Origin of the sequence: Pseudomonas tolaasii NCPPB 2192 (genome assembly GCF_002813445.1) — a bacterium.
Classification (GTDB): domain Bacteria; phylum Pseudomonadota; class Gammaproteobacteria; order Pseudomonadales; family Pseudomonadaceae; genus Aquipseudomonas; species Aquipseudomonas tolaasii.
Genome location: NZ_PHHD01000001.1, coordinates 6,518,099 through 6,631,071, shown reverse-complemented (window position 1 = coordinate 6,631,071; position 112,973 = coordinate 6,518,099). Strand labels below are relative to the sequence as shown.

Sequence of the window (112,973 nt, the reverse complement as noted above, 5' to 3'; positions counted from 1 at the left end):
TATGCAGGTCGGTTCGACAGCTACACATTCCATGGGTTGGCGAAAAGGATTGTCGAGCGTTTTAGGCCAGTATTAGCCGGCGCTGATGCATTGAACTCCGGTTTCAAGGTTGTCGCTAAGGGTAAGGCTCACCCCATGCAGACCGAGTTCAAGGAACTCATCCCGCTTGCCATCAAGATTTTGGATGCCTATCCGGCGGCTATTAACGCAGTACGCCAGACCTACAGTGATGTCTTTTTGGACGAATTCCAAGACTGTACAGATGAGCAATATGAGCTGGTTACGAGGCTGTTTAAAGGTTCAGGTCGTCGCCTAACTGCGGTAGGAGACGTGAAGCAAAAAATTATGGGGTGGGCCGGGGCCCTGGATGAGGTTTTTGCTGACTTCGTCGATGATTTTGAAGCCTTGCATCTCAACATCTATCGAAACTTCCGTTCGCTGCCGCACCTGCTAAAGCTCCAGAACGAGATCATCAAAGTTCTGGATCCAGACTCAGAAATGCCTGCTCATTTACTCGCCGGCGAGGGTGGAGAGGTACATGTGTTGTCCTATGCCGATTGTGAGGGCGAGGCCAGTGATCTAGCGGAGCGCATCGCTCACTGGATCAATGTAGAAGGCGTTGCTCCTGCCAAGATAGCCATACTCACACGCATCCAGCCGGAGGCTTACTGTGTGCGACTTACGGCTGAGCTAGACGATTGGGGAATTAGCTATCGAAACGAAAACAAGGCGCAAGACATTTCGACTGAGCCCATCGCCCAGGTCATCGTGGATTACCTATTGTGCATCTATGGGCTTAGAGAACCTAAAGCTTGGACTCGTCTCACCCGTCGCATCATTCCGGTAGAGGACGATGCAGAGGGGAAGCTGAAGACGAATTGGAGCCGCTACATCAAAGAAGCACGTAAGTCTGCTGCAGCCGATTTGGCGACCAAAACGTTCACCCAACGATGGACGCTTTTGGAGGAGTTCCTCGCGATGGTTGGGCCGACCCTGTTGGCCGGGCTGTCCTATGATTACGAATCCAGGGAACACCTTCGAGAGCTTATCGAGGAGGTCAAAAAATACATTGACGAAGCTCTCGTAAGAGAGCCTGATCTTTTAAAAGCTTTGGCCCAGCTGTCTGATGATCAGTCGATCCGGATTCTAACCGTGCATAAGAGCAAAGGGTTGGAATTTGATACGGTAGTTTTGTTGGGCGTCGAAGACCAAGCCTACTTCGGCAAGGATCATCACGAGGTTCAATGCACGTTTTTCGTTGGCGTATCGCGTGCGGAAAGAAGGCTCGTTGTGACAACGGCTCGTCGTAGAGAAAACCTAGGGCAGGTTAACTATTGGAAATTATCCCGGACAGCTCAGGCAGAATTCTTGGGGTATGTGAACCTTTGGAAAACTCATTTTAACTGCAACTGAAAAATTGTGGTCTACGCCACTAAAACGCCAAGCAACCTTAAACCTTCATCAGCCAGCAGTTCGGTCAGAGTAAGGGGGCACTGATGTGTCCCCACGATAGCCTACCGGTAGGCATGGAATTTGTGCCCAAATTTGCTCTCAATGACGTTCAGATTCTGGGGATTCTGGATGGTTTGTCCAGGCAAGCACTTGGTTAGCATCCGGCATCATGGTTTGAACCGCTCACTGTCATCGTCGTCGGAAATCCGCCAGTCGGCCTCATGGGGAACAACTGGGCTATGTTGAAACCTCCCGAACGGAGACTGTTTGTCGTATGGCAGAAGCGGGAAGGAATGCCTCCCCTCCAACAGTTCGGGAAAGCGCTTGAAGACCGTCAGGTGATGCAGAGGAATTGTTTGGATGTAGGCAAGGAGATTGCCTAGGTTGATGGTGACGCCAGGGTTTCCAGGCGCTTGAAACTCTTCGCTCAGTACGCGAGATAGGTTCCATTCGATCGAGTGGATATCGATGTCAGGACGTGCTTCAGCCCAAGAAGGGGCTAGCTTTGCGACGTGGTAGTAACCTTGATAGCCAAGGCCTCTGGCGAGAATAGCCAGGGACTGAGTATGGGGGATCGGTTCCACGCCTGGCCATGTTCTGAGGAGGAAGCGAGCCACCCTCTTCATGCCTGAGTTACGTTCGAGATCAGATGGGAAAATAGGAACTATCATTGCGCAAACTCCGGTCGATGGCGGTGTCGGCTGCCCGCAATGACGACTGTCGAATGCGTGAAAAAAGAGAGGGTGTTTCGCCTGTGACAAAGTCTTTGCGTGCCGACCGCGCGATTCAGGTACTCGCTTGGTCAGCATGCTACTGAGGGCTCGCCAGTAGGTCAATAAGGGAGTCGGTGCTACAGCTCGTTGCTTACGGATGCGCTCACGAAGCCTATTTCTCCAACGACGAAATTTCTACCGCCGCCATTCTTCTCGAGCCTCAACACTCTGGCCCTAAAGTCATGGCTCCCGTCACACCACGAATATGGATTGAAGCGCGGATACGACCTCGGCTACGTGAACTCAGTGCTAATGGACGGTAGTGCTTTCGAAAGCGTTTCCACCGTGCAGCCATCGAGTAGTAAACAACCTTGCAAACTCTACCGCACCTTTGAAATTCAACTGAGATGACGCATAGGATTTCATGAGCAGGGAGCGGGGGAGAGCCCAGTCCCACTTCTCCTTTATGAGATTCTCGACTCCATCCAGTAATGCCTCAATGTCGTCGGGATTCAGTTCCGCTATCCTTGCGAGGGCATCAGCGACACTTTTTTGTGAGCCTCCGAGCGATAACGCAAGGCCCGAGCTCTCGCAAGACAGTCCTACATGGTTGAACATGAGCACCAGAGCGTCGTTGGTTTGGTCGCCACGCCAAGTCAGCAAATGAGTTTTCGAGTCAGACCCGTAGGTAAATTCATCTGCCAGCCCGAGAGATCTGAAAGATTTACGGGCTTCGGTGAGTAGTTCCTGCGCCTTGCTATCAATGAAGGGACAGGGGGTATCCTCGGTCAGCACAGCCCTCATTTCCTCGCGGACATGATCGTGCACCATCGCACCGAGCCCGTCGAATTGGGGTGGCTGACCGCCCCGAGCGGCTGTTACGACGATCACCTTTTTTTCAATATCTACATCCAGTACCCGCCAACGCCGGCCACCAAAGATGATTCGCTGACCCTTCATCAGAGGCCGACTGACAGGTATTGACCCAAGCGGCTTGCCCTCGCGGATAAGCCTGAATTCTTCATCGCTAGTGAAGGCGCTATAGAACTCGTAATGGTTTATCAGTCGTTCGCCGACTTCTCCTGGTAGCAGGTGACCTGAGCTGTCCTGCATGATCAGTTTCTTCTCGCCGAGTCCCTTCAGTAGAGCAAAGAAGTCGGGCTTGGAAATGCTTTTGAATGTCCCGCTTTCAACGAGACCACCCCATAGCTGAGCAGCGCTTGCGCCGCCTCGCTGGGCGATCACTGACAAGATTTGCTGTACCAGTGTGGAAGCGTGTAAACCCTCAGCTCTTGGTGGCTCGAACCAGTTACCAACAAGCAGCCTGATCATCGCGATGGTTTGGACGAGGTTCTGGCGAAGTAGGTCTGATAACAACGATTGATCTGTAAGCTCTCGTTCCTGACAGTACGCTCTAAGCGTAGCGGGCTCATCGTTCCGGCGACCTGACCGACCTAAACGTTGACGCAGGCTGGCCACTGATGGCGGAGAGCCTATCTGGACGACTGTCTTGATGTTGCCGATATCTATCCCCAGCTCCAAGGTAGTGGTGCATACAGCTGATGCTGGCGGCGTACCTGCTTTGAGCGCGCGCTCCGTGTCTTCTCGAAGATCTTTCGAAAGGCTGCCGTGATGAGGCAGAAACTCATTGGGCATACCGCCGATCTCACACAGCCGCCGCAACCGATCTGCGTACCACTCCACTTCTTGGCGGCTGTTCGGGAATATCAGGTTGTTGCTGCCGCGCAGCACTTTGTACATGTGCGCCGCGATGGCATGCCTGGAGCCAGATTCGTCTTCGTCTCCATCGACGTCTTGGTCGCTGTCGGCGGCTGGTAGTTCTACCTGTCGGAGCTTTTGCATGGGCGGCATCATGTACCCGCGCACTTGCACCTGAAGATTCTGACCAGATGATTTCGATTCAACCACCTGAACTCGTTGAGGGTGCCCAGGCCTGAGAAACTCACTCGCTAGCGACATGTCTCCCAGCGTGGCGGACAAACCGACCCTAGGCAGGGTTCTCCCCGCTACAAGCTCTACACGCTGCATCAATGACTGGAGCTGCTTGCCACGCTCGCTGCCAATGAAAGCATGCAGCTCGTCGACCACCATGTATCGCAGGTTCTGGAACAGTCCTACTAGGCTGGAGCCTCTGTTGACAAACAGCGCCTCTAATGACTCCGGCGTGATCAGCAAGACGCCTTTGGGAGACTTGAGAAACTTGTGTTTTTTGCTTGCTGACACATCGCCGTGCCATGCCACAACAGGGAGATCCAATTGCTCACACAATCGACTCAGTCTGTCCCATTGATCGTTGATGAGTGCCTTCAGCGGGCTGATATAGAGTACAGCTCCAGCAGGGTCGGGGTGATTCATAAGATTTGTGAGGATGGGCAGGAACGCGGCCTCAGTTTTACCCGCAGCTGTTGAGGCGGCGATGATTACATCCCGATCAGCATCGACCAACTCGGAAATTGCCCGTTCCTGGGCGTCCCGCAATGCTGTCCATCCTTGAGCCCAGACCCATTGTTGAACTGCGGGATGCAGGCGCTCGAAAGACGAGGATTCAGAGTTTGAAACTTGTGAGCTCATCGTCCGCCTCAATGCTTAGATCCTGCTTACCACCATCGTCTTGGGCAATCTGAACGGCGCCTACCAATGCACGCCAGTCCGCTCCGGGATTCTGCTCCAGTACAGCGAGCAGATTGATAAAGGCGGTAATCGTAGTGCGTGGAGTCCGGAAATAGGCCTCCCCCAATCGTTGGTTACAGTGCGCCATAAATGCAGGGATTGCCTCATCCGGCATCAGATACCTGTCTGGATCTCCGTAGGCATAGACGTTACGTAGCTTTTGAAGCAGTACGTAGAAATCTTCCGGAGTCAGGCTGCTCAGGCGGATTACTGGCCCCGACAGGTCGATCAACCCAGATTTCGCAAATGTGTTTTCAGCAAGCCGAGATTGTAAGGCAGGGTAGCTGTAAAGGCCGCGACGCGTATCCATCAAAAACTCTGGTGTACCGCCAAGGACAAAACCAAGGCCCTCAGTCGAACCTTGCAAGGAGTCATTAAGAATCCGCAAGATTTGCTCGTAGTTGGCGTTGCGCGCCTGGGTATTCGCAAGCTTGTACAGGTTCACCAACTCGTCCAAGCAAATCATCAGACCGCCAAACCCTGCGAGTCGCACAAACCGCGACAGTAACTTCAACTGATCGTAGATTGATGCGTCATCAATGATGGTTCGGACACCAAGCGCCGCACGAGCATCTGTCTTTGTAGTGAACTCGCCTCGCAGCCATCGAATAGCATCTGCCTTCAACTGCTCGTTGCCTTGTTCAAACCCTTGGCAGTATTTGGCAATTACGTCAGCGAAATCGTAGCCGTTCACCATCTCAGTGAGATCGGCCAAGAATTCTCGAATAACGACTTCGCTCTCGACACCTCGAGTTTTGGCTTCTGATTTGGCTTGGGAAATGAATTTCTCAACAATACCTTGCAGCGCGCCGCCATCCGGCTTCGTCCGGGTGGACATGTTTTTAGCAAGCTCTGCATACAGGGAGCGTGCTTGCCCTCCCGACGCATGAAGGCGGCGATCTGGGTTCAAATCAGCGTGCATTGTGACCAGCTTTCGCTCCATCGCAATGCCTCTGACAAGATTGAGGAAGAAGGTTTTCCCCGCACCATATTCACCTACAACGACCCTGAAGGCGGAACCGCCGTCCGCGAGTCGATCGATATCTTTCAGAAGGGCGTCGAGTTCACCCGCTCGACCGACCTGAATGAGATGTTGGCCCGCACGAGGGACTACACCGGCTCGCAATGACTGGATGACCGCGTCGCGATCTTTGGGGCGTATCGTGCTCATAAGGCTAATTCTTCCAAGATATCTGGGTTGATCTCGATGGGGTCATCCCCCTCAGAGACTGGCATGTCGAACCGTTCAAATGCCATGTCGTTGATTTGCTCAAGAGCGCCATCCAGCATGAGCTCCATATCGGTGGCTACATCTTCCAGCTCCTGGCGGCTCCATTCGCGGCGTGACACGATCATTCGTAAAAACGCTGAGTGGTCAGGGTCGAGCCCATGTACTGTCGCCGCATGGTCAGTTGGCTGATCCCGGATCTCGTCTTCCACGATAGAAGGTTCTGGAGATTCATCACTGAATACATCTGCCAGCAACGCTGAAACCACTGCCGTCTCGCGTTGGAGCTGCGCAATTTTGTTCATGTCCAAATTGAAGCCTTGGGAGGCGTCATTACTGCTCAACGTGCCACCTGCCTCGTTGGCACTAGGCTCAGCACCAGGTGCGGACGCAGTGGAAGATTTTCTAGAAGGGTTGATGGCCGCACCGTGTAAATCTGCGTATAGCAACTGCGGATCTAGCTCAAGTGTCTTATACACGCGTTCCAGCAGCCGGACTTCCTGCGGCGAAACGTTTCCATCAGCTTGAGCGAGATGAGCTAGGAACCCAGCTATGGTGCGTTTTGCATCGGCATTCAGAGGACTTAACTTTTTCTTTAGGCTCGCCAGTGTAGGCGGCTGCAGAATTTGGATTTGCAGGTGGGCTTTGAGCCGTTTTCGATGAGATATGCAAAGATGACTCCAGGAGTCGATATGCCGCCCTAGCTGGGTCATCTCCTCGCTCGAGCTTTCACCATCTGCGGCCGCAACCGCGCTTGCCAAATCCAGTGTTACCACAGCAGCGTGATAGTCCGAACTTGTCCGCAAGCTTCCGTCATGGTCACCCGTCGCGAACAATACGATCGTGTCCGAATCTTTGGGAGTACGGCTACCGGATAGTACGTCTGGCTCAAAGCCGATATTCAAAGACTCGAGAGCTCTCGCTAAGGCTACGATTGTTCCACGAGGCAAAGCTCCTGGAGATCCAAAGCGCCCTGCAAGATCCCCGAGAGTAATGACCTGTTGCTCATCGCCGACCTGGAGTTCCAGTTCAGCGATCACATCCTTTGCCGTTGCCGGCCATAGGGCCACGGGCAGTTGCAGAATACCTTCCAGATTTGAGGCGCCTTCAGGATTACGACCTAGGTATCTGCTGTATGGGTCGAGGACTATCGTGCACTCATCCACTATAGCCTGCAGCTTGTTACGCGTTGCCGACGTAGCGGAAACATCGGGTATATCACCCAACGCCATGTCGGGTGTGATCAAGCGGGAGGAGGCAGAGCGATACACGATTTTGAGCAGAGTCTTATTTTGGGTAAGCAAAAGGCCGTTTGGATAACGGGCTGAATATTGCGCCACGAACAGTTGCTCAAATTGAACCGCACATCTGCTCACGGCAGTGCGGCGACTGATGTTAGGGTCTGACTGTACCCATGCCATTGCCCACGCCGCGTTCAGGGGATGCTTGTCCAGCGCCATTTGACCTAATGCCAGTCGTAGCGCAATCGGTAGCTCCAAGCCACTCGACTCAAATCGAGGCGGTGCGTTCAAGTACATCTGCGGTTCCACATCCATGAGTTGTATGTGGTTCAGCAGATTCGACGCGTAGTTTCTAAACGACGAGTTGTCCCAATAGAGGGTTTTGAGGCGCTCAATCTCCGCAATAATCGTCGGGAGTTCCGAGCGCGCGTCCTCATCTGTAATTGAATCAACGACGACCCGACGCTCGAGGCCGTAAAAAAATATGAACACATACCCTATATCCGCACCGGGTGCACAGCGTCCCTCGGACAACCACTGTAGGTACCCACGCCGTGCTGCAGGAGAAATGCCGCTGTAACTCGGCCAGTAGCCAGTGAGCTTTTCTGTGAGATCCACATGCGTAGGTTGCACAGGCAGTTGCCCGTCAATCAGCGAGGGCTCTTGGTCGAATGTGCGACCTGCTTTCTCAGCAAAATAGACCATGCCAACCGTAAGATTTTGACCACCGACATTGATGGTTTCCTCTTTTCCAATCCATCGCTCTTTCGGGGTAAATTTTTTAGGCTTGGGAATCGTGAACTGCTGCTCAGGCGAGCTCACCCTGATCGTATGAAAATCTGAGTGGGCACGGTCTCCATTGATCACACCAAGACTGATTTCAGATTTTTGCTCGTGATTGGACAAGGAGGTGGTCTGACCTTTTAAGTCGGCTAGGATCTTCGTTTTCAGGCGAAGAGGGTCGGTCGGTGACGCGGTGAAAGACTTTTTAATCAGCCAGATGAGGCCAGCGATTCCGGCCAAAAATGCAACCGTGAGCCGCAGATGAGATGGGGCAGCTACGATGGTCACGGCCAGTATAAGTATCAAGAGCGCCGCGCTCGACATGCCTGGACTGCTTTTTTGCTTCCGTACCATCAAGTGCTCCCCCTCAAAATACTGATATATGTACCGCATGGACTACTGTTTGACCGAGTGGTTTTTTACCATCGCTTAGTTTCTATTTTATAAAAGTTTGATTCGATCTGTATCCGGCGTTTGTCCGACAACGGCGCGCTCTGGATTTGACCTGTCAAACGGACAAAATACCTGCACTCGTTCTTTTCCCCTAATGCCTTTATGGCCTGGGTTGCACGTAAAAAGTCATCGTATCCACGAGTAGTATTAGCCATCAGATTTACGAAGCCGGGCAGAGCTTGTGCGTCTGCAAGACGTTGCGGAGGCCAAGCTGGCTCGAACGTCAGATGATCGTCCTTCGTGAAGACCGTAAGGAACATCTCCGGCTTACCAGCGCTGTCAGCCCAGCATGGAGGAAAGTCGCCCCCCTTTCCTCGATTGAGTTTGTTTTGAAGAAACTGTACCTGCCCTTTTAGATCGCTATTGATCTTTTTTAGGGCTAAGGGGTTTAGACCAAGTTTATCTGCATCCGCATAAGCTTGGGCATCCTTAGCAATTTTTTGGATTTGATCTGGACTCAGATCGCCTTCCGTGTGGGTGGCATCCTTAATTGATTTCTCTATTGCCTTAAGCTCTGCAACCCGCTTTACGACCTCGGTGGGTTGCACATCTTTTCCTGGTTCTACAACCAGTTTCTTAAGTTGATCAAATGACATCAGAGTTTCAAGGATGAGGCGTTTCGCATCTTTTCCTTTGTCTTTACTGCCGGCATCTTCAAGGGCCTTATCAATAGCAGCAAGCGAGGCCATCTGCTCATCCTTTTGCGTTACAAGGACTTTTAGGCGATCTGACTCTTCACGAGCCTTAGAAGCGTCTACGAGCTTGCTGATAACTTCGTCAGGATTCTTTATACCCATTTGAGCTAGCTTGGATTTGAGATCTTCTCTTGCTTGTTTGAGCTCTTTCTCCCGGTCATAAATATCTTGATAGCTAGAGATTTTTTGCTCTAGGCTGTCTCTGTCGTTCGTCAGCTTCCAAACTTGCCAGCCAGTTAGCAACAGCAGGATAAAGGCCAACACCATCCAGATCTCGGTAATCGACAGGTTGAATACCTGATCGTTTTTCTGACTCATCAGGCCGGTCTCGCATCAAACGCTGCTGGCTCAACTATCGAGGTTGCCATAGGCTCCGCAGATGGACTCAGCACCGACTCTGTGACCGCTGGCAGGCGAATTTCTATTTGGTTGATGCCATCAATTTTGCCGAGCAGTTCATTGAGCTGCGCATGAGCTGCATCAATGGTGCGGTTGCCGTGCTCCAACTGGGTAGCGAGGGCCTTATGAGTTTCATTGCTGCCGGCCACTGCTTGTATAAGAGGCATTAAGGTTGAATTAATCGATTCGGATAATGCTTCATTAGCGCGGATGTTGCTTTGATCCGAAGCTTTAAATGCTTCGTCGATATCTTGGATGAGACGCGCGGTCGTGTCGTCACTATCAATTTTTTCATTCAAAGTCTGCAAACGATCCACGACTTTTTCGATGACTTCGCGGTTGGATATAAGCACCTGTTGGAATTCTTTTTGGTAGTCGTCCAGGGTGTCGAGGAATTCTTTTTGGACGCGTTCTATTCCTTCCACGAGACCACTACTTTGACTGTTCATAGCATCTAATAGTCGCCCTTGACTCTCAACGATGCTACCAACCGCACCGGCTGTATCCTCTAATGCCTGAGTCTTAGTATTGAGACCGCGAATGGCAGTACCTACCGAACGAGCAGCAGCCTTTACGTCCTCAGCAAGTTCGGAGATGCTTGAGTTAACTCCGTCGCTTGTTTGGGCAAGTGTATCAATGGACGGTTTGAGCTTGTTAGCGAAAAGGTCATCCGGAAAAAGGGTTTGTTCGAGCCGTCTCTGTGCGAGGTTGCCAAAGTCCAGCGCGTGTGACTCCATACGCTCAAGGGTTTGCTCGCTCTTGTCTGCCAAGCCGTTTATAGTCGACAACAAGTCACCGCTAGCGGTTTTCGCGTCCTTCAGCATAGCGTCAAATGTATCATTGCTACGCTGGGTTGCATTTGCAAAATACGCGTCCATGGCATTCATACTATGCTTAGAAAGTTCTTCGATCTGCTGTTTAGCGGCTGTCATGGTTTCTTTGGTCGTCCCGACGACCTCATCACGGAACATCTCGAGCTTGGAGTAGGTGTCGTCGAACATGAGTATTAATCTTTCTGACGCACTAATGGCTCGTTCTTCAACAGCCGTTACCGCGTCATCCTGATCAGGTCTGAAGCCTACAAGATAGGTACGTACTACCATACCGATGGCCGTGCTCACCATTGCGGCAGAAAAGCGACCAGCCATATTAGAAAGGTTTTCGCCTATGCTTTGAATATCTGCAAGGCAAACAATGATGCTTCCTACGGTAAAGAGGAAACCGAGGTAGTAAGCTGAGTCAGCAAATTTAGCGATAGTAAGCCTAGTGTCATAGCGCTCCCTAACGCGGTAGCCAATAAAACAGTAGCTTGCCATCACCGCGACGGGTATCCAAAAGCCAGACCAAAGAGCGTCGCTCAGCTTGTAGCTGATAAATGCGCAGGCTACTTTAATTATCAGGGCGATCATGAACCAAGCTTTCACTTGATGAACTACGTGCTGCCCCTTCATTTACAACCCCTCCATTGGATTCACGTGATCGAGTGATGCCTTGTTTGCGGAGAAGTATTGGGCCCAGAACTCTGCTCTCTTGCCATAAGGAGTCACTGTTGGCTCTGTTGCCATCATGTTGATAGTCACGAGTGCGCCCGCTAGATCTGGAGCTATGGTTTTTTGTCCGTACTCGGTTTTTGAGAAATCTTTGAAATTCAGCTGGCTATTTTTATACATCGAGAACTCACTCGTATTGGCAGCCATATCCGAGTAGATGATCAAGTGCTTGTCGCCATTGGCGTATTTATGGTTAAACCCACGCATGCTAGCAAGTTGTAGCATTTCAAAAATTGGAGACGATTTAGCACGAACGTCCAATGGGATGTTGCGCACAACTTCAGCCATGGGTTTTGCGAATTTCTCGTTGAAGTCTTTCTCTACGAATTTCTGAGTGCTCATGTACTTGTTTTTATCGTTCCATTGACCTGGATTGCACTTCTCAAACATAGGTTCGCTGTTATGCTTGAAGTCTTCGCCTAGCAGAAAAATCGTTACCATGGCGCCCTCTGGTACTTCGCGCATAACCATGTTCTGTAAACGATTTTTCAACGCAGCCTGTTGGGTAAAGGGGAACGGTGAGGTGTTGTCAATGAGCACCACGTACTCACCCTTGGCCCCGCTGGACGGACACATGGATACTTTGTCAGTCGTGTCTTTAGAGAGGTCAAGGTATCCCACATAGCCGGCCACACCGAATATAAGCACGATCGCGATGATCGCTAAAACACCTACGACGGATGAAGACTTTTTACGTTTTTTGTAGAGTGACATAGCTAGCCTTTAAATCTGGCCTTGCAAGGGCTTAAGTTGATCAAATTTCTGGGTGAAAGCTGACTGCACTTTCTTTCGGGTTGGCTCCAAAATTGAGAGCATTTCCTGTAAAAGCTCTCCTTGTACGGCCAACCGTGCCTCATCCTTTTCAATCCCGAAATCGGGGAAAGGTTCGAAATCGAGTACGAGCTCATCGTTAAAGTAGGCCGGGCGAGGCTTGTCCACAGGTCTAACCATTTGGTTCTCGTAGCGATATGCCTGAGTCAGTGCTCGCATAGTGTTATCCGCAAGAATAAGATGTTGGGTTACCTTTTTCTTAGCTACGCTCTTTTCGCCCATGCTGGAACGAAATCTGTTTACGGCGTCCTTGGCGGTTTTTACATTTACCTCTATCTCGTTGAGGGTTTCCTCCTTGAGCTCCTCCAACTCAGCCTGTAGCTCGTGAATGAGGCCTAGCAGATCCTGGAATTTCTCAAAGTGTTGCTTGTATATCTTGGAGTAGCCGGGATACGGATCTGACCACTTGTACCCGTCGACCAAAGCAATGAGGCCGAAAACAACGGTGACAATGAAAAGTGCGATGCTTTCAAGGCTGTCAAAAGGGTTGGCTAACGTAGAGATGTTCTGCCATATAAGATGAAGGTCGCCTACCGTCTCGTCTTGTATCTGGGGCATCACGAACCTGCAATACGCTACCAGGCCGCCAATTGCGCACGTCCAAAGCACTGCGAACAGGAGAAGTAAATACCCGACGAGCCTCCTGGTAGGCTGAACATGATTGATGTTGGTAGTCAGCCGGCCAATGAAGAAAGCACCAAGGATATTTATGAGGGCAAGACAAAGCGCCATTGTCACACCTGCCAGCAACCCTCCTACCATGCCGCTGGCAAAAAAACTGGCATTGATCACAGACTCAAGCATGCAGCAGCCAGCAAGGATGGCCACCTTTACCGCGTAGCCATTCCACTCAAGCATCTTCGGTGCTGCTTCAGAGCGTCGGTTTTCTACTCGAAATGCGTCCAGCTCTGCCTTGGTAGCTTTGGCGTTACGGAGTAAATCCTGAAGTTCTCCATCACGTTTGGAGAGTATGGAGTCGGCCTTTCTCTCGAACTCTTCGCCAAGTTGAATTGTGCGATTACGTTGCTGCGTCAGGTCAATAGAATCCAGTCGCTGTTGAATGACCTTCAGCCAACCCTGACCACTTTTAAACGTTGCTGCGCGAAGGCTGCCTACAGTCCCCACGATTTGGTGCTCTGTTTCGGTAAGGCGCGTATCAAGGGCATCAGGAACTCCGACAGCACCCTGTGCACGCGCTTGCTCCACGATCCTAAGCTCGGCCTTTATCTTGTCCGGATCGATTGTCGGGAAATACCCTTCAGCCGCCTCTACCGGGGGGCTTGAGAAAAGCATCTTGAATTTTGAGAAAAAGCTTTTGAGAAACGAGATCAATTTTAAATCCATATGCCGTTATTCATTGGCGAATACCTCCTTGTAGTACCACCGTCGCTTATTCTAGGGCTCAAGAGCGAGGGGGGGGCGGCATTCTGGAAGGAGTGACATTCGGCAAAACGTAGGTGGTGGCAGTGAGCCATGCTTCGAAGGGGGACAGTTACCTATATCATGACATTTCGCAAGCTGGACTTTAGCTGTGTGGCCAATAGACGGGTCATCTTGAGTCGGGGATACGAATGGTATCCGCTGCGTTGAATTGGCTGGTAGGCGCATGAAGTGCGCTTGCAATGGTCGCCAACCTTCGAATGGCGAAGATCAAGCTTAGCTAAAATTTACAGAATATGATTTCTACTCGACGTCGTCGTCGAACAGGAGGTTTACTAGGCACTCACTGAACTCTAAGCCCTCCATGGCTCCCCATGACATCGACGCGAAGCCTAGCTAACCCCCTAGCTAAAAGTCCTGCGAATATATCCAGGGACGTCTCGTTATCACCATAATCGAAGCACTTTGGTAGCTTGCAGCTAGCATGACTAATCAGCCGTATCTATTTTTGCCATGCAGATCTGCCTCACTTCAACCTCGCCGCATTGCCCCATCATGAGTAACTGACACGCTGGCGATATCGACCGACTTCCGCCATGACTCCAGCACAAAGTGCTGATCTATTTGATGTCAACTCATCTATAAGAAAACCCAGATGAATCTATGCGCGGGTCAAGCCTTGATGCGAGCGGAGATCAAGTGTCTCTAATCTCATCGTTCTCAGCTTTTACGCTCATAGCTAGGCTATGTTCTTTGAACTTCAGATAGGCGGAGTCCATAGACGAGGCAGTTTACTACTCTATAAAATATTAACACCACGAATTTTATTGAGGCTGCCGGTTTCGATGGGTTTTGTAACAGAAAAGCGTGATTATCTCACTCAACACATTCCATTACATATCGATATATCGTATTTTTGTTTTGTGAGCAAGCGGTGTTTGTGTTCGCATATGCTGGTATCTTTAGCGGAATCGCTGCTTTCTGAGTAGTACCCTTGAAAGAGAATTATAAAGGTCTGAGTTATACGCATAAATCGAAAATAAATAGCTTCGCGGGGGCACACGCTTGGACATGCCGGCAGAGCATCATCTGAGGGCGCATTGCTAATTAGCTAAAAAGCTAAGTTCTCTAGGCTTCTATTCCCGACGTGGCATTCACTCTATTTTTCTAGTCGAATGCAGGAAGCACTCGGAATGGTGAGAGGTTTAATGCTTTGGCTGAGGAGTTTGGTGTTTTAAGCCTAGCCTAAATAAGGGGTTGGAGGTTGGTTCGATGAAAGAAGACTCCTATCCAGCTTATAAATGGGTGGTTTGAAGCGGCGCTTCCTTAAGTCGTGAGCGGAATTGATGCGTGTGAATTGGGGGCTTTCGAAGCTCGATTAGTCGGTGTATTTATGCTTGCGTCCTTAAAGGGGGTAACCCCAAATCTGTACTGACAAGTTTTTACAGCGTTATAGCTACTAATTTAAATGATTTAAAACTTTGGTCTATAGTTAATGAGTTTTTTTGATATATTCAAGAGAAATAAAGTTGAAAAAGAAGAAAAGCGTTATCCAATTACTTCAGAGGGGACTGATGGCGTAGTTTTCATATGCTCTTTGATTCAGGAACAATTTTCTCTTATTACAATGTCTGGCGGTAAAATTCCGCCAATTCTTCATAGTTCTTCTAGTGGGAAGTTTGAGATTGATCAATGGCTTGCTGGGTATATCTTAGGTTTTTATGATGCTTTTTTGCAGTCTCAGAATCAGAAATATGACCCCAACGCTCTTGAGCTAATTTTTAGCGTATTTTACGGCGAAGAAGTCGCGGAAGAATCTACCAAACAATGTCTTTTAGCAACACTGACTCTAGGTGATAAAAGCGAGAATTTTTTCAAAATTGCTTTCGACGAATTTAATGACGGTGTATATGAAGGCGGAAATAATTTTATGGATTGGCGGGATAAAAAGATTCAAGCCCCGCTTGCTATTTATAAGAAGTATCTGTCTTAGTTTCCTCTAAAAAATTAGCTCTGTGCGCTTTGGACTTCATTGCTTAAACGCACAGCAAGCACACTACGATTTTTTGGGGAGAAGATATTTAACATTTTCACTAATGATCTGAAATCAGTCGCTCCCCATTTTTTCGATTTTCGCGTGGTTGGTGTCTGGCCTCTCAGTCGGCCGCTGTTGTTTACGTCACTATGACCTGCAAAGAGCAGTACGTATTTTCCATCCTGCACGCACTTATATAGGTACTTTTGCGACGCTACCTGCGTTTGCAGACGTCGATTGGATCCACGGGTAATTGGCAGGAGTACCGCGCAAAATCGATTCAGCACATCGCATCAGAGAACCTTTCCGCCGGAGTAACAACTGCGGATATCCTCCCTACCTGAATGACGCCTCCGACATGGAGTGATCAGCACCGAATCCTCCAAATTATACCGCGTACCATCGGTGCTCAAGAGTGCAGGGCGACCGGTACAAGGTGGTGAGTTTTGACGTCTTGAGCAGTTCGCAATCGTAAAATACGATAAAAACGCCATTCCTCTCCCTGGAATAGCTTCAGCCTTAGGTATATCGTGAGCTATGGCTGACTATTCCGCAGCTATCGAGAGAGCGTTTGTCGCGCACGAGCTTGGGGGCGACGTGGTTAGCGGAGGGGGATAGGTGCACGAATCGGAGAAATCTCATGAATAGCGCGTGAGATGGAGCAACTTCAAAAAAACTGAGATGCACGGTGCTAGCCCCAAGAAAATGGATCACCAGGGGCCCCTGTCCTTAGTCCCGGTACCCCGCATTGCGGTTCTCCGCTGTTGCTTAGGTTTGAAATTACACATTGGATAGCTAGAACATGAGCGGAATTGGCCATATGGGCCTTCCTTAGAGACGACCACTCCTCGTTTGCATAGAGGGCATCTGTCTTCATGGATGGGCTCGCCGCGAATACTGGTGACCTTGATGGCTCCCCCCTTAACCATTTCATCCAGAAACGGCGAGTTTTTTCCCATCACAGTGAACATCGCCACTGATCGGCGAGCCCGAGTCAGAGCCACATAGAACAGGCGGCGCTCTTCGCTGTGGGGGTATGTGTCGCCGGCTGGCATTACCAGTTCAAGCACTGAGTCGTCGCTTTTCAAATTCGGGAAACCGCGAGCCACCATACCAGGGAGCAAAACATATTCTGCCTCGTCACCTTTTGAGGTATGGATCGTTTTAAATTTAAGCTCGATCCGGTCGCCGAAATGATACTCCCAGCTATCTGGAACGTACTGCCGATCGTTTTTATAGCGCCCCAGAATGAAAACACTCACCTTGCCACTTTTGCCCGCAGGTACCTCTCCCACAATCAGTTTGTTATATAGGTTTTTTAGATACTGATTAATGGCATCTTGGATCTGGTTTCTGTCGAGAACCTGGAACGCTTGGAGCGCCGGGCCAATAGCAGGGGTTACCGACTTAACTGTCTTCTCCAACTGAGCTGGATTCGTTGAGACGAATCGGCTAGACACATCACATATCTCTTGCGGACACCGAAATGTAGTGGCTAAACGGTAGATTTGGCCGTGACCGAACCAGTCTTGGAAGCCTGTCATTACGGAGATATCCGCTCCGGCAAACCGGTTGATCGATTGCCAATCGTCTCCTACAGCAAACAAATGGCGACCGGGTTCCTCGACTAGGGCGCGGCATAGGCGAGCTCTGGCTCTCGAGGCATCCTGATATTCATCGGCCATTACAAGGCTATATGGGGACGGATGTCCTTGCTCCAGCCGTTCAGCCGCCATGTTTATCATATCTTCGAAATCGACTCCCCGCTCTTGGGCTAGAGCCGTGTTCCATCCGTCGATGACAGGGCCGGCAAGCTCAAGGAACGCTTCGAATCGATATTTGAATGATCCTGATGGTAAATCCAGAATGCGAGCTGACACCTGCTCCATACTCAGGCTATTACTTTTGAAATGCGTGATGAACATGCGAAGCAACTTGATCAAGTCGACATGCTCCATCGGTAGCGTACCCTTCGCGGGAATTGGTCGATCTGGGTTGGGATCTAGTTCGATACCGCGAGCGGTTAATTCCTTAGATAGATGATCGAAAATCTCCCCGACCTGTAGTTGGTGAGAGGTCGTCTCGATTAGGGCCGTGCCCAAACGTTTGTGTGTGTCGCGCTTCCAGACCACACCTTGCGAATAGTCTTTGAAATGCTCGGGAGGGTTACCCTGAGCATCTATAGCGAAATGTTCGTGGTAGAGATTGATTGCAGGGTAATAAAAATCGGGGAAATATTGACGGTGCATCGTCGTGGCGGTGTCGTGCTCGTAACAACGCTCATACTGGTATTCGACACCGTTGTAGAACAGCCAGTTAGCGATTATTCGCTCTTCTTGGCTTGCAACAAGCTCGCCGTTGAGTGACACGAGCCGGCCTTGGCCCTCTTTGTCCCATGCCTCAAACGACTGCTCCTCACCTGCCGCAGGTACATCGCGCCCTAGCACCAAGCGGAACATATCCCAATGTGTCCTGAACAATTCGGACTGATCTTTCAGGTCGTCGACTATGCTCAGGAGCTTCTGAAGTCCCAGCTGGCTTTCCACTGCCCAATTCGGGACATGAGGCTTACGGCCTGTGGCTTCAGCAATTATGGAAAGTCCCAGCGCATGGAAAGTCTTTGCCTCTATTTCCACGTCTTCGATGCCAAGCCGATTCAGTGACGCGGCGACCCGCGCCTTCAACTCGCCGGCTGCATCCTTGTTAAAGGCAAGCATGACAATCGACTTGGGCGGAACTAGCTCGCGGTGCAGGGCATAAACTGCCTTGGCAACCATGGTCGAGGTTTTGCCCGAACCTGCGGATGCGATGACTTGGACTCGATTGTCAAAGCATATGACCGCTCTTGATTGTTCATCCGTAAGAGGCTTGCTTTCGACGTTCGCGAACAGCTCCTTACATCCATCCAACTCCCTCAGCATGTGTGCGTTATTTCGTGCAGCCCACAATTCTTTCCAATCACACATCCAGGCGTCTAGATCCTGACGGACTGCGACGGAACGTTCGCCGAGAGAAGATTGAACATCGGCAGTCCGGAAAAGCTTGGTCAATGTCTCGTCGTCAATATTAAGAGTCGGTTTTGCATTAATGAGAGCTTCTTGCTTTTCGTAGGTCAGCCAGTGGTACTGTGAATCTGCATTGGCAATGGTCAACGCGACCTTATCCAACCAGATTTTTATGGATGAATAGCAGCTGTCAAATTGGCTGCACCTGGCTACCTGAAGCAGTCTCCCCATTTCCTGGGTCAGTGAGGGCTCTTTGGAGTTGGGCAAACCATCTAAGTGATACTCGCGGTCTTGGAAGAATGTTAAGTCCGTCCACAGCACCCCCCGATTGATCTCCATGCTTGCGAGGCTGTGGGGGAGTATTTTCACAGTGGCATCACGCAGCTTCAGCAAAAGATATCCATCTTCGACCCATAGGCGCCACGTCACGGATTTCGTCAGCAGCCGTCCCCAAGCGGATGCTCGCCATTCCATTGTCATCCCAATCCCACAGTCTCAAAAAAAGCGGAGTGTACCTGAGAGAAGATGTCCGATCTTCTCTCAATCCCGGTCGGATCCTGGTGAAGTTGTAAATGCGGATTCAGGCAGCTTCGCCCGTCGAGCTGAACGCAGGCGCGACGCGGCTCGCCAGTGCGTGTCATCTTTTGTTGACCTGCTAGGGGTACGGCTTGTACAAGCTCCGTTGCGTAGTCAAAGTGCCATCACTCTAGTAACATTGAGCTACAGGAGCTGGGGTTCCAGTTCGGATTTTTTCAACAGGGAGATGGTTATGGGGTTTTGGGATAAGGCTGGCGGACTCGCGTTGAAGGCCGGCGCCTACGCTGTGAAAGAGGTAAAAGCCGCTGGGGATCGGTCTCGGGAATATAAAGAGTTAATGCCAACCCTTGCTGATGATGAACTCCTTGCGGTTTTGAAGAAAGAGCGTAGTTCCTCCCCTTTGAAAGCTGGCGCAGCTAATAACGAGCTCAAAAATCGAGGTTATGATCAAGAGTCGATTCAACGAATCATAATGGCAAAGAATTAATTTGAGCTTGCTTAATACAAACTGTTTAATGGGGAAAAGCTATGTCTTGTAGTGCTTGTGGTGCGGGTAACCACACTCTGAGAAATTGTCCAAATGTCAATCGCTGCTCAGTTTGCAGTAAGAGTGGGCATAATGCGCAAACTTGCCCAGAAGCTCGCCGCTGCAGCATCTGCAACGGCAGAAACCACGACGCTAGAAACTGTCCCGTAAAAAAATAAGAGATTTCCACTTCGACGCGGATATGTGTTGCTGCGGATCGGCATAGCGTGCAACACAGTAGAGTCATCTGCCTTGGCCACTCTAGATGGCAAAGGCAGTTGCCTACTGACGGGGTAGCAGACATTCAAATCTTATTTGCTATTTGAATCAGCATCTGCGTCAGCACATATTTTAGTTAGGCGTCTGGCCATTAACCGCGCTGGCTGAATCAATCTCATAATCGCCGCTGACAGTTTGCTGCGGCGTAATGACATCAACAGCCCCCTTGTGCTTGGATCGAATTGCGGGTTCAACCGTCCAGCCAACGGCAGTTATAGGTCTCAGTTAGTCGCAGTGGTAGTGCCCGGCACAGGGCCTTCGCTGAACGTGTAGTTGATGACCACGTCATTGCGGATCAGGACGTCGAGCGTTTTCTGTGTGCCAGTGGTCGTCACCTTCATAGTCACCACGTAGTTCTGAGCATGGGCTGAGCCGTAGGTGTAGGTGTATATCCACTTCTCGTCAGTCTCGCTGACTGCGCTCTTGGCGTAAGGCTCGCCGAATAACGACTTCAGTTCTGAAATAGTTGTTTTACCCTTGGTAATGCTCGCTACACTGGCCGAAGGAAAGTCTCGGCCTGCTGTGTAGTTCGACGTAGCGCAACCGCCAAGTGCGAAACACATCCCCAATATTGCGATGAGCTCTTTCATATCTATCCTAGATCGTAGAAAGCTCCAAATCTAGCTGGCATCGAGGCGGAAAGCCATCACTAACTCGATCGCATGCATTAGTATTCTCCCGCAAGGCACTACGCAGAGGTGAGGAGATAGTCAGTAGGGCCAGGACATCCCCCGCAAGCGGTACAGCGGGTGATTAGGGTAAGCGCATGACCCCCCATCTAACCAGCGCTCCTACATCGATTTGACCGATACCACCTCCACATACTTATACTTTTTCCTTGCAGCTTTCATAGCCTCCTGCTCAGCAAGCAACGAACTCAACGTATCAACCTCGTGAATCAACTCGATCATTCTTCCCTCAAATTCGTTTCCCACCCGTAGCGTTTGAATCGCCCCGGGTTCTCTAGACACCTTGCAAGCTCATTGCGTGACGCTTTTCAAACTCTACCGGTGACAGCTGATTGTTGAAACCATGTCGACGTTTTGAGTTGTAGAACATTTCGATGTAATCGAACACATCGCTACGAGCATCTTCCCGTCTGGTGTAAATTTTCCGCTTGATCCGTTCTCGTTTCAGAAGCTGGAAAAAGCTCTCGGCCACGGCGTTGTCATGACAGTTGCCTCGACGACTCATGCTTGCAACCAAATTGTTTGCCTTCAAAAAACTGCGCAAATCGGAGCTGCTGTACTGGCTGCCCTGGTCGGAATGAACCATCACCTCTTGCTTCGGTTTACGCCTCCAAACCGCCATCAACAACGCATCAATAGCCAAATCACTGGTCATCTGCGCCTTCATTGACCAGCCAACGACCTGACGAGAAAACAGATCCAGCACCACCGCCAAATACAACCAGCCTTCATACGTACGAATGTAGGTGATGTCGGTGACCCAAACCTTGTTGGGTTCTACGACATCGAACTGGCGCTTCAGCAAATTGGGTGAGGCGACCGCTGGCTTACCGCCGTACTTTCCAGGGCGGCGTCGATAACCTGTCTGAGAGCGCAGCCCTTCAAGACGCATCAGCCTTGCCACACGATGGCGCCCGCAAACTTCACCGACCTCGCGCAGATCGTCATGGATTTTGCGATAGCCATAAACGCCGCCGCTCTCCAGCCAGGAATGCTTGATCAAACCCAGCAGTCGCTGGTCGTCTTTAGCGCGCGCAGATTGCGGCTCAGACAACCAGGCGTAATAGCCGCTGGGATGGACTTTCAGCGTCAGGCAAAGCCGTCGAATGGAATAGTCGCCGGCTCGCTGCTTGATAAAGGCGTACTTCAACCGCACTCCTTGGCAAAGTACGCGGCGGCCTTTTTTAAGATGTCTCGCTCTTCAGTAACACGCTTTAGTTCGGCTCGCAGACGACGCAATTCAGCGTGCTGATCATCGTCTTGCTGCCGTTCTTCTTGAGGTTTGCTGTAGCGCTTTATCCAGGCATAGAGGCTGTGCGTCGACACGCCGAGACGGGCCGCCACATCAGCGACAGGCAGCTTCTTTTCGGTCACTTGATTGACCGCTTGTATTTTGAATTCTTCGGGGTAACGCGGGTTGCTCATGGCACCTCCTAATTGGCCTCAGTTTAAGGCAAAGAGGTGTCTAGGAAACCCGGGGCGATTCACTCCCCAGATCCCCGTCCGACCATACTGCAGAGATGAAGCGAGACTTCTGACCGAGGTTCCACTCCAACCCACGCGCCCACGATGGAACGGGCATGCCCATAACGAATCGCGCCGCCCACGGAAACTGCTCACGAACGGAGGAGGGGTCTAACAGATACTTTTCCCAATGGCCGACCAAGACCTCGAGGGGACAATGACTGACGGTCGTGGGCAGAACACGCTGCGGCATATAGATGCGCCTGTCTGATATTCCGCCGTCGGCGTAGCGTTTAAAAAAGGAAGTCATGGTTTTCCTGGGTAGCTCAGGTTGGTCGAAGTATTCGGGTAAGTACGGGCGCAACGCCATGCATCCATCGTTGCAATGATCAGAAGATCTCGATCCATGGAGATATCGATCTGGCCGCTATCGGCCAATGCATGTGCATAGCCCTCGGCATAGGCTGCCGCTTTGTTGAATTTGGATGTGCAAGCTGAGGATTCGATGTAGCCGATCAGCCGCACCCATGTGCGCCGCTGGCGGTTGCCGAAAATCGTGAAGGGGAACGATAAGGCCCGGTTCAGGCGCTGTGCGAAGTCATGTGTAGAGAGGGTCAAAGCCGTCGCTCAAAAAGGGTACTTACCCATCACAAACGGTTGGTTTCGGAAAACCTTGAGCCTGAAGCGATGTTTTTTGAAGAAATACATGTTTGCCCAAATGCTGCAGCTGGGACTGATGTGTTACTGGACTGTCACGTCAGGCAAGCGGAGCGCGCAGGCACGAAGATGGAAGCCCGGAGGGGCAAGATAGCCATTGAAAATGGCTGGCTTGATTCACGACAGCTGGCCCGAAGGGCGTGCCAAACGCCGGTCTGCAGGAATAAGCCGTCTGACTGAATTTTGCATGCAGTCAGCATTACTCAAACACCCTATTCCAGTCCCGTTTATTCAGCTCGCTACAGGCATCTGGTGCTCCACCGAATACACGTCCAGATACCTTCGCCATGGTGGCCTCAGTCGTATATTGAATTGGAGTCCCATCCTCCCCAATCAGCACCCCCTTGGCACCACTCAACAGCGCATGACCAGCCACGACATCGTGAGCGCTGACAGGGTAAAGCGAGATACCACAAACCCCGTCTCCTGCGGCAACTTTAGCGAGCCGATATGCAATGGATGGCATGGCGTAAAACTCTGCCGGCGCGCACAGCTGGTTATTGATATCGGGCTTGTCAGCAGCTGCAGCGCTAACCATCACGGTGGACGTCTCGGAAAGTTTTTGATCAGAGAGGTCGACGACGATGCGATTGTTATTTCTGAGCAGATGATCCATACCCTTTGCCCAGGCAATGCAGTCAGAAACTCCCGAAGGCGTAACAGGGGCGTGCACCACTCCAAGGATAGGCTTGCCGTCATGGAGCAAGCCGACGGATATGGCAGAGCCTGCGAGGCGCCTCAAAAAATCGATGGTGCCATCGTTAGGGTCGACCACCCAACAGAATGGATATCCAGTAAGAATATGGCCTGTTTCCTCGCCCCACCAATCGCAATCCACGAGGGCCAGCAGTTCGGCCCGGAGCAGGATCTCAATCTCGACATCAATCTCTGCTTTATCTCCTGATCCTCTCCGTCCACCTGGACGTACACATTCCTGTGCCAATAAAACACCCGCTCGCTCTACGGATTCGATCACTTGGTGGAGAATGTGCTGCAGCCATTGATTAGTCATGGGGATCTTTCGAGTTAATTAACAGGGGGAGCTGAGACCTCTAGACGAGCGTACACCTACCTTCTAGCCGGAGCTGCGATTCAAGCCATAGATCGAGGTCGAAATTGCGCATTACTAGGCCTACTGGGGCTTTCCATAGGAGTGCTACAACACCTAGCCGTGTGTGCCGTCGGCTCACGACAATACGGCAAGGTGAGGCGTCTAGTCAGCGAAGCAGAATTCGACTTGCTGGGAGTTGGGCACTGAGCGATTACTTGATGGCTGAATTGAAGGACGTGGCATCCGAAACTTATCACCTGTCGAAATCATCAGGTTTTTGAGAACGCCCTCTTGGGCTAGATTTGCCAACTCCTCTTGGGTACGAAGGAGCAAATCGCCAACGGACTGCCCAGACTCTGCGCAAAGCGTAACTGCCACCAATGTCAGAGGGTTCAATCTGAGTGGGCCACTCAACGCCGTGATCATCTCTAACGTGGGGCTCGACTGGGCACGCTCCAATTTTGAGACGTATGTTCGACTGCTGACTTCGGCGAGATTTCTTTGAGTCAGTCCTTTGCCCGCGCGCACCGCTTTAAGCACGGCAGCAAACGCAATTTTGAGCGTCATAAACACGTTCCTGATGAGCCAGTCCCATTTAGCGTGGTTACGCCGGTGGAGCCATTCTAGGCATCTGACGACTAATACGGTACGTCTGCGCTCGATGCAGGCTAGCGATTATGTATGAGAGGGGAGCGGGCCTGCATACAATTATCCAGGCGGGCTACCCATTAGGACGTCGGCTTCTCGCTATGAAGCTGCGAGCTGATCTTCTATCGTTTTTTAGGTGGCGGCGGCGGTGGAGGCGTGGCGGCAGGTCTTTGGCTGGTTGTCTGTTTGCTGATGCCGTCATTCACATGAACTCTGCCGCCAGATTGGTTTGTCATGGGATTACCTTTTGGTGGGTGGTGGAGGGGCCTTAGGTGGAGTTGCCGGGCGCTGAGCGAATGGCTTGGGTGGATTTGAATGTCCGCCACTCGGTTTGCGTGGTTGGGGCGATATACCTCTTTCCTCGTACATTTCGACCTCTATTTTTTCGGCGCTTTAGGGGGAGCAGGCGGTGGCGCTGAGGGACGGATGTTTGCTGGTGCAGGAGGATTAACATTCATTCCCTCATTACCAGTTCGCTGTTCAAGCACGTGATGCCTAGGTTTATTTTCGTTATTCACTTCTGATCTCCTACTCTAGAAATTCGACTAGGTACACATCGCTGTTTGCAATCAAATAACTCTCGATGCCGGGCGTGTCGACCCACTCATTCTCTTCGTTCATCCAGCTCGGCTGTGTAATGAGGAAGTGCCCATCTTTAGGCTCGGTTGGCCATACTGCCGGGTACCCGAATAATCGCCGTCCATCAAGCAGGGTAAGTACCACGCTTTTGCCTTCGCGTTTGCGGAAGGCATAAATCCACTCGGGATACGACGAGCGAGACGTCAAGGTCAACCACCTGCCAAATCTGTACAGGTAGTCGTGGTTCGAAGCGAAGGCTAGCAATAGGCCTAGAGATGCCGCCAAGCCTATTCCCCAAACGCCTTCCACTTGAACCGTCCACTGCCCCAGCCGAAAATGATGCTCGCCGATGTAGAGCAGCACGGGCTTGATGCCTGACACGAGCATCGTGATCAGCCCGGTGCTGATCAGTGCTTGAACTGTGCGCTCAAACTGCCCGGGCCTTTTAACATCGGCCAACCAATAGAAGATCATGGTGGTCAGAAAGCCAGGAACAAGCGTCTGTACCAATGGGATGATTTTCGTTGCTAGATCTTCCATTGCCTGTCTCTCTTACTTGATTGGGCGGATGCCTGAATCATCCGTTGGCTCAAAGCCGGTGCTTACACCGCTATCGTTCTTAACCATGGCCGAGAGAGTAGGCATGTCATCTCTTATCAAGAGAAAAACTCATCTCCAGGTATCTTTGATTGAAAGAGACGCATCAGAGCATAAAATTTCGGGCGCCTTCGACATTTGAGATATCGCATTTGCTTGGGGCCCTTCGGTGGAGGGGGGAGGAGCCACATCTTCATCGAGCCACCGCCTGACTCTGGTGTGCGTAGGACGATGTGTCCGTGATTATCGCGAATGTAGCCATTCGCTATAAATCCTAGATGTAAGCCTGGATAGGAGTAGACCGAACCTTCGTGAAAGTAGGCGAGTGGACGGCCACAGTATGCGTATAAGTGCTCGTCGTCATCTGTATACGCGATCGGCTTGTGTTGCATATCATAGAAATCTAGGCTCATGAGGCTCTTCATTGCAGCGATGGGAGAACAGGGCACTTGCGTGCCCCGAGCTCTGTTAAGCAACCAAATTACTTGGCTGCTTTAGGGCGAATGACGATACGAAACGGCTGACCGTTTGCACGTCGAATCACCTTCCCGGTTTTGGTGGTGATGGTCATGCGATAGATGACCTCACCCTCCTCGTCGGGCTTTTCGAACATCTCAATCTGGGACATAAAATGTCTCCTGCTGAGGTAGGCTCAAACACAGAACTCGCTCCCTTGCGAAAGGAGCCCACAGGGGCTACCATCGCAAAGCTTTCTTCAACGAAGCGCGAGAGACATCTGGAGTCTGTTCAGACGTCTTTTCCCAAAGGCCGGTCAAGGTGCGAACTTGATCGGCTTTTTTGTTTCTGGCTTTCCACCATCTAGTCCAATGCAGGCTCAGAAGCCTCCTCGTAGCGCTAGTGATGAATATGTATCGGTGCTATTTGCATAGCCTATCATCATCATTTTGATGACGTCAACTGCTCATGTGTTATGCTGGGTGAAAGGTGACGGGCTTGACCGACTTTTAGATTCGATGGAGATGACATGATTGATTTGAGCGAGTACAGCCAAGCGCAACGGGAGCGCCTGGTGTACATCGATTTCCGCCTGTACTTCACAGGGGCCGTCTCACGTGCGGATCTCATGGACAGGTTTGGCGTAGGCGCCGCTGCGGCCACTCGTGATTTCGCTCAGTACAAGGACGTTGCCCCCCAGAACACGGAACTCGACACGGTAACGAAGCAGTATGTGATGCGCGAAACATTCTCCCCTTTGATCGCACATGCGTCTGAGCGAGTTCTCACTGCGCTTTCGCAGGGGTTCGGCTATGGCTTGGATTCATATGAAAAGCCGCTGATCCCCCACGAGTCGGTTTCGTTGCTCAGCAAACCTAAGGTAGAAGTTTTAGCGCCCATCACCCGGGCAATACACCTTAAGCGTGTCGTAAAAATCAGCTACACATCCGGTTCAGGTCAGTCAGAGCGAACCATCGTACCGTTCGCTATTGGTTGTGACGGTCTTCGCTGGCACGTCCGGGCGTTTGATCGGAAACGTAAAAAGTTTGCAGACTTCGTTCTAACTCGAGTGGGGCATGCTGAGCTTCAGATGGGGGAGAAAGCAGGAGACGAAGAAACGCCCAAACACGACGATCAGTGGAATCGGATGCTTGAGTTACCTATTGTCCCGCATCCCGATAAAGACTCTACAGAGATCGTGAAGCGTGACTACGACATGCTTGATGGGGTGCTCAAACTACGCGTGCGCGCTGCCATGGCGGGCTACGTATTGCAGCAGTACCATGTCGACTGCTCACCTGATCACAGCATCACGGACAAGGCTTACCGACTATGGCTCAAGGATCCTCTGGCGCTTTACGGAGTAGAGAGCTCCATGTTCGCTCCTGGCTATCAACGCCCTAATTGATCGTTTGCCCACGTCGATGCAGTATGGGCTGAGCCGGTGTGACCCAACTACAGACATTTTGTTTCTCCGGTCGGGAATAAGAGTGCCTTGCCCGGGCTTTCAGCTTTGGCGTGGCACGCCTCCTGGCGAGATAGTGTTCAACGATATTAGGAAGATCCGCATGGAAGCAAACCTGCGCCGTCTGCTGCTGGCATTCGAGGATTGGCTGGTACGTGAAGGGCTTCTGGGCGACGCGTTTTTTCTCTCGCCGACAGAGTGGCAGTTGCGTGGAGAAAGCTGGTTGAACGACGCCGTCCACATTTTGGTGTTCGATAGCAGTAGCGTCCATTACATGCTGAATTACGGGTGCGATCTAACGGAATTCGATGACATCTTCGAGAGCTTTGGCTTTTACTATGAAATGGGGCACAGCTGGAATTTGGGCATCTACCCGATTGAGGATTACGACTTTAGTCCGACACCGGCGCTATCTACATACTCGCATCTCCTTCGCGACCCTCGCTGGAAGCGAAAAGCAGACCTAGTGAAGCAGGTAGCTGAGCATAAATGCCAAGATTGCGGGGCTGCCGGCAGGCTTGAGGCTCACCATTGTTACTACGCCCGTATGAGCAACGGATTTCGGCCATGGGAATACCCGATCAGTTCGCTTCGGGCATTGTGCCCTGAGTGTCACGAAACTCGAGAAAAGGTGGAAATGGGCTTCCGAGCCTGGTCTGCAAAGCTCACTCACCAACAGCTCGTGCAGCTCCAGAATGGGGTCAACCATGCAGGGCACTGGGTGGGGAGTGATGAGCTTCTTGAACTACTTAATGAAGCCACTCGAAGTGAGTGTGAAGAACTCAAAGAGCTGCACAAAAGAGTGATGAACAAGCCTACCCCTTAGCATCCCTGCAAGCCCGCAAAAGCGGACATCAACTTCTGAGCTTGAGCGTTAAAAATAGATAACTTTTCGTGGCTGGTAGAAGGAATGTCGCTGAACTATGGAAAAAGTCGTCTGTTTTAAGTGCATTAAAGAGTCCTATCTGGAGCGCCAGATCAAGCGCAAAGGTTCGTCTACGTTGTGTACTCTGTGTGGGGTGAAGCGTAAATGCCTTCCTCTCTCAAGTATCTCCTACATGGTAAAAACGGTCTTGGACGGCTACATATGCGAAGGTGACTACTACCGGCGCTTTAACCCACACCTTTCGCAGGAAGGTGATGACCCCGAGTTTTGGATTAGCGAGGTTCTAGGTTGCGACAATGTCGAGCCTATAGTCCAAGCGATCTGCAACGACCTTGAAGGGTACGCCTACAGCCGAGATACTAACTATGTCCGCAGACCATCTCTTCCCGATGGTATCGGTTGTCAGTGGGTCGAGTTTCAAGAAGGTATGCTGCATGGCAATCGCTTCTTCAATGATGGCGCACGAAAATTTCTGGGTTGGCTGTTCGACGGACTAGACAGCTATCCTAGTTCATCGCAGGACAATGCCATCGTAAGGTTGCTGGCATCTGAGACCGCACCGCCAATTTTCCGAGCACGTCCATGTACCTCGTCTGACGAAATTGATTCCATCTCGGCTGATCCAGACCGCAACCTGGGAGCCCCTCCGAAAGACAAAGCTAAAGATGGGCGCATGAACCCAGTAGGGGTGCCTGCGTTCTACGGTGCCTTTGATCGCAACACTTGTGTGGCTGAGCTACGGCCGCCAGTTGGAAGTGATGTTATAAGCGGGGAGTTCCGCCTTAACGGAGCTGTCAGGGTATTGGACTTTGGACGTTTTGCGGAAGCCGATCTGGGCGCGCACCCTAGTTTTTTTGAGCCCAATTACTTCCTGAAGGCCGGGCGACGAGACTTTCTTCGCGCCTTGCACGACCAAATCACAGTTCCAGTGATACCGGGCTCTGGGAAAAGCTATCTGATCACTCAGGTCATCGCTGAATACCTTGCGACGCAGCATTTTCCTCGTTTTGATGGCGTCATCTTCAAGTCAGTTCAAAAACCGGGTGAGCAGAACATCGTACTGTTCTCGCATGTGGCATCACAGGAGACCTCTGTAATGCAACCTGTCAATGGTGGGTACATGATTTTGGGGCCTAGAGAGTCATTGGGCCCTCAGATAGCATTCGTGCCTGGTAGCTTGGTTATACATACCATTACGGGCGTCCACTATGAGCAAGACGATTATGCACTTGGAACATAGTCTGAAGGCTTACGGTGCGGTACGTGACCACCAAGGTGATTAGGGAGGCAATATGCGGGTGAGCTATGATGATCCAGATAATATCTACTGGGTGGCGCCTTAATCAGTACCAGGTGGGGCTGATATAGAAGGTCGCGCTCGCTCACATTGGAGCTTCTGGGCTTCATTAAACGGTTCTGGATCTACTTCATGCCTTTGGGCTCCGACCTCCGCGCAGTCAAATCAAATACCTCCGCCGTTAGTGGATTGGGTGGACGTACTCCGCGTGTTAGAAAAAGCTTTCGCGGAGGCCGGCACCGGGATGCCATCGCTTGCTGCATTAACCCGAATACATTGCGTTGCTCTCACGCCATGGCCGGCACCTGGGAGACAGTTTTCTGCACTTCCTACCGCTGAAAACGCTGACATCAGAACTACGTGATTATCGTCTTGAGCATGACCCAGGTATGTGATTACGATCATCGGTGCCCCATTCGCCGGTATGAGGTACTGGAGTGTCTGGGAAAGGCGGTATGGTTCCTCACTCTCCGTTTGCAAGACGATTTAATATTGCCCTGGCGGTCACCAGCGCTATATGAAGCCGCATGGTTGAATGATCTTCATCAGAGAGGCCTTTGTGCGAACCATCTGAGTGCAGCATTTTCATCAGCCCGTTCAGCATCCCTTTCCCATCCTGATTCCATTCGGCGCGGTTTTCGGATAGAAATTCGCACTTGGTCAAGGCTTGAAAACCGTTATTCAAGCTGGGGTTCGGTGGCAGCTCAGCAGATGCAATCTGCGTCGCTATCTCCAGAATGAGGCTCTCCATGAATGTCCTGATCTGAGCGTTAGCAGATGCCCAGTCACCCCTTGTATGCGCGTCGATAGCCTGATCAAGATGACCGCAAGATCTGGCGAAGCCAAAATGCTTCAGGTGCAAGTGCACCAGGTCATCGCCAGCAGGTAAGTCCACGTTTTGTGGCAAGCTTCGCCTCAGCCAAGGAGGAGTGCCTCGCCCACAATCTCCCGCATCCCATGTGACAGTGAACCCATCCCGCGCCAGGCAGCGCTCGAACGGCTCTTGATCCGCAAGTACGGGAGGCGAACTCATGAGCCGAACTGCTTCCCGGACGAGGGCTTCGCCATGTGTCATCTGTCCTTCCCTAGCCCAGAAAACAAGCTCCGCTCTGGCCAGGAGCGTCTGGTTGAATACCACTCTTTTCTTGGGAACCGACAGCTCACTTCCCGACGGTACCCACTGATCCAGATCAAGACGCTGCACCATCAGGTCAAAGCCTGCGTTTGTTCCTGCTTTCTCGATAAAATCTGATGCAGCCAATAGGGTCTGACGAGTGAAATGTAATTGCTCAGACATCATGTACTCCAGCGATCATTAGTTACTCTGCAACCGAGTCAGGCTGTAGTTTTTAGACTCGCGACTGGGCTTGCTTGCAAACAGCGTGGATAACGCCAAAGTGTTCAAGCTGCCGCTCGCTTACAGGGATCGTCATCGAGCGGCGACTTGAGCAACTATCGTGAAAGCCGAACTCGCAATCGACGAGCGCGCTCCTTAAACGCGGTCTCACCTCCTTCGAGAATCTCGCATACCCGCTCACGTATCAATCTGTCCTCCAGTCCGCCCGATAAGTACGTGATTGAAGGCAGTTGCCCGCTACCATGAGGGCCGCATTCAGCGATGATGATTTGGTCGGCATCCGTGTTCACGACAAGGTTGGCATTGTGGGTCACGATTATGACTTGTCGACTCGACTTGGCGGCCATGAACAATGGGACGAGATCGTTGTAGATTGACCTGGGGTCGAGGTTCTCTTCTGGCTGGTCAATGATCAGCGGCCGACTGTCTTTCGCATCGAGCGAAAGGTATAGCAGTAACAGTACAATTCCCCTGGTGCCAGGAGAAAGCTTCTGGATTTCAACTCCGTCGTAATTTATTGCGTAGCGAACAGAAATATGGTCGGTGCCGTACAGCCATTGAGCCAGGCGTTTAGTCCACCTTCGATACTCCGCGATATCCGATGTGGCCACCGGCGCATGCTCAACGAGCTGCTCCTGATAGTTCTTAATAAATTCTCTTAGCGCCAAAAGTACGGACTCGTCATCTCCATAGAGCCAAGGAGTATTCAACGATTCGAGCACTTTTTCGCGCAAGGTGCCCTTGCCTCTGAAAGGGCCCTTTCTAGATAGGTTGAGCAACGACTCACCCTCGGCTGACCAGGCTTCAATGTCGACGGTTCGGGCTACCGAAAAAGAAAGCTTGTTAAGAGTCCCTTGGGCACTTTCCAATCGCTGTTTGATGGGTGAATAGAGCTCCTGGAGAACTTGCTCCTCAGCAACGAGGGCAGAGAAAACGCGTTTGTATGAGTCACACCGTTCACTCACCAAGACTTCGAGACGTTGGGAGGCCCCGACATGGTCGGTTAACTTCTCCTTGCTGGCCCGCAATAGCTCAGTTTCCGTGGTTATTTTTGTTGATAGCTCTTTAAATCGCTTAGAGGTGTCTTGGTCGACGCTGACCAGCTGCTGGAGTCGATCAATTTCTGCCTGCAGCAACGAGAGAGTGCATTCTTCAAGCTTGGAGCCTTCAGCAATAAACTCGTGTTGAAGGTCTTCATTATGAGCAGGTGGTGTTCCTATCCATGCGTCTCTGTTCTTTTGAGCCTCGAGCAACATCTTCGACAGGATGGCACCGACGTCGCCTTCGTAGTCTCTGAAAAAAGCACTCCACTCATCATTCCCCAGACCACTTTTGGTATGGCGTGCTTGGATGTCTCTAAGATCACTGGGCGCCACGACTTGGCGAACATTGTTGACCTCATCCTGCATGAGGAGAATCTGCTGCTCTTGGGCTTTGAAATACCTCACATAGCCGGCAACCTTTTCTGAGGCGGCGGTCAGTAACTGCAGTCTGGACAGCCTGACCTCTGAGCCCTTCGCAACAAGCTTGCTTCTGTCTTCGGTTAGCCGTTTGACCAGCGAATCTTTTTCCTGCACCTGCGTGGTCAACTGGGGCACGAGGCTGCGTTTTTCGAGTTCGGTGTTTATTCTCTCTGACAGACTACCGAGTGATTCTTCTTCCCGACGTCTTGCCTCTCGATATCGCTCAGAACGGATATCTCTCAGGTCATTGAAGCTGATGGCACCCTCACGTTCGGTGGGGGAGTGCGACTCGTAAATTACGCGCTCGACCTCTGCCAGGAGGCCGTCCGTCATACCATCGGCTGAGCAAAGCTCTTCCACGAATTGCTGCGACAGATACCGAGCTCTTGGGTACACGAACTCATCGTCAGTCGTCTGGTTGAGCTGGATGGCCTGCGTGTCACCGTTGTACCACGTGATTTTCACTTCAGCATTTTGTAGGTGGTCTCGGGCTCTCACCAAGAACGAGTGGCCGGTAATTGCGCTGCCTCGTGCATCACAACCTGCCGCCAAGATGTCAGCCAGAGCGGTCTTGCCTGATCCTCTTGCGCCTACCACGGCAATCAGGCCCGGGTTCAGAGCCAAGGATGGTGTCTTGAGCCAAGGTGCATTGGTGATGTCGACTTGGGAAATGACCTCGGAGGCATTCCCATAAGGCGGTGGTTCCTCTCCAATGAAAGCCCTGCCTGCCGGATCGATACAAGCTTGACGGAGCGTGTCGAAGGTAGGACTTCCCTTGAGCCAGGTAAATCTTTTCCCATCAGGCGCTCCAGTCTTGGCAGTTTGATGGGCATCGCTGCCATGCAAGCACGGCTTCAGGCCGTTGTACCGCTCAACCAAGTTCTCTGCGGATAAAGCTTTTCTACCTAGCCAAAAATCCCTTTGATTCGGGTTGGAGGCAAAAATGACATGCGCGAATCGCTCGATTTCCTGGCGCAATACCTCATCTGCACCTTCTTTCAGCGCGGACGTACCATCATTCTCTTTTGCTGCGACTGCGATGATGATGTTGGCTTGTGCCCACTGGCTGTTTTTGTGCTTGTCCTTCAGCTCCTGAAACGAAACCTTGAAGCGCTCAGCACCATGGCGCAGGGCCGTTTGGTCATCTTGGATATCAGGGTTCGCTCGCTTCCCAAGCCTTCTCAAATCGCTTGGGGTGCACCTGAACTCGTCGTCGAAAGCCTTGAAAGTAAGCGAGGCAAGAAAGCGCTCTAGCTCTTCTAGGTGATTTTCTTCATCGGGACACACCAATAGATGGGCGTTGATCCAGGATTTTGCAGTTCCTACATCGAAGCGGATTTCTACATTAGGAAAGAGCAGTTCGCAGCTTGCAAGCCTGCCCGCCTGCTTGTGCTCAACCAGCTGTCTGTAGGTATCAAGCAGATAGTAATCCGTCACCGCGATCGCGCTAATGGTGGGAAAGGCGTCTTCAAGGGCGTTTAGATATCCCTCCCAATCACCTTTGAACTGATCGTTGAACAACGTGCCTGGTGCGTGGACGTGGGGATCCCATCGAAGCCAGCGAGATCCAGAGGAAAGAGGCTTTGGTTCATTCTGCATATTTACATCCTAGTAGGCAGATAGGAGACACATTGCGGCCACGGCACCAACCGCGCGGAGCGCGAGCATGAGCTGTCACCGTGCCACTATTTTGGATTCGGTCAGCTGTGTCAATCTGAAGCCGATGGAGCGGGTGCCCTCATATAGGGATGTCCAAATCGCCGCTCATCCCTTTGCGGTGGAGGGGAGAAGGGGCGGCATATCCAAGCGATGACATCAGCGCTTGGCTTGAAATGGTTGATAATCTCAGCTGGCTTTACCATGAAGAGGCGATGAGAAGCACCAAATGCCTCGTCGGCTGGATACCAGCAAAGGCTGGGTGTCTGATTGCAAGCGGAGCGCGCAGGCGCGAGGATGGAAGCCCTCCGGGCCGAGACGTCGCCCTGGCGAGCGGCTCGGTTCACGACAGCCGTCCCGAAGGGCGCGCACTGCAATTTTTCCAAGCATTTTTACGTGACACGCGACATCAGAATAAATATTTCTAGTTTCTCCTAAAGTTTTTTAAGCGACGAACCGTTTAAATTTGTATTTAGGTGCAGTGGTATATGCAGATGTTGGATGAAAGTCGTTTGCCGAACAGCATCGTGTTTAAAGCTGAGCGTTCAATGGTGTGTCGGGCATTTGCCGAACAGAGAATATTCACTGCGTCGATTGAGTTAACCGGAAACGTCGTCACGTGTATTTTGGACGATTCTGAATACTCCTTTACGGCGCAACAATGCGCTGAGCTTGCGGATAGCCTCGCTACCCTATTGAAAACCAGCACTGAACGCGCCGCCAGCCAAATAAAAGTTGGACGTCCGCTACAGCTCGATTTTTGTGAGATTTTCTACCAGTTGATTCTATCGAGAAGTTCGGCGAGCGGATGCGATCGACTATACGGCTATGATTACGACTCTGACCGTGTGCTTCTTGGTGCCTCTGGATCGTTCCGATATCCCGGTACGCGTGATTCCTACAAGCTATTCGTAGGGTTCAATGATGAGCTTGGCCTTCCATTTTTAGGTATCGAGGACTGGGTGTACACCTTCAGCTTTGGCGAAGCGTCCTGGCTAATCGAGCAGTTGTGCGTTGGAGGCTATTTGCTTGCACAGATAGAACAAACAGAAAAAGAATTTAGAAAGAACGGAAGGAATTATCAATGAGCTCATCCAGTGTATATCCCGCTGTTGTAACAGAATTCAAATGCGACTTCCTGTGCTGGCGAGGTCGGGAGTTCGATGAACGCTATGAATGCCGTGTTGCAGGCAATGGCGGAAGAGGCGCGAGTATTCAGTTTGAACTCGATGGGATCGATGTCGGCGCGGAAGTGGCGGCAGATATTGCCTTTTGCCTTTCTGAAGCTCTGGCAATCGCGGAGCAGACGGATGTAGAAAGTGCGACCGCAGCAGTACGTGACGAAGGCTCACTTACTAGGAAGTATCGGTTGTCGTGCGGCGCATGGCAGTTCAGTGCAACCGGTGTTGTGCCTGTTGAGAATGCTAGCCCTGAGCTTCTTGGCGATGCGATCGGTGCAGGCTCCTTCGTGGCTGTTCGAACCATAGAGGAGGGGGGCTTCGAACTCGAGTTCGGAGGGATGGGCTACTCGTTTTCTGCGCAGGATGCATCCTGGTTGCAAGAGATGCTGCTTGAAGTTAGTCAGCAGCTACCGAAGCAGTACCCTCGAGTAGTCTTACTTAAAGCAGCAGAAGCCGCCGTAGCTGGAGGTTAGGGGCTGACAAGTCTAACTGGTAGATGGCCTAGATACTGGCATCGTGGGCGTCGATCGCTTCGTTGAGTGAATCGAACCATAGTAGCGGATCGGCACAGTCAGTCGTCTGGATTCGCTGTGCGATCCTATCTTCGAACGACTTAGAGTTTGAGGGCTTTTCGTCGCTAGAAAAGTAATCAGTGGCTGCGATGGCGAACTTTTCTGCGTTCAAGCCTTGGAGGCAAACATAACGGATCGCCGCGTTCGAGGGCAGGCGTCGCCATGTGATGACTTGAGTGAAACAGGCATGCTGGGTTTCTTCAGGTAGCTGTACTGGATTTACCGGGAAGGAAATCTCATCGCATCTACGGTGGGCTCGGTCTACCAAGTGCTTTAAAATCTCGCGACTTTTTTCGATCTGGTCTCGCAGCTCCTCCGAGTTCAAGAATAGCCCGCCACGCTCAGTGACCGTGAGTGTCTTCAATTTATTTGCGGCGTCGATAAACTCCCGCTCGCGTCTTACTTCCCGCTCTGACCTTTTATCTTTGAATAGCCACCGTAGGAGATCTATAAGCCACTGCATGTTTTGCTTCCAGGGATTGGCTCGAGTGGTAGTTTCGCATTCATGAGGGACAGCTCTGGTGAGTAGTCCAAGATTCCAATTTCGGCTGACCTTATGATTGGGTTGTTGTATATTTCCAGTACGCTTGCCTTTTCAGGATCCGTGGGTTTTAGGTTGTCTGAGCAAACCACCAGTATCCATTTTTTCTCGGAAATTTTTCTTACGAGAGCTTCCAGTGCAAATACAAAAGCCCTTAGCTTTTCTTCGTTCAGATCTTGATCGATAACAATATCTAAACGCCCATTGTCAATTTGTAAAACTTTAATTGGGGAAAGCATCCTGGCAATCAGCACTTCCTCGATAATGGTAATTACTTTTGAGTCGAATTCGCCATTCCAGAGAACTGCAAATCGTTGTAGTCCGACCGATTTGCGAAAGCCGAGCGACGGGGTGTGTGACTGCGGAGTCGAAAATATCAAGTATTGTGTTTCATCTTGAGCGGAGGCAATTGAGCCTTGGGACTCCGTATGCAAAAAACGCGAGTAAATCATGGGTATTCCAAATCATTTAAAATGAAACCGCGAGTGGACTTAGCGGGCTAGTGCATGCTCGTTGTTTGTGGTGCTGTCTCGTTCTATTAATGAAATACAGATGGGGTGTTTAGTCAAGTTTTTTTGTCTTGTCTCGGGGGGCTTTAAGTTGGTTGACGGTATTCTTAAAGTATCCTGTTATGAGTATTTTATAGAAGTGTTTTTCGTCAGGTTTAAATGTCAATTCATTGGTAATTAGTGGCTTGTTATATATGGGTGTTTTTTCTTTTGGGGAGCCTTTCGTTTAAACGGAGGATTGCAGGTGTCGGTTGGAAATAGCTAATTAGGATGCCTGGGGGTATGACAGCTTATGAAGGGTATACATATCATCCTGGGGTGATTTAGCTTCGAAAAGACCGGATGGGGTATTTTAGGGGGCGTTTCTGTGTCGCTGCGTCGATAGACGTGTCAGCTGCCTTATAGATGTGGTCGGCTTAGGCTAAATTGACAGGACAAAGCTGGTTTCACACGAGGCTTCTGCTAGTGATGTTGGGGCGGTTAATCGACTAAGTCGCGTAGCGCCCTCTGGTGCGTTCAAACGTGGTATCTGCTTTGGCAGCTGTGACCTGCATAGCCCAGCGTAGGCTTCAGTCCTGGGCTTTGATGCCTCAGTCGCTTGAGGTGCTAGCTTAAATAGGGGTTTGCATCGAGCCAGACAGGCAGAGCTCAAAGATATAGAATCAAGCGCCTGTTCCTCGGGTTTACATTTTGACTCATCGAGGAGCCATCGAAATTCACTTTTTTGTGCAGCACTGAGAAACCAGGTTTACATTTTCACCTTGATGAAGCCCATTTTTTGGTGGGGTTGACCTGCTTTTAAATAAGTGAACGATTTTAGCAGCGTGGCATAAGGTTTTAGCCTTGAATTTATTAGGTTTTTTAAGATTTATGCTGGTGCAAATTCAAGTTTCTCTTGGGTTTACATTTGTGTCGCGAGATATATTTGGCGGTGGTAAAAGCACCAATCGTGACTACCTGGCCGAGCGCCTGCGCGCCGAAGGTATCGAGGTGGTGTTGACCCGTGAGCCAGGCGGCACGCCGCTGGCCGAGCGTATTCGTGAAGTGCTGCTGGCGCCGGGCGAAGAACAGATGAACCCGGACACCGAGCTGCTGCTGGTGTTCGCTGCCCGTGCCCAGCACCTGGCCGAAGTCATCCGCCCGGCCCTGGCGCGTGGCGCGGTAGTGATTTGTGACCGTTTTACCGATTCCACCTACGCCTATCAGGGCGGCGGCCGCGGCTTGTCCCTGGAACGCATCGCCAGCCTGGAAACCTTCGTCCAGGGCGACCTGCGCCCCGACATGACCTTGCTGTTTGATCTGCCGGTCGAAGTGGGCATGGCCCGCGCCAGCGCCCGTGGTCGCCTGGATCGCTTCGAACTGGAAGGCGTTGGCTTCTTCAACGCCGTACGCAGTGCATTCCTCGCACTTGCCAAGGCTGAGCCTGCACGTTACACCCTGCTGGATGCGGCCCAGCCGTTGGCCCAGGTGCAGCAGGCCATCGACGCGCTGCTTCCCCAACTTCTGGAGCGCGCCCGTGGCTGAAGCGTACCCATGGCAGGAAAGTCTGTGGCAGCAATTGGCCGGTCGTGCCCAGCATGCTCACGCCTACTTGCTGCACGGGCCGGTGGGCATCGGCAAGCGGGCCTTGGCCGAACGCCTGATGGCGAGCCTGCTGTGCCAGCGTCCGGTCAACCTGGAAGCCTGCGGCGAGTGCAAATCCTGCCTGCTGCTCAAGGCCGGCAGCCACCCGGATAACTACCTGCTGGAACCCGAGGAAGCCGACAAGGCGATCAAGGTCGACCAAGTGCGGGATCTCGTCAGCTTCGTGGTGCAGACCGCGCAGTTGGGCGGGCGCAAAGTCGTGCTGATCGAGCCGGTGGAAGCGATGAACATCAACGCCGCCAACGCCTTGCTCAAGAGCCTTGAGGAACCGTCGGGCGATACGGTGCTGTTGCTGGTCAGCCACCAGTCCAGCCGCTTGCTGCCGACCATTCGCAGCCGTTGCGTGCAACAGGCCTGCCCGCTGCCGAGCGAGGCGATGAGCCTGCAATGGCTGGCGCAGGCGCTGCCGGAGTGCTCGGAGGACGAACGGGCCGAGCTGCTGACCCTGGCCGCCGGTTCACCACTGGCGGCCGTCAAGCTGCAAGCGCAAGGCGTGCGTGAGCAACGGGCGCTGGTGGTGGAGGGCGTCAAAAAGCTGATCAAGCAGGAGCAGTCGGCGACGCAGTTGGCCGAAAGCGCCTGGAAAGACATCCCCCTGTTGTTGCTGTTCGACTGGTTTTGCGACTGGTCGAGCCTGATCCTGCGCTACCAGCTGACGCAGGACGAAAACGGCCTGGGCCTGCCGGACATGCGCAAGGTCGTGCAGTACCTGGCGCAGAAAAGCGCGCAGGACAAGGTGCTGACTATTCAGGACTGGATCCTTGCCCAGCGCCAGAAGGTCCTCGGCAAAGCCAACCTTAACCGCGTGCTGTTGCTTGAAGCGCTGCTGGTGCAGTGGGTGGGGTTGCTCGGCCGCCGTTAATTTCCGTGGCCGACGGGTGTATCGTCGGCCAGACACTTTCCGTGACTGAAGTTGTAAATCCTTATGCTCGTAGATTCCCATTGCCACCTCGATCGCCTGGACCTCGCCCAGCACGGCGGTTCCCTCGACGCTGCCCTGGAAGCGGCGCGCCAGCGCGGGGTCGGGCACTTTCTGTGCATCGGCGTCAGCGCCGAAAACGCCGCTGACGTCAAAGCCCTGGCCGATCGCTATGCCGATGTGGATTGCTCGGTGGGCATCCACCCGCTGGATTTGAAGCCCGGTGAAGCGCCTGCGCTGGATTGGCTGCTGGGCGAGCTGAACCACCCGCGCGTGGTGGCGATTGGCGAAACCGGCCTGGATTACCACTACGAGCCCGAAGCTGCCGAGCTGCAACAAGCCTCGTTCCGCCTGCATCTGCACGCTGCGCAGCAGACCAGCAAACCGGTAATCGTCCACACCCGTGGCGCCCGCGCGGACACCCTGACCCTGCTGCGCGAAGCCGCGTTGCCCCAGGCCGGTGTGCTGCACTGTTTCACCGAAGATTGGGACATGGCCAAGGCTGCCCTGGACCTGGGCTTCTATATTTCCTTGTCGGGTATCGTCACCTTCCGCAACGCCGACGCCCTGCGCGACGTGGCGCGCCAGGTGCCGGCCGACCGCCTGCTGGTGGAAACCGACTCGCCGTACCTGGCGCCCATCCCTCATCGCGGCAAGCCGAACCTGCCGGAATATGTGCGTGATGTGGCCGATTACCTCGCGATGCTGCGTGGTGAGCCTTACGAGCGTTTTGCCGAGCAGACCACCGAGAACTTCAAGCGCTTGTTCCCGCTGGCCCACGTTGCCGCCTGAGGTCGTCAAATTTCGGGCAAAAAAAACCCGGGTTCTGGGGGGTGAATCCGGGCTAAGACCATTAGGAGTAAAACAAGGGCACACAGTCCGTCGGTACCCAGGTCAACGCGCCACTTGGGGGAGATGCCGCGTCGACTATTGAAGTATTGATCAGGATCCCATTCAGTCCAGTCGCGATTGGTCGTTTTTTAAACAGATTTGGAATACGCGCGCTTCGCTTGAGTTCTCATTGAGCAGGTGCACAGGCGAAGTTATTGCGTATTGTTTCTGACTGCGAGGGGTGAAAACGTTGGCGCTCTGAAAGTTTAGTGTGTAACGGGTTCACATAGGCGTTGCCCAACGACTGTTCAGTCGGGATAATCCCTCGCACTGGGTAAATCGTATCGCCACGTATCAGCGGCGCTGCGCATTCCCTCCCACATTGACCTCTGCAGACCTCTTCCTCATGCAAAAAGAACCCCGTAAGGTCCGTGAGTTTCGCCGCCGAGAGCAGGAAATTCTCGACACCGCACTCAAGCTGTTCCTCGAACAGGGTGAAGACAGCGTCACCGTCGAGATGATTGCGGATGCCGTGGGTATCGGCAAAGGCACGATCTATAAGCACTTCAAGTCCAAGGCCGAGATCTACCTGCGCCTGATGCTCGACTACGAGCGCGACCTGAATGAGCTGCTGCATTCGGCCGATGTCGACAAGGACAAGGAGGCCCTGTCCCGCGCCTACTTCGAGTTCCGCATGCGCGACCCGCAGCGCTACCGCCTGTTTGATCGCCTGGAAGAGAAGGTGGTCAAGGGTCATCAAGTGCCGGAGATGGTCGAGGAACTGCACAAAATCCGCGCTTCGAACTTCGAACGCCTGACGCTGCTGATCAAAGGCCGCATCAGCGAAGGCAAGCTGGAGGATGTGCCGCCGTATTTCCACTATTGCGCCGCCTGGGCGTTGGTGCACGGCGCCGTGGCGTTGTATCACTCGCCATTCTGGAGCAACGTGCTGGAAGATCAGGAAGGCTTCTTCCAGTTCCTGATGGACATCGGCGTACGCATGGGCAACAAGCGCAAGCACAGCACCGAGCTGCCGGGTGCCGAACCCAAAACCAGCGAAACCCCGGCTACGTAAGTCATTCGCCGCACTAATGGCCTAATGATTTACTGCCGTGGGCAGTGTCCCAGGAATATACTCAGGCAAGGATCTTGCTAAAAGTTGATTTATAAGTCAGCTTTTGGCGTGCCCGAACCATCCTCTGCCGGAGTGATCCATGATCGTTGATCGTCAAGGCAGGCGTTTTCGCAATTTGCGGATCAGCCTGACCTCAGCCTGCAATTACGCGTGTACCTACTGCGTGCCTAACGGCAAGCGGCTGGTGGCTGCCCAGGACGAACTCTCCGCCGAGGCCATGGCCCGTGGCGTGGCTTACCTGATCGAGGCGGCGGGCATTGACCGGCTGCGCATCACCGGCGGCGAGCCGCTGGTCAGTCCCAAGCTCGAAGCCTTTATGGGCGCGGTGGGGCAGATGGGTCTGAGCGACATCAGCCTGACCACCAATGGCCAACTGCTGGCGCGCAAACTGCCGCTGCTGGTGGAGGCGGGTATCAAACGCATCAACGTCTCGCTGGATACGCTGGACGCCGACGCCTTCCGCAGCATCGCCCGTGGTGGCGACCTGGCGACCGTGCTTGACGGCATGGACCAGGCTCGCGCTGCCGGCATCAAAATCAAGGTCAACATGGTGCCGTTGCGCGGGCAGAACCTGGATCAGGTGATGCCGCTGCTCGACTACTGCCTTGAGCGCGGCTACGAATTGCGCTTCATCGAACTGATGCGCATGGGCCACCTGGCCAAAGACTCCAACGCCTTTCTGCAGCAATTCGTCAGCCTGCAACAATTGCTGAGCCTGATCGGCGAACACCACGAATACCTGCAAGCCAACGCCCCGGTCGACGCCACGGCTGTGCGCTACGAGGTGCCGGGCAAGGGTTTCTTCGGCGTAATCGCCAACGAGAGCGTGCCGTTCTGCCGCACCTGTTCACGCCTGCGCCTGTCGTCCACCGGCTGGCTGCATGGCTGCCTGTCATCGAGCAACCGCCACTATGTCGGCGACCTGCTGGACAAGCCGCGCCATCAGGCGCTGCCGGCTCTGCAGGGCCTGTTGATGAAGGCCCTTGGCGACAAACAGGAAGTGGCGTTCTCCGGCGGCGCTACCATCATGAAGATCATCGGCGGCTAATCAGGCTGGCACACATCCCTGTGGGAGCCGTGTGAGAGCTGGCTTGCCTGCGATAGCATCAGCTCGGAGTGACTGATACACCGAGGTGCCTGTATCGCAGGCAAGCCCGCTCCCACACAAGCCAGCTCCCACATTTGTTTGGCCGCGCTGCTCAATGGCGCGGTTTCTGCATCTCACGCCCCATTCGCCGGTTTTCCGTCACCGGCTTCTGGAGGATTAGGATGCGTAGTCTGGTTTTGTTGCTGGCGTCATTGACACTGAGTGGCTGCATGACCGTCAGCGATATGGCCGAAGGCACCCGCTATCAGATGAGTGATGCCGGTTTGCTGGACCACAGTGACACCCGCCGCACCGCGTCGATCCGCATACAGCCGGACTCCTTCGTCTACATCGCCCAGGGCGCCTTCGTGCCGCCGGGCAGCGCTTACCCGCGACCTAACGTGGTGGCCGAAGAAGCCTTCAACGGGTTTGTCGAGTATTTCCCGATGGTACGCCGCGCGCGTCAGCCCGAAGGCCTTGAACAGGCCATGTCCGAAGCCCGGGCGGCGGGGGCTCACTACTTGCTGTATTGCCGTTTTGCGGCAGCTGATGACCGCATCGGCAACGCTGACGAGTGGACCGACCAGCAAGCCCTCGACCGTCTCGGCCTCGACAGCGGCGTGATCCAGATCATGTTGATCGAGACCAGCACCCAGTATTTGATTGATACTGCACGCATTCGCAGTCGTGGCGGTTTACTGACATTCCACGACAACAAGCCAGAAGATCTGATTGCCCGCCCGTTGGCGCAATATGCGCGAGGCCTGCTGGGCATGAGTGATCAATAAGCCTCAGGAGAACCCCATGACCGATTCCGCCAAGGCCAACGACCTGTTGGCCCAACTGCCCAAGGGCAAGGGGCCGGCGCCGGTGCACCTGTGGAACCCGGATTTCTGCGGCAACATCGATATGCGCATCGCCCGCGACGGCACCTGGTATTACCAGGGCACGCCGATCGGGCGTAAGCCGATGGTCAAACTGTTCTCCAACATCATCCGCCGCGACGGCGATGATTACTTTCTGATAACGCCCGTAGAAAAAGTGGGAATCACCGTCGATGATGCGCCGTTCGTGGCGGTTACGCTGGAAGTGGAAGGGCAGGGCGAAGACCAGGTATTGCGCTTTACCACCAATGTCGACGATCAAATCGAAGCAGGCCTTGAGCACCCATTGCGGGTGGTGATCGACCCCGACACCCAGGAGCCCGCGCCTTACCTGCGGGTGCGCACCAACCTCGAAGCCCTGGTCCATCGCAACGCGTTCTACCAATTGGTCGAGTTGGCGGTGAGCCGTCCGATCAACGGTCAGAACTGGCTGGGCGTCTGGAGCGCAGGGGAGTTTTTCCCCATCGGCCTGGAGCCCTGAGCCCGGTTTTTTCATCTCCCTGAAATAATTCGCTTGCTGCAAACGGCCGCTTTCGGTTATCAATTTGTACATGATTAGACATGTTCGATTTGATAAGAAAAAACGCGTCGTCGACGAGCTCATCCGCCGTATCGAGGGTGGGGTGATGGCCGACGGTTTCCTGCTGCCGGGCGAGCACCAACTGGCCGAAGAGTTTGCGGTCAGCCGCGGCACGCTGCGTGAGGCGTTGGCCGAGCTCAAGCGCCGCAACTACATCGCCACCCAAAGCGGCGTCGGTTCCATCGTCACCTTCGACGGCATGGTGCTCGACCAGCGCAGCGGTTGGGCCCAGGCCCTGGCCGACACCGGTGCAAGGGTGACCACCGACATCCTGCGCCTGGAGGCGGTCACCCGGCCGGACCTGCTCAGCCGTTTCGGCAGTGACCAATTCATCGCCCTCGACCGCCGGCGCCGTACGCCCGACGGCATCGCCGTGTCCCTGGAGCGCTCGCTGATGCCGGCTTCCGGCGGCCTGGAAAGCCTGCCGAGCGTGGGCCTGATCGACCATTCCCTGACCATCACCCTGGCTGCCTACGGTTACGTCGGCGCCGAGGGCGACCAATGGATCGGCGCCGAACCGCTGAGCGACGAAGACGCCGAGCTGCTGGGACGCCCCGCCGGCACGGTATTTCTCAAGGCCTCGCGCACCACCTATGACCGCCGCGAGCGCTTCATGGAGCATGTCGAAAGCTTGCTCGACCCTCTGCACTTTCGCCTGCACCTGCAGTTTGGAGCTTCGAAATGACCCCGATTTCCCGCGCACTCGGCGCGTTCTACGGCCTGGCACTGGGCGACGCGTTGGGCATGCCCACCCAGTCCTTGAGCCGTGAGCAGGTCAGGGCGCGCTTCGGTGCCATCACCGGCCTTGAAGCTGCCGACGCCGACCAGCCCATTGCGCCGAACATGCCCGCAGGCTCCATCACCGATGACACCGAACAGGCGATTCTGGTCGGTGAGTTGCTGGTCGAAGGCCAAGGCAAAATCGAACCCACCACACTCGCCCAGCGCCTGATCGACTGGGAAGCGGTGATGCGCGCCAAGGGCTCGCAAGACCTGCTCGGCCCTTCGACCAAGCGCGCCATCGACATGATCCTGGCCGGCCACACACCGGAAGAGTCCGGTCGTTATGGCACCACCAATGGCGCGGCGATGCGTATCACGCCGGTGGGCATTGCGGCGGATGTCAGCGACGCGGCGTCATTCATTCAGGCCGTTATCCAGGCCTGCCAGGTCACGCACAACACCAGCCTCGGCATTTCCAGCGCAGCAGCGGTTGCGGCGGTGGTGTCGGCGGGCATCAACGGCGTGGACCTGGGCGAGGCGCTGAACATCGGTACCCAGATCGCCCAGCAAGCCGAAGGCCATGGCCACTGGATCGCCGGCGGGCGTATTTCCACGCGCATCAGTTGGGCGCGCACCTTGAGCGTCGGCAGTGGCGACAAAGCCCTGTTTGCCGACCTGCTCTACGAACTGATCGGCACCTCCGTGGCCTCCCAGGAGTCGGTGGTGGTGTCGTTTGCCCTGGCCCAGCAAGTGGCGGTGGGCGAGATGAATGCCTTCGAAGCCCTGTGCCTGGCCGCGAGCCTGGGCGGCGACACCGACACCATCGCCGCCATCCTCGGCGCCATGCTCGGTGCGTGTTTGGGCCTGCAGTGCTGGCCCGAGGCGATGGTTGAACAGGTCAAACAGGTCAATGGCCTGGACTTGCAGCCGTTGGTTCAAGGGCTGCTCAAATTGCGCTGAGCACCGCAAATCCAAAGGTGGGAGCTGGCTTGCCTGCGATAGCGGTCGGTCAGTTAACAAATCAGTCACTGGAAAACCGCTATCGCAGGCAAGCCAGCTCCCACAGTAATTCGTGTTTGAGTCAGGACGACCGGTTAACGCTTTGATTCTCTGCCACAACCACAACAATACAGGCATCAGGAGCACCCCATGAGTACCACTTCTTCCGGCCAAAGCGCCGGGCAATTGGAAACACGCGGCATCGAACCGGTCCCTGAAAGCGAGTGCAACGGCCATCCGCTGCAACTGTTCTGGGTGTGGTTCGCAGCCAATATCAGCATCCTCGGTTTGCCGCTCGGCGCCACGTTGGTCGCGTTTCGCGGGCTGGCGATCTGGCAGGCGATCATCGTGGCAATCCTCGGCGCGGCAGGCTCCTTCGCGGTGGTGGGCATCATTTCCATCGCGGGCCGCCGTGGCCGAGCGCCGAGCCTGACCCTGTCCCGCGCCATTTTCGGCGTGCGCGGCAATATCGGCCCGACGCTGGTGTCGCTGATGTCGCGACTGGGCTGGGAAACCGTCAACACCACCACCGCCGCCTTCGTGCTGCTGTCGTTGTGTTCGATCCTGTTCCACTCGCCGGTTGAAGCGAAAAGCGCACCAGTGCTGACGCTGATCTTCATCGCCATCTTCGTGCTGCTGACCTTGTCGGTGTCCGGCCTCGGTCACGCGACCTTGCTGGTGATCCAGAAGTGGGCCACCTATGTGTTCGGCGCGCTGAACATTCTGGTCGGCGGCTTTCTCTGCGCCACCATCGACTGGAGCGCGGTGTTCAACGCCACGCCCGCGCCGCTGAGCGCGATGATCATCGGCGTCGGCACCATGGCCGCCGGCACCGGTATCGGCTGGGCCAATGCGGGCGCCGACATGTCGCGCTACCAGCATCGCAGCGTCAAGGCCGTGCGCCTGGTGGCTTCCGCCGCGTTTGGTGCGGGCATTCCGCTGGTGTTGCTGATCACCCTCGGCGGCCTGCTGTCGGTGGGCAACAACGACCTGGCCTCGGCCACCGACCCGATCATTGCGATCCGCGACATGCTGCCGACCTGGATGGCGGTGCCGTACCTGATCACCGCGTTCGGCGGGCTGCTGCTGTCGAACAACCTTTCGGTGTACTCGGCCGGTCTCACCACGCTGACCCTCGGGTTGAAGGTCAAGCGCGTGCACGCGGTGATCGTCGACATCGTGGCGATCTTCGCCGGTTCGATCTACTTCATGCTGATCGCCGACAGTTTCTACGGCCCGTTCATCACCTTCATCTCGTTGCTGGCAGTGCCGATTACCGCGTGGGTCGGGATCTTCGTGGTCGACCTGATGCATCGCCACTACTACAGCGCCAAGGACCTGCTCGACGTTACGCCAAGCAGCGCCTACTGGTACCGCGGCGGCGTGGAATGGCGCGCCTTCGGCGCCTGGGCCGTGGCGATCGTGCTGGGTTTCAGTTTCACCACCATTGGCACCACCGCACAAAACATCTGGTTCGCCGGGCCGTTGTCTGACTCCTGGCTGGGCCACAACGGCCTGGGCTGGATCGTCACTTTCCTGGTGGCCGGCGGAATTTACGCAGTACTGGGCGGCGCGGCTGACCGTCGCCCGGCTTTGGTAGAGCCTCACCATGTCTAGATTGCTGCACACCGGCCAGGTCATCGTCGACCTGGTCATGGCCCTCGACACCCTGCCTGCGACCGGCGGCGACGTGCTGGCCAAATCCGCCAGTTTCGAAGCCGGCGGTGGCTTTAATGTGATGGCCGCCGCGCGGCGCAACGGGTTGCCGGTGGTCTATCTTGGCCGCCATGGCAGTGGGCGTTTCGGCGACTTGGCGCGTGCGGCAATGCAGGCCGAAGGCGTGGAAATGGCCCAGGCGGCCAGCGCGGGCAAGGACACGGGGTTGTGTGTGTCGTTGACCGAAGCCACCACCGAACGCACGTTCATTTCCCACCTCGGTGCCGAAGGCGACTTGAGCGCTGAAGACCTTGCCGGGGTGGAACCGCGCGCCGACGACTATGTGTACGTCAGCGGTTACAGCCTGCTGCTGGAGGGCAAGGCGCAAGCGCTGCTTGACTGGCTGCTGGCATTGCCGCGTGACATCAGCGTGGTGTTCGACCCGGGTCCGTTGGTGAAAGCACCGGATTCGGCACTGATGGCTGCCTTGCTGCCGCGTATTGATATCTGGACCAGCAATGGCCCCGAAGCCCTGGCGTTTACCGGCGCTCACTCGCTTGCCGAAGCACTGCGCGACCTCAATCGCCATTTGCCCGTCGAAGCCCTGCTGGTGGTGCGTGACGGCCCGAATGGCTGCTGGATCAGCCGTAATGGCCAGGCTGAGCATGTGCCGGGCTTCAAGGTGCAGGCAGTGGACAGCAACGGCGCAGGCGATGCCCACGCCGGTGTGTTTCTGGCCGGTCTGGCTGACGGCCTGGCACCTGCGCAAGCCGCGCGCCGGGCCAATGCCGCTGCGGCGTTGGCGGTCACCCGATGGGGGCCGGCGACGTCGCCGGGCACTGACGAAGTGGACGCATTGTTGGCAAAACCGCACGTTGCTTGACTTGCTGATTCAGGCGGGGTTTACGTTCAATCACGTGGAGTGGGGTAGGCCGAATGAGGGCTTGCCCCCACTGACCCCACACAAAAAAAATGTGGGAGCGGGCTTGCCCGCGATAGCGGTGTATCAGCCACCCAAATTACAGACTGATCCACCGCCATCGCGGGCAAGCCCGGCTCCCACAGGGTGTTGCAGTTTAGCCCGTTTCACCCTCCAGTTTACGCGCCTCATCCACCCCGGACGCCGTCAGCTTGATCGGCAAATTCAACGAGTACTCACCGGCATCGTCGGTGGTTACATGCCCGTCCTTGATAAGCCCGCGGTCCTGGAGAAACGCCAAGACACTGGCGACCACCTTTTCACCGCGGTAGTTATCCAGCACCTCCTTGCCCAAGCCGTTCGGGTGGGCGTGCAGCAGGCGGGTGAGGACTTCTTTCTCAAGGTTTCTATCGACGTTCATGCGTACCTCTTCACTGTGAAATGAGCGGGTGTCGTGGGGGCGTGCGATGGCTCAAGGCGCCGGCTGTTTCGGCGCGCCGGGGATGTTGCTGTCATCGCCCTTGTTGATTTTTGGCCCCATCTTGCCGTTGCCCACCGCTGCCGGTGCCTGACGCTGGGTGTCGTTGCCCTGAGTGCGCGGGTCGGAGCCGGCCTTGTTATCGATGATGGCGCCGCCGTTAGTGTCCAGGCCCGTGCCCATCGAATCCTGGGATTCCTGGGTGGCGGGGCTCGGCGGGCTGCCCACAGGATCGGTCTTGCCGGTCGACGAGGTGGCGGCAAACGCGCTCAGGGACGCGGCGGACAGCAGGCCGGTGAGGGCGAGGGCAGCAAACTTGGAATTCTTCATGAGGGTGTCTCCATATGATTAATGTCCTTACCTTTTGTTGGTCCGCCGTCATTTACGGTTCGTGCCTTATTGGCGACGAACGGTCTTTCGGAACCTGTAAGCATTTGTGTGCCTGATCGCGCAGAGCCCCGGTTTGCGCCGCCTCCAGACGAGCGGTAAAGCCCAGTGCGTTCGTTCAACCGCCGTACAGCTGACCTTTGCGATAGTCCTGATGCGTTGTCCGGGTCATGCGGTATCTGTCGTTTTCAAGTCAGAACCGAAGGGCCTCGTACGCCTGCAAATGTATCGGGCGCGATACGAAGTGGACACGCGGCATTACAAAACGGCGCCTTAGCCGGATGACTCCACACAGCGAACACTGCCGCCATGACTACTGTGACCTTGCTGAAAGCCCCCGTAATCGCCCGTCCTGACGAGGTGTTGTACGGCCCCCTCCAGCCCGAATTGTTGCGTAACGAAGTGCTGGCCGACTTGCTGGAAGCCACGGTTCAACGCGCGCCTCAGCAGGTTGCGTTGATCGACGGTGAACGCCAGTTGACCTACGGCGAGCTCGACCGGCAAGCCGGCTGTGTGGCTTCGCGCCTGATCGAGGCGGGCGTGCGCCCCGGGCAGATTGTTGGCCTGTGGATGCCGCGCGGCCTGGAGTTGCTGGTGGCCCAGGCGGGCATTGCCAAGACGGGGGCCGCCTGGTTGCCGTTGGACCACGACACCCCGCTGGAGCGCCTGCAGATTTGCATGGACGACGCCCAGGCCGTCGGCGTGGTGTGCGGCGATGACAACGCGCAAGCGCTGCGTGACGCGGGCCTGACTGCCTGGTGCGCAAGCCGGTTGCTCGCCGCCCTCGACGGCCCGGTGCGTCGCCGTGTGAATGCCAAACCGGACGATCCTGCGTATGTGATTTACACCTCAGGCTCCACCGGCAAACCCAAGGGCATCCTGATTTCCCAGGGCAGCATCTGTCACTTCCTGCGCAGTGAAAACGCGGTCCTCGGCATCCAGGCCAGCGACCGGGTTTACCAGGGCTTCTCGGTGGCCTTCGACATGTCGTTCGAAGAAATCTGGATCGCCTACCTGGTCGGTGCCACCTTGTGGATCGGCCCCAAAGACATCACCGGCGATCCCGAGGCCCTGCCGCGCATGCTCAATCAGCAACGCATCAGCGTGCTGCACGCGGTGCCGACGTTGCTGGCATTGTTCAGCGAAGACGTGCCAAGCCTGCGCCTGATCAACCTTGGCGGCGAGATGTGCCCCGAGTCTCTGGTCGAGCGCTGGAGCCGCCCCGGTCGGCAGATGTTCAACACCTATGGCCCCACCGAAGCCACGGTTTCAGCCAGCCTTGCGCGTCTCGCGCCGGGTGCGCCGGTGACCATCGGCACGCCGCTGCCCAATTACGGGTTGCTGGTGATCGACGCCGACCTGGCCCCCGGCGCCACGCCGACCTTGTTGGCGCGCGGGCAGACCGGTGAGCTGTGCATCATTGGCCCGGGCCTTGCCGAGGGCTATCTGGGACGGCCTGATCTGACCCGCGAAAAGTTCATCGAAAACCCGTGGTCCACCGGCTATTACGACGAGCGTCTGTACCGCACCGGCGACCTGGCGCGCATTGATGCCGATGGTCAGGTGGTGTGCCTGGGGCGTGCGGATGATCAGGTCAAGATCCGTGGTTTCCGTGTGGAGCTGGGTGAAATCGAAGCCTTGCTCGCCCAGCAGCCCGGCGTGGGCACCGTCGCGGTGCTGCTGCGCAATGACGGCGGTATGGACCAGTTGATCGCTTATCTGGTGCCGGAAGGCGGTCTGCCACTGGACGGTTTGCCCGCCCAATTGCGCAAGGCTTTGCAGGCGCGTCTGCCGGCCTACATGGTGCCCAGCCGTTTTGAATTGCTCGACGGCATGCCGCGCCTGACCTCCGGCAAGATCGACCGCAAGGCCCTCAAGGCGCGGCCATTGGGGGCGGACACCCGCGGCGCGGACCTTGAATCGGACACGCCGCAAAGCCCCGCCGAAACCGTGCTGTTCGGCGCCTTGGAAACACTCTTCCCCGGCCAGCCGATTCGCCGTGATGCAGACTTCTTCTGCGACCTCGGCGGCCATTCGTTCTTCGCTGCGCGCCTGGCGTCAGCGTTGCGTGCAGACGAGCGTTTCGCCCACATCACCGTGCGTGACATCTACCAGCAGCGTCGTGTCGGCGCCATCGCTGACGTGCTGCACGCTGCGCCGCAGCCCGCAGTGCAGGAAGCTGCGTGGACGCCGCCATCAGCCTTCGCACGCTGGCGCTGCGGGTTGGCCCAGGCAGCCGTGATGCCCGCCATGGTGTGCTTGCGCATGAGCCAGTGGCTGGCGCCGTTTTTTACCTATCACTACCTCACCGGCAGCCCCGGTGATTCAGTGGCGACGGCAACTGCAGCGTCGATCGGCGTGTTCCTGCTGGCGACCCTGTTGCAGTTCGTCGTAGCCATCGCCGGCAAGTGGCTGATCGCCGGGCGCTTGCAGCCGGGCGTCTATCCACTGTGGGGCCTCACCTATTTTCGTTGGTGGGCGTCGTCGCGCATGGTCGAGTCGGCGCCGGTCTATCTGTTGAGCGGTTCTTCGCTGTACAGCTGGTGGCTGCGTGCACTCGGCGCCAGGGTCGGCCGCGAGGTCAATATCGGCTCGCTGGGCGTGCGCGCGCCAGACCTGCTGCACATCGGCAACGAGGTCAGCATCGGCAACGGCGTGAGCCTGGAGAACGCCCGGGTCGAGCGCGGCCAATTGCACCTGGGCCGGGTCATGATCGATGACAACGCCTGCCTGGGTTCCTACACCATTCTTGAGGGCAACACCGCCGTCGGCCGCAGCGGCCATCTGCAAGGTCAATCGGCGCTGGCCGATGGGCGCTGCGTGCCGGCCGCGCGAATCTGGAGCGGCTCGCCGGCGGTGGATATCGGCGCGTTTGACCCCGCCAGCCTACCGCCTCGCCCGATGGTCGGGCGTGGGCAATTGGCGCTGGAAAATGCGTTTTATGTGGTCGGCATTCTGCTGATCGCCACGCTGTTTTTCATGCCGGTGTTCCCGACGTTTTTCCTCATCGACTGGTTTGACGAACAACACATTCTGCCGTGGCTGCAGGAACAATCTGTGAGCCTGCAACTGCTGCGTTACTTCGCCCTGGCGTTGCCGGCGGCGGCGGTGCTGATCGTGATGATGATGCTGGTTTCCGCCGGCCTGCGCTGGGCCGTGCTGCCGCGCCTGAAACCCGGCAACTACCCGGTGCACAGCCGCGTGTATTGCAGCAAGTGGCTGGTGAGCCATATTCAGGAGGCCAGCCTCAATGTGCTGTCCGGCCTCTACGCCACGGTCTACGCGCCGCTCTGGTATCGCCTGCTGGGCGCACGCGTGGGCCGCGATGCGGAAATCTCCACGGCCCAGGGCGTGATTCCCGACATGCTCACCCTGGGCGATGAAACCTTTATCGCCGACGCCGTGATGCTGGGCGATGAACAGGTGGATGGCGGCTGGATGCGTATTCAGCCGACCGTGGTGTCGCACCGCAGTTTTGTCGGCAACGGCAGCTATATTCCCGACGGCACCACCTTGCCCGAAAACGTGTTGATCGGCGTGCATTCCCATGCGCCGGCCAATGCTGAAATCGCCAGCGGCGATACCTGGCTGGGCTCGCCGCCGATCAACCTGCCGGCACGCGAACAAGCCAGCGCCTATCCCGACCACCTGACGTTCCGGCCGTCGCCGTGGCGCCGCGTAGCCCGTGGCGCCATCGAAGGCCTGCGCATCGTGTTGCCCCACGGCACCGTGATTGCGGTGGGCTACACCGTGATGATGGATTTGATGCCAGTGGCCGAGGACGAGCGCTGGGGCGCCGTGTTGGGTTATCTGGCACTCATCGGCCTGGCCTACAGCCTGGGCAACTACCTGTTGGTGGCGGCGTTGAAGTGGCTGGCGATGGGGCGTTACCGCAAGCGTTCGGCGGCCATGTGGACACCATTCGTGTGGCTGTCCGAAGGCATCACCAGCCTCTACGAAGGCATGGCCGCGCCCAACTTCATGAGCTATTTGCGCGGCACGCCGTGGCTGCCGTTGGCCTTCCGTGGCCTGGGCTGCAAGATCGGGCGCGGGGTGTACATGGACACCACCGACATCACCGAATTCGACTGTGTGACCATCGGCGATCACAGCGAGTTGAACGCCGGTGCCTGCCCGCAGACGCACCTGTTTGAGGAACGCGTGATGAAAATCGACCAGGTGCTGATTGGCGAACGCGTCTACATGGGCCCGCGCAGTTCGGTGTTGTACAGCGCCGAGGTAGGCGCTGGTGCTCGGCTCGGGCCGCTGACGCTGGTGATGAAGGGCGAGTGCATTCCGGCGTCGAGCAGTTGGGTCGGCTGCCCGGCGGCACCGGCGCGAGGCTGAGCAGCATGCAGGTATTGATGTGGCCCCAGACGCGCCCGCGCCTGCAGGACGGGGTATTGCTGATCGGCGTCCAGCACGCGCCGGGCAGCACCCGCGACATGGCCCGCGCGCGCGTGCGGCAGGCGCTGAGCCAGGCCTTGCAGCAGATGCTGGATGTGCCGCCGGCGCGCATCGGCATTCACTCCGTGCCCGGTCATGCCCCGCAGATTCGTGTGCCGGGGCATGAGGATGCCGGGCTTTCCATTAGCCACGACGGCGATTTTTCGGTGGCCGCGGTGCATTTGCATGGCCCGGTCGGCATTGACGTGATGGCCGTGCAGGACACGCCTGACTGGCGCGGCGTGGCCAATGATTACCTGGGCCCGCGCGTGCTGGCGCGCTTGTGCGCCGCGACCCAGGCGCAGCGTGCGCGGCTGTTTACCCGTGCATGGTGCGAGCGCGAGGCGCGGCTCAAATGCGTGGGGCAAGCGCTGGGCGAGTGGTCGCCGCGTGTGGCGTGGGGCTGTCGCACCGTTGAAGTGGGGTTGCCGGCGGGGCGGGTCGGCGCCCTGGCGCTGCGCGCGTAAATTGCGCTGCAATCGGTCATCAAAGCGCCTTAGTATGTGGGCTTTGACATTGCCCAAGGCTTGCCCATGACCATCGAGATTCGCCCCGCCGTGCCCAGTGATGCTGCGCAGATCCTGACCTTCATCACCGAGCTTGCCGAGTACGAAAAGGCCCGGCACGAAGTGATCGCCAGCGTGGTGGACATCGAGCGCAGCCTGTTCAGCGAGGGTGCCACCGCCCATGGCCTGATCTGCTCTCGGGACGGTTTGCCGATCGGTTTCGCGGTGTTCTTTTTCAGCTATTCCACCTGGCTGGGCAGCAACTGCCTGTACCTCGAAGACCTCTACATCAACCCCGAGCAACGCGGCGGCGGGGCGGGCAAGAAGTTGTTGCGCCACCTGGCCAAAATCGCCTGCGACAACGGCTGCGGGCGTTTCGAGTGGAGCGTGCTGGACTGGAACGAGCCGGCGATTGCCTTCTACAAGTCCATCGGCGCCCAGCCGCAGGAAGAGTGGGTGCGCTATCGCATGGAAGGCAATGCCCTGCGGGAATTTGCCGAGGGCTGAAATCACCGGGTACCCACTGTGGGAGCAGGCTTGTGTGGGAGCTGGCTTGCCTGCGATAGAAACACCTCGGTCTTTCAGTTGAACCGAGGGGAGGCTATCGCAGGCAAGCCAGCTCCCACACGGATCGGCTCTCACATTTTTTTTTTGTGAATTGCTCAATATGTGGGATGCAAATTTATATATTGAGATATTTCAAATGATGGGTTTATAGTCGCCTGCATCAGCACTCACTACCAAAAATAAAACAGGTGAAGCGATGCAGGCCCAACCGTTGTCATTACCCGCCGTGCCCGAGCCGATTTACGGCGAGCGGCTGAAAAACAAAGTGGTCATCATCACCGGCGCCGCCCAAGGCATTGGCGAGGCGATCGTCGCGTGCTTCCAGGCCCAGCAGGCGCGCCTGGTCATCGCCGATATCCAGGGCGAGAAAGTTGAAAAAGTCGCCGCCCACTGGCGCGAACGCGGCGCCGACATCATCGCGCAACCCGTCGATATCACTTCCAAAGAGCAATGGCAGACGCTGGTCAATGTGGCCATCGAACGCTTCGGCCGCGTCGACGTGCTGGTCAACTGCGCCGGGGTCAATGTGTTCCGCGACCCGCTGGAAATGACCGATGAAGACTGGCGCCGCTGCTTCGCCATCGACCTCGACGGCGCCTGGTTCGGTTGCCGTGCGGTGTTGCCGCACATGATCGAGCAGGGCATCGGCAACATCATCAACATTGCTTCTACCCATTCCAGCCACATCATCCCCGGCTGCTTTCCTTACCCTGTCGCCAAGCACGGCTTGCTCGGGCTGACCCGCGCGCTGGGTATCGAATACGCGCCCAAAGGCATTCGCGTGAATGCCATCGCGCCGGGCTATATCGAAACCCAATTGAACGTCGATTACTGGAACGGTTTCCCCGACCCCCACGCCGAGCGTCAGCGCGCCTTCGACCTGCACCCGCCCAAGCGCATCGGCCAGCCCATCGAAGTGGCGATGACAGCGTTGTTCCTCGCCACCGACGAAGCCCCCTTTATCAATGCAACCTGCCTGATGATCGATGGCGGGCGTTCTGTGATGTACCACGACTAATCCAATAAGAGAGGTGGTTCATGTTTAAGAAGACTTTAGGCGCCGTGGCGCTGGCTGTTGCCTTCAGCGGCTTTGCATCTGCCGAAGAAGTGAAGATCGGTTTCCTGGTCAAGCAGGCCGAAGAGCCCTGGTTCCAGACGGAATGGGCCTTCGCCGAAAAAGCCGGCAAGGACCAGGGCTTCACCGTGATCAAAATCGCTGTGCCTGACGGCGAGAAAACCCTTTCGGCCATCGATACCCTGGCCGCCAACGGTGCCAAGGGTTTTGTGATCTGCCCGCCGGACGTGTCCTTGGGCCCGGCCATCATGGCCAAGGCCAAGCTCAATGGCTTGAAAGTGCTGGCGGTGGACGACCGTTTCGTCGACGCCAAAGGCAAGCCCATGGAAGACGTGCCTTACGTCGGCCTGGACGCCTACAAGATCGGCCAGAAGCAAGGCGAAGCCATGGCGGCCGAAGCCAGGCACCGCAACTGGGACTGGAAGGATACCTACGCCGTCATCAACACCTTCGACGAGCTGGAAACCGGCAAGAAACGCACCGACGGTTCGGTAGAAGGCCTCAAGGCGGCCGGCCTGCCGGCTGACCACATCCTGTTCAGCGCGCAGAAAACCCTCGACGTGCCGGGCAGCATGGATTCGACCAACTCGGCGCTGGTGAAACTGCCCGGCACCGCGAAAAACCTGATCATCGGCGGCATGAACGACAGCACCGTGCTGGGTGGCGTACGCGCCACCGAAAGCGCCGGGTTCAAGGCTGCAAATGTGATTGGCGTCGGCATCAACGGCACTGATGCGATTGAAGAGCTGAAAAAATCCGACACCGGTTTCTACGGCTCGATGCTGCTCAGCCCGGACGCTTCGGGCTATAAAACCGCCAGCGCGATGTTCGAATGGGTGACCAAGGGCACCGAGCCCGCCAAGTTCACCGCCCTCGACAACGTGACCCTGATCACGCGCGCCAACTTCAAGGAAGAGTTGAGCAAAATCGGTCTGTGGAAATGACCGGCGCGGCCCTGCGTTTCAACGGCATCGGCAAGGAGTTCCCCGGGGTCAAGGCCCTGGCGCAGATCAGCTTTGAAGCGCGGCCGCATCAGGTTCACGCGCTGATGGGCGAGAACGGCGCGGGCAAGTCCACGCTGTTGAAAATCCTCGGCGGCGCCTATCAGCCGAGCAGCGGCACGGTGCAGATCGGCGAGCAGACCATGGCCTTCAAAAACGCGGCCGACAGCATTGCCAGCGGCGTGGCGGTGATCCATCAGGAGCTGCACCTGGTGCCGGAAATGACGGTGGCCGAGAACCTGTTTCTCGGGCACTTGCCGACGCGGTTTGGTGTGGTCAACCGCAGCCAATTGCGGCGCCAGGCGCTGGCGTGCCTCAAAGGGCTGGCGGATGAAATCGACCCGGGGGAAAAGCTTGGGCGCCTCTCGCTTGGCCAGCGCCAACTGGTGGAAATCGCCAAGGCGCTGTCCCGTGGTGCTCATGTGATCGCATTCGATGAGCCCACCAGCAGCCTGTCGGCGCGGGAGATCGACCGGCTGATGGCGATCATCACGCGCCTGCGGGACGAGGGCAAAGTGGTGCTGTACGTGTCCCACCGCATGGAAGAAGTGTTCCGCATCTGCAATGCGGTCACGGTGTTCAAGGACGGGCGTTACGTGCGCACGTTTGATGACATGGCCGCGCTGACCCATGACCAGTTGGTGACGTGCATGGTCGGCCGCGACATTCAGGACATCTATGATTACCGCCCGCGCGAGCGTGGCGAGGTGGCGCTGAAAGTCGAAGGGCTACTCGGGCCGGGCCTGCGTGAAGCGGTCAGCCTTGAGGTGCACAAAGGCGAGATTCTCGGCCTGTTCGGGCTGGTGGGGGCCGGGCGCACGGAGTTGTTCCGGCTGCTCAGCGGGCTGACGCGTGCCACCGCCGGGCACCTGCAACTCGGTGGCGAACACCTGGCGCTGCGCTCGCCCCGTGATGCCATCGCCGCCGGCGTGTTGCTGTGCCCCGAAGACCGCAAGAAGGAAGGCATCATCCCGCTGTCCAGCGTTGCCGAGAACATCAACATCAGTGCGCGTGGCGCCCATGCCACGTTTGGCTGGCTGGTGCGTGAGGGGTGGGAAAAAGGCAACGCCGAGCGGCAGATCAAGGCGATGAAAGTCAAAACGCCGAACGCCGAACAGAAAATCATGTACCTGTCCGGCGGCAACCAGCAGAAGGCGATTCTGGGGCGCTGGCTGTCGATGCCGATGAAGGTGCTGTTGCTCGACGAGCCCACACGCGGCATCGACATCGGCGCCAAGTCGGAGATCTACCAGATCATCCATAACCTGGCGGCCAGCGGCATTGCGGTGATCGTGGTGTCCAGCGACCTGATGGAAGTGATGGGCATTTCCGACCGCATTCTGGTGATGAGCGAAGGCGCCCTGACCGGCGAATTGAACCGCGACCAGGCGGATGAAGCACGGCTGTTGCAACTGGCACTCCCGCGTTCGCGGGCTTGAAGAATTCGAGGGTATGGGTATGTCACAGGTAAAAACGGCAAAGGGCTTCTGGCCCGGTTTCAACCAGCGCAAATTCCTCGATGACTGGGTGATGCTGCTCGCCGCGTTGAGCATTTTTGTACTCAGCGCGCTGTTCATCGACAACTTCCTCTCGCCGCTGAACATGCGTGGCCTGGGCCTGGCAATTTCCACGGTGGGCATTGCCGCGTGCACCATGTTGTTCTGCCTGGCGTCGGGGCATTTCGACCTGTCGGTGGGCTCGGTGATCGCCTGCGCCGGGGTGGTGTCGGGGATTGTGATTCGCGACACCGACAGCGTGGTGCTCGGCGTGTCGGCGGCGCTGGCCATGGGCCTGGTGGTGGGGCTGATCAACGGCATCGTCATCGCCAAGCTGCGCATCAATGCGTTGATCGCCACGCTGGCGACCATGCAGATCGTGCGCGGGCTGGCCTACATTTTTTCCAACGGCAAGGCCGTCGGCGTGATGGACGAGGGTTTCTTTGTGTTCGGCAATGGCCAACTGATGGGCGTGCCGGTGCCGATCATCATCACCGTGCTGTGCTTTGTGTTCTTCGGCTGGCTGCTCAACTACACCACCTACGGGCGCAACACCATGGCCATCGGCGGCAACCAGGAAGCGGCGCTGCTGGCGGGTGTGAACGTTGATCGCACCAAAATCATTATCTTCGCCGTGCACGGGCTGATCGGTGCGCTGGCCGGGGTGATCCTCGCGTCACGCATGACCTCGGGCCAGCCGATGATTGGCCAGGGGTTCGAGCTGACGGTGATTTCGGCCTGCGTGCTGGGCGGGGTGTCGCTCAGTGGCGGGATTGGCATGATCCGGCACGTAATTGCCGGGGTGCTGATTCTGGCGATCATCGAGAACGCGATGAACCTGAAGAACATCGACACGTTTTATCAGTATGTGATTCGTGGCTCGATTCTTTTGCTGGCCGTGATCATCGACCGCATGAAACAGCGCTGATAATGCGTTCTGAAAACCAATGAAGCTTTGATGTGGGAGCTGGCTTGCCTGCGATGGCATCACCTGGATTTACCTGATGTACCGAGGTGCCCGCATCGCAGGCAAGCCAGCTCCCACAAAAGCCGGCGGCATTTGCGATAATGCTCGCGCTTTTCACTCCCCCAATAGGCCCGATATGCAGGAAAACCCTCAGCTCCCCGCCAAAGACGCCGCCCCCACCGGCACCCAGACCCTCCTGCGTGGCCTGGGCGTGGTGCAAGCAGTGGCGGGCGGTGCGCGCGACTTGAAAGAAATCGCCAAGCGCATCGGCACCACCCGCAGCACTACCCACCGCCTCGCCAGTTGCCTGGTGGAAGAGCGTTACCTGCGCGTGGTGCCGCAAGTCGGTTATCTGTTGGGGCCCAAGCTGATCGAACTGGGCTTTCAGGCCCGTGAGGAATTGCCGCTGGTGAGTCTTGCGGTGCCGTATCTGGATGAGCTGTCGGCGCTGACCGGCGACACCATCCACCTGGCCATTCGCGAATACGACGACGTGTTGTACCTGCACAAGAACCCCGGCCGCAATGGTCCGGAAATGCGTTCGCGGGTGGGCCATCGCATGCCGCTGGCGCGTACCGGCATCGGCAAGGCCTTGCTGCTGGATGATTCGGTTGGGGAGTGGCAACGCTTGTACGAAGTCAGCCTGCCGGTGGGCGGCAAAAGCCTGCAGTGGCCGCAGCACCCGGAGCAGTCCTGGGCGCAGTTCGAGCAGCGCATGCGTGAGTATGTGGCGGGGGGGTATGCGTTCGACCTGGAAGACAACGAACCGTCGATCCGCTGTGTGGCGGCACCGGTGCGCGATGCCAGCCGGCGTATTGTCGCCGGCATCAGCATCGCCAGTACCGTGCCTTACATGCCGCTGGAAAAAATGGCCGAGCTGATCCCTGTGATCAAACAGGTCGCAGCCCGGCTGTCAGCGGAGCTGGGCGCGAAGGCCTGACTGATCGTTCCCACGCTCCGCGTGGGAATGCCGCCCCGGACGCTCCGCGTCCAGCCGTTGCCTGCGCAATGGTGACGCAGAGCATCACCGGATGCATTCCCACGCAGAGCGTGGGAACGATCAGCGTCAGGCCTTCAGGGTCGCCATGTCGATGACAAAGCGGTACTTCACATCACCGGCGATCATGCGGGCGTAAGCCTCGTTGATGTTGCGGATGTCGAGCATTTCGATGTCGCAGGTGATGTTGTGCTCGGCGCAGAAATCCAGGACTTCCTGGGTTTCGGCAATGCCGCCGATCAGCGAGCCGGCCAGCACTTTACGGCCCAGCACCAGCTTGGCAGCGTTGACCGGCGGATCCACCGGCTCGATCAGGCCGACCAGAATGTGCACGCCGTCAAAGCGCAGGGTATCGAGGTAGGGGTTCAGGTCGTGTTGCACCGGGATGGTGTCGAGCAAAAAGTCGAAGTGCCCGGCAGCGGCTGCCATTTGCTCGGCGTCGGTGGACACAATCACGTGATCGGCGCCCTGGCGACGGCCTTCTTCAGCCTTGCTCGCGGAGCGGGTGAACAGCGTGACTTCTGCGCCCATCGCCTTGGCGAACTTGATGCCCATGTGGCCGAGGCCACCCATGCCCAGTACGCCGACTTTATCGCCCGCTTTCACACCGTAGTGCTTGAGCGGCGAATAGGTGGTGATGCCGGCGCAGAGAATCGGCGCGGCACTGGCCAGGTCAAGCTTGGCGGGAATCTTCACCACAAAGTGCTCGCTGACCACGATGCTGTCCGAATAGCCGCCCATGGTGTTGCTGCCGTCGACCCGGTCCGGGGTGGCGTAGGTCATGGTCGGGCCTTCGAGGCAGTATTGCTCGAGGTCTGCGTGGCAGGCGTCGCAGTGGCGGCAGGAATCGACCATGCAGCCCACGCCCACCAGGTCGCCGACCTTGTGCGCGGTGACGCTGGCGCCGACGGCGGTGACTTTGCCGACAATCTCGTGGCCGGGCATCAGCGGGTACACGGCGATGCCCCACTCGTTGCGCGCCTGGTGGATGTCGGAGTGGCAGACGCCACAGTAGAGAATCTCGATGGCCACATCATCGGCGCGCGGGCTGCGGCGTTCAAACGACATGGGGGCGAGGGGAGTGGTGGCCGACTGGGCGGCATAACCGATGGCGGTGTACATGGGCAAAACCTCGCAAAGCAATGACTGGGGAGGCGGCGCATTCTCCGCGCCGCCCCTGGGGGCGAACATGGCGATTGCTCCGAGTCTCATGCCTATTCGTCCGGGAGTGCCCTGTGTTTGGATCCAGATGGACCCAGACCTGCGATGATGTTCCCATCCCCTTTTTCGCGAAGTTTTTGCCATGTTGTTGACCCGCCATCTCGACGCCAACGCGACGCTGGTTGCCTTGATTGAGGACCTCACGCCCTGTGACGGTTTCTCCCCCACCCACCTGCCGGGCGTGAAAGTGCTGCGCGCCAGTTGCGATGTGGCACGCGGCCCGCAGATCTATGAACCGAGCCTGATGTTCGTGGCCCAGGGCAGCAAAGTCGCTTACCTGGGCCCGCGCACGCTGGAGTATGGCGCCGGGCACTACCTGATTCAGGCGATGCCGGTGCCGTTCGAATGCGAGACGTTTGCCATGGCGCCGGATGCGCCGTTGTATGGCGTGACGGTGGGCATTGACCGCGTGATGCTCGGTGAATTGGTGATGGCCATGGGCATTCAGGCCGGGCCGCCACCGGCTGCGCAGACGCTGGAGTCGATGAGCTCGGTGGTGCTCGATGATGCCATGCGCGGCTGTGTCGAACGGCTATTGGAGTGCCTGCACGATCCGCTGGAAAGCCGGATCATGGGGCCGGCGCGGGTGCGCGAATTATTGTTCACGGCGTTACGCGGGCCGCAGGCCGATGTGCTGCGCGCCTTGGTGGAGCAGCAGGGGCAGTTCTCGCGAATCGCCACCTCTCTGAACCACTTGCATGCGCATTTTCATGAGCCGCTGAATATCGAAACCCTCGCCGGTTATGCGCACATGAGCGCCTCGACCTTTCATGAGCATTTCAAGCGTTGCACCTTGTTGTCGCCGGTGCAGTATTTGAAGCGGCTGCGCCTGCTCAAGGCCCAGCAGTTGTTGCTGGTGGAGGGCATGGGGGTGGCGCAGGCAGCGCATAATGTGGGCTACCAGAGCACGTCGCAGTTCAGCCGAGAGTACAAACGCTACTTCTTGCGCAGCCCCGGTGAAGAGCGGGCTGCCTGATATCACACGGGCAAATGTGGGAGCTGGCTTGCCTGCGATAGCGGTTTGTCAGTGTCTTATGCATAGCTGACCCAGCGCTATCGCAGGCAAGCCAGCTCCCACAACTGACCGCGTTGTGTCAGCTGTAAAAAAGGCTCCCATTTGGGAGCCTTTTTTTTGGCTTACATATTCGGGTAAGTCGGCCCGCCTGCGCCTTCCGGCGTGACCCAGGTGATGTTCTGCGAAGGGTCCTTGATGTCACAGGTCTTGCAGTGCACGCAGTTCTGGGCGTTGATCTGGAAGCGCTTCTCACCGTCTTCCTGGGTGATCACTTCGTACACGCCGGCCGGGCAGTAGCGTTGCGCCGGTTCATCGTAGAGCGGCAGGTTGGTGCCGATCGGGATGCTCGGATCCTTGAGCTTCAAGTGGCATGGTTGCTCTTCTTCGTGGTTGGTGCCGGAGATGAACACCGAGCTCAGCTTGTCGAAGCTCAACTTGCCATCGGGCTTGGGGTAGTTGATTTTCTTGCTGTCCTTGGCCAGCTTCAGGCAGGCGTAGTCCGGCTTGGTGTCGTGCAGGGTGAACGGCATTTTGCCGCCGAGGATGTTCTGGTCGAACCAGTTGAAGCCGGCGCCGAGGATCGGGCCGAACTTGTGCATCGCCGGGCCGAAGTTGCGGCTGGCGAACAGTTCTTCGTAGAGCCAGCTGTTCTTGAAGCTGTCGACGTAAGCGGTCAGCTCATCACCGCCTTCGGATTCGGCGAACAGGCGGTCGGCCACGGCGTCGGCGGCGAGCATGCCGGACTTCATGGCGGTGTGGCTGCCTTTGATCTTGGCGAAGTTCAGGGTGCCGAGGTCGCAACCGATCAGCGCGCCGCCCTTGAAGACCATCTTCGGCAGTGAGTTCAAGCCGCCTTTGCAAATGGCACGGGCGCCGTAACTGATGCGCTTGCCGCCTTCCAGGTATTGGGCCAGCACCGGGTGGTGTTTGAGGCGCTGGAACTCATCGAACGGCGACAGGAAGGTGTTGCTGTAGGACAGATCGACGATCAGGCCCACGACCACCTGGTTGTTTTCCAGGTGATAGAGGAACGAACCGCCGGTGTTTTCGGCGCTCATGATGTCCAGAGGCCAACCGGCGGTGTGCACCACCAGGCCTGGCTGGTGCTTGGCCGGGTCGATTTCCCAGATTTCCTTCAAGCCGATGCCGTAGTGCTGGGCGTCGGCGTCGCTGTCCAGGTTGAAACGCTGGATCAGTTGCTTGCCGATGTGGCCGCGGCAACCTTCGGCGAACAGCGTGTACTTGCCACGCAGTTCCATGCCGGGGGTGTAGACGCCTTCTTTCGGCTGGCCTTCGCGGTCGACGCCGAGGTCACCGGTGATGATCCCGCGCACCACGCCGTTTTCATCGAACAGCGCTTCCTGGGCGGCGAAGCCCGGGTAGACTTCCACGCCCAGGTTTTCAGCCTGCTGGGCCAGCCAGCGGCACAGGTTGCCGAGGGAGATAATGTAGTTGCCTTCGTTGTGCATGGTCTTGGGCACAAAGAAGTCTGGCACCTTGGTGGAGGCTTCGGGGCTGCGCAGTACATAGATGTCGTCGCGCACCACGGGGGTGTTCAGCGGGGCGCCGAGTGCTTTCCAGTCCGGGAACAGCTCGTTCAGGGCGCGCGGTTCAAACACGGCGCCGGACAGGATGTGTGCGCCGACTTCGGAGCCTTTCTCGACCACGCAGACGCTGATTTCCTTACCGGCTTCGGCGGCCTTCTGCTTCAGTCGGCAGGCGGCAGACAGGCCTGCCGGGCCAGCGCCGACGATGACCACGTCGAATTCCATGTATTCGCGTTCCACAGGCTATCTCCTACTCAAGGCTCAACAGGCTTTTTTTCTAATGGGTGGAGGTTTCGGTGTCGTCGGGCGCCAGGCCACGACCCACCTTTCTCTCTAGGTGGCGCATTATATCTACACCACCGGCAGCGTCCAATACAAACGTTTGTTTGAATTGCCCGCAAGCTAGGAAAATCAAAGACACGCGGCTTATGACTGACCATTTTGGCGTATTGACCAGAATAGGCGTTCCGGTCAATATACGGTCGGTTTTGCGCATACCGTAGGCATACCGCAGGTTTCAAGAGCACGTCCAAAGACTGGCAAAGGCATGCGCACTCAAACGATGGCGCGCAGTTTACACGCCGCGATAAAGAATGACCTCTCAGTCACCACTGACGAACGGTCGTCATTTCCCGTGAGCAAGGCCACGCCGCCGTTTTTGGAGGTGCCCTTGTGTGCCGATGAGCATCAACCGCCAGGTTCGCCTAGGCGACTTTCTTTTCACCGGAGAGTAACGAGGAATCCATGAAGGTTCTTGTAGCTGTCAAACGCGTTGTCGATTACAACGTGAAAGTTCGCGTCAAGGCGGACAATTCCGGCGTCGACCTTGCTAACGTCAAAATGTCGATGAACCCTTTCTGCGAAATCGCTGTGGAAGAAGCCGTCCGCCTGAAAGAGAAAGGCGTGGCGACTGAAATCGTTGTGGTTTCCATCGGCCCGACCACTGCTCAAGAGCAGCTGCGCACCGCCCTGGCACTGGGCGCCGACCGCGCCATCCTGGTCGAGTCCGCTGAAGAGCTGACCTCCCTGGCCGTGGCCAAGCTGCTCAAGGCCGTTGTCGACAAGGAACAGCCTCAGCTGGTGATCCTCGGCAAACAAGCCATCGACAGCGACAACAACCAGACTGGCCAGATGCTGGCCGCACTGACCGGTTACGGCCAGGGCACCTTCGCCTCCAAAGTTGAAGTGAGCGGCGACAGCGTAGCTGTGACCCGTGAAATCGACGGCGGCGCACAGACCGTTTCCCTGAAACTGCCGGCCATCGTCACCACCGACCTGCGTTTGAACGAGCCGCGCTACGCGTCCCTGCCAAACATCATGAAAGCCAAGAAGAAGCCGCTTGAGTCGGTAACTCCAGACGCTTTGGGCGTGTCCACCGCCTCCACCAACAAGACTGTAAAAGTTGAAGCACCGGCTGCACGCAGCGCGGGCATCAAGGTCAAGTCGGTGGCTGAACTGGTCGAGAAACTGAAAAACGAAGCGAAGGTAATCTGACAATGACTATCTTGGTAATCGCTGAACACGACAACAAGGTCGTGGCTCCGGCCACCCTGAACACCGTGGCTGCTGCTGCAAAAATCGGTGGCGACATCCACGTGCTGATTGCAGGCCAGGGCGCAGCCGCGGTGGCTGAAGCCGCTGCGAAAATCGCTGGCGTGAGCAAAGTACTGCTGGCCGACAACGCCGCTTACGCTCACCAACTGCCGGAAAACGTGGCTCCGCTCGTTGCTGAACTGGGCGCTGGCTACAGCCACATCCTGGCTGCCGCTACGTCCAACGGCAAAAACATCCTGCCGCGCGTTGCCGCGCAGCTGGACGTTGACCAGATCTCCGAGATCATCTCGGTAGAAAGCGCCGACACCTTCAAGCGCCCGATCTACGCCGGTAACGCCATTGCCACCGTGCAATCGACCGCAGCCATCAAAGTGATCACCGTGCGTGCTACCGGTTTCGACCCGGTTGCTGCCGAAGGTGGTTCGGCTGCCGTTGAAGCCGTAGCCGCCGCCCACGACGCTGGCACTTCGAGCTTTGTTGGCGAAGAGCTGGCCAAATCGGACCGTCCTGAGCTGACCGCTGCCAAGATCGTCGTTTCCGGCGGCCGTGGCATGCAGAACGGTGACAACTTCAAGCACCTGTACGCCCTGGCCGACAAGCTGGGCGCTGCGGTCGGCGCTTCCCGCGCGGCCGTCGACGCAGGTTTCGTACCCAACGACATGCAAGTCGGCCAGACCGGCAAGATCGTTGCGCCACAGCTGTACATTGCCGTCGGTATCTCCGGCGCGATCCAGCACCTGGCCGGTATGAAAGACTCCAAAGTGATCGTTGCGATCAACAAGGACGAAGAAGCCCCAATCTTCCAGGTGGCCGATTACGGCCTGGTGGCGGACTTGTTCGAAGCAGTACCTGAGCTGGAGAAGCTGGTCTAAACCGACTGCTTCACTTATAAAGAGCCCGGTCCTTGTGACCGGGTTTTTTTTGCTGCTTTTTTGGAAACCGGAGAACTTCGCCATGGAACTGCGCCCCTGGACCGTACTGCTGGGCCTTGCATTGCTGCCAGGCTTGACGCTGGCCGCCGGCAAATGTGACCGCCTGGTGATCACCGGCAGCCCGGATGCGCCGCCCTTGCTGTGGCGCGACCCGCAAGACCCGACCCACCTGATCGGCGCCACCGCCGATGTGCTGCAACAAATCGGCAAAGACCTGGGCTTGAAAATCGACCTGCTCTACGGCGGCAAACGCGTCCTGGCCCTGGAGGAAGTGCGCAGCGGGCGCATGGACATCCTCGCCGATGCGCCGCTGAACCTGGGCGAACTGGAAAGCCTCGATTACATCCACCCGGCGCTGACACAGATCGACTATCTGGTGTGGACCCGCAAGGATTCGCCGCTGGCCTACACCACCGCCGCCGACCTGCACGGCCACAAGGGGGCGGTCTCGGAACGTGCGCGGCTGAGCGCCGACTTCGAAACCTTTGCCGGCCGTCAGCTCAGCCTGCAACGCCTGCCCACCCTGACGCCGGCCTTCCAGAAGCTCTTGCTGGGGGAGGTGGACTACGTGCTTGCCGGGCGTTATTCGGGCATGGCCATGGCGCAGACGCTGGGCATGAGCAACGACTTGATCGCCCGTGAAATACCCGTCGATCAGCCCGGTTTGTACCTGGCGATTTCCCACAACTCCGCCTGCAATGATCCGTGGCTGCGCGGACAGTTGGCGAAAAAGATGACAGAATTGCCCGCATCCGGTGTGGTGCAAGCCGCCATGCAGCGCAATCTGGAACGTTGGAAAGCGCAACTGCAGCAACCCGTCGGTACCCCAGCAAAGTAAGGATTTACAGTGACTCTTCGACCTCTTTTCGCGGCCCTCGCCGTTGTCGCCTTGGCGGGATGTGCAGCCGATCCTGCGCCGAATGAACAAATGCGCCTCACCCGACAAGCCCTGGAACAGGCCACTGCCGTGGGTGCCAATGCCGATGAATCCCCTGAGCTGAAAGTGGCCGAAGAGAAGTTCGCTCGGGCCGAGGCCAACATGGCCGATCAATCCTACAAACGTGCGCGCATGCGGGCCGAAGAGGCCGAGCTGGATGCGCGCCTGGCCGAAGCCAAGGTACTGACCGGCAAAAGCCAGGAGCAACTGAACGTGCTCAACACCCGTATCGCCCGTCTGCGCAAGCAATTGCAGCTGGGGGAAGCACAATGAGCCCGATGATCCGTGTTTTGAGCTGTGCGCTGCTGCTGGGCAGCGGGGTGCTTGGCGGTTGCGCCAGCCAACCCGACAGCGAGCAGGCGTTGCAACTGGCAGGCAGCGACTTCCAGAAGGTCAAGGAAGACGCCAATGTACTGCGCTTTGCGCCCAAGGATGTGATCCGCGCCGGTGAGTCCCTGGCGCGTGCCGACCGTTTGTCCAGCTACTGGGGCAGCGGCGCCGACGTGGTGCATTACGCCTACCTGAGCCAGCGCTACAGCGCGATTGCCCGCGAACACACCGAGCAAGGGCTCAATGCCGAGCGCGGCGCCAAGCTCGAACTGGAACGTCAGCGCCTGCAACTGGCCCTGCGCGAGAGCAAGCTGGCCAGCGTGCAACAGCAAGGCAAGTGGCTTGAAGAGCAGATCGCCAGCCTGACCACCACCCAGACCGATCGCGGCCTGGTTCTGACCCTGGGCGATATGCTGTTCGACACCGGCGAAGCGGAGTTGGAAAACTCGGCCAACCGCACGGTGCTGAAAATTGTGCAATTCCTGCAACTGAACCCCAAGCGCGTGGTGCGCATCGAGGGTTACACCGACAACACCGGGGGCGAACAGGAGAACCTCAAGCTGTCCCGCGACCGTGCGCAATCGGTAGCGGATGTGCTGATGGACCTGGGAATCGACGAAAAGCGCATCCAGGTTGAGGGGTATGGCGACCAGTACCCGGTGGAAGCGAACGCCTCCGAGCGGGGCAGGGCGCAGAACCGCCGGGTGGAAATCGTGTTCTCCGACGAAAAAGGCCAGCTAGGCGCTGCCCGCTAGACGCCCACACACAACCCTGTGGGAGCTGGCTTGCCTGCGATAGCCTCACCGCGGTCCGCCAGACGCACCGAGGCGATGCCATCGCCGGCAAGCCAGCTCCCACCCAAAGCAAACCCGATCACTGATCGGGTTTTTCATGTTCAACCGCTTTACAGTTTTTACTGTCACTCCCGTCCGCGCTCGACTATTCTCGCAACTGTCCCCGTACACTTCCAAACTGTGCCGGTATGTTTCACACAAAAATAAAATACCCGTGAAATCGAGTGCTGCGTCATGACCAATCTGTTGCTCTACCAACGTATCGCCCAGCAACTGGCTGAGGATATCCGGCGCGGCGTCTATCAGCCCGGCGAGCGTGTGCCGTCCGTGCGCAAGATGAGCTCACAGCTCAACGTCAGCCACGCGACGGTGCTGCAGGCCTACGCCAACCTGGAAGACCAGGGGCTGATCCGGGCGCGGCCGCAGTCGGGTTACTACGTGCACCAGACGCCCGCGCTCACCGCGCCGACGCCGGACATCGCACGGGTCGAGCGCCCGGGGTTGGTCACCCGCAGCAGCATCATTCAGCAGGTTTTGGTCGAATCGCGCCGCGAAGGCGTGTTTCCGCTGGGCGCCGCGGTGCCCAGCGTGGACTATCTGCCGGTGCGCGCGCTGCACCAGCAACTGGCCAAGGTCACACGCTTCCAGAGCCCGCGGGCATTCAGCTACATGTTCAGCCCCGGTTTTGAGCCGCTGCGCCGCCAGGTGGCGATCCGCATGCGCGATGCCGGGGTAGTGGTCGACCCCTCCGAAGTGGTGATCACCCACGGTTGTGTCGATGCGTTGCAGATGTCGTTGCGCGTGCTGACCCGCCCCGGCGACCTGATCGCCGCCGAGTCACCGACGTATTACGGCCTGCTGCAGTTGGCTGACTTGCTCGGCCTCAAAGTCATCGAAATCCCCAGCGACCCGGCCACCGGCATGAGCCTTGAGGCCCTGCAACTGGCGGCGAACCAGTGGTCGATCAAAGCCCTGGTGCTGACCACACGCCTGAGCAACCCGCTGGGCGCGACCATGCCTGAAGAGCGCCAGAAGCAGTTGCTGCGCCTGGCATCGGACTTCGATATCCAGATTGTCGAGGACGATATCTACGGCGAGCTGATGTTCGAACTCGGTCGCACCAAGGCCTTGAAAGCCTATGACCGCCTGGATCGGGTGATCTATTGCTCCAGCTTCTCCAAGACGTTGTCGCCGGGCGTGCGCATCGGCTGGATGATTGCCGGCAAGTATCAGCAGGAAATTCAGCGTTTGCAGATGTTCAGCACCCACTCGGCGTGCAGCGTCACGCAAATGGGGGTGGCGGCGTATCTGGAGAACGGCGGGTATGACCGGCACCTGCGCTACATCCGCCAGGAATACCGCAAGAACCTCAGCGCTTTTCAGCTGGCGGTGCAGCAGTATTTCCCCGAAGGCACGCAGATGACCCGTCCGACCGGCGGCTTCATCCTGTGGGTCAGTCTGCCTGGCCGGGTCAATACCCAGGAACTGCACGTGCGTGCCCTGCAGCAGGGCATCAGCATTGCGCCGGGGGTCATATTCAGTAATACAGAACAGTTCAACCACTGTATTCGCCTGAACTGCGGCACGCCGTGGAACCGCGAGGCAGAGCGCGCACTCATGACGCTGGGGATGCTGGCCAGCCAGTTATGCCTGGAGACCGCAGCCGGTCTGTGAGGCAAATAGCGGGGACAGTATCGATAGCACGCTGATTATCACGCTTGTCATGCCGCGCTCAACAAGCGAGCATATGGCCCTCTGCCGTTAATGCTGTAGGCAATATGACCTCTATTGTTCGCGCTGCTGTGGTGATTGGCCTGTTAAGCCTGTGTAACGTCGGCACTGTGCTGGCGGCGGCCCCTGTGACCGAAAACAAGCCTGCGGCCAGCGCCCAGCAGAAGACCCCCGCGAAGAAACCCGCTCCGGCCAAAAAGGCCCCGGCCGCGAAGAAAAAAGCCGCCACGGTGAAGAAGCGCGCACCGGTCGCCAGCAAATCCAAGTCGGCCCATGAAGTGGCCCAGACCCAACTGCCACCGGCGCAGTTGGACTTGTCTTTGCCCTCGGACATGGTCAGGCACTTGCAACCCATCGGTACCATGCCCAAACCCAAAAGCGTGCCGTTGTTACCGCCGATGTTCGGGGAGAAACCCTCCGATAACAGTGCATTCCAGATTAATGGCCGCTTGCTCAGCAACGAAATGAAGCTGCAACTGCGTAACGAAGAGCGACGCGAAATCGAAGGCGCAGCACTGGATTTCGAATTCAAGCAATAAACTTTCCCGCTTTGGTGACGCGAGCTTTCGACCATCTGTCGCAGACTGGTCAGTCACTTTTGTTTTGTGCGAAAAACCCCTGTTAGGCCATTTTAAAACGCATGTTTTAGGGCGTACTCTAGCCCGGCCATCCACATTGAGTCGTCGAGGATCTGCTGTTCATGAAATGCCGTGAAGGCTGTGGCGCTTGCTGCATCGCCCCCTCCATCAGTTCACCGTTGCCGGGAATGCCTGATGGAAAACCTGCGGGCGAACGCTGTCTGCACCTATCGGTCGAACAGCTATGCCTGCTGTTCGGTCAACCTGAGCGCCCGGCGGTGTGCAGTGATTTCAAGGCCGATCCCGAGGTTTGCGGCACCGACCAAGCCGATGCGATCCGGCTGATCGGCTGGTGGGAGCAAATGACGGCGGCTTGATGGGCTTTACTATCGGAACTTCAACAATAAGGAATACAACAATGGGTTCGCTGAAACGAATGGCTGTGTTGTGCGGTTTTACGGTGATGTTTGCTGCCACGGCCCAGGCTGAGGATTGGCAGGTTGCCAAGGACGAAGACGGTATCAAGGTGTCCCTGAGCGACATTGCCGGTTCCAAGTACAAAGCTTACCGCGGCGTCACGGTGATCAAGGCTCCGGTCGCCAAGATCCAGGCCCTGCAGGAAGACGTGGCCGGTGCCTGCTCCTGGATTCATGAGTGCAAATCCCAAAAGCTGGTCGACAAGAAAGGTGATGAGAGTTGGACTTACACCCAATTCAAGGCGCCGTTCCCAGTGACGGATCGCGATTCCTACCTGCATATCACCACGACCAAGGCGGCCGATGGCACGCTGACACGCAAGCTCGAAGGCGTGCCGACTTACAAGCCTGAAGAAAAAGGCTACGTACGAGTCGCCCAGGTCGACGGTTTCTGGAAACTGGTGCCCAAAGGCGAGAACCAGACCGAAGTCACCTATCAAGTGCACACCGAGCCAGGCGGCAGCGTGCCATCGTGGCTGGCCAACAAATTCGTAGTGGATGCGCCGTTCAACACCTTGAAAGCCTTGAAAGAACACGCGGAGAAATAAGCGCAGCCGGTCCGGTGCCTCCGGCCTTGAGTGGAACGTTTGCCAACCCCTCAAGGTCCAGATAGATGTGAGCCCACACACGGGCTTTATCGAGGAGGCACCGATGCAAACGTGGCAAATTACCTTCGTTGATGATCACGGCGTCAAGTCCGTGGAGCAGTTCACCTGCGAACAAAAGCCCAGCCTCGAAGACGCTGCGCACATGATTCGCAACAAGCTGGTGCCCGTTGCGGCCGAGCTTGACCTCAATGACCTGGAAGGCCGCAAGCCCGAACCTACGGTCAAGATCCTCAAAGACCAGAACAGCATTCAAATCCTCGACATCTCTCCCGCCGCCTGAACAATCCCTGACTGCCATTCAAACCCCTCTGGTGGAGGTGATAGCTTCGCGCTACTCTGCAAGTGAGATCAGCGAATGAATCGCTAAGGTCTGGTCTTGTCAGCTACATGCTTGTTCTCCCTCGGTGATGTTGTTGCCGTAGCCCCACGCCAGCAGGGCGTGGGCTTCGGGATGCACGGAAAGTCTATCCATCAATTTGAGGAGCACTTTTCATGAGCACAGCCTATCAAGAAGACATCAGCACCAACGTTCTGCGCCGCATGAAAGAAGGCGGCTTCGATTTCTCGCGTTTCCACCCCATCGAGTTTTACGCCATTTTCCCGGATGAGGAACGTGCGCGCAGGGCTGCGGGCCGGTTTCGTGGGGAGTCCCTGAATGCCCAGGTCAGCGCGCGGGATGATGGCGCCTGGTATCTGGAATTGAGCAAAATCATGTCTGCCACCTACGACGGCATAGGAGATTTCGAGCAAGACTTTGGGGCGGTGGTCGAGCCGCTGGGCGGGATCATCGAAGGGTGGGGCGTCAAGCAGGAGGTGCGTGGGTTACCCATGTAGCGTGAAGTCATGAGTTACGCAGCGAATCGGCTGACCTTGGGGTCGGCCGATTTTGTTTGTGCTGTGGGAAAAGTATTCGGAACTTGCAGCACTTTTTTCTGCACCAAAAAAAAGCCACCCAAAGAGGGTGGCCTAAAGGGAAGAGCGGAGCGCTGAAGTTGTAGGACGAGTCCTGTTCAGCAGATGGTTGCGATTATCCGCAGGCGCGGCCCGGCAGTGAAATCAACTCTGACTATGCTGTCGATAGTCAAAACCCGCATTGTGATGAAGCGCGGGACGGGACGGCGCGCATTCTGCGCACCAGGACGGTGCGAGCAAATGTTCGTGGTTATTCAACTCACTGATTCTTAAGTGTTTATGCCGATGGCACGGGCCTTGCGATCGTTTTTTGCGATTGCTTATGCGCCCGGGTGACAAGGAGTACGGCATGACCCGCACTTATTACGACGAAATGTACGACGGGGCAGGGCAGGTTCGCCCCCATTACCGCGAGTTCGCCCGCTGGCTGGCGCACACCCCCGCCGAACTGCTGGCACAGCGCCGGCGCGAAGCCGATTTGCTGTTTCATCGCGCCGGTATCACCTTCACCCTGTATGGCGACGAGCAGGGCACCGAACGCCTGATTCCTTTCGACACGATCCCGCGCAGCATTCCGGCGAGCGAGTGGCAGATCGTCGAGCGCGGCTGCATCCAGCGGGTCAAGGCGCTGAACCTGTTTCTCGCCGACCTGTACCACGAGCAACGCATCATCAAGGCCGGAATCATTCCCGCTGAACAGGTGCTGGCCAACGATCAGTACCAGTTGGCGATGCAGGGGCTGGACCTGCACCGTGATTTGTATTCCCACATCTCGGGCGTCGATCTCGTACGCGATGGTGACGGCACGTACTACGTGCTTGAAGACAACTTGCGTACGCCCAGCGGCGTCAGCTACATGCTCGAAGACCGCAAGATGATGATGCGCCTGTTCCCCGAACTGTTCGCCGCCCAGCGCATCGCGCCCATCGACCACTACCCCAACCTGTTGCTCGACACCCTGAAAAGTTCTAGTCCGCTGGATAACCCCAGCGTGGTGGTGCTGACCCCGGGGCGCTTTAACAGTGCGTTCTTCGAGCACGCCTTTCTCGCGCGGGAAATGGGCGTGGAGCTGGTAGAAGGTGCTGACCTGTTCGTACGTGACGACCGCGTGTTCATGCGCACCACCGACGGCCCCAAGGCAGTGGATGTGATCTACCGCCGCCTCGACGACGCCTTCCTCGACCCGCTGGCGTTCAAGCCGGAGTCCATGCTCGGCGTGCCCGGCCTGCTCGCGGCTTACCGCTCGGGCAATGTCGTGCTGGCCAATGCCATCGGCACCGGGGTGGCGGATGACAAGTCGGTGTACCCCTTCGTCACCGAGATGATCCGTTTTTACCTGGATGAAGAGCCGATTCTGAAGAACGTTCCTACGTTTCAATGCCGTAAGCCCGATGAACTGTCCCACGTGCTGGCCAACCTTCCAGAGCTGGTCGTGAAAGAAACCCAAGGCTCCGGCGGTTACGGGATGCTCGTGGGGCCTGCGTCCACGAAGGCGCAAATCGAAGCCTTCCGTGAGCGCATCAAAGCCAAGCCCCACGCCTATATCGCCCAGCCGACCCTGTGCTTATCCACCTGCCCGACCTTTGTCGAAAACGGCATAGCGCCGCGCCACATCGACCTGCGCCCCTTCGTGTTGTCCGGCAAGGAAACCCGCGTGGTACCCGGTGGCTTGACCCGTGTAGCCCTGCGTGAAGGTTCGTTGGTGGTGAACTCGTCCCAGGGCGGCGGCACCAAAGACACCTGGGTGGTTGAGGACTGATGCCATGCTGAGTAGAACTGCCTCGGATTTGTATTGGATGTCGCGCTATCTGGAGCGCGCGGAAAACCTCGCGCGCATGCTCGATGTCAGCTACTCGCTGTCGCTGATGCCCCAGGACGGGCGCGGCGACGGCCTGCACGAATTGGCCATGCCGCTGCTGATCACCGGCACGCTGGAGGATTATCACGCGCGCCATGGCGAGTTGGACGCCGAACGCCTGTTGCACTTTTTCGCACTGGACGCCGCCAACCCGGCGAGCATCTACAGTTGCCTCGGCGCCGCGCGAGCCAGCGCCCATGCCGTGCGTGGGCGAATTACCGCCGATATGTGGGAAAACATCAACGCTACCTGGCTGGATATTCGCGATATCGCCCGTCAAGGGCTCAGCCGCTATGGCATGAGCCGCTTCTGTGAGTGGGTCAAGGAGCGCTCGCACCTGTTTCGGGGTGCCACCTACGGCACCATCATGCGTAACGATGCGTTTCGCTTTATTCGCCTGGGCACCTTTATCGAGCGTGCCGACAACACCCTGCGCTTGCTGGATGCGCGCTACGAAATGGCCGGCGACCGCGCGTTTGCGGTCACCGACGGCACGGCCCACGCCTACTATCAATGGAGTGCCTTGCTGCGTGCGTTGTCGTCATTCGAGGCCTACACCGAAATCTACCGCGACGCGCCCGGCGCCCGCCAGGTGGCGGAGTTGCTGCTGCTACGCGCCGATGTTCCGCGCTCGTTGAGAGCCTGCAGCGAAGAAATCGACCAGATCCTCGCCAGCCTGCCCGGCCTCAACGGTCGCCCGGCCCAGCGTCTGGCCGCCGAAATGGACGCGCGCCTGCGCTTTACCGCGATCGATGAAATTCTGGAGGAAGGCCTGCACGCCTGGCTGACCGACTTTATCCCCCTGGTGCGCCAGCTGGGCGACGCCATCTACCATTCCTACCTGGAGGCCGCATGAGACTCTCCATCAGCCACGAAACCACCTACCACTACGAAGACCAGGTTCGCGCAAGCATTCAGTACCTGCGTCTTACACCTCACGACAGCGAGCGCCAGCAGGTGCTGAGTTGGCAGCTCGACCTGCCGCGCCCGGTGCGTGCGCAGGTGGATCCGTTCGGCAATATCCTGCATGTGCTGACCCTGGACGAGCCTCACGACGCCATCATTATCGGCGCCCGTGGCCAGGTGGATATCGACGAGTTGCGCGAGGCGGAACACGAGAGCCAATCGGCCTTTCCATTTCTGCGCAGCACGCGTTTGACCGAAGTTGACGAAGCCTTGCGCACGTTTGCCGGGCAGCACTGCCATCAGCGCCGTGACCGCACCGCGCTGATCGACCTGATGCACGCGCTCCACCAACGCATGGTCTACACGCCGGGCGCCACCGACGTCGACACCAGCGCGGCGCAAGCCTTTGGTGGAGGCGCAGGCGTGTGCCAGGACCACACCCACGCGTTCCTGGCCTGCGCGCGCAGCCTGGGGGTTCCGGCGCGTTATGTGTCGGGGTATCTGTATACCGAGGACAGCACGCACCTGGCCAGCCACGCCTGGGCCGAAGCCTGGCTGGACGACGCCTGGTACAGCTTTGACGTGACCAACACGCTGGCCCGGCCCGAGCGGCATTTGAAGCTGGCGGTGGGGCTGGATTACCTGGACGCCTGCCCGGTGCGCGGCATGCGCCGGGGCGGCGGGCATGAGCAGATGCATGCCAAGGTGTTTGTGGCGCCGACGCCGGTGATCTCGGTGCAGCAGCAATAGGCAGGGGCGGGGCTACCTAGTGTGGGAGCTGGCTTGCCTGCGATAGCGGTCTGTCAGTTGATACAGAGGTAGCTGGCCCACCGCTATCGCGGGCAAGCCCGCTCCCACACGTAGGGGTCAGCTCAATTGATGGGGGGGTACTCCTAGGGCTGCTGCTTGCGCCCCGCCATATGCTTCAAATACCCCACCAACAAATCCAGTTCGCCATCCGGCAACACACTGGCAGCAAACGCCGGCATCTTCGCCTGCGGCCAATGCCTCAGGCTCTGCGGGTCACGGATGTAACGCTTGAGAAAGTCGCCGCTGAAATACTCGGTCGGGTTGTAGGGCAGATTCAGATCCGGCCCCACCTGGGCATCACCGGCACCATTGAGGCGATGGCAGGCCAGGCAGTTTTTCTGGAACAACCCAAACCCCTGGTTGACCGGGTCATTCGCTGCCAGTTTCGGGTCAGGCAACAAGCCCGGAAACCGCTCGGCCACGGTCTTCAATTGCTTGATCCCGGCCACCTGGAATGGCCACTGTTCCGGGCCGATGTTTCCGGCTTCGGGATCCGTCCACACCAGGTAAAAAGGCCCGGCACTCGGCTTGCCGTCCGCCAGTGCGGGCCACGGGTGGGCGGGATCTTCCACCGCCAGCCAGGCGCGGGCGCCGTGGCTTTGCAGTAAGGGCGCGGCGCTGAGCTCGGCGGCAAAGCCATCCAGGGCAACGGCTTGCAGGTGATTCTCAGGCTTCAGACCGGGCAGGAGAGAGGCCAATGGCACTGCCCGATAGGTCATGTTGCGCTTGTAGGAAACGTCATCAGCTACCTGCACCGTCTGCACATCCGGGCGCGCGAGCAACTCCGCGGTCTGCCAGGTCTTGCTGGCATGGTCGAGTTCAATGGTCAATTGCGCGGCGCCGGCGGGGAGGGCCAGCAACAAGGCGAGAGAGGCGAGGATGGATTTCAAGAGTGAGCCCGGTGCGAGGTGACGATGGGGCCACAATACCGGAAAACGGCGCGCAAAAAGACAGCCCCTGCAACAGGACCGCTAAGCGCAATGTCCCGGCAGGTGCTGCCAAAAACTGCAGTCCTGGTGCTGTGTGTGCACGGAAACAGGAGTACGGATTGTCACCCGATGACCTTGGTTAAATTGGGCAAAATCAGAATCAGTGTGGTGGCGAAAAGAATGAGTCCCGCCTGACGTACTTTCGAATGTTTGAACATGGCTGACTGCCTTTTGTTGTTATTCCTGAGCGTCAAATGCGTGCCGTGAACTTCAGTATCGCGATGTGACGTTGCACTTTTCTTACAGATGCTCCGGCAAAACCCGGCAGCAACTCCTTACTGATTCAACCTTAGAGCCCTCGTTCTTCGCGGCTTAGATCCATTTCATATCAGCTAATCATTAATTCTGATTAAAATGCTATGAGGCCTATCGCCATCTTCGCGCCAGCCCTAGGGCTAGACAGCTAAAACGATTAATCATCAGTTTCTCGTAGCTACCTACCGTTCGTCCGAGCGTGGGGGTCAAAGCAGATGAGCGCATCCGTCATTGAAACCGTGTCAATCGGGCCTAAGGTAGGGGCACACACGACAGCGGTTCGAGGACGTCATGACCCAAGCTTTGATCTTTGATGCGATACGCACGCCCCGAGGCAAGGGCAAGGCCGATGGTGCCTTGCACAGCGTCAAACCGGTGAATCTGGTGGCTGGCCTGCTCACCGCGCTGGCACAGCGCAGTGATCTGGATACGCACCAGGTGGATGACATTGTTCTGGGCTGCGTGACCCCCGTGGGCGATCAGGGTGCTGACATCGCCAAAACCGCCGCGCTGGTGGCGGATTGGGACATCGGCGTTGCCGGCGTGCAGGTCAACCGCTTCTGCGCCTCGGGCCTTGAGGCGGTGAACCTTGGCGCGATGAAAGTGCGGTCCGGTTTCGAAGATCTGGTGGTGGTGGGTGGCGTCGAGTCCATGTCGCGCGTGCCCATGGGCAGCGACGGCGGCGCGTGGGTGCTCGATCCCCAAACCAACCTGCACAGCCATTTCACGCCGCAGGGGATTGGCGCCGACCTGATTGCCACCCTCGAAGGTTTTACGCGCCAGGACGTCGATACATTTGCCCTACAGTCCCAGCAGAAAGCCGCACGTGCTCGCGCAGACGGTTCTTTCAACAAGTCACTGATCGCGGTGAAGGACCAGAACGGTATCGTGTTGCTGGACCACGATGAATTCATTCGGGGCGACTCCACCCTCGAAGGCCTGGGCAAGCTCAAGCCAAGTTTCGAAATGATGGGGCAGATGGGCTTCGACGCCACGGCGCTGCGGGTTTACAGCCACGTGGAGCGCATCAACCATGTGCACACGCCGGGTAACAGTTCCGGCATTGTCGACGGCGCCGCGCTGATGCTGATCGGCTCCGAGGCCAAGGGGCGCGAGCTGGGCCTGCAACCGCGGGCGCGCATTGTGGCCACGGCGGTGACCAGCACCGACCCGACCATCATGCTCACCGGGCCTGCGCCCGCCACGCGCAAAGCCCTGGCCAAGGCCGGCCTGAGCGTGGAAGACATCGACCTGTTTGAAGTCAACGAAGCGTTTGCTTCCGTGGTCCTCAAGTTCATCAAGGACATGGGCATCGACGCCGCGCGGGTCAACGTCAACGGCGGCTCCATCGCCATGGGCCATCCGTTGGGCGCCACCGGCTGCGCCATTCTCGGCACCCTGCTCGACGAGCTGGACGTGCGTCAGCAACGTTATGGCCTCGCCACGTTGTGTGTCGGCGGTGGCATGGGTATCGCCACCATCATCGAACGCCTCTGAGCCCAAGGAATTTGTCATGACCGAAGCCATTCGTTACGAAAAAGGCCAGGACCAGATCGTGGTGCTGACCCTCGACATGCCTGGCCAGAGCGCCAACACCATGAATGCCGTGTACCGCGAGGCCATGGAGGCGACTCTCACGCGGCTTGAAGCGGAAAAAGACAGCCTGGCCGGCGTGGTGATCACGTCGGCGAAGAAAACCTTTTTTGCCGGCGGCGACCTCAATGAGTTGATCAAGGTCGACAAGGCTCACGCCAAGGATTTCTACGACGGCGTGGGGGTGTTGAAGGCGCAATTGCGTCGCCTGGAAACCCTCGGAAAACCGGTGGTCGCGGCGATCAATGGCGCCGCATTGGGCGGCGGTTGGGAGATTTGCCTGGCGTGCCATTACCGTGTCGCGCTGGATGACAAATCCGTGCAGCTTGGCTTGCCGGAAGTCACCCTGGGCCTGTTGCCCGGTGGCGGCGGGGTGGTGCGCATGGTGCGCATGCTCGGGCTGGAAAAGGCGTTGCCGTATCTGCTGGAGGGTAAAAAAGTCCGTCCGCAACAGGCGTTGCAAGCAGGGTTGGTCAATGAGTTGGCGTTGAGCCGGGATGAGCTTTTGGCCAAATCCCGCGCCTGGATTCTGGCCAACCCCGAGGGCAAGCAACCGTGGGACACCAAGGGCTTTCAGATTCCCGGCGGGGCGCCGTCGAACCCGAAAGTTGCGCAGATGCTGGCGATCGCACCGTCGATTTTGCGCAGTAAAACCCAAGGCTGCTTTCCCGCACCGGAGAAAATCCTCTGTGCTGCCGTGGAAGGCGCCCAAGTGGATTTCGACACCGCGCAGCTGATTGAGACCCGCTATTTCACTGAGCTGGTGACCGGTCAAGTCGCGAAAAACATGATCGGCACCTTCTGGTTTCAGCTCAATGAAATCAATGCGGGCGGCTCGCGGCCCAAAGGTTTTGCGCCTTATGTCACGCGCAAAGTCGGTGTGCTGGGCGCCGGGATGATGGGCGCTGGCATCGCCTATGTCAGCGCCAGTGCGGGTGTCGAGGTGGTGCTCAAGGACATCGACAGCGCTGCTGCCGAGAAGGGCAAGGCGCATTCTGCTGCGTTGCTGGACAAGAAAGTCAGCCGTGGGCAATTGAGCGCCGAGCAGCGGGAAAGCATCCTCGCGCGGATTCTTCCTACCGCTTCCGACGCCGACCTCGCAGGCTGCGACCTGATCATCGAAGCGGTGTACGAAGACCGTGAGCTCAAAGCCAGGGTGACGGCGGCCGCGCAAAGTGTGGTGGGCGATGACGCGGTCATCGCTTCCAACACGTCCACATTGCCTATCAGCGGTTTGGCGACAGCGGTGCCGGATCAGGGCAAGTTCATTGGCCTGCACTTCTTCAGCCCGGTGGACAAAATGCCGCTGGTGGAAATCATCAAAGGCGCGAACACAAGCGACGAAACCCTGGCCCGGGGGTTCGATTTCGTCCTGCAAATCAAGAAAACCCCGATCGTGGTCAACGACAGCCGAGGTTTTTTTACCTCGCGGGTATTCGGCACATTTACCAACGAAGGCATTGCCATGCTCGGCGAAGGCGTGGCCGCGCCGATGATCGAGACCGAAGCGCGCAAGGCCGGCATGCCGGTGGGGCCGCTGGCGGTGTCGGATGAAGTGTCGCTCAGCTTGATGAGCCACATCCGACAGCAAACTGCGAAGGATCTGCTGGCAGAAGGTAAGGCGGTTCCGCCGCACCCGGCGACGGTGGTGATTGATCTGTTGGTGGATGAATACAAACGGGCCGGCAAGGCGGCGGGCGGCGGCTTTTATGACTACCCGGCAGGCGGTCAGAAGCACCTGTGGCCAGAACTGAAAAGCCGTTTCGAACAACCCGGCAAACAGATTTCGCCGCAGGATGTGCGTGACCGGTTGCTGTTTATTCAGGCTATCGAAACCGTGCGCTGTGTGGAGGAGGGCGTGTTGACGTCCACGGCCGATGCCAACGTCGGGTCGATTTTCGGAATCGGGTTTGCGGCGTGGAGCGGCGGCGCGTTGCAGTTTATCAACCAGTACGGGTTGAACGACTTTGTCGCGCGGGCGCGGTACCTGGCCGAGCAGTATGGAGAGCGTTTCACACCGCCCGAGCTGTTACTGGAAAAAGCCGCCCAGGGCGAGGTGTTTGCCTGACTGACCTGAGCAACGCAAAACCTCTGTGGGAGCGGGCTTGCCCGCGATGGCGGCAGATCAGCCGACAAATATATTGGCTGATGTACCGGTATCGCGGGCAAACCCGCTCCCACAGTGGATCACTTGCCGGGCTTGCTTTAGAGGTACATTTCAAGGCAGGCTCTGGGGTGTGCATTATTCCCATCACCGTGTCAGGTATTTTTTATGTCGCTACGCGTCTGTATCCTGGAAACCGATATCCTGCGTCCAGGTTTGATCGATCAGTACCAAGGGTACGGGCAGATGTTCAAGCGTCTGTTTTCCAGGCAGCCGATTGCCGCTGACTTTGTGGTGTACAACGTGGTGCAGGGCGAATACCCGTCGGACGATGAAGTGTTCGACGCCTACCTGGTCACCGGCAGCAAGGCCGATTCCTTCGGCTCCGATCCGTGGATTCAAACCCTTAAAACCTACCTGCTTGAACGCTATGCACGCGGCGATAAACTGCTCGGCATCTGCTTCGGCCACCAACTCTTGGCATTGCTGTTGGGCGGTAAAACCGAGCGCGCCACCAAAGGCTGGGGCATGGGCATCCATGATTACAAACTTAATGCCAGGGCGCCGTGGATGAGCCCGGTGGTGGAAGAACTGACGCTGTTGATCAGCCATCAAGACCAGGTCACCACCTTGCCCGACAACGCCACCGTCATCGCCTCCAGCGATTTCTGCCCGTATGCCGCGTATCACATCGAAGACCAGGTGCTGTGCTTCCAGGGCCACCCGGAATTCATCCACGACTATTCCCGCGAGTTACTGGAGATTCTTCAGACAACCCTGGGCGAAAAGGTCTACACCCACGGTGTCGAAAGCCTCAAGCGCGACCACCACGGCGCCACCGTGGCGGAATGGATGATGCGCTTCGTGGCGCACAAGCCGGAAGCCGCAGCTTAAAGCCAGCCCGACCGCTTGAAGCTGGCCCACAAACTGGTGCAGCCCACCGCAATAAACCCGAGCACCGCAAAATAGCCGTAGTGCCATTGCAGCTCGGGCATGTTCTGGAAGTTCATTCCGTAAATCCCCGCGACCGCCGTGGGGAACGCCAGAATCGCCGCCCACGCAGCGAATTTGCGCTGCACCACGCTTTGGCGAGACGCCTCCAGCAACACGCCGATCTCGATGGTCTGGCTGGCGATATCGCGCAGGGTGGTGAGGTCTTCCATCTGCCGCGTCACGTGAATCTGCACGTCGCGAAAATACGGGCGCATGTTCTTGTCGATAAACGGGAAGCTCAGCTTCTGCAGTTCCTGGCTGATTTCCACCATCGGCGCTACATAACGCTTGAGCCGCAGCACGTCGCGGCGCAAACCGTGAAGGTTCTGGATATCGGTTTCATTGAGCGAGTTGCACAACACGTTGCGCTCCAGCTCATCGATTTCGGCGTGGATTGCTTCGCTCACCGGCTGGTAGTTTTCGGTGACAAAATCCAATAACGCATAGAGTACGAAATCTTCCCCATGTTCCAGCAACAGCGGCCGCGCCTCACAACGCTGGCGCACATAGCCGTAGGACGCCGAGTGGCCGTTGCGTGCGGTAATGATGTAGCCGTTGCCGGCAAAGATATGGGTCTCGATAAACACCAGCTTGCCGTTCTCGCGCACCGGTGAGTAGGTGACGATGAACAGCGCATCGCCGAAGGTTTCGAGCTTGGGTCGGCTGTGCTTTTCCAGGGCGTCTTCGATGGCCAGTTCGTGCAGGTTGAACTGGCGTTGCAGGTTGGCGAGTTCCTGTGCGTTGGGCTCTTCCAGGCCGATCCACACAAAGTGATCGGGCTTGGCGGCCCAGGCAGCGCCTTCATCGAGGGTGATATCGGTGACTTTCTTACCGGCGCTGTAGACAGCTGCCGCAACAACTCTACCCATGGTGCTGATCGCTTCTTGTTGGGAGGACAGATGTTGGGCAGCTTAGCCTGAATGGCGTTCCGTTGTTGCGCTCGTAGAAGTGCGTTTTGTGTGGTGTTAAACCTATTGCAGAGAGCAGGCTTCAATGTGGCGAGCAGGCTTGCTTGCGCGGGGTGCGAAGCGCCCCCAACCATCACAAGGGCGCAGGCTTCCAGTCGGTTCGCAACTCAAGGTCCATTGCCTCGATGCAAGCCTCCATCTGCACCTGACACGCCTGCATCAACGCCGGGATGTCATCCGAGGTGAGGCCGGTGGTAGGAATCGGTGGCAACGAGCGTATGAGCACATCCCCACTGTTCCAGCGATTAAGCTGCATATGGTTGACGTAATTGCTCACACACACCTGCACGATGGGCACGCCAGCGGCAATCGCCATATGAAACGCGCCTTTCTTGAACGGCAGCAAACCCTTGCCCAGGTTGCGCGTGCCTTCCGGGAATACCCAAATCGACGTGTCTTCGTGCTGCAAGGTGTGGGTGGTGGTCAGCATCGCGCGCCGTGCCTTGTGCGCATTGCCGCGGTCGATCAACACATTGCCCGCCAGCCAGAACAACTGACCGAACAACGGCACCCACTTCAGGCTCTTTTTGGCGATACACACCGTGCGATGCGGCACCACGGTGCCGAACACAAACAGGTCGTGGTTGGATTGGTGGTTGGCAATGATGACGCAGGTGCCAGGCTTGTTTCGCAATGAATCGACGTCAGCCCTCACATTCAGACGCAAAATACGCATCGCCGGCAGCGCATAAAGGCGCGCGCACAGGCGGCTGTTGTCGGGGTTGAAGGGCCGGCAAATGCCCAAAAGCACGCCCAGCACGCCCGCGACCATAAAGTGCAGGCCCATCAACAACATACGTAACAAATAAAGCATCGACACGGCCCATCGGGACAAAAGGTGGCGCAGTGTACGGATGTGCACTGTATTCGGCAATTGCCCCTGTAGACGTAGGAGATAGGCGATGTTTAAGCGCATGTTTCCACAAGTGCCGGCAAAGCCCGGCTAGAGCGGCTAAAGAGATTTCGGATTTATTTGTAAGAAAAAGCCCGACTCAAGGTCGGGCTCTGGCACTGTAAGGGTGGGACTTAGCCCAGGTTGTGGCCCTGATCCTGAATGATTGCATCATCCAGGGCGTCCAGCAGCGCCTTGCGCACTTTCAACTTGGTGTGTTTATGCGCGTTCATGTTGATCTTCTTCAACTGGCGCGCCGCTTCCAGGGCCGCCGCCTGCAGTTCTTCCGGCGCAACCACCTTATCGAGGAAGCCGGCACCCAGCGCGCCCTGTGGATCAAACATCTCCGCATTGATCACCGAGCGATGAAACGCCGACTTGCGCAAGCGATCACGCGCCAGCTCGATGCCCGCGTGGTGCATGGTCATGCCGATCGCCACTTCATTCAAACCGATGCTGAACGGGCCTTCCACGCCAATCCGGTAATCGCCCGACAACAGCAGGAACGCGCCCTTGGCCACCGCGTGCCCAGGGCACGCCACAATCACCGGGAAGGGGTGCGACAACAGGCGACGCGCCAGGGTCGAACCGGAGGTGACGAGGCCAATTGCCTCTTTAGGGCCGGCAGTCATCACCTTCAAATCATAACCACCCGACAAAATCCCCGGCGTGCCCGTGATGATCACCACCGCCCGGTCCTTTTCGGCCTGATCCAGCGCGGCATTAAACTCGGCCACCACCGCCGGAGAAATGGCATTTACCTTGCCGTTGCTCAAGGTCAGTGTCGCGATACCGTCTTCGAGGTGGTAGGAGATCAACTCACTCATGTCGCGGTTCCTTGTAAGACTTGTTATAGATAGGCTGTTTATGGACGTGCATGCGCAGACGTTACCCACCACGCCCGCCCCGGTAAAGCGCCGTGACTGACTGAGCAGTCAGACTTTTCCCGCATCCCCAAGGGTAGACGACCCGAGGCAGGGCGCAGCGACCGTCCCAGACGCATGCTGCGGATGCCCAAGAATGGCAGAATCACCGCCCCTTGCCGGGCGCATCACGGCATAGCCGTCTAAGCGCATGAAAATTCTGAAAAAAACCTTTGCCATCAGAAAGGCTTTCGACTACATTAGCGCGCCTCGACAGACTGAACTGGTTTGACGAGATACGGTGAAGTGTCCGAGTGGCTTAAGGAGCACGCCTGGAAAGTGTGTATACAAGAAATTGTATCGAGAGTTCGAATCTCTCCTTCACCGCCAAATTTGAAACGACTAAACCCCTGAAAACGTTGAAGTTTTCAGGGGTTTTGTGTTTTCAGAGGGTCAAAAAAGGCCCATATGGGAACATCCATGGGAACACAAGCTGCTGGATTGCCCGCGTTCGAACCCGGTTTACACTGGCTTTTCACCACTTGGTGGCTGAATGCCCAGGGCGTGCTGCAGCATGCCGATAACGTCCGGGCCGTCCTCGTTGATCCACGTGCCGTAGTGCTGTCGGATCATGTTCGCGCTGGTGTGGCCCATCTGCTCCGCGATCCAGTCAACCGAAGCCACGCCTGTGGTGAGCAATTGGCTGGCGTAGGTGTGCCGGCACTGGCCAGGACCGCGATAACGAACGCCGGCCGCTTTCAGGTGCGCTTTGAAGAACCTATCCCTCACGACAAAGTCGCTGACGTGTGGCAGGCCGCTCTTGGTGTTCAGGAATACAAAGTGCAGCTTGTGCTTGCGGACGGTTTTATTGTCCCGCTCGACGACATCGACCGTGTCCACAGTCTTGACCTGGTTGATGGCGTCCAGTTTGCGCAATGCATCCCACGCCGGCTCCAGCAGACGCACCTTGCGTGTAGATCGACGGGTTTTCGTCACGCGATAGGCGCCGCGAACTTTGGATCGGCGAAAAGTCACCGTCCCCTGTTTCAGATCGACGTCCTCCCAGGCAAGCGCAATCGTCTCCGACACACGTGGGCCCGCCCAAATCATGAACTGCACCATCAGCAGCTCCTGGGTGCGGCTGGTGTGCGTATTGAAGATCTGCTTGATTTCCGCCCTGGTGAATGGGTCCGGCGCCTCAGGATCGGGTAGGCGCACGAATAACCCCTCGGTTGGGTCGTGCGCGACCTTCTTCCGTGTGCGGTACAACCGGAACACCTGGCGCACATTGCTGATGATGTCGCGGATGGTCTTGTTCTTCAGCCGCTTCGACAGCGGCCCCTGGATCCACTCCTGCAGGTCGAGATGGTCAATCTGATCGATCTGAACGTCACCCCAGCGCGGCCGCACATGGACCTCGGCCTTATTCTTATATCCACGGAAAGAGGTAGCGGCCACGCTGTTGCTCTTGATCGTGAGCCAAAGGTCCAGGTAATGCCCGAAACTGCTCTCGGCCAGCTTGGTCGATTCGGGAAAATGCCGGCGGTAATCGAAAGTGCCGGCCTGTATCTCGTACTCAATCACTGTGACCAGGCGCTTTGCATGCTCCCGGTTTTCCCGAGTGTTGCCGCCGGGCACCAGTTCCCGGCACAGCTCACCATTGAAACGAAAGTAGACCCGTACCGAGTTGCCCCGGGCCTCTACGCCATCTGCCATAAGCGTCCCCACGCGATGTATCGAAAGATTCTGCCAACAGGTAGAAAAAAGGCCCGTCGCCGGGCCTGATGTATTGCGGTTTAAGTGTTGCCGATCACTGCTGGCGAAGTAACCAGAACAGGCTGGCGCTTTTTCTAGGTGCCGGTGTGACCCCGGCTTGAGCCTCCTCAGCGCGACGCTTGGCGTTGGCAGCCTGGCGCGCTTTGCTGCACTTCTGGTGGTTGCCGTGTGCACGGGATCTGCCGCATTGGTCACATACGCCGGTTAGGTCGAGGTTCCAGGGAAAGGATTTACCGTTGTTCAAGGTGCTACCTCGCTTTCGGTCCATTGGACGATGTCGGCTCCAAAATCCACGGCAACGAACTCCAGCGAGCCAAATGACCAAGCGTACTTATCCCCAAAACGCTGCAGTCGTTTCAATACGCTTCCGCAAGAGAGCTTGACGTCAATGCATGCTGGAGCCTCCTGGAAGTCCTCAGGATCTGCATTGCACCAACTGACAGTTAGTTTCTCCACGGCCGTTATTACGTCGGCAATTTCGAATTCACGGCCTTTGGGACCCACCAGGCTCCGAATTTGGTGAACGGCTGTTTGCCAGCGATCCTTGCGTACAACTGCGCCGTCCTCACGAAACTCGTAGTCGGCGGGGTCAGCATTGGCAAACTCTGGCTTTCTGAAGTCTCGCTCAGTGACAATTCTGGTCATGAGTTCTCTCCGTCACATCCGAAATGATTGATGAATAAAGGTCGACGGCGCTTTGTGTTCTGCGGCTTTTGCGCTGTCACCCTGGACCTCACAGACAAACCGATGGCGCTTTTGGTTAGGTGCCGTCAGCGCATCTGTCAGCCCAGGTAATACGTCGGCGCACTGCGCATAGGCGGTAGGGCCGCTCCAGCTATCAGCCCTCACCACCTGGCAATCCGTTCGGGTCGCATCCGCGCACAGGTAAAGCAGTAGGAAAACAGTCATACAGCCTCCGAAACGGTGGGTAGCGATGCTTCGGTCTTCATGAAAACAATCCAGTGCGTGCCGCCTTTCTTGCCGCTTGGGTGCCCGAAGAGGGGCTGCTGATCTGTAAGCGACAGAATCTGGCTGGTGCGGATCTGAGTTTCATTCCACTTGAAAACCAGTACGCCGTCGGTGGCCAACACACGAAAACACTCTGCAAAGCCACGCCGCAGGTCTTCCTGCCATGTTTTCGGGTTAAGCACCCCGTACTTAGCCTTCATCCAACTTTCCGCCCCAGCACGTACAAGGTGCGGTGGGTCAAAAGAAACCAGCTTGAAGGCGCCGTCTGCATAAGGAAGGTCACGAAAATCAAGCGTGACGTCAGGGCAGACGGTCAATGTCCGGCCATCACACAGGGCTTTTTGTTCGGTCCTGATGTCACCGAAGATGACCGCCGGGTGCTTCTTATCGAACCAAAACATCCTGCTCCCGCAGCATGGGTCAAGGATTGTCTTGATCATTGCTGCTGCTCCAGCTGAGCCACGCTCAACGCAATAGCCACCGGCTGCACCCAAATCGACACGTTGCTGAGCATGAACGTCTCCCCAGCCTCGGAAAGGAGGAGCGTCATGCCGAATACGTCGGCCATCGCCTTTGCCGCCGCGCGCGGCACCGCGTTGCCGATCCGCTCCCGGTGGTTGCCATCATTGATGCCGTCCAACAGAAAGAACCGCGCTTGCTCGATCTTGCGCACCCGCTGCATCACCTGAATTTCATGGGCGGTCTGCGGGTCCGTTGACCAGTGGTCCTCTGGATCAAACAGCGATTGCAGCGCAGCCAGTTCAAGGGTGGTGAACGGGCGGTGCCAAGTACCGTCCAGGCTGGTGATCATGCAGGTCAGGCGGTCGTTAGGCGCTGGCATGCGCTGATCAGCAACCGACCACCGTCCGTTGTCGTGGCAGGCACTGGCGGAAACGGCGCCGGCCGGGGTGTTGTAGTCGACTACACCGTAATGCCCGCCAGTCAAGTAGGCATCGCCCTTAGTGCGCGACATGCCAGGTCGCGGGTCAGCGATCGATAAAGCCCCGCTGGCGACCTGTTGTGATCCGGTCACAGTCTTGGCGCTCTCGCACCAGGGCGTGATCCGCAGCTTTTGCGTGCTGGCGTTCGGGTGCCAGTTTTTGTAGGCAGGATCTGCCACAGCAAAAGCGCCTTGTCCGGTGGTGCTGCCGGCGATTACGGTGCCGGCCGGCTTGCTGTAGTCGGTGACCAGGTACTTGCCGAAGCCTTTGGACGGTTGCCGAGGGTCTGCCACAGCCTGCCCGCCGGAGCTGGGCCCGTGCCCTGCGGTGACAGTGCCGGCGGCTTGGTCGTTGCGAACCACTCGGAACACATTGTTGTGACGCTCACCGCCCATGCGCGGATCCGCAACGCTGAACGTACCCTGTCCTGGGCTACGTTGGCCGGTGACTACGCCGCAGTGACGGTCATAGGGCAGCACGCCGTATTGGGTGTATTCGAATTTACTGGTGGGCCGAGGATCGGCTACCGAGAATTTGCCGTTGGTTGGGCTAGACCGGCCGGCGACCGTGCCAGCAGTGTCCTGCCAGTCATGCACCCCCATATAACCAGCACGATATTCCGGCACGATGACGAAGTCGCGCAGATACCCATCCTCGATCGCAAACCGGCTCAGACTGCGCCAATCCTTCCCTGCCTCCACCAGGGCCAGGCGTACCCATGTTTTCCACTGCAACGCCGGCACCCGGTGCATCGGCCCCGCCTGATCGATGTCGCCGGCCAGCGGCATGCGGCTCAGCACGTCACCGACGGCGCGCAGGCTGCGTTTTTCAGGTTCATACAGGAACGCTGGAACCTGCTCGACGTGCCTGGCCACCAGCAAGAAACGCTTGCGGCTCTGTGCCAATCCACCGATTTCGCCACAGTCGTGGGTAGTTTCCGCCACCGCGTAGCCGTAGTGGCGGAGCAGCTTGGTGATCTGGTCCAGCAGGTAGCGGCCACGGGTAGCCAGGCGCGGCACGTTTTCGAACACGATCAACTTCACCGGGTTGTGCTTCCAGGCTTCGCACATCAACCACACACAGCGCAACGTCAGCTCATTGAGCGCTCGGTACTTGGGCGTCTGGCTCATCGTCTCGGACAGGAGCCCTGAGGCCCCTTTGCAGGGGCTGCTGATAAACACTGCATCCGGGTCTTCATTTCCGGCGGCGCGGCGCAGATCCTCCGCCGTGGCTTCCTTCCAGTCGGCGGGTGGCTGCTGGCCGTGGAACGCGGTGAACTGCTCGCGGGTGAACAGGTCCATCAGCGTGCCAGGCACACCGGTCATCATCTGGAAGTCACGTAAACCGGCCGGGTCGACATCGACGCCACCCAGGCAGCGCCATTCAGCTTGCACGGGGCCCAGGACTGGTTTGGAGTCGCTAAAGCCAGCGGCACCGCTACCCAGGCCGCAGCAGAGGTGGAAGTGGGTGAGGGTGCGCTTAAGCAATGGACACCTCCACCAGCTCGACGTCGTCGTAGCTAGGCGTATCGACATCAGCTGCGATGACGCGAATGCCACAAAAGCCGTAGGGCCCAGGTTCATTGCCACCCCAACCTTCTTCGTTGTGAAGGTCTTGGGTCCAAAAGTGCCCAGGATTATCACCCGTCATACAGTGTTTGGTGGTGATGCTGAAGCTGGCTCCACCTTCGCTCAGCATCCGGTAGATCATCGTCTGACCAAACAGGCGGATAACGGTACGGACGATATCGCCGTTTTCAGCGGAGAGCCGATCACCGGCATTCGACCAAAAACCATTGATCAGTGATGCGGTTTCCTTGGTCAGTACGTCGTGGTTCACCTCAAGAGTTACCTCGTATTCCTTCCACGTTTCCTTGACCAGGTATCGCTTGATGTTCGGTGGGGTGCTAGCCTCTACGGCGCTGCTGCTTTGGGTCTGTGCTTGCATGGTGCTGCTCCTTTGTAGTGGTAGGTGTCGGGGAGTTGGCGCTCCTCGACACCATCTTTCAGGCCGGTTTGGCCTGGTCTTGCTCAATGATCGTTATGACTTCGTCCCGGTCTTTCGCATAAGCGAAGGGCAGTTCGCCGCCTGGGCGAGTTACGGGGTAGCGCGACTCTGGCAACCTGCACAGCGCGACGGTGTAGCCGTTGTCGGTTACCCAGCAGTTCTGCTGGACTTGCCCGTCCCTATTGCGTTTCGGCGCCCATTTCATGCCCAGGTACCTATCAGTTCTTCCCAGATCGCATCGCCGTCGGGCAGGTACGTGTGCACCTCTTGCTCTGGCGAGTAGTCCAGTTGCAGCACCGCCAGACAGTCGTCGAACAGTGCGGTGTCGAGGCCGCGCAGGCTGGTCAGGACAAAGGGGTAGTCGCGGCCGTTGTAGAGCGCGAGCAGGAAGCGACCGATCACCGCGCTCTGGCCTGTATCGCGCTGGGCGACAGGGACCAGCCGGGCCAGCGCTTCAATACCGGCCTTGCGGATGGCAGGGCGCTTGGCTTCGAACTCCTGCAGTTGCTGGAACCAGTTGGGCTGCTGTTTTTGGGCAGACGTAGTCATGCGGGTTCTCCTTTCGAAGGCCGGGTCAGTAGGGGATGGTGTCGAAGAAGGCGATGTCGTGAACCAACTTCCTGGTCTCAAGCTGAAGGTGCTGCGGAACAGCGAGAAGATTGCAGAGCAGGTCAACTAGACAGATCATCTGTGCACAGTTGAGGGCTGTGCGCCTGTTCAGGTCTGTCCCGTATTTACGAGTGAGCTGGCCTTGATATGCGGGTAAAAACGCCTTGAGACTGCTGCAAATCCATTCTCCAGACTGCGCAATCTCGATACCGAACGCACTTGCCTCAGTAGCGTTGAGGTTGCCAATGGCATCCGGCCGGATTCTTGGCGTGTGGGCGTCGTGAGCTGAGAGATCGACCGTAACCATTCTGCTGGTGACCGCATCACTGCATTCCAGCCGTTGGTTGGCGGTTATCACCAAAGCCCCGCGGAATGTCACTTCCTCACTCAGGCCATCCCCCGAGCGAACGCTCACGCTGCCGGAGCTAAAAAGCGGCTTCAATTCGTCCCAATCAATGGATTGGCCTAACTCGCCTTGTTCCTCGCAAATGACAATCCGTTGCCCTGCGCTGGCAAACGTGCGCGCTCGCCCTGCTGGAGTGGAATGCCCCAGGAAGTCGGAATATGGCGTTTGCCCATTCAGCTTTTGGAGGTAGCCCAGCAGCAGACTCTTGCCACTGCCGGCGGCGCCGACTATCTGCAGGAATGGGAAGCTGGTCTGGTCCTCACGAATTCGGCCCGCATGCACGGCCCCCATCCACCAGGCCATAGCCAGTATCCCCCGCGCGCCGAAGTAGGCGACAAAGTCGTTGAATCGAATGGCCGATTTGAGTTCGGTTTGCATGGTGCTGCTCCTGTTGTTGCAGTGGTTACACGCCCTGGAATACCCAGCAGCGTATGGTTTTCGGTTTGTCGAACGCATCGACTTGGCGCGCCGAGTTGACGGGCTTGTTCGACTCCAGAAATTTGGGTGACTTGCTGGTCTTGAGCAGGCGTTTCAGGTCGCTCAGCGGTGGCACCTGCTGCCGTTTATTGGCAGCCATTTCCACAAACTCGTTGAGGTTCACGGCGATCAGCCCATCGCGGCGCGCATGGTTCAGCGCGGCTTTCTCATCCATGCCATTGAGGAATTCGTACAGGTCCCAAAACTCGCGCACGGTAGGGTGGTCGGCATTGATTGCCTGCTGCCGCTCCAGGGCCATGCGGTTGATTTCGGCGTGGGCGAGGGCCTTGCGGCGATCGCCGAGCGGCACGACGCCGGCCAATGCGTCCACCAGGCTGCGCAGCTGGGCGTGGTTCTTAGCGATACGCACGGTGCGCACACCAGGCAGGGCCAGCAGTTCCTGTTCGTAGCCGGAGGTGTTTTCCTCCAACAGCCGCATGGTTTCGGCTTCGCGTTGCAGCGCCTTGACCAGGAAGCCGCTGATACTGTCCATTGGCATGCGCTCCAACTGCTCCGCGTACTGCTTGGTCTCCGGCGTGTGGTGCTCACGTGTCAGGTGAACGTGGCAGATACGCTGCAGGATTGGCTCTGATGCGTTCACCGGGTTGTTTTGCGCAATCAGCAAGGCGGCGCGGAACGGCGGTTCGTGGGTGTCGTTGCCGTTGTTCTTCACGCCGGTGGAGCGAACACTGCGGCCGTTGTAGGCGGTTTTCAGTTCGTCCCAGTCGAAGTGTTTAACCGGCTGGCCTTCTTTCTGTTCACGCTCAGATTCGATCAGCACTACCGGCAAGTTGCTGACCTGCGAGAAGTTGCGCGCGCGGCTGGCGGCGGTGGCTTTGGATGGGTCAAAGCCTTCGTAATCAGTACGCCCGACTGACTTCCACAGCAGCTCCACAAGAGTGGTCTTGCCCGAGCCGGCTTCGCCCACCAGCTCCAGGAACATAAGTGACTTGTGGATCTGGCGGATCTGCTCGGCGTGCAACGCGCCCAGCCACCAGGCCAGTACCACCAACCCCTGTACGCCAAAGCAGCGCCAGTAAATGTCGAACCAACCTTCGTTGTAGGCGTTGAGGTCGGTGTTGATATGCAGCACCGGCGACTGGCTCTGTGACTTGATGCTCAGTTTGCCGAGGTCAAAAAAGTCCTCCTTGTTACGCACCTGCACCTTGCCGCCGTGAAAGGCCAGGTCGTTGAAGACATAGGCGCCGTGGTCGCGGCTGTAGCCGATCCATTCGATGGTGTTGACGGTTTTCAGGCAGTCCAGTTGAGGGGCCAGGATTCGTTTCAGTTGCTGGGCGCTGCCTTCGAACATCGCGCCGTTGGAGACGTTGAGCAGGCGATTCGCGAACTCTGGCGCCGACGTGAGCTGTTTGGCCGTGAACGTGCTCTTGATGGCTGGCCCTTGTGGGCGCTCGATACGGAAGTAGTACCAAGCCTCATCGGTCAGGTCGTTGCGCATGTAATACAGCGCCTGGAAATTGCAGTTGGCGATGCTGGTCACCGAGCCAGATTGGCGCAGTGCCTTGTAGCGTCGCTGTTCTTCCGTGAGTAACTGGTCTTCGTGGCGTTCCGAGCTTTCCAGATCGGTCATCGCACGGTCATACTTTTCAAGGTCCAGCCGAAACCAGTACAAGCGTTTGCGGAACGTGAAGTGAAATTCTTTGCGCTCGTTGCGCACGTAGATCAGGAACGCCTTTTCTTCAGCCGAATCAGCCAGCAGCAAATCGCCCTGGTGGCGGGCTTCGCCAAGGTCTTGCTCAATGCGCTCTGCGCGTTTGTCGTCGCCCTCGATCGACTTCCACCGCAGGTGCAGGTCGTTCCAATCGACCTTTTTGCCGTTGGGCTGCGGTATAACGGCTGCTTTACAGGCGAAGCCCAGCTCGCTCGCTTCCTTTGCCCAGCGGCGCATGTTGGCCTTGGCGATTGGCTCGTTATCCAGTGCCCACACCAGGCGCGGCAGACGTTTGCCAGCGTCCTGACGTAACTTGACCAAGGCCTTGAGTGAGTCGATGGGGCAGGGGGCGCTGGACATCATCGACACGGCCGGCACTTCATTGTGCAGCAGAGCGATGGAGTCGAAGATTCCCTCTACTATGAATAGTTCGTCGACTTCCAGCAGGTCCACACTCGGCGGGCACCACCAGACGCCCTTGTAACCCGTCAAGCCTTCGCCGGTGGGGCGGAAGCGGGCTTTCATCTTGCCGAATCGGTCGGGCCGATCTATCAGGCGCTCCCAGTAGCCACCTTTCTCCAGGGCGAAACGCACAGTGGCGCTACCGATGTTTAGGCGTCCATCCCAGTAGTTATCCTGAGTGAACAAGCCTGCGATCAGCTCAAACTTGAAACCCCGCGCAAACTCAAGGTAGGCGCGCGCTGTGGCCTGCGGGTTGTCCGCTGTCGACGGCGCTGTCTTGCTCCAGTCGTTGAACAGATCGTCGTAGACGTCTTTTACGTAGACGCGGTGGTCGCACTTTTCCGGCCTTCCGCAGATCAGCGTCCAAGGCGAGTCGTAGAAGGTGTACAGGGTTTTCTGGCGGCAGGCTGGGCACACACCCTTGCGCATGTAATTGGTGTTGGCCATGTGCTTGAGCTGGTAGTCCCGCTCAATGCGTTGGATGACGTCGGCTCGTAGCCTTTGTTCCATTTCCATCGTGGCTTACTTCGCTTCGTCGAGACTGTGTTTAAGGGCGCCAATCAGGCTTTTTCGTGCGGCCATCGCGGGGAAGGCCACGAGCAATGAGCCGTGCCGCAAACCCTCGGGGATCATGCGAAAGCGGTCGTCATACCAATGCTCGTTGAGCAGCACCGCGTACTGCGCACGGAGCTCAATGAGCAGTGCCTCAGCGTGGTCGCGGGGCAGTTTTGCGGTGATGGCGATGTCGATTTCCATGGTCCACCTCGGATCGCGGGCAAAGCTCACCCAAACCCATTGGGATGGGGCAGGGCAGGGGTTTAATAGGGAGCGTTACTGAGGGTGTGGCTTGTGTACGGCGTTGCGCTGGTTGAGCATTTTTTGCGGCAGGAAGCGAGCCGGTACGGGGAAGCGTTGATCCGCTAGAACATCCACCAGGTGTACACGGGTGGTGTCAGTTCCAGTGGCCCAATCGATGCCTATCCAGCGGCGCTTTTTGATCATTTGCAGTTCAGTCCAGGCGTTGTGGACCAGCTTGGGCGCCATGAATACCGGCACCTCCAATGCAAGGGTGAGGTGGTGAATGCAGCGATCGAATAACAGATCGGAATCCACCAAATGTTCTGCCTCATGGCGTTGCAGGTAAGCGAAAGCAGCGTGTTGCATGCTGCTGCGGTAGTCATGAGTCTGTTGGTCAAGGTTCATCACGCGCGCTCCATTTCCAGTTGGTCCAGCAGATCGGGTTGATCGTTGTTTACCGTGAGGTTTCGACGTGCAAGCAAACGCACCTTTGTTGGGGCCATGGGCAGGACCGTAAGTGGGCGGTCAATGCCCGATGGGCTGAGCTGGTATTCCCAAACCAACGAGCCGGAGAAGGTGGCGCCGCAAAGCAGGTTGGTACATTCCGAGTACATCGAGCGGAAACAAGGCGTCTGCCCTTCGGAGGTTCGGATACGCATAGAACTGTTGCAGCAAGGGCACACCAGCTTGTAAGTGCTCACTGAACGGTCCCCTTTGTGTGCAACAGGATCGTGGCAAGTACTTCCGAATGACGGGCCGACATGTACCGGTTATGAGCAGCAAGGATTGCCTCGGCTTCATCCGGTTCAATGACTCCATCGTCCAGTGCCTTGGCTATGATCTGGTCGACCACACCGCGCTTGGCAGCAGCGTTAACCGAGCGGTTGTAGAGGTCGACATTGTCCAAAGTCTCTGGCTTGGCTAGGGGCACAAACATACCGCCGTACAGTGCCGCGATGTATTCCGGGAGGTGTGTGGTGCCCGCGTCCTGCTCCAAGCAGTGAATCTGCTCGTCGGTCAGAGGCCGGCTTCCGGCGTTTTCGTAGATGTGGTTATCAAACTTTTTGAGTTCGTAGCCGAGGCGGGCGGCTGCACATTCGCGACCACCTTTGTAGTCGCTGATTACCGCGCTCATTACCTGGCGCTTGCTTGCTAGAACTGGGCGTTTCATCTTCTGGTTTCCCCTTGGAGCCAGAGGCCCTAATTTGCAATCTCGCCGTCTTTGATACCGAGCAGCACAGCCGCGCGGTGAGCTTCGCCACGTAGGCATTTTTTCTGCCCGTTCAAAACTGCGTAGACCGTCGATGGGTTGAATTCATTTTCTTCGGCCCAGTCTTTGGCCGTGATTCCAAGACGTGCCAGACGATCACGGGCCGCTTGGCATGCTTGCTCGATGGGGGATGCGTTCGGCATAGTCTCGATTCGTGTGGTTTCGTGTGATGACAGGGGAAGAATATTCAACGAATGTTGAATAGTCAACTCATTAAGGGGTTGTTTTGTTGAATATCGGTGAAAGGCTGAGGCAGGAGCGCGTCCGCTTGGGATTCAATCAAGCTGACTTCGCCGCATTTGCAGGCGTCGCCAAGACATCTCAGTTCAACTATGAAAAGGGTGAGCGAAGCCCTGATGCGGCCTATCTAGCGGCTGTCGCCACCAAAGGTGTAGACGTGCTGTACGTCGTAACTGGCGATCGATTGGCTGTCGGCGAAGGGACGCTGGCGGCCGATGAGTTGGAGATGGTCAAGGTCATCCGTTCGTTGGACGAAGAGGATAAAGGCGCGGTAAAACGGCTGGTGCAGGCGTTCAATCAAAAAAAATAGGGAGTACAGGATGATTCAAGGATTGAAATATTTAGGAATGTTGGGTGGCATGCTCGTAGCGCTTAACTGTGTTGGTGATGTGAAAGCTCAGCGTGTTTCCAACGTTGATTTCGGGGACGCGTGGCCGTTCATCGTCGATAGCGTCGACCTGATGTGCGAAGGCCCATCACCCAAAGCACTGGCTCGCACTTCTGACGGTACCGTGTATGCGCTTAATGGGAGTGCTCGAAGCATTGCCAAGAGCCGTGGGTGGGCAGATGGGCGGGTCATTACAAAGCCAAGCCCAACGATGCCTGCTGTAAAGATGGACTACAGCAACCTCGTCCAAATCGCGCAGGATTTGTGTTCTTCTTCCTGAGCGCTTGTCTGAAAATCTTATAGATCTCCGATGACACGCCAACTCTGCATTGAAACTCGCTTCTACCTCCGGGTGCTTTTGTTGGCGCCTAGGTTGGCGCCGGGCAGCCGGTTGTGTTGAAAGGAGTGACACATGTCGGTGCGTAAAGAGGTCCAGTCAAACCAGTCAGACAATGTTGAAATCATGGAGCTGAGTCAGCTTGAAAGAAAGGTGGTTCAATTGTTCAAACGACTGGACCAGCAACAGCAGAAGGATATTTTGCGTTTCATTGACGTGCTGTTGAAAGAGTAAAATGAAACCCGGCATCGCCGGGTTTTTCCCTTAAACTCTCGAACTCTGCATTTTCGCCCATTCACGATCCACCGCCCTCTTAGCCGTCTTTTCACTCGCATACAGCCAACGCAACCGCCTCGGCTTCGACTGATCTCCCGCTGTAATCCTCTTTTCCTTCCCGGTTTTATGGTCGCGGTAGTACGCGATGATCCCTGTGTAATCGCCCTTATTTTCTTCAGCCAAGTCTTCTACATCGTCTTCTGGCAATTTGCTTTCCAAATCCAAGCTCACGGTGTAGCCGCCGTCTGCGGTCAAACTGTGCTCCACGTTTCCGCCATACCAGATGATCTCGTCGATTTCCGTCTTCACGCCCTGGAGCGTGTACGTCAGCTCTGGGATCAGGTCCGGCCGGCCCATAGCCAGGGTGTAGCTGAGCGTGGCGCTACCGCGTTGCACGCGCCGAAACTCCGCACGGGCGGCGCGCAATGCTGATTGCTGGTCGCTGTAGGTATGGCGCAGGTCTTTGAGATTCTCGCCGCCGCCGGCAATGGCTTCCTGTTTCTTGGCGCTGTTCACGTCGTAGTAATACGCGCGCACGCCGTCGTAGCTGTCGCGGTCGGCTTGCAGGTAGCGGTGCTGATCGCCGTCGGCGCGGGTGAGAGTGATGTGCGGCAGGTCCATGCCGCTGGCGGTCTTGCCGCCGCCCGCCGGCAGGCATAGCAGGCATCCTGCTTTGACGCTGGCCACCGCGTCGAACTCTTCGCCCAGGCGGCTGATCAGGTTTGCGTCTGATTCATTGGCCTGGTCGAGCTGCAGAATGGGCAACCCATCAAGTGCTCCGGCGATGGTGGCCGTCAGACCGTTGCCAATGGCGATATCGCCCAGCACGTCGCCGAGCGTGGTGTTGCTCCAGCTACGTTCGCGTTTGGTTTTCAGGCCCTTGCGCAGGTCGGCCGAGCGAGCGCGGATGTTGAGCACGTCCGGGGCACCGCTGTGTTCGGTTTCGTCTACGGTATAGGTGCCTTTGTCCACCAGGCCCGTGTCGCTCCACCCCAACCACAAACGAAGTACTGCACCCTTTGGTGGTATCGACAACAGGCCGTCGTGGTCGCTCAGCGTGATAGTGAGCTGGTCGGCCTCCACGCCACGATTGTCGGTCAGCCCCAAGGTCATTAAGCGCGGGCTTACCAGGTGAGCGATGTCGTTGCCGTCGACCATAAGGCGGAACGCTGGCACGGGATAAGCTGCGTCCCTGACGAACCGTTCGGCCGTGTCCTTGAGGAACCCGGTGACCTTGGAGATCGCGGCATCAATCACAGCAACCCCCGCAGAATGTTCAGGCCGGTGCTGGTAGCAGCTCCGAGCAGATCGATACGGTCATCATCTGTACGTTTCAGGGTCAGGGTGAACTCAATACGTCGTGGTGTGCCGTCGCGGAAAAACAAGGTCTTCGTCTCGCTCAGGCTTTCGATCACCCACAAACCATAAATCCGCCCGGTGCCCTCGACCATCGGCCAGGCCTTGCCAGTGTTCGCCATCAAACGCAAAGCATCCAGGCTGAGAATGCTGCCGGCCAGCTCCGGCAAAAGTAGACCGGGGAGGGTGATGGTGTCGTCGCCACGGCCAACAAATTGCAGCGCAGGAGCCGCGCCGACGCGACTGTTGCTAGCATGGCGCCAGTTGGTCTGGCGCTGCAGTTCCTGGTAGGCGAGGGTCGATAGGCTGAACACGAACATGCCGAGGCTTAGCATCATGACAATTAATCCCGATCCGATAGCTTGCTGCGCTGACGGGCGCGTTTCTCGTTTTCAATCTTGCTGAGTATGGCGCGCAGGCTTTTTTCCATGGCCTGCACGTCCATGCCTGGTGCTGCAGCGAAAGTGATTTGGTAGGTGTCATGGCTGTCGTAAAGCGTCGATGTCCCCGAGCTGCTGATCGGGGGGCGGTCATCAACTGCCAACGCCGGCATGGCTGTCGCGGTTAGGGCCAGTGTGCCGGCTGCGGTCAGCTGCTTGCTCATGCTCGACAAGGTGCTAAGCGGCCCTTTCTGTCCACCACCCAGCCCCTTTGTCAGTGTTTCCATGGTAAAGCCGTCCAACGCTGGCATGGCTGGGATGGCTGGCGCGGTGAGGGTAAGCGTGCCGGCGGCGGTCAGTTTCTGGCTCATACTCGACAAGGCATTGAGCGGCCCTTTCTGTCCGCTCTCCAGCCCCTTTGTCAGACCTTCCATAGTGAAACCGCCCAACTCAGCGAACACTCGCGATGGGCTGTGGATACCGAGCTTTTCCTTAAACCATCCGATGCTGGAGTCGCCGATTGAACCGATAGCTCCCTTCACGGCGCCGAGGCCGGCGGTCAAGCCGTTGACCAGGCCGTTGACGATCATGCTGCCGAACTCGGTAAATTTGCCTGGCAGTTCTACGCCAAAGTAATTCATGACGCCGGCAAATGCCTGGTAGAACAGACCCAATGGGCTGAAGTTGGTGATCAATTGCAGAATGCCCACGAGGCCTTGGTCAAAGCTAGCCTTGATGGTGGTCCAGATATTGACTACGCCGGTGGCGATCGAGCCGATGCCCTGTAGCAGAGTCATGATCATGCCGCCGATGGCTGAACCAAAGCGCTGGCCCATCGACTGCGCCGCGCCGCCGACGTCTTCGACCGGAGTCAAAAGATTACTGAACCAACCGATCACAGTGCTGATACCGGACGAGATTATGTTGAACAGCGGGCGGACGATGTTGCCGAGCAGTTGCAATGCAAAACCTACAACTGGAATGGAGTAGGCGGCCTTGGCCAGGCTGGCGAGCAATCCACCGAACTTACTGAACCCACCTAGTACTGGCTGCAGGGCTTCTGTGAGCCCTTGCCAAAAACCAAGAAAGAATCCCTTGATCGGTTTCCAATATTTGTAGATGAGGACGGCAGCCGCCACCAAACCGGCGACCGCTGCAACCAACCAACCTATCGGTGTAGCGAGGATTGCAGCGCCGACCGCACTGATCGCACCGCTGAGCATTGGCAGCACGCTTACTGCGGCCAGTCGAGCAGAACTGACCAGGGAGGGGATGACGCTCATCATGCCTCCGGCTGCTCGGCTTGCGGTCAACGTTTTCCAGATTCGTCCCATCCGTCCGACTTCGACACCTGCCCCAGCTGCTGCTACGCGGGTACCGATCAACTGGGCTTTGATTGTCCCCAGGCGAATGCCGAACATCGCCATGCCATAGCGCAGCACAGCGAAGGGGCCGAGCATACTCGCCATGGTCAGGGCCAATGTGCCGAATACAACCGCTGCGGCTGCTACGGCTGCCACGACTTTGACAAGTCCACCGGCGAGCTTTGGGTTTTCGCGCGCCCAGGTGCCAATTTTGTTGGCGATTTCACCCAGGGTGTTGATCAGGTCTTTCAATTCGGGCGCAACAGCAGCACCGAATTCGGCCATGGCGTTGGTAAAACTGCCTTCGGCTGCTTCCATCACGTTGGTCAGAGTACCGAGCTGCTCGTTGACGCGGGTACGCAGATCAGCTTGGGATTGCATCTTCTGCTGTACTTCCTGGTATCCAGCCAGCCCCTTATTCATCATTGTATTCAGGGTGGTCATGGTTTCAGCGTCGTCGCCAAACAGCTTACTGATGACGGCCGTACGGTCTGAATCGTTCAGAACCTTCAGCTTTTCCACCTGCGCGTAAAGGTTCTCTAGGCCAGCAAAGTTGCCTTTGTCATCCGTGAATTTGAGCGAGACGCCCTTGTTCGCGCCAGCTGCGATGCTGTTGGCTTTCTCGACTTTGTCTTGATTCAAACCAGCCTGGAAAATTTTACGGAAGGCGTTACCGGCGGAACTGCCCTCCATACCGGCCTGGTCCATCATGATCAGCAGCGGTGCCAGTTCTTTGGCCGCATCGATCCCTGACTTTTTGATGACGTCCATCACCGGCGCGATTTTGCTGAAACCCTGGAGCATGTTGCCTGGGTCCACGCCTGCGTAGAAACCGCGCTGGATGGTGTCCATCAGGCCCATCATGTCCTTCTCGGTGGTGCGGGTAGCGTCTTGCATTTTCGCGGCGAACTCAGCCGCGTCGGTGGCTTCCATCTTGAGCTGAACGCCCAGGTAGGCAGCCGCTTCACCTGTACCGCCGAGAATACTTTGAGCGCTGAGACCCTGGCGTCGGAGCATGGTCATCATGTTCTGGAAGTCCGCCGTGGTACCGGGCAGGCGATCGCCAAGTTTGGTGGCCAGGTCCGTGATCTTTTGGAAGTCTTCAGAGACCTTCCCAGTGTCGCTCATCATCGACACCTTCAACTGCGTGGCAGAGTCCTCATTCGGGGCAAAAGCCTTGATAGCTGAGGCCACGGGCCGGCTTGCGGCGTATCCCACACCGAGACCGGCGGCACCTGATACAGCCATGCGGCCGGCCATGCTCTGGGTTTTATCGTAGGTGGCACGGGCCTTCGCCAGGCTGTCCTGCTTGCGTTTCAGCGCGTCCAGCCGGTCCATCTGCGCGTTGATCGCCAGGGTGGCGATGTCCATGTCCCGCTTAAGCTTCAACTCGGAAGCGCCCAGGGCATTGGTGTTGATGCCAGCGTCTTTCAACTGCGTGCCCAGGGCAGATAGCTTCCCTTGCTGCTGACCGTACTGCTCGCCCAAGCGCTTCGACTCGGCGGTGTGTTGCTTGAGCAGAGTGAGCTGGGCTTTGAACGGAGTTTCCAACCGGAGAATTTCGTCACGCAGACTGGAATGGCCGGCGCGACTGGTGCGCAGCTGCGCGGTGCTAAGCGTGTAGCGGTCTGCCAAGGTCTTTTCCTTGGCTGCAAGCTGATCCAGCTGAGTTTTACGCTCGCGCTGAGCAGCAGTCAGTCGGGTGTACTCGGCTTGCTGTTCGCGGGTGAGGGCATTGCCCTTTTGCATCACGGCATTCAGGGCGGCGATCTGGCTGCCTGATTGACGGTGTTCGTCGCCAAGCAAACCCAAAGCGTTACGCGTTCCCGTGAGTTCGCGCTTGAGGTCGGATTGACTGGTTTTGAGAGCGTCAACCTTCTGCCGGGACTGTTCGAAAAGTGCTTGAGTCGGTGCGAGCTGTTGACGGACTTTGGCAGTGGTGCGGGCGAGTTCGCCTACCTTGGAGTTGTTCGCAGCCAGTGCCTCGGAGGTGGCTTTGGTAGCGGCTTGTAGCTCGCGCCAGGCGATGACGTCGCGCTGCTGGGTGTTGAGTTCCTTCAGGCGGTCACGTGCAGCCTTGAGCGCTCGGGCGGTTTCCTGGCTGCCGCCCGTGATTTTCTTCAGTGGTCCCGTGGCTTGGTCGATGGCGCTGAGCAGCACCTGTAGCCTCAGATCATTCGCCATCAGTGGAACTCCGCACCCTAGCGCGCTCGCGCCAGTCCATCAGGTCTTGCAGGCCCAACTGATCCATATCAGCCGGTGCCCAGTGAAAAACCACGGCCAGATCGGCCATGGCGTCTTCTACGCGACGAGGGATGCATCCGTCTTCGCCGACTTCTGCAACAAAAAACCAGAGATTTTGCTACTCAAGGCCAGAAGGTCGGCCGGGTCCATGCCTGCAACTTCTACAGCGGTGAGGCTCGGTGCGCTGATGCGTGGCAGAACCTTGATCAAACTGCCGACGTCCATCTGCAGCAGCTCTACCAGGCTCACGCCGCGCAATTCGCCGGAGTTCGGCTTGCGCAGGGTGATGGTGTCGATAGTGGTAGTGCCTCGACGAATTGGAGTGTCGAGGGTGACGGTGTTGTCGTCGGCCAGCTGCTGCACGTCGGGCTGTTCGATGGTTTCGTCTTTCATTGGATTTGCTCCTGGTGATTAAAGGGTGAGGCTTGATCGAGCGGGCGGGTCAGATGCCCATGGCGGTGCGGTGCTTCTCCAGCATGTCCACGCCGTTGACTTTCTCGACGAAGTTGAGCAGGTCGATTTCGATGATTTCTTCGCCATCCACGGTCAGCTTGTAGTAGCTGCAGGTGGTTTTCATGGAGTGTTCGGTGTCTTCGCCGGCCTTGGCTTCGCCCATCTCGATGGTCTCGTGACGACCTCGCACGACCACTTCCACGTTGCTCGTTTCGCCCGTGTCGTCCTGTTGGTATGGGCCAGAGAATCGCAGGGCCACGCTGGAGGCGTTGACGGCGCCGAACTGGCGCAGAGAGATCAGATCGAGGCCACCGGTCTTCCATTCGAACTGGATGCCGTCATCAGAAAAGCCCAGGTCAGATTTGACCGGGCCATTCATCCCGCCGCCGCGATAGGCTTCCATCTTGCGGCCGAGGGCGGGCAGGGTGACGGACTTCGCCACGCCGAGGTAGCTGTTGCCGTCATTGAACAGGTTGAGGTTTTTGAGCTTGCGAGGCATTGCCATGGCGGTGTTCTCCGGGAGACGTGTTGAGGGTGAACTCCCCTTTCGGGGAGGCCCGGTTTAGCTATTGATGCCTTTGGCGAAGTCGATCAGGTAACGGTCGGTGATTCGCTGGCGGAAGGTGAGGTCTTCAAGCGGCGGCACTGGGGTGTAGTCATAATCCACCCAGAGCTTGCCGGCCTTGAGGGTGTCCTTGGTGTTGATGTCGTCCGGATACCAGCAGTTGCCCCCGATCAAGTAACCCTGGGATTTCAGCTCGCGCATCTTGGCGTTCACGCCTTCGACCAGGTCCCGTACCAGCGAGGCGTGCATAGGGCGGTCGATGGCCCACATATGCGCTTCGGCCATGGTGTCCGCGAGGATCTGCGCAGTGCGCGTGTAGTTTTCGAAAGCGAACTGCGGATCGTCGCTGCAAGTACGGCTACCCCAGAAGCGGAAGCCGTTGGCATTGATCAACGTGGTGACGTCGTTACTGTTCAGGTAGTTGGCGTCGGTAGCCGGGTTTTGCAGATCCCAGAACACATCGGCGCTGATACCTGTGACGCCGCTTACGGCTACGTTGGACAGGGTCTTGTGCCAACCTGTCTCCTGATCGATCTTGGCGCGCAGGCCCAGCGCACGGGCCACTGCCGAGGCGGTGGCGGTCTTGTTGGCGACGCTGTCCCAGTTCTGGAAGTCCGGCCAGATCACCATCATTTCGCGGGCGCCGAAGTTCTCGCGGTAAGCGACCACCTCTTCCTTGGTTTTGCAGCCCCAGGCGCTGACGTAAGCAAAGGCGCGAAGGTCTTTGGCGATGGCGCCGAGGGCGGTGGCCACCGGCAAACTGTCCAGACCTGGCACGCCGAGAATGCGAGGCGTCATGCCCACGCGTGACTTGGCGGCGAGCAGGGCTTTCATGCCGGTGTATTGGCCGGTCGGGGTGGTGCCGCCGATCAGGGCGCTGGTGGTAGCCGCTTCGTCGGCGCCTTCCTTGACCCGCACCACGATGACGTAGGGCTTGGTCTGGTCGGCGATGCCTTGCAGGCTCGCGGCCAGGGTGCCCTTGACGCCGGCTTTGCCGACGGCAGTTTGCACGTTGGTGAGCAGGACGGGCGTGTCCAGAGGGAAAACCAGTGGGTCCGCATCTTCAGCCGTGCAAACCATGCCGATAACTGCGGTGGGAATAGTGCGAATGGGGCGGGTGCCGTCGTTGAGTTCGATGACCCGCACGCCGTGGAGATAATCGGCCATGGGTTATGCCTGCGCTGTGATGGAATGACAGTGCACAGGCTGCCGCGCGCGCGCCGATTGGGCGAGCGGCGGGGTTTGTAAGAGGTGCGGCTACAGGATCAAGTGGCGAGTGATCACAATATCGAATCATCGCTCAGTGATGGCCAGCCACCCAGGCGCCGTTGGCCGATGCTCGTTCAAAGGGAATTCGCCTGCTTTCGGCCAATCACGTAACTGTCGGCGATAGGCTTGCAGCTCAGCGTACTGGTCGGGCGTAAGGGAAGTTGGCGAACCGTCCTCGAGTTCGTCGCGGTGCCGCGTTACGACGCTATCCGTTGCGGCGAGCTGCAAGTCACGCCATGCCCGTTCAACCGCTGCGAGTTCTTCTTGGGAGGGCGGTGTGGGATCCGACAGGAATGGATAACCATCCTCAGCCCAAGTAATTACCTTGCCTTCACCTTGCCCCTTCAATAGAGCGGCATGTATTTCAGCGTCAATTTCCACAGCATCCGACGGCATCAATTCGTTAATTACTGGATCGTAAAAGTAACCAGTTTTTTTGGACGCGAACATAAATCCATCTCCTAAAGAGATCTAAATGCCTTTCGCAAAATAGGTGCTTGCTTGCGTGGCGACAGTGAGTGATGAATTCCAGAATCTGACCTGACCCGCAGATTCGTTATAAGAGTTAATCCCAGGACTACCCGCCTGCGAAGCTCCCGCACCGGCCACAATCGCTAAGGGGCCATTGGGGAATTTGATCGGGTAATTGATCAGGACCGAACCGCCAGCTGGGATCGGAGGAACGATGCCCCACTGCTCGATATGACCGGAAGGCAATTTCTGATAGCCGTTCGCCGTAAGACGCGCGGAGAAACCTGGCGAATACTTAAGCGAGGCGTCCCCACCATCAAAACTCCACCCGCTACCCCCTAACAGTCGGCGGAATACGCCCAGAGAGCCGACCGGGATGAAAAATGGCCCTGGCTCAGTGATCGTATTTGTCAGGGTGTCCCCCGTTGCAGCGACCACCCAGACACCGCCAGACAAAGAGCTCCCGATAGTGATCAATGACGCAGCTGCAACACTCGACGCTGGGGGTAAAGCAACCGTCGAAAGCTGTGCAAAGTTACTCAGCCTTCCCACATCTGCCGCAGTTAAAGCTGTGTCGCCCGTGTAGTTCGTTTGCCCTGCATAACTGCCAAGAGCGCGCTGCACATACTCAGTAGTAGCTAGGCGCTTGCTGATATCAAACTGTGCAGGGGTTGGTGCGGTTGGAGACCCCAGGAGCGCGGGAGAATTGATCGGCGCAAAACCTTGAGTCACGTTCTGAAAGGTCAATGGCGTGGTGCCTAGAACGATCACACCATCCGTGATCAACTGCCAGCGCGTATCGGCCAAAGTGGCGCCTTGCTCGACCGACACCAGAAGCGCCGACGTTACTTCTGCATTGCTATCAGCATCGTCCGAACGCTTCCATACGGCCGCAGCTGCGATGTACAGGCCGTTGTCCTTGGCGACAGTCTGGTTTTTTACCAGCACGCGATCCCCAGCAACCAACACAACACCGTCGATGGTCTGTACACCCGCCAGGGCGATGTTTGCCGTGGTGGCCACACGTACCGACTGCTTGTTGTCGAGCTTGTAAAGCTCTTCCATGATCCGCTGTTCGACGTACTCGCGGGTTGCCAGTACCACCGCCGGGTCAATCTTGAGCGTGATGTTGCCGGTACTGGCAACGATGAAATTCATCCGCACGACTTGAGTACGCCCTGACCCTTGCGATAGGGCCGGCTTATAGCTGGGCGCGCAGTTCGCGACGGCCACCAGGTCACCGTCCGCGTCGTACAGACCGATCTCACGGATCCAGCGTCCGCCTTCATCGGCCGGAATGATCTGTTCAGCAATAATCACGGCGGCGTTGACGGGATCGACTCGCAGCTGATTCAGCGGGCGGCGTCGCCACTCGTTGATGAGCCGGGTTTGCAGTTCGTTCGGAATGGGGTCCGTACCATTGGCATCGCCCACGCCCATCTCGGTGAGTTTCCATGGCACGCCGAGCGCGTCGGCGTTCGCCTGCTTGGCTCTCCCCACAGCGGTGAGGATCGCGAAAAACTGAGAGTTCGCATCAATCATAATAAACGTCCAGTGTGTCTATGGAGTGTTCCCGCCCGACTATGCCTATGGTCCCAGTGACCTCGATATCACGCATGACCGGTGGGTAAACGTCGATTTCGTCGCCTTCATACAAGGCAACACAAATGTTCAAAACCCCTTGTGTTTCGAGGCTGATTGCCAGGCCTGTCAGATGTCGGGTCACCGGCCTGGCGTCATCAATCAGCCAGGTGAGTTCTTGATACATCTCTTCGGTTATCCCGGTGTCGAGTACTCCGACCTTGATGGCGAAAGTACCCGGCACGCCCAGCGGGGTGGTCTGCCACCACTCCAGCACCTCAATCAGGTAGCCCAGCGGCTCGACGACACGGCGCAGTGCGCCGATGGTGCCCTTGCGCGAGTGGATGTAGTGGGATGAGCGGATGGCGGCGCGCTTGGCAGCCTCCGTCCATTTGCTATCCCAGCGGTCGACCGAAAAGGCCCAGGCCAGGTACGGCAGAAGATCGACGGGGCAGGTGTCCGCGTTGCAGAGCTGACGCAGGGGGATCGGTACGTGCTGGATCTGTGCGAGCGCCTGCGCTGCTTGGCGCTCCAGCGGCGTGGAGTTCCCCGGTAGCAGCTGTTGGGCGGTCATTATTCAGCACCACGGGTAACGGTAACTTTGGTGCAGAAGGGTGCCTGGGCTTTGGTCGCGACGATATCTACCCAGCCATCAAGCTCGACCTTGCGCACACCCTCAACGTGCGCGGCAGCGTGCAGAGCCGACTCTGACACTTCCATACCGAGTCGACGGCGTTGATTGACGTAGGCCAGTAAGCGCGCTTCAGAGGCGGCAAGAATCGGTTCCGATTCCGGCCCGCTCGATAGCAAATACAGCTTGGCCTTGACCTGATAATTGAGGATTTGTGCGCCCTGAACAATCAGGCGGTCGGCCACCGGCCGGCGGTCCTCGTCACTGAGGTAGGTGTTGACGACGGCGAGCAGTTCAGGCGCAGCCGTGCCATCACCCAGCAGTGATTGCACGGTAACGACGGCAACGGCAGGTGACGGGCTTTCGGCTGTGGCATCAGCGACCCGGCCATCTGCCGCCCGGGCGTGAAAGATGTAGCTGTTGCGTGGGCCGGCAGTGCTCAAACCTTCCCATGCCATCTGCGCACGCTCGCGCAAACTGTCGTCTCCTTCCATGAGCTTTGGCACGGGGGGTATGGCGTTGGCTCGGCCCTCCTGGATCACCAAGCGCTTGACGTTGAAGTTTGCTGCCAACTGTTCCAGGTCTGTCCCTCGCGCCGTGGCGAGCAGGTTGGCCAGGGATGCTTCGTTGACGCGTTGCCGCCATACGGTTTCGCGGTAGGCATTCTCTTGCAGCAGCTTGGTCAGTGGCTCGGACTCCATTTCCAGACGTGCGGCAATTTCCGCCTGCTCTTCGATCGGCCACAGGCTGATTGCATATGCCTTACGCTCGGCCAAGATCTTTTCGAAGTCGACTTGCTCGACGATCTGCGGCGGCGGGAGTTGGCTAAGGTCGATGGCGGCGAAGCTGTTCATACACTGCCTCCCAGCTGCAACGGCACGCTGAGGCTCAGCGGTTCATTCGTGTCCACCACTGTTCCCTCCAGATCGATCGAGGCCTGGCCTTGCATGTTCGCTCCCACAAATTGCACGCGACTCAAGCTGATGCGAGTTTCCCAGCGCATCACAGCCATGACGGTGGCCGCGTATACGCGCAGGCGGGTGACGTCGTTAAAAGGGTGGTCTACCAGTTCGGGCAACAGGCTACCGTATTCGCGGCGCATCACACGGGTGCCGATTCGGGTGGTGAGAATGTCGGTGATCGCCTGACTGATGTGGTCGCGCTCGCCGATGGCGCCGCCGGTTTGTCGGTTCATGATGGGATGGGCTCCCCGGACTGGTCGCCGCCGGCCTTGACGCCGGTGTGGGGGTGTTTGACCAAGCTGACCCCGGCTGCAACCACGTCAATCGACACGTCAACCCGGCCGGTGACAGTCTGATTGCCGGTTTGGATGTAGTCGCCCTGGTGTGTGATGTCGCCGACCAGGTTGAGGCCGCCACGGCTGATCAGATTGGTGGTGCCGCCGTCGGCCAGTGTGGCGTTTAGGTGGTGGGCCACGCTGTCGTACTCGATCACTGTGCCATCAGCGTAGGTTCGACGGTGCAGGCCCGCGCGGTTGGCATTGGCTGGGATGTGGTCGCTATAAACGCCCGTCACGACAATGCCGTTGGCGAGCTGGCCGGATGGGCTGAACAGGATCACCTGCTCCCCGATGGTGGGCGGATCCCACTCGCGGTCGGAGCCTGCGCGCAACGCAAGCCAGGGAAGCCAGGCGGTGGTCAGCGTTCCAGTTTTTACCTGCACGCGCGGGGGCTCCATCTGCACGGCGGCGATGACGCCGAAGCGGATGAGGTTTTCGAGCATGCGGGAGAGGGCGGCGAGATCGTTCATGGCGCCGATGGTGGCGCCACGCGCGTACGGGTGCAGCTTCGGCGCCTTGTAGGGCGATGATTTACAGTGTCAGGTGAGCCAGCAGGCTATCGCGGATCAAGTCGAGGTCTTGGTCCGTGAATCCCAGCACTTCACGTTGTTCGTAGCGCACATCGGGCGCGCCACGCTCCGCTCGATCCTTCAACCCGTACTGGTGAACCCTTGCGATCCGAGCTATTCGTCCGGTGAACCCTACCGTAACTGCATTGCTGTCGCCTCGGGCCTTCATGTAGGTCGCCGTGCGCAGCTTTTTGAACATCTCAACCTTGCGCTGGATGCGGCCCTGCTTACCCCGCAAGTCCCGCTTTTTACGTGGCGCGAACTTGCTGCCGTCCGGGTTTATCTGAGTCTGCACCCGCTTTTGCTGGCTACGTCGCAGTTCCTGGCCAATGGAGCGGGCAACCTGATTCCGGGCCGCGGGCTGGAGTTGCTCCAGTAGGCCGGCCGCCCAGGTTTCAAGCGCTTCCAGTTTATCGGCCATCTGGTACTACCCACTCGTCGGCATTGCCTTTGGATCCTGGCACCCAGTTCGGATCAAGATAACCTGCCACACGCTGTGGCTCGCCGGCATGCCTCACGGTGGTATTGCCCTGGTCATCCTTGCCTATTACCACCCGCTCTGTCAGGTGCAGTGTCAGGCCGAGGTCTACTTTGTCCTTGTCGAGAATGTCGGCCTCGAACTGCACGCCGTTTTGCGCTTTATCGTAGTTCTCCAACAGTTCAGGCTGATTGACGCTTATCCATCCGAGCAAGGGCAGCATGACGCTGTCAGGGTGGCCCGCAAATGCGGTGATGATGATCTGCAGATCGTAACTGTATTCAAAGGACAGGCTTGCCGCAGCGGTGCAGCGGACCTTGCCGTTGTCGATGAATATCAGCAAGAGGTCGGGGTTGTGCTGGAGTTCGGCGACGGTGGCCAGCAGATGAGCGCGAAGGCTTTCGGGCTTGTTCATTGAGCAGCCTGCTGATGTTGATAAACCATATCGACTTGTGCGGCGCAGTCGGCCCAAGCGGCTTCAACGCGGTCCTGGTCGGTGAGTTGATCGCCATTACTGCGAGGGCTGGTCGCCGGCAGCTGGCACGGCACCACGGCCGGACAGCCAGTCACGATAAGCGGCGGCGCCGGTGATGGCGGGGCGCTCGCGCAGCCGCCGAGCAGCGTCAGGCAAAGGCTGATCAGCCCATTTCCGAAGGTCATCATTTTCAAGCTTCAGTTCCTCTATTGTCCGCTCGCGCTTTGCCAGGCTCAGGCGCAACTGATCCTGTTGGGCCCGCAGGTTGCTCTGCGCGTCACGCTCCTGTCTCAATGTGTCGGTAAGCGTGTTGGCAGTTTTCAGGTTACGGTCGGCGTCGTCGCGGGCGGTCTTGGCCGCATCTTGCGCCCGTTCGGTTTTGCCCTCAGCGACGTCGATGCGTGTTTCTTGGATCCAGATCAGCAGACCCATGGCGCCGAGCAGGGCGGTGCCATACATGGTCTGGCGCAGGGTAATCACGCGCGGTACCAGCCGAGTTTGTTCATGGCCGCAGTATCGAGCTGCTTAATTGGGCCGCGCACGATCAAGGCACGGGCGCCGTTCATTATCTGGATGGACTCGGCCAACAGCTGCATATCGTCCTGTTCGGTCGATTCGGGAACCACCAGCAGGTCACCGTCCTGCACGCGTAATTTCTGCACCGCTTTGAAGTCGATCATGCCGCGACCCCTTGCCCGCACTCGCAGCTGGCATGGCGTTCGTAGGCGCGCTGTAGCTTGGTGTCGTAGAGATTGCGCAAGTAATCCGGCCCGTTGTAAAGCCGGGCGAACTCGGCCCATTTGCGGGCTTTCAGGGCCTTGTGCAGCACCGGATCGGTTTCAATAAAGCGAGTGAAGGCGTCGAACTGTTGAGATTCGCCGGCACTCATCGCCGCCACGAAGTCCTGCACGCTGGCGTAGCCGAGACGTTGCCAGTGGAACCCCATGATCTGAAATGCGCCCCAGGACGCTGACTCCAGGGCGGCGGTGTCATCGATCAGACGGGCCATTGCCAGGCGCTGGTGTTCGGCGGTACCACCGATGTAGCCGCCGGCCTTTGGGTTGACCAGGGCTGGGTTATTCGCGGCCAGTTCATCGGCGTGGCGTTTGACCTCTGCAGGGTCATCCCCCACGCGCCGAACCTTGGCGAGTTGGCGGTACATGATGTGCCGTTCGAACAGGATCACTGGCTTGCCGTTATCGAGGAAGCCCTTGCCTTTCGATTCCACTTCGTTGACTGCGTAGATAGTTGCCAGCGGCACGCCGAGACGTTCAGCAGCGTTTACCAGGTCATTGTTGCGCAGCAGCTGGGCACAGTCGCCACCAGCGAGGCTTGCTTGGGTCTTGGTGCCAGCGACGCCATCGGCCACCAGACCAACCTTCAGCTGGTATGCGCGCACGGCAGCCTCCGTGGCATCACCGTAATGGCCGTCTGGCACTAGATTGGCACCTTGCCTGTTGAGGTTCTTTTGCAGGATAAGCACGGCTTGCGAACGGTCGCCATGGCGAAGGGTGGTGGTCATGCGCTGGGCCTCAACAGGGCGGCGACGTTGCCGCGTGAACGGAAAATAAGGATGCAGAGCAGCACTATGGATGCGGCCTGCCCAAGGCTGGTTGGTTGACGGTCCAGCAAGATTTCCAGTCCGCAGATGCACAACGTGGCACCAAACAGGCTCGCCAGCAGTGAGATGCTGCGCCGGTACCGCGCCTCGCCTCGGGTGTAGCAGGCCAGGCGCAGAGCGCTCAGCAAGTAGGCGATTGCCGCGATCAACTGCACGGCCAGTTCGATGTTCGGCATGTCAGGTGCCCCCTCGGATGCGACGCCAGATGTCCCAGATATCCGCCTTTTCCACCCACACCATCAGTTTGATGCTGATCGGGATGACCACCAGGGCACAAATAAAGGCGCTCCCACCGCTGGTGATAAACGGGATTGCCTGCAGGGCCATGGGCGCGAACAGATAGCCCACGCCGGCCGACAGGAACAGTGAGCCCAGCCGCTGCCAGACCTTGAGGTCACGCTTGGTGCTGGTAACCAGCCAGGCACCGAGGATGGCGCCGAATAGCGCGCCATCGTCGATGACGGGCGTGACGCTCGCCAGGCCCAAGCCAATAAGCAGG

Annotated in this window: 110 protein-coding genes, 1 tRNA gene and 1 pseudogene (2 of these 112 running past the window's edge); 49 read left to right on the top strand and 63 right to left on the bottom strand. The window is 57.3% G+C overall.

Annotation, left to right across the window (positions count from 1 at the left end; all coding sequences use genetic code 11):
* Positions 1–1,413, top strand: the 3' portion of a protein-coding gene (locus tag ATI14_RS30310; protein WP_080519900.1) for a UvrD-helicase domain-containing protein. 261 nt of this gene lie to the left of the window's left edge; only the last 1,413 of its 1,674 coding nucleotides appear in the window; its start codon lies beyond the left edge, outside the window; its stop codon occupies positions 1,411–1,413.
* A 206-nt stretch (positions 1,414–1,619) separates the two neighbouring features.
* Here the strand turns inward: ATI14_RS30310 and ATI14_RS30305 are convergent, their stop codons facing one another.
* The 8 genes from ATI14_RS30305 to ATI14_RS30270 all read right to left on the bottom strand — a co-directional run bounded on the left by ATI14_RS30305 (position 1,620) and on the right by ATI14_RS30270 (position 13,380).
* Positions 1,620–2,123, bottom strand: coding sequence for a hypothetical protein (locus ATI14_RS30305; protein ID WP_080519901.1), 504 nt, complete (start codon positions 2,121–2,123; stop codon positions 1,620–1,622).
* 351 nt (positions 2,124–2,474) lie between these two features.
* Positions 2,475–4,757: a DEAD/DEAH box helicase gene (locus ATI14_RS30300; protein WP_080519902.1), complete on the bottom strand. Its 2,283-nt coding sequence runs from the start codon at positions 4,755–4,757 to the stop codon at positions 2,475–2,477.
* The gene (locus ATI14_RS30295) at positions 4,732–6,027 is read right to left on the bottom strand and encodes an ATP-binding protein (RefSeq protein ID WP_080519903.1); all 1,296 of its coding nucleotides are present in this window, start codon (positions 6,025–6,027) and stop codon (positions 4,732–4,734) included. The genes ATI14_RS30300 and ATI14_RS30295 overlap by 26 nt, the downstream gene beginning before the upstream one ends.
* On the bottom strand, positions 6,024–8,462 hold the full coding sequence (locus ATI14_RS30290; protein ID WP_080520762.1) for a tellurite resistance TerB family protein: 2,439 nt from the start codon (positions 8,460–8,462) through the stop codon (positions 6,024–6,026). The genes ATI14_RS30295 and ATI14_RS30290 overlap by 4 nt, the downstream gene beginning before the upstream one ends.
* Before the next feature lie 65 nt (positions 8,463–8,527).
* Positions 8,528–9,574: a hypothetical protein gene (locus ATI14_RS30285; protein WP_080519904.1), complete on the bottom strand. Its 1,047-nt coding sequence runs from the start codon at positions 9,572–9,574 to the stop codon at positions 8,528–8,530.
* A complete protein-coding gene (locus ATI14_RS30280) occupies positions 9,574–11,106 on the bottom strand; it encodes a MotA/TolQ/ExbB proton channel family protein (RefSeq protein ID WP_080519905.1) in 1,533 nt (510 codons plus the stop codon). The genes ATI14_RS30285 and ATI14_RS30280 overlap by 1 nt, the downstream gene beginning before the upstream one ends.
* Positions 11,107–11,919: a type IV pilin N-terminal domain-containing protein gene (locus tag ATI14_RS30275; protein ID WP_080519906.1), complete on the bottom strand. Its 813-nt coding sequence runs from the start codon at positions 11,917–11,919 to the stop codon at positions 11,107–11,109.
* A 9-nt stretch (positions 11,920–11,928) separates the two neighbouring features.
* Complete coding sequence (locus ATI14_RS30270; protein WP_080519907.1) at positions 11,929–13,380, bottom strand: hypothetical protein; 1,452 nt, start codon at positions 13,378–13,380, stop codon at positions 11,929–11,931.
* A gap of 1,531 nt (positions 13,381–14,911) precedes the next feature.
* Between ATI14_RS30270 and ATI14_RS30265 the strand changes: the two genes are divergently transcribed.
* A complete protein-coding gene (locus ATI14_RS30265; RefSeq protein WP_130886756.1) occupies positions 14,912–15,409 on the top strand; it encodes a hypothetical protein in 498 nt (165 codons plus the stop codon).
* Positions 15,410–16,161: 752 nt separating this feature from the next.
* Here the strand turns inward: ATI14_RS30265 and ATI14_RS30260 are convergent.
* Positions 16,162–18,930: a UvrD-helicase domain-containing protein gene (locus tag ATI14_RS30260; RefSeq protein ID WP_080520763.1), complete on the bottom strand. Its 2,769-nt coding sequence runs from the start codon at positions 18,928–18,930 to the stop codon at positions 16,162–16,164.
* A gap of 295 nt (positions 18,931–19,225) precedes the next feature.
* On the opposite strand from ATI14_RS30260, the gene ATI14_RS30255 reads away from it, so the two are divergent.
* Positions 19,226–19,480 (top strand): hypothetical protein, encoded by a 255-nt coding sequence (locus ATI14_RS30255; RefSeq protein ID WP_130886757.1) that lies wholly within the window; start codon positions 19,226–19,228, stop codon positions 19,478–19,480.
* Between the two features lie 539 nt (positions 19,481–20,019).
* Here ATI14_RS30255 and ATI14_RS30250 read toward each other — a convergent pair.
* The 8 genes from ATI14_RS30250 to ATI14_RS31325 form a co-directional block, all read right to left on the bottom strand.
* Positions 20,020–20,388 (bottom strand): hypothetical protein, encoded by a 369-nt coding sequence (locus ATI14_RS30250; protein WP_080519910.1) that lies wholly within the window; start codon positions 20,386–20,388, stop codon positions 20,020–20,022.
* A 373-nt stretch (positions 20,389–20,761) separates the two neighbouring features.
* Positions 20,762–21,912, bottom strand: a protein-coding gene (locus ATI14_RS30240; protein WP_086004055.1) for an IS3 family transposase whose coding sequence is annotated in 2 segments (ribosomal slippage) — positions 20,762–21,678 and positions 21,678–21,912 — 1,152 coding nt in all. Because the reading frame shifts where the segments join, the coding sequence is not laid out codon by codon here.
* Between the two features lie 345 nt (positions 21,913–22,257).
* Positions 22,258–22,569 (bottom strand): hypothetical protein, encoded by a 312-nt coding sequence (locus ATI14_RS30230; RefSeq protein ID WP_080519913.1) that lies wholly within the window; start codon positions 22,567–22,569, stop codon positions 22,258–22,260.
* A gap of 298 nt (positions 22,570–22,867) precedes the next feature.
* A complete protein-coding gene (locus tag ATI14_RS30225; RefSeq protein WP_080519914.1) occupies positions 22,868–23,680 on the bottom strand; it encodes an inositol monophosphatase family protein in 813 nt (270 codons plus the stop codon).
* 201 nt (positions 23,681–23,881) lie between these two features.
* Complete coding sequence (locus ATI14_RS30220) at positions 23,882–24,286, bottom strand: helix-turn-helix domain-containing protein (protein WP_080519915.1); 405 nt, start codon at positions 24,284–24,286, stop codon at positions 23,882–23,884.
* 609 nt (positions 24,287–24,895) lie between these two features.
* On the bottom strand, positions 24,896–25,486 hold the full coding sequence (locus ATI14_RS30215; protein WP_080519916.1) for a DUF6338 family protein: 591 nt from the start codon (positions 25,484–25,486) through the stop codon (positions 24,896–24,898).
* Positions 25,487–25,602: 116 nt separating this feature from the next.
* Positions 25,603–25,935: a 4-fold beta flower protein gene (locus ATI14_RS32075; RefSeq protein WP_412071114.1), complete on the bottom strand. Its 333-nt coding sequence runs from the start codon at positions 25,933–25,935 to the stop codon at positions 25,603–25,605.
* Between the two features lie 89 nt (positions 25,936–26,024).
* A complete protein-coding gene (locus ATI14_RS31325) occupies positions 26,025–26,171 on the bottom strand; it encodes a hypothetical protein (protein ID WP_010220512.1) in 147 nt (48 codons plus the stop codon).
* 357 nt (positions 26,172–26,528) lie between these two features.
* Here ATI14_RS31325 and ATI14_RS30210 point away from each other — a divergent pair, with 357 nt between their 5' ends.
* The 3 genes from ATI14_RS30210 (at position 26,529) to ATI14_RS30200 (ending at position 29,590) form a co-directional block, all read left to right on the top strand.
* The gene (locus ATI14_RS30210; protein WP_080519917.1) at positions 26,529–27,407 is read left to right on the top strand and encodes a helix-turn-helix transcriptional regulator; all 879 of its coding nucleotides are present in this window, start codon (positions 26,529–26,531) and stop codon (positions 27,405–27,407) included.
* A 160-nt stretch (positions 27,408–27,567) separates the two neighbouring features.
* A complete protein-coding gene (locus ATI14_RS30205) occupies positions 27,568–28,290 on the top strand; it encodes a hypothetical protein (protein ID WP_080519918.1) in 723 nt (240 codons plus the stop codon).
* Between the two features lie 97 nt (positions 28,291–28,387).
* Positions 28,388–29,590, top strand: a complete 1,203-nt coding sequence (locus tag ATI14_RS30200; protein WP_080519919.1) for an RES family NAD+ phosphorylase — start codon at positions 28,388–28,390, stop codon at positions 29,588–29,590.
* Between the two features lie 520 nt (positions 29,591–30,110).
* Here ATI14_RS30200 and ATI14_RS30195 read toward each other — a convergent pair.
* Together ATI14_RS30195 and ATI14_RS30190 are read right to left on the bottom strand one after the other, a co-directional pair.
* The gene (locus tag ATI14_RS30195; RefSeq protein WP_080519920.1) at positions 30,111–30,944 is read right to left on the bottom strand and encodes a hypothetical protein; all 834 of its coding nucleotides are present in this window, start codon (positions 30,942–30,944) and stop codon (positions 30,111–30,113) included.
* A gap of 155 nt (positions 30,945–31,099) precedes the next feature.
* Positions 31,100–34,066: a TrlF family AAA-like ATPase gene (locus ATI14_RS30190; RefSeq protein ID WP_080519921.1), complete on the bottom strand. Its 2,967-nt coding sequence runs from the start codon at positions 34,064–34,066 to the stop codon at positions 31,100–31,102.
* A gap of 551 nt (positions 34,067–34,617) precedes the next feature.
* On the opposite strand from ATI14_RS30190, the gene ATI14_RS30185 reads away from it, so the two are divergent.
* The gene (locus ATI14_RS30185) at positions 34,618–35,211 is read left to right on the top strand and encodes a hypothetical protein (RefSeq protein WP_231124388.1); all 594 of its coding nucleotides are present in this window, start codon (positions 34,618–34,620) and stop codon (positions 35,209–35,211) included.
* Positions 35,208–35,777 (top strand): hypothetical protein, encoded by a 570-nt coding sequence (locus ATI14_RS30180; protein ID WP_080519923.1) that lies wholly within the window; start codon positions 35,208–35,210, stop codon positions 35,775–35,777. Before ATI14_RS30185 ends, ATI14_RS30180 begins: the two co-directional genes overlap by 4 nt.
* A 28-nt stretch (positions 35,778–35,805) precedes the next feature.
* Here the strand turns inward: ATI14_RS30180 and ATI14_RS31560 are convergent, their stop codons facing one another.
* Together ATI14_RS31560 and ATI14_RS30170 are read right to left on the bottom strand one after the other, a co-directional pair.
* Positions 35,806–36,339: a hypothetical protein gene (locus ATI14_RS31560; protein WP_100831543.1), complete on the bottom strand. Its 534-nt coding sequence runs from the start codon at positions 36,337–36,339 to the stop codon at positions 35,806–35,808.
* A complete protein-coding gene (locus ATI14_RS30170; RefSeq protein WP_080519924.1) occupies positions 36,324–36,869 on the bottom strand; it encodes a hypothetical protein in 546 nt (181 codons plus the stop codon). Before ATI14_RS30170 ends, ATI14_RS31560 begins: the two co-directional genes overlap by 16 nt.
* Before the next feature lie 966 nt (positions 36,870–37,835).
* On the opposite strand from ATI14_RS30170, the gene tmk reads away from it, so the two are divergent.
* From tmk to ATI14_RS30115, 11 genes are all read left to right on the top strand, one after another.
* Positions 37,836–38,450, top strand: coding sequence for a dTMP kinase (tmk, locus tag ATI14_RS30165; protein ID WP_100831553.1), 615 nt, complete (start codon positions 37,836–37,838; stop codon positions 38,448–38,450).
* The gene (locus ATI14_RS30160; protein WP_016973671.1) at positions 38,443–39,432 is read left to right on the top strand and encodes a DNA polymerase III subunit delta'; all 990 of its coding nucleotides are present in this window, start codon (positions 38,443–38,445) and stop codon (positions 39,430–39,432) included. Before tmk ends, ATI14_RS30160 begins: the two co-directional genes overlap by 8 nt.
* A gap of 63 nt (positions 39,433–39,495) precedes the next feature.
* The gene (locus ATI14_RS30155; RefSeq protein WP_016973670.1) at positions 39,496–40,281 is read left to right on the top strand and encodes a TatD family hydrolase; all 786 of its coding nucleotides are present in this window, start codon (positions 39,496–39,498) and stop codon (positions 40,279–40,281) included.
* 445 nt (positions 40,282–40,726) lie between these two features.
* Positions 40,727–41,395, top strand: coding sequence for a TetR/AcrR family transcriptional regulator (locus tag ATI14_RS30150; protein WP_016973669.1), 669 nt, complete (start codon positions 40,727–40,729; stop codon positions 41,393–41,395).
* A gap of 139 nt (positions 41,396–41,534) precedes the next feature.
* Positions 41,535–42,503 carry a GTP 3',8-cyclase MoaA gene (locus ATI14_RS30145; protein ID WP_016973668.1) on the top strand — a complete coding sequence of 323 codons (969 nt, stop codon included), beginning with the start codon at positions 41,535–41,537 and terminating at the stop codon, positions 42,501–42,503.
* Positions 42,504–42,724: 221 nt separating this feature from the next.
* The gene (locus tag ATI14_RS30140) at positions 42,725–43,330 is read left to right on the top strand and encodes a DUF4823 domain-containing protein (protein WP_016973667.1); all 606 of its coding nucleotides are present in this window, start codon (positions 42,725–42,727) and stop codon (positions 43,328–43,330) included.
* 16 nt (positions 43,331–43,346) lie between these two features.
* Positions 43,347–43,907 (top strand): DUF1285 domain-containing protein, encoded by a 561-nt coding sequence (locus tag ATI14_RS30135; protein WP_016973666.1) that lies wholly within the window; start codon positions 43,347–43,349, stop codon positions 43,905–43,907.
* Positions 43,908–43,977: 70 nt separating this feature from the next.
* A complete protein-coding gene (locus ATI14_RS30130) occupies positions 43,978–44,691 on the top strand; it encodes a GntR family transcriptional regulator (RefSeq protein WP_031320326.1) in 714 nt (237 codons plus the stop codon).
* Positions 44,688–45,689, top strand: a complete 1,002-nt coding sequence (locus ATI14_RS30125; protein ID WP_016973664.1) for an ADP-ribosylglycohydrolase family protein — start codon at positions 44,688–44,690, stop codon at positions 45,687–45,689. The genes ATI14_RS30130 and ATI14_RS30125 overlap by 4 nt, the downstream gene beginning before the upstream one ends.
* A gap of 189 nt (positions 45,690–45,878) precedes the next feature.
* Positions 45,879–47,345, top strand: coding sequence for a purine-cytosine permease family protein (locus tag ATI14_RS30120; protein WP_016973663.1), 1,467 nt, complete (start codon positions 45,879–45,881; stop codon positions 47,343–47,345).
* Entirely contained in the window at positions 47,338–48,267 is a 930-nt protein-coding gene (locus ATI14_RS30115) for a PfkB family carbohydrate kinase (RefSeq protein ID WP_080519926.1), read from the top strand. The genes ATI14_RS30120 and ATI14_RS30115 overlap by 8 nt, the downstream gene beginning before the upstream one ends.
* Positions 48,268–48,460: 193 nt before the next feature.
* Here ATI14_RS30115 and ATI14_RS30110 read toward each other — a convergent pair whose 3' ends face one another.
* Together ATI14_RS30110 and ATI14_RS30105 are read right to left on the bottom strand one after the other, a co-directional pair.
* Positions 48,461–48,724: a hypothetical protein gene (locus ATI14_RS30110; protein ID WP_016973661.1), complete on the bottom strand. Its 264-nt coding sequence runs from the start codon at positions 48,722–48,724 to the stop codon at positions 48,461–48,463.
* Between the two features lie 51 nt (positions 48,725–48,775).
* Positions 48,776–49,111 carry a hypothetical protein gene (locus tag ATI14_RS30105; RefSeq protein ID WP_016973660.1) on the bottom strand — a complete coding sequence of 112 codons (336 nt, stop codon included), beginning with the start codon at positions 49,109–49,111 and terminating at the stop codon, positions 48,776–48,778.
* 366 nt (positions 49,112–49,477) lie between these two features.
* Between ATI14_RS30105 and ATI14_RS30100 the strand changes: the two genes are divergently transcribed.
* From ATI14_RS30100 to ATI14_RS30060, 8 genes are all read left to right on the top strand, one after another.
* Positions 49,478–53,515, top strand: a complete 4,038-nt coding sequence (locus ATI14_RS30100; protein ID WP_080519927.1) for a Pls/PosA family non-ribosomal peptide synthetase — start codon at positions 49,478–49,480, stop codon at positions 53,513–53,515.
* A complete protein-coding gene (locus tag ATI14_RS30095; protein WP_016973658.1) occupies positions 53,458–54,081 on the top strand; it encodes a 4'-phosphopantetheinyl transferase family protein in 624 nt (207 codons plus the stop codon). Before ATI14_RS30100 ends, ATI14_RS30095 begins: the two co-directional genes overlap by 58 nt.
* A 66-nt stretch (positions 54,082–54,147) precedes the next feature.
* Positions 54,148–54,627, top strand: coding sequence for a GNAT family N-acetyltransferase (locus ATI14_RS30090; protein ID WP_026083063.1), 480 nt, complete (start codon positions 54,148–54,150; stop codon positions 54,625–54,627).
* Positions 54,628–54,883: 256 nt separating this feature from the next.
* Entirely contained in the window at positions 54,884–55,705 is an 822-nt protein-coding gene (locus ATI14_RS30085; RefSeq protein ID WP_016973656.1) for an SDR family oxidoreductase, read from the top strand.
* A 20-nt stretch (positions 55,706–55,725) separates the two neighbouring features.
* Entirely contained in the window at positions 55,726–56,706 is a 981-nt protein-coding gene (locus tag ATI14_RS30080) for a substrate-binding domain-containing protein (protein WP_016973655.1), read from the top strand.
* Positions 56,703–58,202 carry an L-arabinose ABC transporter ATP-binding protein AraG gene (araG, locus tag ATI14_RS30075; RefSeq protein ID WP_031320324.1) on the top strand — a complete coding sequence of 500 codons (1,500 nt, stop codon included), beginning with the start codon at positions 56,703–56,705 and terminating at the stop codon, positions 58,200–58,202. The genes ATI14_RS30080 and araG overlap by 4 nt, the downstream gene beginning before the upstream one ends.
* 19 nt (positions 58,203–58,221) lie before the next feature.
* The gene (araH, locus tag ATI14_RS30070; RefSeq protein WP_026083024.1) at positions 58,222–59,187 is read left to right on the top strand and encodes an L-arabinose ABC transporter permease AraH; all 966 of its coding nucleotides are present in this window, start codon (positions 58,222–58,224) and stop codon (positions 59,185–59,187) included.
* 175 nt (positions 59,188–59,362) lie between these two features.
* Positions 59,363–60,166 (top strand): IclR family transcriptional regulator, encoded by an 804-nt coding sequence (locus ATI14_RS30060; RefSeq protein WP_016973652.1) that lies wholly within the window; start codon positions 59,363–59,365, stop codon positions 60,164–60,166.
* A 126-nt stretch (positions 60,167–60,292) separates the two neighbouring features.
* Here ATI14_RS30060 and ATI14_RS30055 read toward each other — a convergent pair whose 3' ends face one another.
* On the bottom strand, positions 60,293–61,345 hold the full coding sequence (locus tag ATI14_RS30055; RefSeq protein WP_016973651.1) for an NAD(P)-dependent alcohol dehydrogenase: 1,053 nt from the start codon (positions 61,343–61,345) through the stop codon (positions 60,293–60,295).
* Positions 61,346–61,526: 181 nt separating this feature from the next.
* On the opposite strand from ATI14_RS30055, the gene ATI14_RS30050 reads away from it, so the two are divergent.
* The gene (locus ATI14_RS30050; protein WP_016973650.1) at positions 61,527–62,420 is read left to right on the top strand and encodes an AraC family transcriptional regulator; all 894 of its coding nucleotides are present in this window, start codon (positions 61,527–61,529) and stop codon (positions 62,418–62,420) included.
* Between the two features lie 161 nt (positions 62,421–62,581).
* Here the strand turns inward: ATI14_RS30050 and ATI14_RS30045 are convergent, their stop codons facing one another.
* Entirely contained in the window at positions 62,582–64,246 is a 1,665-nt protein-coding gene (locus tag ATI14_RS30045) for an electron transfer flavoprotein-ubiquinone oxidoreductase (RefSeq protein ID WP_016973649.1), read from the bottom strand.
* 504 nt (positions 64,247–64,750) lie between these two features.
* Between ATI14_RS30045 and ATI14_RS30040 the strand changes: the two genes are divergently transcribed.
* The 14 genes from ATI14_RS30040 (at position 64,751) to ATI14_RS29975 (ending at position 76,372) form a co-directional block, all read left to right on the top strand.
* Positions 64,751–65,500: an electron transfer flavoprotein subunit beta/FixA family protein gene (locus ATI14_RS30040; protein ID WP_016973648.1), complete on the top strand. Its 750-nt coding sequence runs from the start codon at positions 64,751–64,753 to the stop codon at positions 65,498–65,500.
* Between the two features lie 2 nt (positions 65,501–65,502).
* Positions 65,503–66,432, top strand: coding sequence for an electron transfer flavoprotein subunit alpha/FixB family protein (locus ATI14_RS30035; RefSeq protein ID WP_080519928.1), 930 nt, complete (start codon positions 65,503–65,505; stop codon positions 66,430–66,432).
* Between the two features lie 82 nt (positions 66,433–66,514).
* Positions 66,515–67,330, top strand: a complete 816-nt coding sequence (locus tag ATI14_RS30030; RefSeq protein ID WP_016973646.1) for a substrate-binding periplasmic protein — start codon at positions 66,515–66,517, stop codon at positions 67,328–67,330.
* 9 nt (positions 67,331–67,339) lie between these two features.
* On the top strand, positions 67,340–67,702 hold the full coding sequence (locus ATI14_RS30025; RefSeq protein ID WP_016973645.1) for a DUF4398 domain-containing protein: 363 nt from the start codon (positions 67,340–67,342) through the stop codon (positions 67,700–67,702).
* Complete coding sequence (locus tag ATI14_RS30020) at positions 67,699–68,514, top strand: OmpA family protein (RefSeq protein ID WP_016973644.1); 816 nt, start codon at positions 67,699–67,701, stop codon at positions 68,512–68,514. The genes ATI14_RS30025 and ATI14_RS30020 overlap by 4 nt, the downstream gene beginning before the upstream one ends.
* Positions 68,515–68,787: 273 nt before the next feature.
* Positions 68,788–70,227: an aminotransferase-like domain-containing protein gene (locus tag ATI14_RS30015; protein WP_016973643.1), complete on the top strand. Its 1,440-nt coding sequence runs from the start codon at positions 68,788–68,790 to the stop codon at positions 70,225–70,227.
* A gap of 104 nt (positions 70,228–70,331) precedes the next feature.
* Positions 70,332–70,823, top strand: a complete 492-nt coding sequence (locus ATI14_RS30010; RefSeq protein ID WP_016973642.1) for a hypothetical protein — start codon at positions 70,332–70,334, stop codon at positions 70,821–70,823.
* A gap of 161 nt (positions 70,824–70,984) precedes the next feature.
* Entirely contained in the window at positions 70,985–71,239 is a 255-nt protein-coding gene (locus ATI14_RS30005; RefSeq protein ID WP_016973641.1) for a YkgJ family cysteine cluster protein, read from the top strand.
* A 41-nt stretch (positions 71,240–71,280) separates the two neighbouring features.
* Positions 71,281–71,886 carry an START domain-containing protein gene (locus ATI14_RS30000; RefSeq protein WP_016973640.1) on the top strand — a complete coding sequence of 202 codons (606 nt, stop codon included), beginning with the start codon at positions 71,281–71,283 and terminating at the stop codon, positions 71,884–71,886.
* A gap of 103 nt (positions 71,887–71,989) precedes the next feature.
* Entirely contained in the window at positions 71,990–72,226 is a 237-nt protein-coding gene (locus tag ATI14_RS29995; protein ID WP_016973639.1) for a hypothetical protein, read from the top strand.
* A 212-nt stretch (positions 72,227–72,438) separates the two neighbouring features.
* Entirely contained in the window at positions 72,439–72,780 is a 342-nt protein-coding gene (locus ATI14_RS29990; RefSeq protein WP_016973638.1) for a ribonuclease E inhibitor RraB, read from the top strand.
* 427 nt (positions 72,781–73,207) lie between these two features.
* Complete coding sequence (locus tag ATI14_RS29985; RefSeq protein WP_016973637.1) at positions 73,208–74,617, top strand: circularly permuted type 2 ATP-grasp protein; 1,410 nt, start codon at positions 73,208–73,210, stop codon at positions 74,615–74,617.
* Between the two features lie 4 nt (positions 74,618–74,621).
* Entirely contained in the window at positions 74,622–75,572 is a 951-nt protein-coding gene (locus tag ATI14_RS29980) for an alpha-E domain-containing protein (protein WP_016973636.1), read from the top strand.
* Positions 75,569–76,372 carry a transglutaminase family protein gene (locus ATI14_RS29975; RefSeq protein ID WP_016973635.1) on the top strand — a complete coding sequence of 268 codons (804 nt, stop codon included), beginning with the start codon at positions 75,569–75,571 and terminating at the stop codon, positions 76,370–76,372. Before ATI14_RS29980 ends, ATI14_RS29975 begins: the two co-directional genes overlap by 4 nt.
* 143 nt (positions 76,373–76,515) lie before the next feature.
* Here the strand turns inward: ATI14_RS29975 and ATI14_RS29970 are convergent, their stop codons facing one another.
* Positions 76,516–77,322 (bottom strand): c-type cytochrome, encoded by an 807-nt coding sequence (locus ATI14_RS29970; RefSeq protein WP_016973634.1) that lies wholly within the window; start codon positions 77,320–77,322, stop codon positions 76,516–76,518.
* Between the two features lie 645 nt (positions 77,323–77,967).
* Between ATI14_RS29970 and ATI14_RS29965 the strand changes: the two genes are divergently transcribed.
* The 3 genes from ATI14_RS29965 (at position 77,968) to ATI14_RS29950 (ending at position 82,267) form a co-directional block, all read left to right on the top strand.
* Positions 77,968–79,173, top strand: coding sequence for an acetyl-CoA C-acetyltransferase (locus ATI14_RS29965; RefSeq protein ID WP_016973633.1), 1,206 nt, complete (start codon positions 77,968–77,970; stop codon positions 79,171–79,173).
* Positions 79,174–79,189: 16 nt separating this feature from the next.
* A complete protein-coding gene (locus ATI14_RS29960; protein ID WP_016973632.1) occupies positions 79,190–81,337 on the top strand; it encodes a 3-hydroxyacyl-CoA dehydrogenase NAD-binding domain-containing protein in 2,148 nt (715 codons plus the stop codon).
* Between the two features lie 204 nt (positions 81,338–81,541).
* Positions 81,542–82,267 carry an amidotransferase gene (locus tag ATI14_RS29950; RefSeq protein WP_016973631.1) on the top strand — a complete coding sequence of 242 codons (726 nt, stop codon included), beginning with the start codon at positions 81,542–81,544 and terminating at the stop codon, positions 82,265–82,267.
* Here ATI14_RS29950 and ATI14_RS29945 read toward each other — a convergent pair.
* From ATI14_RS29945 to ATI14_RS29935, 3 genes are all read right to left on the bottom strand, one after another.
* Positions 82,264–83,235 carry a magnesium and cobalt transport protein CorA gene (locus ATI14_RS29945; RefSeq protein WP_016973630.1) on the bottom strand — a complete coding sequence of 324 codons (972 nt, stop codon included), beginning with the start codon at positions 83,233–83,235 and terminating at the stop codon, positions 82,264–82,266. The two genes, ATI14_RS29950 and ATI14_RS29945, sit on opposite strands and share 4 nt — an antisense overlap.
* A gap of 172 nt (positions 83,236–83,407) precedes the next feature.
* Positions 83,408–84,148 carry a lysophospholipid acyltransferase family protein gene (locus tag ATI14_RS29940; protein WP_016973629.1) on the bottom strand — a complete coding sequence of 247 codons (741 nt, stop codon included), beginning with the start codon at positions 84,146–84,148 and terminating at the stop codon, positions 83,408–83,410.
* 212 nt (positions 84,149–84,360) lie between these two features.
* Entirely contained in the window at positions 84,361–85,053 is a 693-nt protein-coding gene (locus ATI14_RS29935) for a crotonase/enoyl-CoA hydratase family protein (protein WP_016973628.1), read from the bottom strand.
* A gap of 336 nt (positions 85,054–85,389) precedes the next feature.
* Between ATI14_RS29935 and ATI14_RS29930 the strand changes: the two genes are divergently transcribed.
* Positions 85,390–85,479 (top strand) — tRNA-Ser (locus ATI14_RS29930).
* A gap of 132 nt (positions 85,480–85,611) precedes the next feature.
* Here ATI14_RS29930 and ATI14_RS29925 read toward each other — a convergent pair.
* The 13 genes from ATI14_RS29925 to ATI14_RS29855 form a co-directional block, all read right to left on the bottom strand.
* Entirely contained in the window at positions 85,612–86,805 is a 1,194-nt protein-coding gene (locus ATI14_RS29925; protein WP_080519929.1) for an Arm DNA-binding domain-containing protein, read from the bottom strand.
* Between the two features lie 300 nt (positions 86,806–87,105).
* Positions 87,106–87,510, bottom strand: coding sequence for a hypothetical protein (locus ATI14_RS29920; RefSeq protein ID WP_080519931.1), 405 nt, complete (start codon positions 87,508–87,510; stop codon positions 87,106–87,108).
* Between the two features lie 260 nt (positions 87,511–87,770).
* Positions 87,771–88,274, bottom strand: coding sequence for a class I SAM-dependent methyltransferase (locus tag ATI14_RS29910; RefSeq protein ID WP_080519933.1), 504 nt, complete (start codon positions 88,272–88,274; stop codon positions 87,771–87,773).
* Positions 88,271–90,262, bottom strand: a complete 1,992-nt coding sequence (locus ATI14_RS29905) for a DNA cytosine methyltransferase (RefSeq protein ID WP_080519934.1) — start codon at positions 90,260–90,262, stop codon at positions 88,271–88,273. Before ATI14_RS29905 ends, ATI14_RS29910 begins: the two co-directional genes overlap by 4 nt.
* Positions 90,255–90,722: a DUF2528 family protein gene (locus ATI14_RS29900; protein ID WP_080519935.1), complete on the bottom strand. Its 468-nt coding sequence runs from the start codon at positions 90,720–90,722 to the stop codon at positions 90,255–90,257. The genes ATI14_RS29905 and ATI14_RS29900 overlap by 8 nt, the downstream gene beginning before the upstream one ends.
* Before the next feature lie 261 nt (positions 90,723–90,983).
* A complete protein-coding gene (locus tag ATI14_RS29890; protein ID WP_080519937.1) occupies positions 90,984–91,331 on the bottom strand; it encodes a DUF7673 family protein in 348 nt (115 codons plus the stop codon).
* Between the two features lie 25 nt (positions 91,332–91,356).
* Positions 91,357–92,175, bottom strand: a complete 819-nt coding sequence (locus tag ATI14_RS29885) for a hypothetical protein (RefSeq protein ID WP_080519938.1) — start codon at positions 92,173–92,175, stop codon at positions 91,357–91,359.
* Positions 92,176–92,200: 25 nt separating this feature from the next.
* Positions 92,201–94,918: a toprim domain-containing protein gene (locus ATI14_RS29880; protein ID WP_165448272.1), complete on the bottom strand. Its 2,718-nt coding sequence runs from the start codon at positions 94,916–94,918 to the stop codon at positions 92,201–92,203.
* Between the two features lie 12 nt (positions 94,919–94,930).
* Positions 94,931–95,164: a hypothetical protein gene (locus ATI14_RS29875; RefSeq protein ID WP_080519940.1), complete on the bottom strand. Its 234-nt coding sequence runs from the start codon at positions 95,162–95,164 to the stop codon at positions 94,931–94,933.
* A 75-nt stretch (positions 95,165–95,239) separates the two neighbouring features.
* On the bottom strand, positions 95,240–95,611 hold the full coding sequence (locus ATI14_RS29870) for a hypothetical protein (protein ID WP_080519941.1): 372 nt from the start codon (positions 95,609–95,611) through the stop codon (positions 95,240–95,242).
* Complete coding sequence (locus ATI14_RS29865) at positions 95,611–95,907, bottom strand: ogr/Delta-like zinc finger family protein (protein WP_080519942.1); 297 nt, start codon at positions 95,905–95,907, stop codon at positions 95,611–95,613. Before ATI14_RS29865 ends, ATI14_RS29870 begins: the two co-directional genes overlap by 1 nt.
* Positions 95,904–96,377: a YmfL family putative regulatory protein gene (locus ATI14_RS29860; RefSeq protein WP_080519943.1), complete on the bottom strand. Its 474-nt coding sequence runs from the start codon at positions 96,375–96,377 to the stop codon at positions 95,904–95,906. The genes ATI14_RS29865 and ATI14_RS29860 overlap by 4 nt, the downstream gene beginning before the upstream one ends.
* A gap of 29 nt (positions 96,378–96,406) precedes the next feature.
* Positions 96,407–96,619 carry a DNA-binding protein gene (locus tag ATI14_RS29855; RefSeq protein ID WP_080519944.1) on the bottom strand — a complete coding sequence of 71 codons (213 nt, stop codon included), beginning with the start codon at positions 96,617–96,619 and terminating at the stop codon, positions 96,407–96,409.
* 86 nt (positions 96,620–96,705) lie between these two features.
* On the opposite strand from ATI14_RS29855, the gene ATI14_RS29850 reads away from it, so the two are divergent.
* From ATI14_RS29850 to ATI14_RS31320, 3 genes are all read left to right on the top strand, one after another.
* Positions 96,706–97,026, top strand: coding sequence for a helix-turn-helix domain-containing protein (locus tag ATI14_RS29850; protein WP_080520764.1), 321 nt, complete (start codon positions 96,706–96,708; stop codon positions 97,024–97,026).
* A gap of 10 nt (positions 97,027–97,036) precedes the next feature.
* Positions 97,037–97,384 (top strand): DUF2511 domain-containing protein, encoded by a 348-nt coding sequence (locus ATI14_RS29845; protein ID WP_080519945.1) that lies wholly within the window; start codon positions 97,037–97,039, stop codon positions 97,382–97,384.
* A 132-nt stretch (positions 97,385–97,516) separates the two neighbouring features.
* Positions 97,517–97,675 carry a hypothetical protein gene (locus ATI14_RS31320; protein ID WP_155773648.1) on the top strand — a complete coding sequence of 53 codons (159 nt, stop codon included), beginning with the start codon at positions 97,517–97,519 and terminating at the stop codon, positions 97,673–97,675.
* A gap of 30 nt (positions 97,676–97,705) precedes the next feature.
* Here ATI14_RS31320 and ATI14_RS29840 read toward each other — a convergent pair whose 3' ends face one another.
* The 21 genes and pseudogenes from ATI14_RS29840 to ATI14_RS29745 form a co-directional block, all read right to left on the bottom strand.
* Positions 97,706–98,974, bottom strand: coding sequence for a phage late control D family protein (locus tag ATI14_RS29840; RefSeq protein WP_080519946.1), 1,269 nt, complete (start codon positions 98,972–98,974; stop codon positions 97,706–97,708).
* Positions 98,971–99,411 (bottom strand): phage tail protein, encoded by a 441-nt coding sequence (locus tag ATI14_RS29835; RefSeq protein WP_064451419.1) that lies wholly within the window; start codon positions 99,409–99,411, stop codon positions 98,971–98,973. Before ATI14_RS29835 ends, ATI14_RS29840 begins: the two co-directional genes overlap by 4 nt.
* Before the next feature lie 5 nt (positions 99,412–99,416).
* Positions 99,417–103,001 carry a phage tail tape measure protein gene (locus ATI14_RS29830; protein ID WP_244199332.1) on the bottom strand — a complete coding sequence of 1,195 codons (3,585 nt, stop codon included), beginning with the start codon at positions 102,999–103,001 and terminating at the stop codon, positions 99,417–99,419.
* Positions 102,991–103,110 (bottom strand): GpE family phage tail protein, encoded by a 120-nt coding sequence (locus ATI14_RS29825; protein WP_080520579.1) that lies wholly within the window; start codon positions 103,108–103,110, stop codon positions 102,991–102,993. Before ATI14_RS29825 ends, ATI14_RS29830 begins: the two co-directional genes overlap by 11 nt.
* Before the next feature lie 8 nt (positions 103,111–103,118).
* Positions 103,119–103,454, bottom strand: coding sequence for a phage tail assembly protein (locus ATI14_RS29820; RefSeq protein WP_064451420.1), 336 nt, complete (start codon positions 103,452–103,454; stop codon positions 103,119–103,121).
* Positions 103,455–103,503: 49 nt separating this feature from the next.
* Complete coding sequence (locus tag ATI14_RS29815) at positions 103,504–104,019, bottom strand: phage major tail tube protein (protein WP_080520580.1); 516 nt, start codon at positions 104,017–104,019, stop codon at positions 103,504–103,506.
* 57 nt (positions 104,020–104,076) lie between these two features.
* Entirely contained in the window at positions 104,077–105,246 is a 1,170-nt protein-coding gene (locus ATI14_RS29810; RefSeq protein ID WP_080520581.1) for a phage tail sheath protein, read from the bottom strand.
* A gap of 126 nt (positions 105,247–105,372) precedes the next feature.
* Positions 105,373–105,798 (bottom strand): tail fiber assembly protein, encoded by a 426-nt coding sequence (locus ATI14_RS29805; protein WP_100831542.1) that lies wholly within the window; start codon positions 105,796–105,798, stop codon positions 105,373–105,375.
* A gap of 21 nt (positions 105,799–105,819) precedes the next feature.
* Positions 105,820–107,361, bottom strand: coding sequence for a phage tail protein (locus tag ATI14_RS29800; protein ID WP_100831541.1), 1,542 nt, complete (start codon positions 107,359–107,361; stop codon positions 105,820–105,822).
* Positions 107,354–107,974 carry a phage tail protein I gene (locus ATI14_RS29795; protein WP_100831540.1) on the bottom strand — a complete coding sequence of 207 codons (621 nt, stop codon included), beginning with the start codon at positions 107,972–107,974 and terminating at the stop codon, positions 107,354–107,356. The genes ATI14_RS29800 and ATI14_RS29795 overlap by 8 nt, the downstream gene beginning before the upstream one ends.
* Positions 107,974–108,885, bottom strand: coding sequence for a baseplate assembly protein (locus tag ATI14_RS29790; protein WP_100831539.1), 912 nt, complete (start codon positions 108,883–108,885; stop codon positions 107,974–107,976). The genes ATI14_RS29795 and ATI14_RS29790 overlap by 1 nt, the downstream gene beginning before the upstream one ends.
* Entirely contained in the window at positions 108,882–109,226 is a 345-nt protein-coding gene (locus ATI14_RS29785; protein ID WP_100831538.1) for a GPW/gp25 family protein, read from the bottom strand. The genes ATI14_RS29790 and ATI14_RS29785 overlap by 4 nt, the downstream gene beginning before the upstream one ends.
* Complete coding sequence (locus ATI14_RS29780; RefSeq protein ID WP_100831537.1) at positions 109,223–109,801, bottom strand: phage baseplate assembly protein V; 579 nt, start codon at positions 109,799–109,801, stop codon at positions 109,223–109,225. The genes ATI14_RS29785 and ATI14_RS29780 overlap by 4 nt, the downstream gene beginning before the upstream one ends.
* Before the next feature lie 61 nt (positions 109,802–109,862).
* A complete protein-coding gene (locus tag ATI14_RS29775) occupies positions 109,863–110,321 on the bottom strand; it encodes a phage virion morphogenesis protein (protein WP_100831536.1) in 459 nt (152 codons plus the stop codon).
* Positions 110,311–110,793 (bottom strand): phage tail protein, encoded by a 483-nt coding sequence (locus ATI14_RS29770; RefSeq protein ID WP_080520616.1) that lies wholly within the window; start codon positions 110,791–110,793, stop codon positions 110,311–110,313. The genes ATI14_RS29775 and ATI14_RS29770 overlap by 11 nt, the downstream gene beginning before the upstream one ends.
* Positions 110,790–110,969, bottom strand: a pseudogene (gene lysC, locus ATI14_RS31795) (Rz1-like lysis system protein LysC); the annotation flags it as partial. The gene ATI14_RS29770 and the pseudogene lysC, both read right to left, overlap by 4 nt.
* The gene (gene lysB / locus ATI14_RS29765) at positions 110,890–111,333 is read right to left on the bottom strand and encodes an Rz-like lysis system protein LysB (protein ID WP_080520615.1); all 444 of its coding nucleotides are present in this window, start codon (positions 111,331–111,333) and stop codon (positions 110,890–110,892) included. The gene lysB and the pseudogene lysC, both read right to left, overlap by 80 nt.
* On the bottom strand, positions 111,330–111,533 hold the full coding sequence (locus tag ATI14_RS29760) for an RraA family protein (protein ID WP_100831535.1): 204 nt from the start codon (positions 111,531–111,533) through the stop codon (positions 111,330–111,332). The genes lysB and ATI14_RS29760 overlap by 4 nt, the downstream gene beginning before the upstream one ends.
* Positions 111,530–112,375: an N-acetylmuramidase domain-containing protein gene (locus ATI14_RS29755; RefSeq protein WP_100831534.1), complete on the bottom strand. Its 846-nt coding sequence runs from the start codon at positions 112,373–112,375 to the stop codon at positions 111,530–111,532. Before ATI14_RS29755 ends, ATI14_RS29760 begins: the two co-directional genes overlap by 4 nt.
* Complete coding sequence (locus ATI14_RS29750; protein WP_064451434.1) at positions 112,372–112,650, bottom strand: phage holin family protein; 279 nt, start codon at positions 112,648–112,650, stop codon at positions 112,372–112,374. The genes ATI14_RS29755 and ATI14_RS29750 overlap by 4 nt, the downstream gene beginning before the upstream one ends.
* A 1-nt stretch (position 112,651) precedes the next feature.
* Positions 112,652–112,973: the 3' portion of a putative holin gene (locus ATI14_RS29745; RefSeq protein ID WP_064451435.1), read on the bottom strand. It continues 32 nt past the right edge of the window; 322 of the gene's 354 nt are visible here — the last part of the coding sequence; its start codon lies off the right edge, out of view — the gene reads right to left on this strand; the stop codon is at positions 112,652–112,654.

Excerpts from the sequence above, each read along its gene's own strand:
- ATI14_RS30305 (WP_080519901.1), bottom strand. The coding sequence starts at position 2,123 with ATGATAGTTCCTATTTTCCCATCTGATCTCGAACGTAACTCAGGCATG.
- ATI14_RS30300 (WP_080519902.1), bottom strand. The coding sequence starts at position 4,757 with ATGAGCTCACAAGTTTCAAACTCTGAATCCTCGTCTTTCGAGCGCCTG.
- ATI14_RS30295 (WP_080519903.1), bottom strand. The coding sequence starts at position 6,027 with ATGAGCACGATACGCCCCAAAGATCGCGACGCGGTCATCCAGTCATTG.
- ATI14_RS30290 (WP_080520762.1), bottom strand. The coding sequence starts at position 8,462 with ATGGTACGGAAGCAAAAAAGCAGTCCAGGCATGTCGAGCGCGGCGCTC.
- ATI14_RS30285 (WP_080519904.1), bottom strand. The coding sequence starts at position 9,574 with ATGAGTCAGAAAAACGATCAGGTATTCAACCTGTCGATTACCGAGATC.
- ATI14_RS30280 (WP_080519905.1), bottom strand. The coding sequence starts at position 11,106 with ATGAAGGGGCAGCACGTAGTTCATCAAGTGAAAGCTTGGTTCATGATC.
- ATI14_RS30275 (WP_080519906.1), bottom strand. The coding sequence starts at position 11,919 with ATGTCACTCTACAAAAAACGTAAAAAGTCTTCATCCGTCGTAGGTGTT.
- ATI14_RS30270 (WP_080519907.1), bottom strand. The coding sequence starts at position 13,380 with ATGGATTTAAAATTGATCTCGTTTCTCAAAAGCTTTTTCTCAAAATTC.
- ATI14_RS30265 (WP_130886756.1), top strand. The coding sequence starts at position 14,912 with ATGAGTTTTTTTGATATATTCAAGAGAAATAAAGTTGAAAAAGAAGAA.
- ATI14_RS30260 (WP_080520763.1), bottom strand. The coding sequence starts at position 18,930 with ATGGAATGGCGAGCATCCGCTTGGGGACGGCTGCTGACGAAATCCGTG.
- ATI14_RS30255 (WP_130886757.1), top strand. The coding sequence starts at position 19,226 with ATGGGGTTTTGGGATAAGGCTGGCGGACTCGCGTTGAAGGCCGGCGCC.
- ATI14_RS30250 (WP_080519910.1), bottom strand. The coding sequence starts at position 20,388 with ATGAAAGAGCTCATCGCAATATTGGGGATGTGTTTCGCACTTGGCGGT.
- ATI14_RS30225 (WP_080519914.1), bottom strand. The coding sequence starts at position 23,680 with ATGACTAATCAATGGCTGCAGCACATTCTCCACCAAGTGATCGAATCC.
- ATI14_RS30220 (WP_080519915.1), bottom strand. The coding sequence starts at position 24,286 with ATGACGCTCAAAATTGCGTTTGCTGCCGTGCTTAAAGCGGTGCGCGCG.
- ATI14_RS30215 (WP_080519916.1), bottom strand. The coding sequence starts at position 25,486 with ATGGAAGATCTAGCAACGAAAATCATCCCATTGGTACAGACGCTTGTT.
- ATI14_RS32075 (WP_412071114.1), bottom strand. The coding sequence starts at position 25,935 with ATGCAACACAAGCCGATCGCGTATACAGATGACGACGAGCACTTATAC.
- ATI14_RS31325 (WP_010220512.1), bottom strand. The coding sequence starts at position 26,171 with ATGTCCCAGATTGAGATGTTCGAAAAGCCCGACGAGGAGGGTGAGGTC.
- ATI14_RS30210 (WP_080519917.1), top strand. The coding sequence starts at position 26,529 with ATGATTGATTTGAGCGAGTACAGCCAAGCGCAACGGGAGCGCCTGGTG.
- ATI14_RS30205 (WP_080519918.1), top strand. The coding sequence starts at position 27,568 with ATGGAAGCAAACCTGCGCCGTCTGCTGCTGGCATTCGAGGATTGGCTG.
- ATI14_RS30200 (WP_080519919.1), top strand. The coding sequence starts at position 28,388 with ATGGAAAAAGTCGTCTGTTTTAAGTGCATTAAAGAGTCCTATCTGGAG.
- ATI14_RS30195 (WP_080519920.1), bottom strand. The coding sequence starts at position 30,944 with ATGTCTGAGCAATTACATTTCACTCGTCAGACCCTATTGGCTGCATCA.
- ATI14_RS30190 (WP_080519921.1), bottom strand. The coding sequence starts at position 34,066 with ATGCAGAATGAACCAAAGCCTCTTTCCTCTGGATCTCGCTGGCTTCGA.
- ATI14_RS30185 (WP_231124388.1), top strand. The coding sequence starts at position 34,618 with ATGTTGGATGAAAGTCGTTTGCCGAACAGCATCGTGTTTAAAGCTGAG.
- ATI14_RS30180 (WP_080519923.1), top strand. The coding sequence starts at position 35,208 with ATGAGCTCATCCAGTGTATATCCCGCTGTTGTAACAGAATTCAAATGC.
- ATI14_RS31560 (WP_100831543.1), bottom strand. The coding sequence starts at position 36,339 with ATGCAGTGGCTTATAGATCTCCTACGGTGGCTATTCAAAGATAAAAGG.
- ATI14_RS30170 (WP_080519924.1), bottom strand. The coding sequence starts at position 36,869 with ATGATTTACTCGCGTTTTTTGCATACGGAGTCCCAAGGCTCAATTGCC.
- ATI14_RS30155 (WP_016973670.1), top strand. The coding sequence starts at position 39,496 with ATGCTCGTAGATTCCCATTGCCACCTCGATCGCCTGGACCTCGCCCAG.
- ATI14_RS30150 (WP_016973669.1), top strand. The coding sequence starts at position 40,727 with ATGCAAAAAGAACCCCGTAAGGTCCGTGAGTTTCGCCGCCGAGAGCAG.
- ATI14_RS30145 (WP_016973668.1), top strand. The coding sequence starts at position 41,535 with ATGATCGTTGATCGTCAAGGCAGGCGTTTTCGCAATTTGCGGATCAGC.
- ATI14_RS30140 (WP_016973667.1), top strand. The coding sequence starts at position 42,725 with ATGCGTAGTCTGGTTTTGTTGCTGGCGTCATTGACACTGAGTGGCTGC.
- ATI14_RS30135 (WP_016973666.1), top strand. The coding sequence starts at position 43,347 with ATGACCGATTCCGCCAAGGCCAACGACCTGTTGGCCCAACTGCCCAAG.
- ATI14_RS30130 (WP_031320326.1), top strand. The coding sequence starts at position 43,978 with ATGATTAGACATGTTCGATTTGATAAGAAAAAACGCGTCGTCGACGAG.
- ATI14_RS30125 (WP_016973664.1), top strand. The coding sequence starts at position 44,688 with ATGACCCCGATTTCCCGCGCACTCGGCGCGTTCTACGGCCTGGCACTG.
- ATI14_RS30120 (WP_016973663.1), top strand. The coding sequence starts at position 45,879 with ATGAGTACCACTTCTTCCGGCCAAAGCGCCGGGCAATTGGAAACACGC.
- ATI14_RS30115 (WP_080519926.1), top strand. The coding sequence starts at position 47,338 with ATGTCTAGATTGCTGCACACCGGCCAGGTCATCGTCGACCTGGTCATG.
- ATI14_RS30110 (WP_016973661.1), bottom strand. The coding sequence starts at position 48,724 with ATGAACGTCGATAGAAACCTTGAGAAAGAAGTCCTCACCCGCCTGCTG.
- ATI14_RS30105 (WP_016973660.1), bottom strand. The coding sequence starts at position 49,111 with ATGAAGAATTCCAAGTTTGCTGCCCTCGCCCTCACCGGCCTGCTGTCC.
- ATI14_RS30100 (WP_080519927.1), top strand. The coding sequence starts at position 49,478 with ATGACTACTGTGACCTTGCTGAAAGCCCCCGTAATCGCCCGTCCTGAC.
- ATI14_RS30090 (WP_026083063.1), top strand. The coding sequence starts at position 54,148 with ATGACCATCGAGATTCGCCCCGCCGTGCCCAGTGATGCTGCGCAGATC.
- ATI14_RS30085 (WP_016973656.1), top strand. The coding sequence starts at position 54,884 with ATGCAGGCCCAACCGTTGTCATTACCCGCCGTGCCCGAGCCGATTTAC.
- ATI14_RS30080 (WP_016973655.1), top strand. The coding sequence starts at position 55,726 with ATGTTTAAGAAGACTTTAGGCGCCGTGGCGCTGGCTGTTGCCTTCAGC.
- araG (WP_031320324.1), top strand. The coding sequence starts at position 56,703 with ATGACCGGCGCGGCCCTGCGTTTCAACGGCATCGGCAAGGAGTTCCCC.
- araH (WP_026083024.1), top strand. The coding sequence starts at position 58,222 with ATGTCACAGGTAAAAACGGCAAAGGGCTTCTGGCCCGGTTTCAACCAG.
- ATI14_RS30060 (WP_016973652.1), top strand. The coding sequence starts at position 59,363 with ATGCAGGAAAACCCTCAGCTCCCCGCCAAAGACGCCGCCCCCACCGGC.
- ATI14_RS30055 (WP_016973651.1), bottom strand. The coding sequence starts at position 61,345 with ATGTACACCGCCATCGGTTATGCCGCCCAGTCGGCCACCACTCCCCTC.
- ATI14_RS30050 (WP_016973650.1), top strand. The coding sequence starts at position 61,527 with ATGTTGTTGACCCGCCATCTCGACGCCAACGCGACGCTGGTTGCCTTG.
- ATI14_RS30040 (WP_016973648.1), top strand. The coding sequence starts at position 64,751 with ATGAAGGTTCTTGTAGCTGTCAAACGCGTTGTCGATTACAACGTGAAA.
- ATI14_RS30035 (WP_080519928.1), top strand. The coding sequence starts at position 65,503 with ATGACTATCTTGGTAATCGCTGAACACGACAACAAGGTCGTGGCTCCG.
- ATI14_RS30030 (WP_016973646.1), top strand. The coding sequence starts at position 66,515 with ATGGAACTGCGCCCCTGGACCGTACTGCTGGGCCTTGCATTGCTGCCA.
- ATI14_RS30020 (WP_016973644.1), top strand. The coding sequence starts at position 67,699 with ATGAGCCCGATGATCCGTGTTTTGAGCTGTGCGCTGCTGCTGGGCAGC.
- ATI14_RS30015 (WP_016973643.1), top strand. The coding sequence starts at position 68,788 with ATGACCAATCTGTTGCTCTACCAACGTATCGCCCAGCAACTGGCTGAG.
- ATI14_RS30010 (WP_016973642.1), top strand. The coding sequence starts at position 70,332 with ATGACCTCTATTGTTCGCGCTGCTGTGGTGATTGGCCTGTTAAGCCTG.
- ATI14_RS30005 (WP_016973641.1), top strand. The coding sequence starts at position 70,985 with ATGAAATGCCGTGAAGGCTGTGGCGCTTGCTGCATCGCCCCCTCCATC.
- ATI14_RS30000 (WP_016973640.1), top strand. The coding sequence starts at position 71,281 with ATGGGTTCGCTGAAACGAATGGCTGTGTTGTGCGGTTTTACGGTGATG.
- ATI14_RS29995 (WP_016973639.1), top strand. The coding sequence starts at position 71,990 with ATGCAAACGTGGCAAATTACCTTCGTTGATGATCACGGCGTCAAGTCC.
- ATI14_RS29990 (WP_016973638.1), top strand. The coding sequence starts at position 72,439 with ATGAGCACAGCCTATCAAGAAGACATCAGCACCAACGTTCTGCGCCGC.
- ATI14_RS29985 (WP_016973637.1), top strand. The coding sequence starts at position 73,208 with ATGACCCGCACTTATTACGACGAAATGTACGACGGGGCAGGGCAGGTT.
- ATI14_RS29980 (WP_016973636.1), top strand. The coding sequence starts at position 74,622 with ATGCTGAGTAGAACTGCCTCGGATTTGTATTGGATGTCGCGCTATCTG.
- ATI14_RS29975 (WP_016973635.1), top strand. The coding sequence starts at position 75,569 with ATGAGACTCTCCATCAGCCACGAAACCACCTACCACTACGAAGACCAG.
- ATI14_RS29965 (WP_016973633.1), top strand. The coding sequence starts at position 77,968 with ATGACCCAAGCTTTGATCTTTGATGCGATACGCACGCCCCGAGGCAAG.
- ATI14_RS29960 (WP_016973632.1), top strand. The coding sequence starts at position 79,190 with ATGACCGAAGCCATTCGTTACGAAAAAGGCCAGGACCAGATCGTGGTG.
- ATI14_RS29950 (WP_016973631.1), top strand. The coding sequence starts at position 81,542 with ATGTCGCTACGCGTCTGTATCCTGGAAACCGATATCCTGCGTCCAGGT.
- ATI14_RS29945 (WP_016973630.1), bottom strand. The coding sequence starts at position 83,235 with ATGGGTAGAGTTGTTGCGGCAGCTGTCTACAGCGCCGGTAAGAAAGTC.
- ATI14_RS29940 (WP_016973629.1), bottom strand. The coding sequence starts at position 84,148 with ATGCTTTATTTGTTACGTATGTTGTTGATGGGCCTGCACTTTATGGTC.
- ATI14_RS29935 (WP_016973628.1), bottom strand. The coding sequence starts at position 85,053 with ATGAGTGAGTTGATCTCCTACCACCTCGAAGACGGTATCGCGACACTG.
- ATI14_RS29925 (WP_080519929.1), bottom strand. The coding sequence starts at position 86,805 with ATGGCAGATGGCGTAGAGGCCCGGGGCAACTCGGTACGGGTCTACTTT.
- ATI14_RS29920 (WP_080519931.1), bottom strand. The coding sequence starts at position 87,510 with ATGACCAGAATTGTCACTGAGCGAGACTTCAGAAAGCCAGAGTTTGCC.
- ATI14_RS29910 (WP_080519933.1), bottom strand. The coding sequence starts at position 88,274 with ATGATCAAGACAATCCTTGACCCATGCTGCGGGAGCAGGATGTTTTGG.
- ATI14_RS29900 (WP_080519935.1), bottom strand. The coding sequence starts at position 90,722 with ATGCAAGCACAGACCCAAAGCAGCAGCGCCGTAGAGGCTAGCACCCCA.
- ATI14_RS29890 (WP_080519937.1), bottom strand. The coding sequence starts at position 91,331 with ATGACTACGTCTGCCCAAAAACAGCAGCCCAACTGGTTCCAGCAACTG.
- ATI14_RS29885 (WP_080519938.1), bottom strand. The coding sequence starts at position 92,175 with ATGCAAACCGAACTCAAATCGGCCATTCGATTCAACGACTTTGTCGCC.
- ATI14_RS29880 (WP_165448272.1), bottom strand. The coding sequence starts at position 94,918 with ATGGAACAAAGGCTACGAGCCGACGTCATCCAACGCATTGAGCGGGAC.
- ATI14_RS29875 (WP_080519940.1), bottom strand. The coding sequence starts at position 95,164 with ATGGAAATCGACATCGCCATCACCGCAAAACTGCCCCGCGACCACGCT.
- ATI14_RS29870 (WP_080519941.1), bottom strand. The coding sequence starts at position 95,611 with ATGAACCTTGACCAACAGACTCATGACTACCGCAGCAGCATGCAACAC.
- ATI14_RS29860 (WP_080519943.1), bottom strand. The coding sequence starts at position 96,377 with ATGAAACGCCCAGTTCTAGCAAGCAAGCGCCAGGTAATGAGCGCGGTA.
- ATI14_RS29855 (WP_080519944.1), bottom strand. The coding sequence starts at position 96,619 with ATGCCGAACGCATCCCCCATCGAGCAAGCATGCCAAGCGGCCCGTGAT.
- ATI14_RS29845 (WP_080519945.1), top strand. The coding sequence starts at position 97,037 with ATGATTCAAGGATTGAAATATTTAGGAATGTTGGGTGGCATGCTCGTA.
- ATI14_RS31320 (WP_155773648.1), top strand. The coding sequence starts at position 97,517 with ATGTCGGTGCGTAAAGAGGTCCAGTCAAACCAGTCAGACAATGTTGAA.
- ATI14_RS29835 (WP_064451419.1), bottom strand. The coding sequence starts at position 99,411 with ATGATGCTAAGCCTCGGCATGTTCGTGTTCAGCCTATCGACCCTCGCC.
- ATI14_RS29830 (WP_244199332.1), bottom strand. The coding sequence starts at position 103,001 with ATGGCGAATGATCTGAGGCTACAGGTGCTGCTCAGCGCCATCGACCAA.
- ATI14_RS29825 (WP_080520579.1), bottom strand. The coding sequence starts at position 103,110 with ATGGCCGATCTGGCCGTGGTTTTTCACTGGGCACCGGCTGATATGGAT.
- ATI14_RS29820 (WP_064451420.1), bottom strand. The coding sequence starts at position 103,454 with ATGAAAGACGAAACCATCGAACAGCCCGACGTGCAGCAGCTGGCCGAC.
- ATI14_RS29815 (WP_080520580.1), bottom strand. The coding sequence starts at position 104,019 with ATGGCAATGCCTCGCAAGCTCAAAAACCTCAACCTGTTCAATGACGGC.
- ATI14_RS29810 (WP_080520581.1), bottom strand. The coding sequence starts at position 105,246 with ATGGCCGATTATCTCCACGGCGTGCGGGTCATCGAACTCAACGACGGC.
- ATI14_RS29805 (WP_100831542.1), bottom strand. The coding sequence starts at position 105,798 with ATGTTCGCGTCCAAAAAAACTGGTTACTTTTACGATCCAGTAATTAAC.
- ATI14_RS29800 (WP_100831541.1), bottom strand. The coding sequence starts at position 107,361 with ATGATTGATGCGAACTCTCAGTTTTTCGCGATCCTCACCGCTGTGGGG.
- ATI14_RS29795 (WP_100831540.1), bottom strand. The coding sequence starts at position 107,974 with ATGACCGCCCAACAGCTGCTACCGGGGAACTCCACGCCGCTGGAGCGC.
- ATI14_RS29790 (WP_100831539.1), bottom strand. The coding sequence starts at position 108,885 with ATGAACAGCTTCGCCGCCATCGACCTTAGCCAACTCCCGCCGCCGCAG.
- ATI14_RS29785 (WP_100831538.1), bottom strand. The coding sequence starts at position 109,226 with ATGAACCGACAAACCGGCGGCGCCATCGGCGAGCGCGACCACATCAGT.
- ATI14_RS29780 (WP_100831537.1), bottom strand. The coding sequence starts at position 109,801 with ATGAACGATCTCGCCGCCCTCTCCCGCATGCTCGAAAACCTCATCCGC.
- ATI14_RS29775 (WP_100831536.1), bottom strand. The coding sequence starts at position 110,321 with ATGGCCGATAAACTGGAAGCGCTTGAAACCTGGGCGGCCGGCCTACTG.
- ATI14_RS29770 (WP_080520616.1), bottom strand. The coding sequence starts at position 110,793 with ATGAACAAGCCCGAAAGCCTTCGCGCTCATCTGCTGGCCACCGTCGCC.
- ATI14_RS29760 (WP_100831535.1), bottom strand. The coding sequence starts at position 111,533 with ATGATCGACTTCAAAGCGGTGCAGAAATTACGCGTGCAGGACGGTGAC.
- ATI14_RS29755 (WP_100831534.1), bottom strand. The coding sequence starts at position 112,375 with ATGACCACCACCCTTCGCCATGGCGACCGTTCGCAAGCCGTGCTTATC.
- ATI14_RS29750 (WP_064451434.1), bottom strand. The coding sequence starts at position 112,650 with ATGCCGAACATCGAACTGGCCGTGCAGTTGATCGCGGCAATCGCCTAC.